The sequence below is a fragment of the Alloalcanivorax dieselolei B5 genome, from assembly GCF_000300005.1.
Classification (GTDB): domain Bacteria; phylum Pseudomonadota; class Gammaproteobacteria; order Pseudomonadales; family Alcanivoracaceae; genus Alloalcanivorax; species Alloalcanivorax dieselolei.
The window spans coordinates 3,040,517-3,153,572 of sequence record NC_018691.1 but is presented as its reverse complement, the minus strand read 5'-3'; the positions used below and the strand labels follow the sequence as shown (position 1 = coordinate 3,153,572).

109 protein-coding genes and 2 pseudogenes (2 of these 111 cut by a window edge) are annotated in these 113,056 nt (G+C 61.8%); 44 read left to right on the top strand and 67 right to left on the bottom strand.

Annotated elements, in window-relative coordinates:
• The 3 genes in view from B5T_RS14060 to B5T_RS14050 are tightly spaced (each overlapping or abutting the next) and all read right to left on the bottom strand, a layout consistent with a single transcriptional unit that may run on beyond the window.
• Window positions 1–120 carry the 5' end (the start) of a (2Fe-2S)-binding protein gene (locus B5T_RS14060; RefSeq protein WP_014995181.1) on the bottom strand. The gene continues 411 nt to the left of window position 1, outside the view, so only the first 120 of its 531 coding nucleotides appear in the window; it begins with the start codon at window positions 118–120; its stop codon lies beyond the left edge, outside the window.
• Window positions 104–931, bottom strand: a complete 828-nt coding sequence (locus B5T_RS14055) for an FAD binding domain-containing protein (RefSeq protein WP_014995180.1) — start codon at window positions 929–931, stop codon at window positions 104–106. The genes B5T_RS14060 and B5T_RS14055 overlap by 17 nt, the downstream gene beginning before the upstream one ends.
• Window positions 928–3,912 (bottom strand): xanthine dehydrogenase family protein molybdopterin-binding subunit, encoded by a 2,985-nt coding sequence (locus B5T_RS14050; protein WP_014995179.1) that lies wholly within the window; start codon window positions 3,910–3,912, stop codon window positions 928–930. The genes B5T_RS14055 and B5T_RS14050 overlap by 4 nt, the downstream gene beginning before the upstream one ends.
• A gap of 352 nt (window positions 3,913–4,264) precedes the next feature.
• Between B5T_RS14050 and moaA the strand changes: the two genes are divergently transcribed.
• Genes moaA through B5T_RS14035 form a run of 3 tightly spaced genes read left to right on the top strand, consistent with a single transcriptional unit; the run spans window position 4,265 to window position 6,008 of the window.
• Window positions 4,265–5,266, top strand: a complete 1,002-nt coding sequence (gene moaA, locus B5T_RS14045) for a GTP 3',8-cyclase MoaA (protein ID WP_014995178.1) — start codon at window positions 4,265–4,267, stop codon at window positions 5,264–5,266.
• Entirely contained in the window at window positions 5,266–5,514 is a 249-nt protein-coding gene (locus B5T_RS14040; RefSeq protein WP_041716772.1) for a MoaD/ThiS family protein, read from the top strand. Before moaA ends, B5T_RS14040 begins: the two co-directional genes overlap by 1 nt.
• A 2-nt stretch (window positions 5,515–5,516) precedes the next feature.
• Complete coding sequence (locus B5T_RS14035; RefSeq protein ID WP_051015486.1) at window positions 5,517–6,008, top strand: molybdenum cofactor biosynthesis protein MoaE; 492 nt, start codon at window positions 5,517–5,519, stop codon at window positions 6,006–6,008.
• Here the strand turns inward: B5T_RS14035 and B5T_RS14030 are convergent.
• From B5T_RS14030 to B5T_RS14005, 6 genes are all read right to left on the bottom strand, one after another.
• Complete coding sequence (locus B5T_RS14030; protein ID WP_014995176.1) at window positions 5,984–6,955, bottom strand: alpha/beta hydrolase; 972 nt, start codon at window positions 6,953–6,955, stop codon at window positions 5,984–5,986. The genes B5T_RS14035 and B5T_RS14030 overlap by 25 nt on opposite strands.
• Window positions 6,955–8,970 carry a TonB-dependent receptor domain-containing protein gene (locus tag B5T_RS14025; protein ID WP_014995175.1) on the bottom strand — a complete coding sequence of 672 codons (2,016 nt, stop codon included), beginning with the start codon at window positions 8,968–8,970 and terminating at the stop codon, window positions 6,955–6,957. The genes B5T_RS14030 and B5T_RS14025 overlap by 1 nt, the downstream gene beginning before the upstream one ends.
• A gap of 271 nt (window positions 8,971–9,241) precedes the next feature.
• Window positions 9,242–9,685, bottom strand: a complete 444-nt coding sequence (gene cynS, locus B5T_RS14020) for a cyanase (protein WP_014995174.1) — start codon at window positions 9,683–9,685, stop codon at window positions 9,242–9,244.
• A gap of 49 nt (window positions 9,686–9,734) precedes the next feature.
• Window positions 9,735–11,060 (bottom strand): FAD-dependent oxidoreductase, encoded by a 1,326-nt coding sequence (locus B5T_RS14015; protein ID WP_014995173.1) that lies wholly within the window; start codon window positions 11,058–11,060, stop codon window positions 9,735–9,737.
• Entirely contained in the window at window positions 11,057–12,190 is a 1,134-nt protein-coding gene (locus B5T_RS14010; RefSeq protein ID WP_014995172.1) for an acyl-CoA dehydrogenase family protein, read from the bottom strand. Before B5T_RS14010 ends, B5T_RS14015 begins: the two co-directional genes overlap by 4 nt.
• Window positions 12,191–12,229: 39 nt before the next feature.
• Entirely contained in the window at window positions 12,230–12,781 is a 552-nt protein-coding gene (locus B5T_RS14005; RefSeq protein ID WP_014995171.1) for an OsmC family protein, read from the bottom strand.
• Window positions 12,782–13,262: 481 nt separating this feature from the next.
• On the opposite strand from B5T_RS14005, the gene B5T_RS14000 reads away from it, so the two are divergent.
• The 14 genes from B5T_RS14000 to B5T_RS13935 all read left to right on the top strand — a co-directional run bounded on the left by B5T_RS14000 (window position 13,263) and on the right by B5T_RS13935 (window position 28,355).
• Window positions 13,263–14,069 carry an ABC transporter ATP-binding protein gene (locus B5T_RS14000; protein WP_014995170.1) on the top strand — a complete coding sequence of 269 codons (807 nt, stop codon included), beginning with the start codon at window positions 13,263–13,265 and terminating at the stop codon, window positions 14,067–14,069.
• Between the two features lie 26 nt (window positions 14,070–14,095).
• Window positions 14,096–15,358 carry an ABC transporter substrate-binding protein gene (locus B5T_RS13995; RefSeq protein WP_014995169.1) on the top strand — a complete coding sequence of 421 codons (1,263 nt, stop codon included), beginning with the start codon at window positions 14,096–14,098 and terminating at the stop codon, window positions 15,356–15,358.
• Window positions 15,355–16,182, top strand: a complete 828-nt coding sequence (locus B5T_RS13990; RefSeq protein ID WP_014995168.1) for an ABC transporter permease — start codon at window positions 15,355–15,357, stop codon at window positions 16,180–16,182. The genes B5T_RS13995 and B5T_RS13990 overlap by 4 nt, the downstream gene beginning before the upstream one ends.
• Entirely contained in the window at window positions 16,182–17,777 is a 1,596-nt protein-coding gene (locus B5T_RS13985; protein ID WP_014995167.1) for a sigma-54-dependent Fis family transcriptional regulator, read from the top strand. Before B5T_RS13990 ends, B5T_RS13985 begins: the two co-directional genes overlap by 1 nt.
• Before the next feature lie 110 nt (window positions 17,778–17,887).
• Window positions 17,888–18,304, top strand: a complete 417-nt coding sequence (locus B5T_RS13980; protein ID WP_014995166.1) for a PaaI family thioesterase — start codon at window positions 17,888–17,890, stop codon at window positions 18,302–18,304.
• A 330-nt stretch (window positions 18,305–18,634) separates the two neighbouring features.
• Window positions 18,635–19,663: an AraC family transcriptional regulator gene (locus B5T_RS13975; RefSeq protein ID WP_014995165.1), complete on the top strand. Its 1,029-nt coding sequence runs from the start codon at window positions 18,635–18,637 to the stop codon at window positions 19,661–19,663.
• Complete coding sequence (gene purU, locus B5T_RS13970) at window positions 19,650–20,522, top strand: formyltetrahydrofolate deformylase (RefSeq protein WP_014995164.1); 873 nt, start codon at window positions 19,650–19,652, stop codon at window positions 20,520–20,522. The genes B5T_RS13975 and purU overlap by 14 nt, the downstream gene beginning before the upstream one ends.
• 217 nt (window positions 20,523–20,739) lie before the next feature.
• On the top strand, window positions 20,740–21,780 hold the full coding sequence (gene rlmM / locus B5T_RS13965) for a 23S rRNA (cytidine(2498)-2'-O)-methyltransferase RlmM (protein WP_014995163.1): 1,041 nt from the start codon (window positions 20,740–20,742) through the stop codon (window positions 21,778–21,780).
• Window positions 21,770–23,041 carry an MFS transporter gene (locus B5T_RS13960; RefSeq protein WP_229682975.1) on the top strand — a complete coding sequence of 424 codons (1,272 nt, stop codon included), beginning with the start codon at window positions 21,770–21,772 and terminating at the stop codon, window positions 23,039–23,041. Before rlmM ends, B5T_RS13960 begins: the two co-directional genes overlap by 11 nt.
• Before the next feature lie 17 nt (window positions 23,042–23,058).
• Window positions 23,059–23,301, top strand: coding sequence for a sulfurtransferase TusA (tusA, locus tag B5T_RS13955; RefSeq protein ID WP_014995161.1), 243 nt, complete (start codon window positions 23,059–23,061; stop codon window positions 23,299–23,301).
• Between the two features lie 610 nt (window positions 23,302–23,911).
• Window positions 23,912–24,685 (top strand): hypothetical protein, encoded by a 774-nt coding sequence (locus B5T_RS13950; protein WP_014995159.1) that lies wholly within the window; start codon window positions 23,912–23,914, stop codon window positions 24,683–24,685.
• Window positions 24,686–24,695: 10 nt separating this feature from the next.
• Window positions 24,696–26,306 carry a GH3 family domain-containing protein gene (locus B5T_RS13945; protein WP_014995158.1) on the top strand — a complete coding sequence of 537 codons (1,611 nt, stop codon included), beginning with the start codon at window positions 24,696–24,698 and terminating at the stop codon, window positions 26,304–26,306.
• A gap of 10 nt (window positions 26,307–26,316) precedes the next feature.
• Entirely contained in the window at window positions 26,317–27,405 is a 1,089-nt protein-coding gene (locus B5T_RS13940; RefSeq protein ID WP_014995157.1) for a GNAT family N-acetyltransferase, read from the top strand.
• Window positions 27,402–28,355, top strand: coding sequence for a hypothetical protein (locus B5T_RS13935; RefSeq protein WP_014995156.1), 954 nt, complete (start codon window positions 27,402–27,404; stop codon window positions 28,353–28,355). The genes B5T_RS13940 and B5T_RS13935 overlap by 4 nt, the downstream gene beginning before the upstream one ends.
• Window positions 28,356–28,364: 9 nt before the next feature.
• Here the strand turns inward: B5T_RS13935 and B5T_RS13930 are convergent, their stop codons facing one another.
• From B5T_RS13930 to B5T_RS13915, 4 genes are all read right to left on the bottom strand, one after another.
• The gene (locus B5T_RS13930) at window positions 28,365–31,553 is read right to left on the bottom strand and encodes an efflux RND transporter permease subunit (RefSeq protein ID WP_014995155.1); all 3,189 of its coding nucleotides are present in this window, start codon (window positions 31,551–31,553) and stop codon (window positions 28,365–28,367) included.
• Entirely contained in the window at window positions 31,537–32,802 is a 1,266-nt protein-coding gene (locus tag B5T_RS13925) for an efflux RND transporter periplasmic adaptor subunit (RefSeq protein ID WP_014995154.1), read from the bottom strand. Before B5T_RS13925 ends, B5T_RS13930 begins: the two co-directional genes overlap by 17 nt.
• Window positions 32,803–33,161: 359 nt before the next feature.
• The gene (locus B5T_RS13920) at window positions 33,162–33,845 is read right to left on the bottom strand and encodes a hypothetical protein (RefSeq protein WP_014995153.1); all 684 of its coding nucleotides are present in this window, start codon (window positions 33,843–33,845) and stop codon (window positions 33,162–33,164) included.
• A 129-nt stretch (window positions 33,846–33,974) separates the two neighbouring features.
• Window positions 33,975–35,363, bottom strand: coding sequence for an MATE family efflux transporter (locus tag B5T_RS13915; protein ID WP_041717587.1), 1,389 nt, complete (start codon window positions 35,361–35,363; stop codon window positions 33,975–33,977).
• A gap of 57 nt (window positions 35,364–35,420) precedes the next feature.
• Between B5T_RS13915 and B5T_RS13910 the strand changes: the two genes are divergently transcribed.
• Window positions 35,421–35,987, top strand: coding sequence for an elongation factor P hydroxylase (locus B5T_RS13910; RefSeq protein ID WP_014995151.1), 567 nt, complete (start codon window positions 35,421–35,423; stop codon window positions 35,985–35,987).
• Window positions 35,988–36,231: 244 nt separating this feature from the next.
• Here B5T_RS13910 and B5T_RS13905 read toward each other — a convergent pair whose 3' ends face one another.
• Window positions 36,232–36,750, bottom strand: coding sequence for a DUF2062 domain-containing protein (locus B5T_RS13905; RefSeq protein WP_014995150.1), 519 nt, complete (start codon window positions 36,748–36,750; stop codon window positions 36,232–36,234).
• A 153-nt stretch (window positions 36,751–36,903) separates the two neighbouring features.
• Between B5T_RS13905 and B5T_RS13900 the strand changes: the two genes are divergently transcribed.
• From B5T_RS13900 to murB, 8 genes are all read left to right on the top strand, one after another.
• Window positions 36,904–39,132 (top strand): DNA internalization-related competence protein ComEC/Rec2, encoded by a 2,229-nt coding sequence (locus B5T_RS13900; protein WP_041717039.1) that lies wholly within the window; start codon window positions 36,904–36,906, stop codon window positions 39,130–39,132.
• Window positions 39,133–39,195: 63 nt separating this feature from the next.
• Window positions 39,196–39,831: a MotA/TolQ/ExbB proton channel family protein gene (locus B5T_RS13895; protein ID WP_014995148.1), complete on the top strand. Its 636-nt coding sequence runs from the start codon at window positions 39,196–39,198 to the stop codon at window positions 39,829–39,831.
• Complete coding sequence (locus B5T_RS13890; protein ID WP_014995147.1) at window positions 39,828–40,253, top strand: ExbD/TolR family protein; 426 nt, start codon at window positions 39,828–39,830, stop codon at window positions 40,251–40,253. Before B5T_RS13895 ends, B5T_RS13890 begins: the two co-directional genes overlap by 4 nt.
• Complete coding sequence (gene msbA, locus B5T_RS13885; RefSeq protein WP_014995146.1) at window positions 40,250–41,998, top strand: lipid A export permease/ATP-binding protein MsbA; 1,749 nt, start codon at window positions 40,250–40,252, stop codon at window positions 41,996–41,998. The genes B5T_RS13890 and msbA overlap by 4 nt, the downstream gene beginning before the upstream one ends.
• Complete coding sequence (lpxK, locus tag B5T_RS13880) at window positions 41,991–43,022, top strand: tetraacyldisaccharide 4'-kinase (protein ID WP_014995145.1); 1,032 nt, start codon at window positions 41,991–41,993, stop codon at window positions 43,020–43,022. Before msbA ends, lpxK begins: the two co-directional genes overlap by 8 nt.
• Window positions 43,019–43,783: a 3-deoxy-manno-octulosonate cytidylyltransferase gene (kdsB, locus tag B5T_RS13875; RefSeq protein ID WP_014995144.1), complete on the top strand. Its 765-nt coding sequence runs from the start codon at window positions 43,019–43,021 to the stop codon at window positions 43,781–43,783. Before lpxK ends, kdsB begins: the two co-directional genes overlap by 4 nt.
• Window positions 43,776–44,261, top strand: a complete 486-nt coding sequence (locus tag B5T_RS13870) for a low molecular weight protein-tyrosine-phosphatase (protein ID WP_014995143.1) — start codon at window positions 43,776–43,778, stop codon at window positions 44,259–44,261. Before kdsB ends, B5T_RS13870 begins: the two co-directional genes overlap by 8 nt.
• Window positions 44,258–45,280: a UDP-N-acetylmuramate dehydrogenase gene (murB, locus tag B5T_RS13865; protein WP_014995142.1), complete on the top strand. Its 1,023-nt coding sequence runs from the start codon at window positions 44,258–44,260 to the stop codon at window positions 45,278–45,280. The genes B5T_RS13870 and murB overlap by 4 nt, the downstream gene beginning before the upstream one ends.
• Before the next feature lie 267 nt (window positions 45,281–45,547).
• Here murB and B5T_RS13860 read toward each other — a convergent pair whose 3' ends face one another.
• The 15 genes from B5T_RS13860 to B5T_RS13790 form a co-directional block, all read right to left on the bottom strand.
• Window positions 45,548–45,793, bottom strand: a complete 246-nt coding sequence (locus B5T_RS13860; protein WP_014995141.1) for a DUF2274 domain-containing protein — start codon at window positions 45,791–45,793, stop codon at window positions 45,548–45,550.
• The gene (locus B5T_RS13855; protein ID WP_014995140.1) at window positions 45,790–47,073 is read right to left on the bottom strand and encodes a TrbI/VirB10 family protein; all 1,284 of its coding nucleotides are present in this window, start codon (window positions 47,071–47,073) and stop codon (window positions 45,790–45,792) included. Before B5T_RS13855 ends, B5T_RS13860 begins: the two co-directional genes overlap by 4 nt.
• 2 nt (window positions 47,074–47,075) lie before the next feature.
• Window positions 47,076–48,065, bottom strand: coding sequence for a P-type conjugative transfer protein TrbG (gene trbG, locus B5T_RS13850; RefSeq protein WP_014995139.1), 990 nt, complete (start codon window positions 48,063–48,065; stop codon window positions 47,076–47,078).
• On the bottom strand, window positions 48,062–48,766 hold the full coding sequence (trbF, locus tag B5T_RS13845; protein ID WP_014995138.1) for a conjugal transfer protein TrbF: 705 nt from the start codon (window positions 48,764–48,766) through the stop codon (window positions 48,062–48,064). Before trbF ends, trbG begins: the two co-directional genes overlap by 4 nt.
• Window positions 48,767–48,778: 12 nt before the next feature.
• A complete protein-coding gene (gene trbL / locus B5T_RS13840) occupies window positions 48,779–50,125 on the bottom strand; it encodes a P-type conjugative transfer protein TrbL (protein WP_014995137.1) in 1,347 nt (448 codons plus the stop codon).
• Window positions 50,122–50,403, bottom strand: coding sequence for a hypothetical protein (locus B5T_RS13835; RefSeq protein WP_014995136.1), 282 nt, complete (start codon window positions 50,401–50,403; stop codon window positions 50,122–50,124). Before B5T_RS13835 ends, trbL begins: the two co-directional genes overlap by 4 nt.
• Window positions 50,404–50,414: 11 nt before the next feature.
• Complete coding sequence (gene trbJ, locus B5T_RS13830) at window positions 50,415–51,152, bottom strand: P-type conjugative transfer protein TrbJ (protein ID WP_014995135.1); 738 nt, start codon at window positions 51,150–51,152, stop codon at window positions 50,415–50,417.
• A complete protein-coding gene (trbE, locus tag B5T_RS13825; protein ID WP_014995134.1) occupies window positions 51,149–53,599 on the bottom strand; it encodes a conjugal transfer protein TrbE in 2,451 nt (816 codons plus the stop codon). The genes trbJ and trbE overlap by 4 nt, the downstream gene beginning before the upstream one ends.
• 10 nt (window positions 53,600–53,609) lie before the next feature.
• Complete coding sequence (locus B5T_RS13820; protein ID WP_014995133.1) at window positions 53,610–53,879, bottom strand: VirB3 family type IV secretion system protein; 270 nt, start codon at window positions 53,877–53,879, stop codon at window positions 53,610–53,612.
• On the bottom strand, window positions 53,876–54,259 hold the full coding sequence (locus B5T_RS13815) for a TrbC/VirB2 family protein (RefSeq protein ID WP_014995132.1): 384 nt from the start codon (window positions 54,257–54,259) through the stop codon (window positions 53,876–53,878). The genes B5T_RS13820 and B5T_RS13815 overlap by 4 nt, the downstream gene beginning before the upstream one ends.
• The gene (gene trbB, locus B5T_RS13810; RefSeq protein ID WP_014995131.1) at window positions 54,256–55,293 is read right to left on the bottom strand and encodes a P-type conjugative transfer ATPase TrbB; all 1,038 of its coding nucleotides are present in this window, start codon (window positions 55,291–55,293) and stop codon (window positions 54,256–54,258) included. The genes B5T_RS13815 and trbB overlap by 4 nt, the downstream gene beginning before the upstream one ends.
• Window positions 55,290–55,754: a ribbon-helix-helix protein, CopG family gene (locus B5T_RS13805; protein ID WP_014995130.1), complete on the bottom strand. Its 465-nt coding sequence runs from the start codon at window positions 55,752–55,754 to the stop codon at window positions 55,290–55,292. The genes trbB and B5T_RS13805 overlap by 4 nt, the downstream gene beginning before the upstream one ends.
• Window positions 55,751–57,754, bottom strand: a complete 2,004-nt coding sequence (locus tag B5T_RS13800) for a conjugal transfer protein TraG (RefSeq protein WP_014995129.1) — start codon at window positions 57,752–57,754, stop codon at window positions 55,751–55,753. The genes B5T_RS13805 and B5T_RS13800 overlap by 4 nt, the downstream gene beginning before the upstream one ends.
• Window positions 57,755–57,972: 218 nt before the next feature.
• On the bottom strand, window positions 57,973–58,221 hold the full coding sequence (locus tag B5T_RS13795; RefSeq protein WP_014995128.1) for an EexN family lipoprotein: 249 nt from the start codon (window positions 58,219–58,221) through the stop codon (window positions 57,973–57,975).
• Entirely contained in the window at window positions 58,218–59,162 is a 945-nt protein-coding gene (locus tag B5T_RS13790) for a LysR family transcriptional regulator (RefSeq protein WP_014995127.1), read from the bottom strand. Before B5T_RS13790 ends, B5T_RS13795 begins: the two co-directional genes overlap by 4 nt.
• A 180-nt stretch (window positions 59,163–59,342) precedes the next feature.
• Between B5T_RS13790 and B5T_RS23850 the strand changes: the two genes are divergently transcribed.
• On the top strand, window positions 59,343–59,642 hold the full coding sequence (locus B5T_RS23850; protein WP_014995126.1) for a winged helix-turn-helix transcriptional regulator: 300 nt from the start codon (window positions 59,343–59,345) through the stop codon (window positions 59,640–59,642).
• 234 nt (window positions 59,643–59,876) lie between these two features.
• Here B5T_RS23850 and B5T_RS13780 read toward each other — a convergent pair whose 3' ends face one another.
• Complete coding sequence (locus tag B5T_RS13780) at window positions 59,877–60,734, bottom strand: SDR family NAD(P)-dependent oxidoreductase (RefSeq protein ID WP_014995125.1); 858 nt, start codon at window positions 60,732–60,734, stop codon at window positions 59,877–59,879.
• Between the two features lie 30 nt (window positions 60,735–60,764).
• On the opposite strand from B5T_RS13780, the gene B5T_RS22345 reads away from it, so the two are divergent.
• Entirely contained in the window at window positions 60,765–61,376 is a 612-nt protein-coding gene (locus tag B5T_RS22345) for a TetR/AcrR family transcriptional regulator (RefSeq protein ID WP_167321218.1), read from the top strand.
• A 277-nt stretch (window positions 61,377–61,653) separates the two neighbouring features.
• Here the strand turns inward: B5T_RS22345 and B5T_RS13765 are convergent, their stop codons facing one another.
• The 3 genes from B5T_RS13765 to B5T_RS13755 all read right to left on the bottom strand — a co-directional run bounded on the left by B5T_RS13765 (window position 61,654) and on the right by B5T_RS13755 (window position 64,702).
• On the bottom strand, window positions 61,654–62,013 hold the full coding sequence (locus tag B5T_RS13765; protein WP_014995123.1) for a hypothetical protein: 360 nt from the start codon (window positions 62,011–62,013) through the stop codon (window positions 61,654–61,656).
• 402 nt (window positions 62,014–62,415) lie between these two features.
• A complete protein-coding gene (locus tag B5T_RS13760; RefSeq protein WP_014995122.1) occupies window positions 62,416–63,384 on the bottom strand; it encodes an SDR family NAD(P)-dependent oxidoreductase in 969 nt (322 codons plus the stop codon).
• A 58-nt stretch (window positions 63,385–63,442) separates the two neighbouring features.
• On the bottom strand, window positions 63,443–64,702 hold the full coding sequence (locus tag B5T_RS13755) for an MBL fold metallo-hydrolase (RefSeq protein ID WP_014995121.1): 1,260 nt from the start codon (window positions 64,700–64,702) through the stop codon (window positions 63,443–63,445).
• Window positions 64,703–64,770: 68 nt separating this feature from the next.
• Here B5T_RS13755 and B5T_RS13750 point away from each other — a divergent pair, with 68 nt between their 5' ends.
• Window positions 64,771–65,421, top strand: a complete 651-nt coding sequence (locus tag B5T_RS13750; protein WP_014995120.1) for a TetR/AcrR family transcriptional regulator — start codon at window positions 64,771–64,773, stop codon at window positions 65,419–65,421.
• A gap of 383 nt (window positions 65,422–65,804) precedes the next feature.
• Here the strand turns inward: B5T_RS13750 and B5T_RS13745 are convergent, their stop codons facing one another.
• The 7 genes from B5T_RS13745 to B5T_RS13715 all read right to left on the bottom strand — a co-directional run bounded on the left by B5T_RS13745 (window position 65,805) and on the right by B5T_RS13715 (window position 70,425).
• Window positions 65,805–67,052 (bottom strand): MFS transporter, encoded by a 1,248-nt coding sequence (locus B5T_RS13745; RefSeq protein WP_014995119.1) that lies wholly within the window; start codon window positions 67,050–67,052, stop codon window positions 65,805–65,807.
• Window positions 67,053–67,075: 23 nt separating this feature from the next.
• Entirely contained in the window at window positions 67,076–67,570 is a 495-nt protein-coding gene (locus tag B5T_RS13740) for a DoxX family protein (protein WP_229682976.1), read from the bottom strand.
• Window positions 67,567–67,902: a DUF3861 domain-containing protein gene (locus tag B5T_RS13735; RefSeq protein ID WP_014995117.1), complete on the bottom strand. Its 336-nt coding sequence runs from the start codon at window positions 67,900–67,902 to the stop codon at window positions 67,567–67,569. The genes B5T_RS13740 and B5T_RS13735 overlap by 4 nt, the downstream gene beginning before the upstream one ends.
• A gap of 76 nt (window positions 67,903–67,978) precedes the next feature.
• Entirely contained in the window at window positions 67,979–68,197 is a 219-nt protein-coding gene (locus tag B5T_RS13730) for a tautomerase family protein (RefSeq protein ID WP_014995116.1), read from the bottom strand.
• Between the two features lie 47 nt (window positions 68,198–68,244).
• Complete coding sequence (locus B5T_RS13725) at window positions 68,245–68,751, bottom strand: DUF1097 domain-containing protein (protein WP_041717038.1); 507 nt, start codon at window positions 68,749–68,751, stop codon at window positions 68,245–68,247.
• Entirely contained in the window at window positions 68,741–69,658 is a 918-nt protein-coding gene (locus tag B5T_RS13720; RefSeq protein ID WP_014995114.1) for an SDR family oxidoreductase, read from the bottom strand. Before B5T_RS13720 ends, B5T_RS13725 begins: the two co-directional genes overlap by 11 nt.
• Before the next feature lie 23 nt (window positions 69,659–69,681).
• The gene (locus B5T_RS13715) at window positions 69,682–70,425 is read right to left on the bottom strand and encodes an SDR family oxidoreductase (protein WP_041717037.1); all 744 of its coding nucleotides are present in this window, start codon (window positions 70,423–70,425) and stop codon (window positions 69,682–69,684) included.
• Between the two features lie 120 nt (window positions 70,426–70,545).
• Between B5T_RS13715 and B5T_RS13710 the strand changes: the two genes are divergently transcribed.
• On the top strand, window positions 70,546–71,469 hold the full coding sequence (locus B5T_RS13710) for a LysR family transcriptional regulator (RefSeq protein WP_014995112.1): 924 nt from the start codon (window positions 70,546–70,548) through the stop codon (window positions 71,467–71,469).
• A gap of 363 nt (window positions 71,470–71,832) precedes the next feature.
• Here the strand turns inward: B5T_RS13710 and B5T_RS13705 are convergent, their stop codons facing one another.
• Complete coding sequence (locus B5T_RS13705; RefSeq protein WP_014995111.1) at window positions 71,833–72,258, bottom strand: VOC family protein; 426 nt, start codon at window positions 72,256–72,258, stop codon at window positions 71,833–71,835.
• Between B5T_RS13705 and B5T_RS13700 the strand changes: the two genes are divergently transcribed.
• On the top strand, window positions 72,235–73,035 hold the full coding sequence (locus B5T_RS13700; protein WP_202803010.1) for a helix-turn-helix transcriptional regulator: 801 nt from the start codon (window positions 72,235–72,237) through the stop codon (window positions 73,033–73,035). The two genes, B5T_RS13705 and B5T_RS13700, sit on opposite strands and share 24 nt — an antisense overlap.
• A gap of 177 nt (window positions 73,036–73,212) precedes the next feature.
• Here the strand turns inward: B5T_RS13700 and B5T_RS23890 are convergent, their stop codons facing one another.
• The 3 genes from B5T_RS23890 to istA all read right to left on the bottom strand — a co-directional run bounded on the left by B5T_RS23890 (window position 73,213) and on the right by istA (window position 76,092).
• Window positions 73,213–73,443: a hypothetical protein gene (locus tag B5T_RS23890; RefSeq protein ID WP_237740372.1), complete on the bottom strand. Its 231-nt coding sequence runs from the start codon at window positions 73,441–73,443 to the stop codon at window positions 73,213–73,215.
• 341 nt (window positions 73,444–73,784) lie between these two features.
• Window positions 73,785–74,522, bottom strand: coding sequence for an IS21-like element helper ATPase IstB (gene istB, locus B5T_RS13695; protein WP_014995109.1), 738 nt, complete (start codon window positions 74,520–74,522; stop codon window positions 73,785–73,787).
• Window positions 74,523–74,541: 19 nt separating this feature from the next.
• Window positions 74,542–76,092 (bottom strand): IS21 family transposase, encoded by a 1,551-nt coding sequence (istA, locus tag B5T_RS13690; RefSeq protein WP_041717036.1) that lies wholly within the window; start codon window positions 76,090–76,092, stop codon window positions 74,542–74,544.
• A gap of 602 nt (window positions 76,093–76,694) precedes the next feature.
• Here istA and B5T_RS22765 point away from each other — a divergent pair.
• Together B5T_RS22765 and B5T_RS23840 are read left to right on the top strand one after the other, a co-directional pair.
• Window positions 76,695–77,837 carry an MFS transporter gene (locus tag B5T_RS22765; protein ID WP_014995107.1) on the top strand — a complete coding sequence of 381 codons (1,143 nt, stop codon included), beginning with the start codon at window positions 76,695–76,697 and terminating at the stop codon, window positions 77,835–77,837.
• A 307-nt stretch (window positions 77,838–78,144) separates the two neighbouring features.
• On the top strand, window positions 78,145–78,507 hold the full coding sequence (locus tag B5T_RS23840) for an integrase core domain-containing protein (protein WP_014995106.1): 363 nt from the start codon (window positions 78,145–78,147) through the stop codon (window positions 78,505–78,507).
• Window positions 78,508–78,547: 40 nt separating this feature from the next.
• On the opposite strand, the pseudogene B5T_RS23640 reads toward B5T_RS23840, so the two are convergent.
• Both B5T_RS23640 and B5T_RS13680 read right to left on the bottom strand, forming a co-directional pair.
• Window positions 78,548–78,688, bottom strand: a pseudogene (locus B5T_RS23640) (transposase); the annotation flags it as partial.
• Between the two features lie 216 nt (window positions 78,689–78,904).
• Window positions 78,905–79,858 carry an aldo/keto reductase gene (locus B5T_RS13680; RefSeq protein WP_014995105.1) on the bottom strand — a complete coding sequence of 318 codons (954 nt, stop codon included), beginning with the start codon at window positions 79,856–79,858 and terminating at the stop codon, window positions 78,905–78,907.
• Window positions 79,859–80,044: 186 nt separating this feature from the next.
• On the opposite strand from B5T_RS13680, the gene B5T_RS13675 reads away from it, so the two are divergent.
• The gene (locus tag B5T_RS13675) at window positions 80,045–80,929 is read left to right on the top strand and encodes an AraC family transcriptional regulator (protein WP_202803009.1); all 885 of its coding nucleotides are present in this window, start codon (window positions 80,045–80,047) and stop codon (window positions 80,927–80,929) included.
• A 144-nt stretch (window positions 80,930–81,073) separates the two neighbouring features.
• Window positions 81,074–82,294: an ISL3 family transposase gene (locus B5T_RS13670; RefSeq protein WP_041717035.1), complete on the top strand. Its 1,221-nt coding sequence runs from the start codon at window positions 81,074–81,076 to the stop codon at window positions 82,292–82,294.
• 96 nt (window positions 82,295–82,390) lie between these two features.
• Here B5T_RS13670 and B5T_RS23635 read toward each other — a convergent pair whose 3' ends face one another.
• A complete protein-coding gene (locus B5T_RS23635; RefSeq protein WP_456236316.1) occupies window positions 82,391–82,753 on the bottom strand; it encodes a DUF3363 domain-containing protein in 363 nt (120 codons plus the stop codon).
• On the opposite strand from B5T_RS23635, the pseudogene B5T_RS23630 reads away from it, so the two are divergent.
• Window positions 82,655–82,969 (top strand): annotated as a pseudogene (locus B5T_RS23630) (IS1595 family transposase); the annotation flags it as partial. The gene B5T_RS23635 and the pseudogene B5T_RS23630 overlap by 99 nt on opposite strands.
• Before the next feature lie 80 nt (window positions 82,970–83,049).
• Here B5T_RS23630 and B5T_RS13660 read toward each other — a convergent pair.
• Both B5T_RS13660 and B5T_RS13655 read right to left on the bottom strand, forming a co-directional pair.
• Window positions 83,050–83,664 carry an FMN-dependent NADH-azoreductase gene (locus B5T_RS13660; protein ID WP_041717034.1) on the bottom strand — a complete coding sequence of 205 codons (615 nt, stop codon included), beginning with the start codon at window positions 83,662–83,664 and terminating at the stop codon, window positions 83,050–83,052.
• Between the two features lie 29 nt (window positions 83,665–83,693).
• Window positions 83,694–84,485, bottom strand: coding sequence for a DODA-type extradiol aromatic ring-opening family dioxygenase (locus B5T_RS13655; RefSeq protein WP_041717580.1), 792 nt, complete (start codon window positions 84,483–84,485; stop codon window positions 83,694–83,696).
• Window positions 84,486–84,560: 75 nt separating this feature from the next.
• On the opposite strand from B5T_RS13655, the gene B5T_RS13650 reads away from it, so the two are divergent.
• The gene (locus tag B5T_RS13650) at window positions 84,561–85,460 is read left to right on the top strand and encodes a LysR family transcriptional regulator (protein WP_014995099.1); all 900 of its coding nucleotides are present in this window, start codon (window positions 84,561–84,563) and stop codon (window positions 85,458–85,460) included.
• Window positions 85,461–85,483: 23 nt separating this feature from the next.
• On the opposite strand, the gene B5T_RS13645 is transcribed toward B5T_RS13650, so the two are convergent.
• The 9 genes from B5T_RS13645 to B5T_RS13605 all read right to left on the bottom strand — a co-directional run bounded on the left by B5T_RS13645 (window position 85,484) and on the right by B5T_RS13605 (window position 92,948).
• Window positions 85,484–87,442, bottom strand: coding sequence for a relaxase/mobilization nuclease domain-containing protein (locus B5T_RS13645; RefSeq protein ID WP_014995098.1), 1,959 nt, complete (start codon window positions 87,440–87,442; stop codon window positions 85,484–85,486).
• Window positions 87,443–87,890: 448 nt separating this feature from the next.
• Complete coding sequence (locus tag B5T_RS13640) at window positions 87,891–88,490, bottom strand: S26 family signal peptidase (protein ID WP_014995096.1); 600 nt, start codon at window positions 88,488–88,490, stop codon at window positions 87,891–87,893.
• Window positions 88,487–89,032 (bottom strand): DUF2840 domain-containing protein, encoded by a 546-nt coding sequence (locus tag B5T_RS13635; RefSeq protein ID WP_041717033.1) that lies wholly within the window; start codon window positions 89,030–89,032, stop codon window positions 88,487–88,489. The genes B5T_RS13640 and B5T_RS13635 overlap by 4 nt, the downstream gene beginning before the upstream one ends.
• Window positions 89,029–89,316 (bottom strand): hypothetical protein, encoded by a 288-nt coding sequence (locus B5T_RS13630; protein WP_014995094.1) that lies wholly within the window; start codon window positions 89,314–89,316, stop codon window positions 89,029–89,031. The genes B5T_RS13635 and B5T_RS13630 overlap by 4 nt, the downstream gene beginning before the upstream one ends.
• Entirely contained in the window at window positions 89,313–89,951 is a 639-nt protein-coding gene (parA, locus tag B5T_RS13625) for a ParA family partition ATPase (RefSeq protein WP_014995093.1), read from the bottom strand. Before parA ends, B5T_RS13630 begins: the two co-directional genes overlap by 4 nt.
• 289 nt (window positions 89,952–90,240) lie before the next feature.
• Window positions 90,241–91,101 carry a replication initiator protein A gene (locus B5T_RS13620; RefSeq protein ID WP_014995091.1) on the bottom strand — a complete coding sequence of 287 codons (861 nt, stop codon included), beginning with the start codon at window positions 91,099–91,101 and terminating at the stop codon, window positions 90,241–90,243.
• A 14-nt stretch (window positions 91,102–91,115) separates the two neighbouring features.
• Entirely contained in the window at window positions 91,116–91,397 is a 282-nt protein-coding gene (locus tag B5T_RS13615) for a helix-turn-helix domain-containing protein (RefSeq protein WP_014995090.1), read from the bottom strand.
• A gap of 75 nt (window positions 91,398–91,472) precedes the next feature.
• The gene (locus tag B5T_RS13610; RefSeq protein ID WP_014995089.1) at window positions 91,473–92,279 is read right to left on the bottom strand and encodes a DUF2285 domain-containing protein; all 807 of its coding nucleotides are present in this window, start codon (window positions 92,277–92,279) and stop codon (window positions 91,473–91,475) included.
• Between the two features lie 321 nt (window positions 92,280–92,600).
• A complete protein-coding gene (locus tag B5T_RS13605) occupies window positions 92,601–92,948 on the bottom strand; it encodes a DUF2958 domain-containing protein (RefSeq protein WP_014995087.1) in 348 nt (115 codons plus the stop codon).
• Between the two features lie 265 nt (window positions 92,949–93,213).
• Between B5T_RS13605 and B5T_RS13600 the strand changes: the two genes are divergently transcribed.
• Window positions 93,214–93,504, top strand: coding sequence for a helix-turn-helix domain-containing protein (locus B5T_RS13600; protein ID WP_014995086.1), 291 nt, complete (start codon window positions 93,214–93,216; stop codon window positions 93,502–93,504).
• Between the two features lie 33 nt (window positions 93,505–93,537).
• Here B5T_RS13600 and B5T_RS13595 read toward each other — a convergent pair whose 3' ends face one another.
• The 4 genes from B5T_RS13595 to B5T_RS13580 form a co-directional block, all read right to left on the bottom strand.
• A complete protein-coding gene (locus tag B5T_RS13595) occupies window positions 93,538–93,852 on the bottom strand; it encodes a DUF736 domain-containing protein (protein WP_014995085.1) in 315 nt (104 codons plus the stop codon).
• Between the two features lie 775 nt (window positions 93,853–94,627).
• On the bottom strand, window positions 94,628–94,837 hold the full coding sequence (locus tag B5T_RS13590) for a hypothetical protein (RefSeq protein WP_014995084.1): 210 nt from the start codon (window positions 94,835–94,837) through the stop codon (window positions 94,628–94,630).
• Window positions 94,838–94,898: 61 nt separating this feature from the next.
• On the bottom strand, window positions 94,899–96,977 hold the full coding sequence (locus B5T_RS13585; RefSeq protein WP_014995083.1) for a ParB/RepB/Spo0J family partition protein: 2,079 nt from the start codon (window positions 96,975–96,977) through the stop codon (window positions 94,899–94,901).
• Between the two features lie 81 nt (window positions 96,978–97,058).
• Window positions 97,059–97,886 (bottom strand): DUF932 domain-containing protein, encoded by an 828-nt coding sequence (locus B5T_RS13580; RefSeq protein ID WP_041717032.1) that lies wholly within the window; start codon window positions 97,884–97,886, stop codon window positions 97,059–97,061.
• A 620-nt stretch (window positions 97,887–98,506) separates the two neighbouring features.
• On the opposite strand from B5T_RS13580, the gene B5T_RS13575 reads away from it, so the two are divergent.
• From B5T_RS13575 to B5T_RS22735, 3 genes are read left to right on the top strand one after another with little or no spacing between them, the layout of a single operon-like run.
• Window positions 98,507–98,704 carry a hypothetical protein gene (locus B5T_RS13575; RefSeq protein ID WP_014995081.1) on the top strand — a complete coding sequence of 66 codons (198 nt, stop codon included), beginning with the start codon at window positions 98,507–98,509 and terminating at the stop codon, window positions 98,702–98,704.
• A 35-nt stretch (window positions 98,705–98,739) separates the two neighbouring features.
• Window positions 98,740–101,622, top strand: coding sequence for an HsdM family class I SAM-dependent methyltransferase (locus tag B5T_RS22740; RefSeq protein WP_202803006.1), 2,883 nt, complete (start codon window positions 98,740–98,742; stop codon window positions 101,620–101,622).
• 2 nt (window positions 101,623–101,624) lie between these two features.
• Window positions 101,625–102,341 (top strand): hypothetical protein, encoded by a 717-nt coding sequence (locus B5T_RS22735; RefSeq protein ID WP_014995079.1) that lies wholly within the window; start codon window positions 101,625–101,627, stop codon window positions 102,339–102,341.
• 70 nt (window positions 102,342–102,411) lie between these two features.
• On the opposite strand, the gene radC is transcribed toward B5T_RS22735, so the two are convergent.
• The 4 genes from radC to rne all read right to left on the bottom strand — a co-directional run bounded on the left by radC (window position 102,412) and on the right by rne (window position 109,144).
• Window positions 102,412–102,921, bottom strand: coding sequence for a RadC family protein (gene radC / locus B5T_RS13555; RefSeq protein WP_014995078.1), 510 nt, complete (start codon window positions 102,919–102,921; stop codon window positions 102,412–102,414).
• 115 nt (window positions 102,922–103,036) lie between these two features.
• Window positions 103,037–104,320 carry a PDDEXK nuclease domain-containing protein gene (locus B5T_RS13550; RefSeq protein WP_051015483.1) on the bottom strand — a complete coding sequence of 428 codons (1,284 nt, stop codon included), beginning with the start codon at window positions 104,318–104,320 and terminating at the stop codon, window positions 103,037–103,039.
• Entirely contained in the window at window positions 104,317–105,519 is a 1,203-nt protein-coding gene (locus B5T_RS13545; RefSeq protein ID WP_014995076.1) for a tyrosine-type recombinase/integrase, read from the bottom strand. The genes B5T_RS13550 and B5T_RS13545 overlap by 4 nt, the downstream gene beginning before the upstream one ends.
• A 235-nt stretch (window positions 105,520–105,754) precedes the next feature.
• Window positions 105,755–109,144 carry a ribonuclease E gene (rne, locus tag B5T_RS13540; protein ID WP_188832204.1) on the bottom strand — a complete coding sequence of 1,130 codons (3,390 nt, stop codon included), beginning with the start codon at window positions 109,142–109,144 and terminating at the stop codon, window positions 105,755–105,757.
• Window positions 109,145–110,018: 874 nt separating this feature from the next.
• Between rne and B5T_RS13535 the strand changes: the two genes are divergently transcribed.
• The 3 genes from B5T_RS13535 to sppA are packed head-to-tail and all read left to right on the top strand — an operon-like array spanning window position 110,019 to window position 112,659.
• Window positions 110,019–110,975 (top strand): RluA family pseudouridine synthase, encoded by a 957-nt coding sequence (locus B5T_RS13535; RefSeq protein WP_014995074.1) that lies wholly within the window; start codon window positions 110,019–110,021, stop codon window positions 110,973–110,975.
• 33 nt (window positions 110,976–111,008) lie between these two features.
• Entirely contained in the window at window positions 111,009–111,722 is a 714-nt protein-coding gene (locus B5T_RS13530) for an HAD-IA family hydrolase (RefSeq protein WP_014995073.1), read from the top strand.
• Entirely contained in the window at window positions 111,682–112,659 is a 978-nt protein-coding gene (gene sppA, locus B5T_RS13525) for a signal peptide peptidase SppA (protein ID WP_014995072.1), read from the top strand. Before B5T_RS13530 ends, sppA begins: the two co-directional genes overlap by 41 nt.
• 16 nt (window positions 112,660–112,675) lie before the next feature.
• Here sppA and B5T_RS13520 read toward each other — a convergent pair whose 3' ends face one another.
• A protein-coding gene (locus B5T_RS13520; RefSeq protein WP_014995071.1) for a Maf family protein crosses the window boundary here: on the bottom strand, window positions 112,676–113,056 show its 3' portion. Its footprint extends 213 nt past the window's final position; 381 of the gene's 594 nt are visible here — the last part of the coding sequence; the start codon falls outside the window, past its right edge; it ends in the stop codon at window positions 112,676–112,678.

Here is a 113,056-nt window from a genome sequence, read left to right as displayed (position 1 = left end):
GGCGCCCAGTTCATGGCGCAGGAAATCGCACAGCTGCATGCGTGGCTCGGCGCTGCCGCGGCGGGACTCGCCGTTGAGGCGCAGTTCGATGGGGAAGCGCTGGTCAGCGGGTGCGTGCATGGGAAGGCTCCTCGATCAGTCGGCGGCCCAGTTCGCGAACCAGTTGGCGCCGGTAGGCGGCGGAGGCGTGAATGTCGTCCTGAGCGCCCAGCGACCAGGCCAGAGTATTGAGGGTGTCGGGCAGGGCATCGCCCAGGGGCAGGGGCTGTGCCACCGGCCGGTCGGCGACACCGCCCACGCCCAGGCGGGCACCGTGGTCGCTCAGACACAGAGCCAGTGCCACCAGGGCGAAATCGCCGTGGCGCATGGCGATCTCCCGGAAGCGGTATTCGGTGCCGTCCTGCGCCAGCGGGAAACGTACCTCGGAGATCAATTCCCGGGGTTGGCGGGCGGTGGTGAGAAGGCCTTGGAAAAAGTCCGCCGCCGGTACTTCACGGCGTTTGCCCTTCAGCGATTCCAGCACCACGGTGCCACCCAGGGTCACCAGGCATAGCGGGATTTCGGCACTGGGGTCGGCGTGGGCCACTGAGCCGCATACCGTGCCCCGGTTGCGGGTCTGGAAGTGGCCGATCCAGGGCAACGCCTGGGCCAGCAGGGGTACTTCCGTCGCCAATTCCGTGCGGTCGGTGAGTTCCACCTGGCGCACCGCCGCGCCTACCGCCAGATGGCCGCGTTCGTTGCGGATCGAGCGCAATTCCTCCACCCGATTGATATCAATCACCAGCTTAGGTTGAGTGAGGCGCATATTGAGTGTGGCCATCAGCGACTGGCCGCCGGCCAGTACGCGAGCGTCCTCGCCGTGTTCGTGCAGCAGTTGCAGGACCTCTCGCTTGCTGGAGACGCGCACATAGTCAAAGGACGCGGGTTTCATGATGCGTCTCCTTTTCCGAGCAGCCGTGCCAGCAAGGTGCGTAATCGTTGCCAAAGTCCACCGCTGGGTTGGCCGGTAAGGCGCTGAGCGAGTCGGTTGAAGACCTGGCCGATGATGATTTTCGAGGCACTTTGCAGCATGCGTCCGCCGACGGCGGCGATCTTGCCACCGACGTCCACTTCGTAGACGTAGTCCAGCCGGGTATGGCCGTTATCCAGTGCCACCAGGGTCACGTGGGCGCTGCCGGAGGCGGAGCCCATGGAGCTGTCGCCGGACCCGGACAGACGCAGGGAGTGCGGCGGATCCAGATCGCTGAGGGTCACCTTGGCGGCGAAACGCGCCTTGATCATGCCCACGCCCACGGTGACATCGGCGCGGTACTGGTTATCGCCTTCCAGTTCCAGGGCGTGACAGCCGGGGATGATGGCGCGCAGGGTGTCCGGATCGAGGACAGTGTCGTAAACGGTTTGCGGTGAGGCCGGTATCTCCACGGAGTCCCGTGCCTGCAGTGCCGGGCCGCCGGCGCGCGGTGCCGCCAGAGGTTCCAGCCCTTCCGGCGCGGGCGGTTCATCGATGCCGATCAGCGCACGGACCCGGGATGGCGTCAGCGGCAGTTGGATGTCAGCGCGGCCGAGGGCATCGGCCACCGCGTTGGCGATGCACACCGGCGTGCTCATGTTATTGCCTTCCCCCACGCCCTTGGCGCCCAGGGGCGTGAACGGCGACGGCGTTTCAGTGTGCAGGATCAGCGGCTCCACCGCTTCCGGAGCGGTGGGCAGCAGATAGTCGGCCAGGGTACCGGACAGGAAACTGCCATCTTCGCCATAGGCGAACTCTTCCATCAACGCGATGCCCAGGGCCTGGGTGAAACCGCCGCGGATCTGGCCGTCCACCAGCATCGGGTTGAGCAACCGACCGGCGTCGTGGCTGGTGACGTAGCGGTCGATATGGATCTCGCCGGTGACACGGTCGATCTCCAGCCCGCAGAAATCGAAAATGAAGCCGTGGCACAGGGAACTGTTGATGTGGTCATCGTCGTCCGGGGCCTCCAGTTGCGGCGGCGTCCAGAAGGCGGTTTCGCGCAGGCCGCCGGGCTCGTTCTCCGGCAGCAGGGCGGGGGACCAGTGGGCGGTACCGGCGACCCGATGGAAGCCCAGGCTGGGGCCGCCCTCGATGAATACCTTGCCGCCGGCGAAACGGACCTGGTCCGCGTCCAGGTCCCACATTGTGGCGGCGATATTGGCCAAACGTTCGCGCACCTTTAGCGCGGCTTTGTAGACGGCCCCGGCTACCGCGCCCGAGAAGCGGCTGGAATAATTGCCGGAGGCGATCGACCAGGCGTCCTTACCGGTGTCCAGCTCCACATTGACCATAATGTCCTTGGGGGCCACGCCCAGCACTTCGGCGACCACCTGAGCGGCCACGGTCTGATGTCCCTGGCCCTGGGGCGTGGAAGACACGTGCACGGTGATACCGCCGAGCGGATCGATGCCAATGGTGGCGGTGCTCACCGCGCCGTTCTTGGGGCCGGCCTTGCGACGTTGTTCCGGAGTCAGAGCGGTGGTGATATAGCCCATGTTGGAAATCGAAGGCTCCACCACCGCACACAGACCAATGCCATAGAGGCGGCCTTCGGCCCGCGCCTGGTCACGGCGCTGGAGCAATTCGCTGAAGCCGCCGTCGCGCAGCGCCAGATCCACGGTGGCGCCATAGTCTCCGGAATCCAGAAGCGCCCCGGAGGCGGTGCGATAAGGGAAGGCGTCGGCGGGCAGCAGGTTACGACGCATCACCTCCAGCGGATCCAATCCCAGCTGGCGTGACACCTGATGCATCAACCGCTCCAGTGCGAAATACATCTGGCCGCCGCCGAAACCCCGGTTCAAACCGCTAGGAAGCTTGTTGGTGAGCACCACTCGGTTACGCACCGCCAGATTACGGATGTCATAGGCGCCGGTGAGGTTGCCGTGCATGCGATAGAAGGTGGCGGGCTCCGGCGCGCGCAGGTAACCGCCGCAATCATCGATCTGGTCGTAGCGCAGGGCGGTGACGCGCCCATCGGCATCCACCGCCGCTTCCATATCCGCCACTCGATTGGTGGCGCTGGATGAGGCTTGCAAATGCTCCAGGCGATCCTCCACCCATTTCACCGGAGCGCCGGCCTTACGCGCTGCCAGGCCCATCAGCACCACATAGGTGAGCACGCCTTGTTTGATACCGAAGCTGCCGCCGGAGTCCGGTGGCGTACGCAAACGCAGACGGTTACTGGAGACGTCCAGGGCCCGTGCCATCACCGAGTGCAAGGCATAAGGGCCCTGGAAGTTGGAAAGAATATCGTAGCTGCCCGAGGCGGGCAGGTACTGGCCCAGTACCACGTAGCACTCGATCGGGGTGCAGGAGTTGCGGGGGTAACGCACCTTGATGGATACCCGGTGGGCCGCCTCGTTGAAGGCCTTGTCCGGGGCGCCGTAATTGAAGTGGCGTTCGTTGACCACGTTGCTGCCCACCGCCTCATGCAGCACCGGGGCCTCCTTGGCGGCTGCCTTTTCCGGATCGATCACCGGTTTGAGCGGCTCGTACTCAACCCGTACCGCGTCCAGCGCGTCCTCGGCCAGATAACGGTCCTCGGCGATCACCACGCACACCGGTTCTCCCACATAGCGCACTTTATCCACCGCCAGGCACCAGTGCTCCATCGGCGCCCGTACCCCGACCGGGAAGGGATTGGCCCAACGTTTCACGTCCTCTCCGGTCAGGACCGCGCGTACGCCTTTCTGCGCCAACGCCCTGGAAGCATCCACGGCCAGCAACCGGGCATGGGCATGGGGGGAACGGACAATGGCTGCATGCAAGGTGCCGGGAGGCGTCGCCAGATCGTCGGCGTAGCGGCCCAGCCCTCGCAACAGAGCGGTGTCTTCAAGGCGGAGTTGTCGCTGACCCAGGTGGCCACCTTCGACTCTCGCACCGGCTTGATGCGTGCTCATCCGAGGACCTTTGTTCTGTTATTCGATTTTTATAGTCTCGGGTGATTTTCAGAACGATGCCTTGCCGGTGGTTATGAAGAACTGCCCCTGGGTCCGGAAATTTACCAAATAGTCTGATTGTTTGATGGGGGCGATGCCGTGCATCCTGATCTCTGACTTCTGGAGGTGCGTCCCGTCATGCGCTTATCAGGGAGGCTGATCAGGTCCATCAGGATTCGCTAATGGAGGCGGATGGCGGGCCTGTGATAGCGTCTGGAAACAGTGCGTGATTTCAGGCGGAGTGAAAGGTTCTGTTTCTGAAAATAGTAAGTCGGCATATTCGCGATGATGTCAGGAAAAGAAGGACACTGTTATGGGGGCCGCATTTTTACCAGTAAAGGAACAAGCCCTCAGTGACCGTTTTGGCCGGGTCAAACGCAAGCTGCGCTTGTCGCTGACCGACCGCTGCAACTTCCGTTGCCGGTATTGCATGCCGGAACACCCGCAATGGCTGCCCGGGCGAGAGCTGATGGACCGGGAGGAGCTGTTGCGGCTGGCGACCCTGTTCGTGGACAACGGTATTGAAGAGTTGCGTCTGACTGGCGGCGAGCCGCTGCTGCGCAAGGACGTGGTGGCGTGCGTGGCGGCGCTGTCCCGGTTGCGTGAGCACGGGCTGAAGCGGCTGTCGATGACCACCAATGGCACCCGCTTGCCGGCATTGCTCGACGACCTGATCGAGGCCGGCCTGGACGATCTGAACATTAGCCTGGACGCGGTGGACGAGGGCCGCTTTCAGGCGCTCACTCGCCGCCCGCTGGCGCCGGTGCTGGCGGGGATCGAAAAAGCCCGCGACAGCGGCCTTCCGGTCAAGCTGAACGCGGTGTTGATACAGGGGTACAACGACGACCAGATCCTGCCGCTGACCCACTGGGCGAAGGCCCGTGATCTGCCGTTGCGCTTCATCGAATACATGCCGCTGGACGAACCGGGCCGTTGGCGTGAGGAGCAGGTGGTGTCCGAGGCACGCATTCTCGACACTCTGGCGGCGCGCTATCGCATCGAGGCGCGGCCACGCGGCGCCGCGCCGGCCACCGAATACCGGCTCGACGAGAGCTATACGCTGGGCGTGATCTCCACCGTGACACGGCCCTTTTGCGCCGACTGCGACCGGCTGCGGCTGACCGCCAACGGGCATCTTTACACCTGTCTGTTCGCCCGCCAGGGGCACGACCTGCTGACGCCGCTGCGCACCGGGGAAAGCGAAGCCCAGCTGCGGTGTCGCATCGAACAAAGAGTCTGGCACAAGGACGCCGGTTACGCGGCCACGCCTGGCCCGGTGGACCGACCAATCACCATGCACGGGATGGGAGGCTGATGAATCTGTCCTTTGAACTTTACGGTGAACTGATTGCGCTGGCGGGTGGCGAGCGCATCACCCTCGCCACCGCAACGGCGCCGGCCACGGTGGCCGAGGCGCTGGTGTTGCTGGCGGATCAGTGTCCGGCCCTGCAACCGCGCCTGGACCAGTGTGCCGCGGTGCGCGATACCGACATTCTGTTGCGTTCGGATCCACTGCCGGAAACCGGCCATCTGGTGCTGTTGCCGCCGGTGGCGGGAGGTTGACTATGACGGATTCGAGTAACAGGACGCATTTGACCGAACAGCCGATTGCCATCGATGAACTGCTGGCGCTGGATCACTATCCCGAATGCGGCGGTCTGGCCCTGTTCGCCGGCACCGTGCGTGACCACCACCAGGGCTTGCCGGTGGAGAGCCTGCGCTATACCGCCTACGCGCCGTTGGCGGAGAAGCGCATCGCCGAAATTGAACGACAGACCCGTGAGCGCTTCGGCCTGAGCTATTGCCGGGTGGCGCACCGTCTGGGCGCGCTGCGCATCGGTGACGTGGCGATCGTGTGCGTGGCGCGGGCCGCGCACCGGGCGGAGGCGTTCGAGGCCTGCCGTTACCTGGTGGATGAAGTGAAGCATCAGGCACCGATCTGGAAGGAAGAATTTTATACCGACGGCAGCAGCGCCTATGTGCAGGGCTGCTGCATTCGCCCGGACTCGCAGCCGGGCGATCACTCTGATTCTCATCCGGTTGAGGACCAATCCTGATCCGGCGCCAGCCCGGCGGCCAGACGCAGCGCCTCCGGCAGGGCGGTGCTGAACATGGGGCCGTGACCCTGGCCCGGATAGACACGATGGCGCACCTGTGTTCGTGGAATCCGGTTCAGGTCGGCGGCGAAGCGGATGAAGTGCCTGGTGGCTCGGGTCTTCCGCCGCGTCACCTGTTCCGGAGTCATGTCCGGCGTCGCGCGCACCTCCTCGCTGCCACGGCACAACCATACTTGCCGGGTGTGTTGTGGCGGTCGCGAGGCCAGCCCCTTCAGATAATGTCGCAACACGTTATCCGCCCATCCCAATGAAGGACTCACCGGCAGATAAGTGCGGAAGGCATCAGGCCGGGTGCACAGCGCGAACAGTGTGAACAGGCCGCCAAAGGAGTGGCCCCACAACGCTTTGCGGTCGGGGTTTACCGGCGCGGTGTCCATTACCCAGGGGGTGATCCCGGATTCGATCCGCTGTAGGAAAGCGGCGCCACCACCGCCCTGCCGTTGCGGGTGGCGCGGGTCCGGTGCGGGCGTTTTCCCTGCGGACGCCGGCGTGTAGTCGTAGTGACGGGCATCGCCATCGAACAGCAGAGCGGTGTCGTAACCGATCATCACCAGTACCGGTGGCGTGTCTGTGCCAAGCGTTGTCAGCCACTCGGGTCGCAGCCGGCTCAGCACCGCATTACCATCAAGCAGATACAGCGCCGGGAAGCCGGCTGGCGGCGGCGTGCCTTCGGGGATCGCCAGCCACACCCGGTGCCGACGCCGGCCTTCGGCTCCGGCGAAGGTGCGGCTTTCGAAGCGATAGCCGGCAAGGCCGGTATCCGCCAGCGTGGTGCCCATGGTGCGCGTCATATCCGGGCGCGCCAGCACGGCGCCGGGCAGGGTAGCGACGCAGGCTCCGGCCAGAGCCGCTTGCAGAAAACGCCGTCGTTGCTGGTCGGCAACCATCAGAAATCCACCACCAGGCCGGCGGTGTAGCGGCGGCCGTCCAATACCATTTCATAATCGGCGTCGGTGACGCGGCGATCCCCCACGTTGTAAACGCCGGCTTTCAGTGTGAGGTGTTCGCTGGCCCGGTAGTTCAGGCCCAGATCGACCATGGAATACCCGGGAGTGCCGTCAGCCATGCTGGTGCGGGACTGATAGTCCGAAGTGCGGCTGCGGTGATTGACCCGTACCCAGCTTTGCAGGCGATCGGTGGTTTGCCAGTCGACACCGGCGTTGATCATATGGCGCGGAATTTTATTCAGCGGCTCACCTTTGAATTCGCCGGTTTTCTGCTCGGAATCGGTGAAGGTGTAGCTGGCGTTCAGCAGCACGGTGGCCGTCAGGTGCCAGGCCAGCGTTGCTTCCACGCCCTGCATTTGTGCTTCGTCCACGTTGATGCGGTCGCTGACGAACATATAGGTCTGGCCTTCGTAATCGCAACTCCAGGTGCTGGGATCGTTACGGTCGCCGCCGTTATCGCACTCGCGGTATTCGGTGATCTTGTCCTTGAAGTCGGTCTGGAACAGCATCACGCTGGTGGCGAAACCGGACGGCAGATCCAGCGCCAGACCCATCTCATAGTTGATGCTGGTTTCCGGATCCAGGTCCGGGTTGCCCTTGATGATGGCGCGCGGATGGCCGGCCGGGTAGCCGCCGCCGCCGGTGATGCTGCCCCAGTCATCCGCCGCTTCGCGCAGGGAAGGCTGCCGGTAACCGGTGGAGACACCGCCTTTCAAGGTCAATGCCGGATTCAGGTGGTACACCGCGTACAGCCGTGGTGACACGTGATCGCCGAAATTTTCGTCCTGGTTGAAGCGCAGTCCGCCGGTCAGCGACAGATCATTGGTCAGACGCCATTCGTCCTCGAGAAACACCGCGTACTGCCAGCGGCTGATCTCGGTGGTACTGCTGGTGGGCAGACGGTTGGTGGCGTAGTCGGTGAGGTCCTCATCCTTGTATTGCGCCCCGGCGGTAATAATGTGCCGATCGGCAAAATAAGTGGCCTGGGTGTTGGCGGTCAGGGTTTCCAGAGTGATGCCGTTACGCAATTCACCGACCCGATCCGGGTTCTCGGTTTTTTCATTCTGGATGTAGGCGTCGGTGCTCCAGTTACCGAAGTTGCCGTTGTGAGTGAGCGCCGCCACCTCTTTGTCGAAACGACGATTGGAGGGCTCCGAACCTTCTTCGTAGTACTTACCCGGTGAGCCGTTACGCTCCTGGCGGGTTTCCTGATAGGACAGTCCGATCTCGTTGCTTTGATCCGGAGTGAATACCAGCTTGGCGCCACCGCCGCGCACTTTCTGTTCCTCGAAACCTTCCAGGATTTCATCTTCGTCACGGTGACGAACCTGGCCGTTCACCTGCAGGCCAAGTTTGTCCTTCAGTAACGGGCCGGCGAGATACAGATCGGACTGACGGGCATTACCGGACTTGGCATTGTCCTGCAGGGTGGCCTCCGCGCCGAAGGAACCGAGCCAGTGTTCCGGTACTTTTCGGGTAATGATATTGATCACCCCGCCCATGGCCTCGGAACCATAGAGGGAGGACATCGGCCCGCGAATCACCTCGATGCGTTCGATGGCGCGCAACGGCGGCAGATAGTTCTGCTCCAGACCACTGTCATTGCCGTTGGCGGTAGCCTCGCGGCCGGACAGCCGGCGGCCGTCCACAAGAATCATGGTGTACTTCGGCGACATACCGCGCAGGCTGATGTCCTGCCGAGAACCGCCGCCGGTGACGGTGACACCGGGGATGTCCTTCAAGGCATCGGTGACATCGGTGTAACTCTTGGTTTCCAATTGCTCCCGGTCGATCACCGAGATCGAGGCCGGGGCGTCGGCGATGTGCTGCTCGAAGCCGGCGGCGGACACCACCGTCACGGCTTCCAGCACATGGGGGCTTTGTTCCTCGGCGAGGGCGTGATGGGCGACAAGGGTGGCGGTGCCGGCCAGAACGGCGCGGGGAAGCGCCCCCATAGGGAATCGAAGTGATGACAACACGGGCAAACCTCTCGAAAACATGACAAGCCTGCGAACCGGGCGTGTTTTTTAACGTCACCTCGGTGACGGCCCGTGGGGCGGCTGCCATAAAAAAATGGCTCTCCCCTCCCTGTGAGAGGAGAGCCGGCGAAAGGGCCGGATGACGGCCTGATTGAGGTCACTTTATATAGTAATAGTTCTCATTTGTAAATGAGATTTTATGTCATATAGGGGGGTGGCCGGAGGACCCGGCCACGGGGAGGAGTGATCAGTAACGTTTGTAGGGCAGGAATTTACCGGTCATGACGATGCGGACGCGGTCGCCCTTGGGATCGTCCTGACGCTGGATGTCCATGTCGAAATCGATGGCGCTCATGATGCCGTCGCCGAATTCCTCATGGATCAGTTCCTTCATGGCGCCGCCGTAGACATGAATGACCTCATAGAGGCGGTAAACCAGAGGGTCGCTGGCCAGGTTATCGGCGGCTTTGTGCGGAACGGTCCGCAGCCAGGCGGCGGCGTCCTCGGGCAGTTCGAACAGTTCCGCCACGGTTCTGGCCTGGTTCGCGTCCAGTGCCATCTGGCCGAGGCAGGCGGCGGTGGCCCATTCCTTACTTTGGCCGAGGGCGTCGGCGATGGTGCTCCAGCTCAGCCCTTTACGCACTTTGGCGGCGAGGATCAGGTGGGGGATTTCGTTGCGTTGTTCAATCATGGGTCACTCCTGAATCAATGGAAAATAATTAATGTGAAACGAAAGGCGATTAGCGGTGCCCGACACTGAGACTGGCGATCACCTGGTCGCCGCGCCGTTGTTCCAGATGCAGGTAATCCGGTTCATCCACCAGGGTCCGCCAGGGTAGAGCGACGTCGCCACAACCGCGCAGCACGATCGGCAGACGTCGGGTTTTCAGACGGATCACCGGGTCCCGATGTTGATAGTCACCTCCGCTACTGCCGGTGATGGCATGAGCGATCCCCCGGGCCTGGTGGGCGATGGGTTCGATAAAGCGGCAGGGTGTGCCGCTCAGACTGATGCAGTCACCGAGGGCGTAGACATGATCGGCACTGGTGGCCAGGGTGCGGGGATTCACCACGATGCCGTTTTCGAATGCCAGCCCGGCCTGCCGTGCCAGCCGGCCATTGGTGACCAGGCCGGTGGCCACCACCACCTGATCCACTTCAATAAGGCCATGGCGGTTGGTGGTGATGTGCTTGCTTTGACCCATGGCGTTGATAGCGGTGATCTCAGTGGTACCCAGGAAGGTGACGCCCAGTGCTTCCAGGTGCCGGCGCAGGCGTTGACGGGCCGGTTCCGGCAGCAGCGCCTCCAGTGGCGTGGACTGGCGATCGATCAAGGTGACCCGGTGGCCGCTGGCGCTCAAATCCTCGGCCAGCTCGCAGCCGATCATGCCGGCCCCGACCACCGCCACCCGTCGCGGGCCGTCGGCCAAAGCGCGGCGCAGGCCTCTGAAGCCGTCCAGGTGATTGACCCGCCAGCACAGCTCCGGCGGCAACGCCGGCGGCAACAGCGGGTGGGCGCCGTGGGCCAGAATCAGGGCACGATAACGCAGCGTGCCGCGTGTGGTACGCAGTTGACGGCTGTCGGTGGATAATCCCACCGCGTAGGTTTGTGATAACAGCCGCACACCGAGTCGCCGCGCGGCATCCGTTCCGGTTTGTTGCACCAGATCCTCGGGGCCGGCGTCGCGGCTCAGCGCCACCGATAATTCAGGCTTGTGATAACGGTGGCCATCGCAGGCGGTGACCAGGGCAATCGGCAACGCCGGGTCCAGGCCACGCAGCGCTTGCGCCACACTCCAGCCAGCGATGCCGGCGCCGACGATCACCACGGGTTCTTCATCGTTCTGGTGATGGGCCGTGGCCGGGGTTTCCACCACCGAATGTGGTGGTGGCTCATACGGTTCGAAATCCGCCTTGCCGACGCCGCATAACGGGCACTCCCAATCCTCCGGGATGTCCTCGAAGCGGGTACCCGGCGGCAGGCCACCATCCGGATCGCCTTTCTCCTCATCGTAAATCAGACCGCAGGCCAGACAGATGTATTGCTTCCAGGGACGGGTTGTCATTGCGGCCACTCCTCCCGGGAAAGCCGATCCATTTCCCAGCGCAAATGCTTGATCGCCGGGGTGACGATGGCGACGAACTGCGCTTCGCGCAGCCGCCGTTGGGCGGCGGCGCTCATCACATAACCCCGGGCACCCTGGTGCAACATGGCGGACTGCGCCGCGCGCAGAGCGAATTCCGCGCCTTGCGCGCGCAGGTCCAGCAGGTCCAGCAGATAGTCGCGATCGGTGGCGTAAGGCGTGCCGGTGAGGCCCGCCAGTCGCCGGCCCATGTCGTCGAACTCGCGCCGCAGCGCTTCGGGACGGTCATGCAGAAACTGATTGACGTGGCCCAGTTGGCTTTCCACTTCCTGCATGCTGTCCAATGCGCCTTCCGCCACACCCAGGGCCATGCCGATCTGCAACAGAATGAAAGCGCCCCGAATACGTGAAACGAAAGGCGCGGCCGGTTCGGCGATGATCTGTTCCGCGGTCACCGGATACTGGTCCAGACGCAGTCCCCAGGTGGAGCTGCCTTCCATCCCCGAGAACGTGGGGCACGGCCGCAGGGTGACGTGGTCGTTGCAATGCAGCAGGAACATCAGTTCGCCGGCGGGCTGGTCCTTATCGTCGCGGATTGATGCCAGGGCACCGCAATACTGGCCCGGCCCGATGTGACTGACCCACGGCAGGGAACCGGATACCCGATAGCCGCCGTGGCCGTCGGCTTTGGCGATGAGCGCCATGCGTTCGATGCCGGATAACGCTTTCATCGGATTGGACAGGGCGGTGCCACCGAAAGTCTGGCCACTGCGGTGGGCCTGCAGCGGCGTGCCTTGCAGGTGAGGATTGCCGGACTGCTCCATATACAGTCCACACACCTGGTGGGCCCAGATCAGAAAGCCGGTGGTGCCGCAATGGCGACTGACCTCGCGCATGGCATCGACAGCCAGATCAAAGCGTTGACCGTGGCTTTCCAGATGGGCGGCGAGGGCGCCGGCCTCACCGAGATCGGCGAGTACCTCCAGGGGATAGTAGCCGTCGTGATCGATGCGGTTGGCCAACGCCGCCAATGGCCCCTCGGCGATGGCGCGCACGCGTTCCATGTCCACCGGCGCGATGTCATCGGTGGCTCGTTGCAAGGCGCTGTTCATAGCGGTCTCCGTGGACGGCGCCGGAGGGCGCCGCCGTTGTCAGTCGGCAAGGCTGATGGAAAAGTTGATCGGGTTGCGGATGGTGTTGGCCACCGGCGAAAAGTAGTTGGCGTGCTGCACGATCTGATCCAGTTCCTCGCGGCTGGCGTCGCCTTCCACCCGCACTTTCACCCGTACTTCCTGGAATCCCATTTGCGAAGGAATACGCTGGGCGCCGCCGGCGCCCCAGGCGGCGCTGTTGCCAATATCACCTTCCAGGAACAATTCCAGACGGGACAGCTTCACCTGCTTCCAGGTGGCAACGGCGGTGATGCCCACGGCCAGACAGCCGCCGAGCGCCGACAACACGATTTCGCCGGGGGCGGGCGCGGTGTCCTGGCCGAACAAGTGCGGGGGTTCGTCCACCACTACCGGTTCATGATCGCCGACATAACTGAGGGTACGGTATTGGCCTTCACAGACGGTGTGGACCTTGTTGGTGCCGCGTGCCTGCGGGTTGGCGCGGCCTTTTTCCGCAAAGCCAAGCAGGCCGTCGCGGTCGATCGGGCGCAGATAAGCGGAAACGGTTTCGACGCTGGTTTGAGTGCTCAAGACAAGACTCCTTGCTGGTTTTGACAGGTTGGACGCAGCGGTTCAGGCCCTGGGCCCGTCCGCGCTTCCCGATGGGGTATGGCAAAGGCTGTGCCAGGATTGCTAAAAGCCGGCAAGGTTGAGAAAAAAGACTTTAAAAACAGACAAGTAAATAAAACGGATGGGCATGTCAGGCGGTCGACACGGGAGCGGATGGCGCCGTCGGCAAAAGATCGGGCCGGACAATGTCGGACAAAGTGGAACAATGTTCGTTTTTGTTGCGTTTCCATGTCGTCGTCGATCACGTTTCGCCTTCTTTCATAGGGGCCGGGTGCCTGAAACAATGCCGTCGCCGCGAAGCTAATACCTTGATAAATCGTTGTTTTCCGTCCTTCCTCCGATCGTTTTCCCAAACCGTCAGCGAACTTTGGTCCGCTTGGCATGCTTTCTGCTCTTGTCAGGGAGACAGCCGATGGCTTTGTGCAAACGGGAGAAGTAACGGATGGGCGCGACGATCAGCATCAATGGTATTACCCACCACTACAAAGCCGGCGCGGATCCGGTTTTGCAGAACATCGAAAACCGCATCGACAGCGGCGAATGCGTGGTTCTGATCGGCCGCAGCGGCTGTGGCAAATCCACCTTGCTGCATCTGATCGCCGGTTTGCTGCAGCCTTCCGAGGGGTGCGTCAAGATCAACGGCCACCAGGTGGTCCGGCCAATGGCCAAGTGGAACATGATGTTCCAGAAGCCTTCGTTGTATCCGTGGATGAATGTGCGTCAGAACGCCGGCCTGGGATTGGAGTTCGCCGGGCGGCCGAAGGCGGAGATCCGCGGTCGGGTCGATGAACTGCTCACATTGGTCGGCTTGTCGGAGTACAGCGACGCCAACGTGCGGAGCCTTTCCGGTGGCCAGCAACAGCGGGTGGCGCTGGCCCGTTCCCTGGCCACTAATCCGGAAGTGTTGTTGCTGGACGAACCGTTCTCGGCCCTTGATGCCTTTACCCGAGCCAGTCTGCAGAAGGAAGTCGCCGCCATTTGCCGTGACTTCGGCATCACCCTGGTTACCGTTACTCACGATATCGATGAAGCAATCCTGATGGCCGACCGGGTGATGATCATGAATCGTAATCCGGGCCGTATCGAACATGAGTTTGAGGTGGCGCTGGATTGGCCACGGGATACCGCCGGTGTCGACTTTCAGGCGCGGCGACGGGTTTTGATGGAGCAGTTCGAACGTTCCGAAAACGTAACGCCGATGGGCAAGCCTTCCCGGGACCGGGTGGCGCTGCGCCGCGTTGGCGGATGATGTCTTCGAATTGGGGAGAGTGTTTCATGGGTCAGTCAAATCACGATTATTGCGAGCACGACGATCACACTTTGTTGACGTGCCAATGTCACGACGGCGCACTGAACCGCCGTGATTTCATGCGCGACATTCTGGCCGCCACTGGTGCCGGCATGTTGGGGGCTTCCGCCATGGGACTGGCCAGTCCGGCGATGGCGGCAGCGGAGGACGAAGTACTGCGCATCGGTTACCTGCCGATCGTTGACGCTGCCTTGTTGCTGGTGGCTCATGCACAGGGTTATTTCGAGGAAGAAGGTATCGTCACTGAAAGGCCGACGCTGATTCGCGGCTGGTCGCCATTGGTGGAAGGGTTTGCCAGCGGCAAATTCAATCTGGTGCACCTGTTGAAGCCGATTCCGGTGTGGATGCGATACAGCAGCGGTTTCCCGGTGAAAATCATGTCCTGGGCCCACGTCAATGGCTCCGCCGTGGTTGTGGGCCGGCATACCGAGGCCAAGGAATTCAGTGACCTTGGCGGTATGCAGGTGGCGGTACCGTACTGGTATTCCATGCACAACGTAGTGATTCAGATGGGGCTGCGTCAGGCTGGATTGACGCCGGTGATCAAAGGGCAGAGCGAAGCGTTGGCCGCCAACGAAGTGAATTTGCAGATCATGCCGCCGCCGGACATGCCGGCGGCTCTCGCGGCGCGAAAAATTGATGCCTTCATTGTGGCCGAGCCGTTCAACGCCGCCGGTGAAATGCTCGCCGGCGGGCGGGTGCTGCGCTTCACCGGCGACATGTGGAAGAATCATCCCTGTTGTGTGGTGTGCATGAACGAGCAGCAGGTGGCGGCGCGGCCGCAGTGGACGCAGAAGGTAATAAACGCGCTGGTGCGCGCGCAGAATTACACCCAGGCCAATAAACAGAAAGTGGCGCACATGCTGTCCAAGGACGGCAAGGGCTATTTGCCGATGCGGGCCCCGGTGGTGGAAAGGGCAATGACCTATTACGCCGATCAGGACTATCCGTCGCCGGACGCCATTCGCCATCCGGAATGGGAAAACGGACGGGTGGACTTTCACGGCTGGCCTTATCCCTCCGCCACCCGTTTTATCGTCGATCAAATGAAGCAGACGCTGGTCAGCGGCGATACCACTTTCCTGCAGAAATTGGACCCGGATTTTGTCGCCGGCGATCTGGTGGACGACCGTTTTATCCGTAAGGCGCTGGAGGCGGACGCGCAATGGCGGGTCGGACTGGAAGCCGGTTCCGTCTCCTATGAACGGGAGGAGGTAATCAAGGTATGAAGGCCCCGAGCGTATCGATACCCAACCAGAATGCCGTCGGTCTGAGCGCCGTGGCCCGGCGGCGGCTGCAGGCGGTGACCTATCCGCTGGCCGGGATAGCGATCATGTTTCTGTGCTGGTGGCTGGGCGGGTGGGTCCTGACGGGCAATCCGGACACCGTTATTTTTGCCGGTTTCGCACCGGGGCCGACACTGGCCTCACTGCAACAGATGTTGGGAGAAGGCGCGTTATGGGATGCCATCGGCGCCAGCCTGTACAGGATTGGCGCGGGTTTGTTCTGGGGCTGCCTGTTGGGGATTCCGCTCGGCATCATGGTGGGCTATTTCACCACCGCCATGCAGATGGCCAATCTGCCGTTTCAGTTTCTGCGCATGGTCAGTCCGCTGGCGTGGATGCCGTTGGCGGTGATGATCTTTGATAGTTGGGATGGCGCCATTGTGTTCCTGATCGCCATGGCGGCGCTGTGGCCGATTCTGTTTTCCACCGCCCACGGCGTGCGCCGTATCGATCCGGGTTGGCTGAAGGTGGCTCGTAATCTTGGCGCCGGTGGGGCGCAGATGTTGCGCAAGGTGATTTTGCCGGCGGTGATGATGGATATGATGGCGGGGATCCGATTGGCGGTGGGCGTCGCCTGGGTGGTGCTGGTGCCGGCGGAATATCTCGGCGTGACCAGTGGCCTGGGCTATGCCATCAATGATGCCCGCGACACTCTCGACTACTCCGCGCTGGCCGCGGTGGTGCTGGTGATCGGCGTGATCGGCTATGGCCTGGACAGTCTCTGCGGATTGCTGATGCGTCGTTTCAATTGGCGCATGGAAAGCTGATGCTGAGCTCCGGGTTGAATGTTGGCGACGCCGGCCGCGGCGAGGATGTGGATCTGATCGTGCTGCGTGAAGCGGCGCAGCTGATCAGCCGTGCCGACACGCCGGAGCTGGCCATCGGCAGCATTCTGCGACTGCTGTCGCAGATGCTCGGTTTGAACCGTGCCAGGGTTCTGCTGCCGGGAATCCAGGATCACGGATTGAGCATTCGCTATGCTTATGGCCTGACCAATGAAGAACGGGCCCGGGGCCGCTATCGGCCTGGTGAGGGGATCGTTGGCCGGGTGATGGATAGCGGACAGATTGCGGTGGTTCAAGACATCGACGAGGAGCCGCTGTTCCTGTTCCGCGCCGTGGGCCGGCGCACGCTGCCGGACGAAATCGTTTCCTATGTGGCCGTGCCGCTGATGGACGGTGGTGTGCCCATGGGGGTGCTGGCGGCCCATCGTCTGCGGCAGCGGCCCCGCAAGTTCGATCGTGATCTGGCTACCTTGCGCACGGTGGCGGTATTCATCGTTCAGATTCTGAAATGCCACACCCTGCTGGAGGAACGCACCGCCAGCCTGCGCGATGAGAACCGGCAACTGAAGGACGCGCTCAGCCATTGTCGGCCCGGCCATGGCATTCTTGGCGAAAGTGCGCCTCTGCGTGAAGCGCTGTCCAATGCGCTCAAGGTGGCCGCCACCGATGTGACGGTGTTGCTGACCGGTGAGTCGGGTACCGGCAAGGAGCGATTCGCCGAGTTATTGCACAACCAGAGCCCCCGCCAGGACGGCCCGTTCCTGGCGATCAACTGCGCCGCCATTCCCGAACAGCTGTTGGAATCGGAATTGTTCGGTCACGAAAAAGGCGCCTTCACCGGCGCCAATACACAGAAAAAAGGCAAGATCGAGCTGGCCGATAGCGGCACCTTGTTTCTCGATGAAATCGGTGACATGAACCCGGACTTGCAAAGCAAATTGCTGCGGGTATTGGAGAAACGCGCGGTGCAGAGAGTGGGTGGCAGCCGCGATATTCCGGTATCGGTACGTATCATCGCCGCCACTCACAAGAACCTGCAACGGGCGGTGGAAGCGGGGCACTTCCGATTGGATCTTTATTACCGGCTCAATGTGCTGCCGATTCATTTGCCGCCACTGCGTGAGCGGCACGGCGACGTACGTCTGTTGACCCGGCACTTCCTCTATCGCACCAACCGTGAATACCAGCGCGATGTGGTGTTGTCCGCGGAGGCCATGGAGCAGCTTGAGCGCTATGGCTGGCCCGGCAATATTCGCCAGTTGGAGAACATTCTTCGCCGCGCGGTACTGATGGCTCAGGACCACATCCTGGCGGGCACCGATGTGGAGCGGATCCTGGCTCAGGAATCCAGTCCCGTCAGCGACGCTCCGCCAACAATCGCGACACCGGCACCGTTGGCGGCGGTATCGGAACGCCCCTATCGCCGGGTACGGGAGCAGGACCGGGCAATGCTGGAAGACGCCTTGAGACGGGCCGCGGGCAACAAGAGCCGTGCCGCGCGCACTCTGGGGATGACGCCGAGACAGTTTCGCTATCATTTGCAGAAACTGGACGATCAGGACGCTCCATCGAACTGAAAGGCAGGCCGATCAGATCATCCATGCCACCCACACAGGTCGTTTTTGGCAATGGCCATGATCGCGGGAATCGGCAATGCTGCTGCTTTCCTTTGGCGGGAGGCACAACAGTGAGCCTGACTGACGACTTCAAATGGGTGATGAATGCGCCGTTTCTCAAGCTGCTCGGTCTGGAAGCGGTCGGCGTGGAAAGCGGTAAGGTGGTTTCCAGATTGACCGTTCGCGAGGATCACCACCAGCAAAATGGCTATGTCCACGCCGGCGTGGTGGGCACCATGGCGGATCACACCGCCGGTGCCGCGTCGGCCACGGTGATGGCGGAAGGCTTCATGCCGCTGACCATCGAGTTCAAGGTCAACCTGTTGCGCCCGGCAGTGGGACGGGCCCTGGTATGTGAAGCCAAAGTACTGAAAGCCGGCAAGGCGGTGACGGTGGCGGAATCGGAAGTGTTCGCCGAGGACGACAACGGCGAACACAAATTGGTGGCCAAGGCCACCGTTACCCTGGCGGTGGTGCCGCGGCGGTAACGCGGGAGCGGGGCGACATTCAGCTGTTCCGGGGGGGCTGGCGAGCAATTCGTCCAGCCGTGGCTGGACGGCGGCCGTGGGGAGGCCTTTGGGCGATTCTCTCTGGTAACGGTATTCGATAACCTAATTCGTGATTAACTCAATTTCCGCTCCCTTTGGGAATTTTCCCGTCAGGCATGGGCTTCAGCGGTGACGACACCCAGGATCGGCGGGATCACCATGCCAATCGGCGGCGCTTTTATTTATCATTGGGTCTTTCCCGGGGATAGTCGGGGCCGGCGGCTTGACCCGTCGTGGCGCAAACCGCCGTCCCCATGTTCAGGATCGCGGATGAATCAACGAAGAACCATCAATGTGCGGCGAGTGGTCAAGGTGCTGCAGGGGGCGGCGCGCAGCGGCGTGAGCATCCCCGAGTTGCTGGACCAGTGCGGTATCGAGCGGCATGTTCTGGAACAGCCAGACACCCGCATCGAGCGGGATACCTTTATCCGGCTGATGCTGCTGGTGATGGAACAGACCCAGGATGAGTTCCTCGGCTTCGGCCAGGGCCGCAAGTCCAAGCCCGGCACTTTCTCGATGATGGCCCATGCGGTGATCAATTGCCCGACCCTGGATGCGGCGGTGCGCCGGGGGATCCGCTTCTATGAGTTGTTCGACCTCAACATGCGCACCTGGCTGCGGCGCGAAGGCGACCAGGCCCGGCTGGTCACCGAAGTCGATCCGCGCCTGGATTTTCGTGATGTGATCATCGATGCCATGCTGTTTCTCAGCCTGCGCTTCATGAGCTGGCTGGTGGGCAAGGTGGTGGAGCCCCAGGCGGTTTACCTGGATTACCAGCCGCTCAAGGAGGACGATGAACACCGCTTCATGTTCAACTGTCCGACCTATTACAATAGTGGCGTCAATCAGGTGGTGTTTCCCGCCCACTACCTGGACCTGCCTCTGGTGAGAAATGAGCTGTCGTTGTCCCATTTTCTGCGCGAGTCGCTGGCGCAGCTGTTCGAAGGCAACGTGCATAACGTGGGGCTGCCGGCGCGTATCCGTGGCTTGCTGTCCGAGGATTACGGCGGTCATTTCCCGGACTTCGGCGAAGTCTGCCGGCGTTTGCAAATGACACCGCAGACCCTGCGCCGCCGTCTCAAGGATGACAACACCAGCTATCAGGAAATCAAGGACTCGATCCGCAAGGACGCCTCGGTGTATTACCTGTCCAAAGCGGAACTCAGTATTGACGAAATTGCCCTGTTGATGGGCTTCAGTGAAGCCAGCTCGTTTCACCGGGCGTTCAAGAAATGGACCAACATGACCCCGTCGGCGTACCGGCGGACCCACTTTGGAGAAACGAATGAGCACCCCTGACGCCGCCACCGCGCGGCTGCTGGTGACCTGCCCGGACCAGCCCGGCATCATCAGCGCGGTTTCCACCTTCTTCTACAACCACGGCGCCAATATCACCGACCTGGACCAGCACTCCAGCGATACCCAGGACGGAACCTTCTTTCTGCGCCTGGAATTCCAGACTCCGGATCTGGATTGTTCCCGGGACGCCCTGGAGAACAATTTCCGCAAGCGGGTGGCGGAGCGGTACGGTATGCAGTGGCACATCAGCTATGCCGCCGAGAAGAAGCGCGTGGCAATTTTGGTGTCCCGTCACGACCACGTGCTCATGGATCTGCTCTGGCGGGTCTCGCGCGATGATCTGTCCGCGACCATTGCCATGGTGATCAGCAACCATGACGATCTGCGCGCCGAGGTGGAGCGCTTCGACATTCCCTACCATCACATTCCGGTGACCCGGGAAAACAAGGCGGAAGCCGAGGCCCAGGCGCTGGAATTGCTGGAAGGCCAGGTGGACGTGATCGTGCTGGCCCGTTACATGCAGATTCTCAGCCCGGAGTTCGTCGCCCGGCATCCCCATCGCATCATTAATATTCACCATTCTTTCCTGCCGGCCTTCGTCGGCGCCAATCCCTACCAGCAGGCCTGGGACCGTGGCGTCAAACTGATCGGCGCCACCAGCCACTATGTCACCGAGGATCTGGACCAGGGGCCGATCATCGAGCAGAACGTACAGCGCGTCTCCCACCGCCACTCGGCCAGCGAACTGCGCGCCCTGGGGCAGGACGTGGAACGCCAGGTGATGCAGCGCGCGGTACGCTGGCATCTGGAAGACCGGATCATCGTCGACGGCAACAAGACGGTGGTGTTCGTTAAGTAAGAACAAAGTGACAGTTGATAGTGGACAGTTGACAGCGGAAAAACAGGAACAGGCGATCTTTAGCCGCTGTGGGAGCTTGCCTGCAAGCGAATGAGGTTCGCTCGGCACTTGGCAATATTCGCTTGCAAGCAAGCTCCCACAGAAAACACAGGGAGTGACTTTTTCCTTCCGCTGTCAACTGTCCACTATCAACTGTCAACTGCTTTCCCGAGGTTTTATGGCTCATCAACCACACCGCTACCTGGCCTTGTGCCGGCCCGGGTTTGAGTCGGATCTGGCGGCGGAGCTGTCGGATCGGGCTGCTGATCTGGGCGCCGCCGGTTATCCTCAGGCGCAGCCGGACAGTGGCTGCGTGTTCTGGGAGAACCTGCAAGGGGATCCGGCGCCGATTCTGGAGAGCGGACTGATTTTCGCGCGGACCTTCTATCCGCTGGTGGCGGCGTTCGATGATCTGCCGGAGCGGGACCGCATCGGCGCCTTGTGGCCGAGGCTGAAACGCAACGGCCCTTACACGGAGTTGTATCTGGAACACGCGGACACCAATGATCGCCGTGAGCTGGCCGGCTTCCTGCGCGGCTTCCGCAAGGCTCTGGAGCCGCGTCTGCGCAAGGAAGGGTTGCTGCGCTCAAATGCCGGTCAGCGTTTACACCTTTACTTCGACGATTCCCGCCACGGCCATATCGGCGTCAGCCCGGCACGGCTGCCGCTGCCCGAAGGCGGTATTCAGCGGCTGCGATTGGCGCCGGAGGCGCCGAGCCGGTCGGCGCTGAAACTGGAAGAGGCGATGTTGCGTTTCCTCGGGCGCGGCCGGCCGGAGGGGCTGCACACGGCGGTGGACCTGGGCGCCGCTCCCGGCGGCTGGAGTTGGCAGCTGGCGCGTCTGGGCATCAAGGTCACCGGCATCGACCATGGCCGTCTTGATACCCGCCTGTTGGAGGAATACCCGGTACGGCACGTTTCCGCCGACGCGTTCACCTGGCGCCCGGAGCGGCCGGTGGACCTGGTGGTCTGCGATGTGGTGGACAAACCGGCGCGCACGCAATCGCTGATGCTGAAATGGCTCACCCAGGGTTGGGCCCGGACGGCGTTGTTCAACCTGAAATTGCCGATGGCGCGCCGTTATCGCGAGTCGCGGGTGCTGTTGGAACGATTGGCGGAAGGCCTGGAAAAACAGGGGTTGGCCGCGCGCATCAACGCCGCTCATTTGTACTACGATCGCGAGGAAATCACCGTCTGGGTGGATACTCGTGCCCCCTGAGCGCGGGCCGGCCCCGGCATACGTGCTGCTGACCCTGGCCGGGCTCTACTTTCTGCAAGGTCTGCCTTCCGGTCTGCTGGCCAAGGCGGTGCCGGCGCTGGCTCGGGAAGCGGGACTGTCCACGGAATGGATCGGTCTGCTGGCCCTGGCGGCGTTGCCATGGGCGCTGAAGTTCCTTTGGGCGCCCTGGGTGGACCCGATGGCCGGTGCCCGCGCCGGCCATCGCCTGCGCTGGGTGGTGTGGGCGCAACTGCTGGTGACGGCGCTGTTGCTGGTGCTGTCGTTATTGGAGCGCCCGCTCTGGTTTGGCGAGGCGTTTCCGTTTCTGCTTTTGATCCTGTTCCTGATCAATCTGGCCAGTGCCACCCAGGACGTGGCCGCCGATGGCCTGGCGGTACGCTGGCTCAGGGGCGACCTGCGTGGCATCGGTAATGGCATCCAGGTGTCCGGCTACAAGATCGGGCTGATGCTCAGTGGTGGTTTGTTTCTGATCGCCAACGACCTGATCGGCTGGCGCGGCTCGCTGTGGTTGCTGACCGTCATGATTAGCGTGCTGTTGATTGGAATACGGCGTTTCCCCGAGCCGGCGGAGGCCGCGGCGCCGTTTCCACAGCGGCGTGGGGTGCTGTGGTGGTGGCAGCGGTCACGCGACTTCTGGTGGCGGCCGGGGCTGTTGCTCTGGGCGGTGATCCTGCTCGGTTACAAGGTCGGTGACGGTTTTGGTACCCGCATGATCAAGCCCTATCTGGTGGATCAGGGCTGGACGCTTGCCGCCATCGGACGGCTCGATCTGGTGGCCTCGCTGGTGGGGCTGCTCAGTGCCTTGCTGGCCGGCGTGCTGATGCGCCGCTGGCATTATCGGCGGGCCCTGGTGGGGCTTGGCCTGTGGCAGGGGCTGGCGTTCGTGGGTTGGTGGTGGGTGGCTCGAGGCGATAGCGGGGTGCTGGCGATATGGGCCGTTTCCCTGTTCGAGCAGGCGGCGGACGGTGCCTCCACGGTGGCCTTGTTCGTGGTGATGATGGCCTATTGCCGGCCCGGCTCGGAAGGGGGGGATTACACGCTGCAGGCGTCATTACAACTGATGGCGGTGGGGGTGTTCACGCTGGCCAGCGGGTTCAGCGCCGGCTATTTCGGCTACGCCGGCCACTTCCTGCTGGCGGCGCTGCTGGCCTGCGCGGTGGCGTTGCTGGCGTTGGCCTGGCGGCCGCCGCTTGGGCCCGGCGTGACGGGGCGTTATACTGGCGCGCCCAATCACTCCTGAATCTCCGCGGAAATACCATGTCCGACGCCATTGATGCCCAGCACCACCTCGACGCCACCGGTCTGTTATGCCCGGAGCCGGTGATGTTGCTGCACAGCAAGGTGCGCGACATGGCGCCGGGCGAAGTACTGGAAGTCCGCGCCACCGATCCCTCCACCGAACGGGATATCCCCAAGTTCTGCCAGTTCCTGGGCCACACGCTGTTGGCCCGGCAGCAGGACGGCGAGCTGTTTCTGTACTGGATCGAGAAGAAGCGCTGAGAGCGCTCATACGCAACACGCTAATCGCGGCTAAGTGAAGTGCCGCTGGTTTCCCTCGGAAGGAACTACGAAGTCGCTGTAGGAGCTTGCCTTGCAAGCGAATATCCTGCCGCAATCCCTTCGCTTGCAAGGCAAGCTCCTACAGCGGCCTTGTAGCAGGCTCTGATTATCCAGACTGGCAAGAGAAGATCCATTCTGAGTATGTGGATATCCGCTTTTTCAAACGCCATTCCTCTCCGAATCTTTCCTTCATTTCAATGAATTTTTTGTTGTTCTTTGTTGAAACTGAGACCTTTGTTGCGCCGAATAACCTCATAAAAAATAGTGCTTTGCGCGATTCGTCGGTTCCAGTTCCGATTTCATGACATTGCACTTGTTTTCTCTTTCTTGCCCTGGCTAGATGCTGTCATCGATTGTTCAGACGAATCGGTTAGAACGATAACCGTGACACCGGGAAGACGGTGACGCTCGGGATACAAGCAGCTTATTGCGCCAAACATAACGTCAAATAAGTAACGCCAGATAAGGGACCATGGTTCCGGTTTGATACCGGACGGGAATCGTCGTGCCGCGGCGCGGCCAAGTGCACTATCAAGGATGGAGAAGGAACATGGCGGGTGATACCGGCAATACGTTGAAAACACGCTACGTACCCATCGAGCGGATCTCCTTTATCGACATGAAGGAGATGTACGGGCTTTACGAAAAGTACTACCAGAACGTGTCCCTGGAGGTCTTCGTCAAGGATATGTCGGAGAAGAGCGGCGTCTTCATGGTGCGCCGGACCCTGGATCAGCAAGTGGTGGGCTTTTCGACACTGAAAACCGTGCCGATGAACGTCAGGGGACGGGCGGCCACCGGCGTCTTCAGTGGTGACACTATCCTCGAGAAACAATATTGGGGGGATCGCTCCCTGCAAACCGCTTTCCTGCGGTGGATGGTGCGGGAAAAAATGAAGCGCCCGACGAGAATGCTGGTGTGGCTGCTGATCTCCAAGGGCTACAAGACCTACTTACTGCTGGCCAATAACTTCAATCGGTACTATCCCCATCCCGATGGCCACCATCAGGATCTGGCGGATTACGTCGACCACTACTGCGAGCGGCTCTATTTCGGCAGCTATTGCTCCGAGCGCAAGCTGCTGGATTTCGGCGAAAACTATTCCGCGCTCAAGGGCGCGGTGGCGCCGATTTCCCAGGAAATGCGCGACGGCAACGTCAAGATCCGCTTCTTCGAAGAGCGTAACCCGACCTGGGAGCGGGGTACCGAGCTGCCCTGTGTCGGTGTCTTTGATCGTGGCACGGCGCAGGCCTATCTCGCCAAGCTGTGGCGCAAACGGCCGCGCCGCCTGCGTCTGGCCCTCCGTCCGGCGGCTTACGAATAAGGAGAGGGTTATGCTCAGCCAACGGCTATTGCATCTGGGGGTGCTGCCCGCCGGACGGCGTTTCCGCGCCGGCCTTTCCCATCTGGAGCACACCCAGCGGTTTCTTCATCGCCAGTTGATGCGGCAGGTGGCGGCGTCACCGGCGGGGCGGGAGCAGGGGATCGGTGAGGACTGGTCCTGGGAGCGCTTCGCCGAACGGTTACCGGTTACCGGCTACGAAGACTGGCGCGCCCGGGTGGAGCAGGGCCGGCGGGAGGGCGTCAATCCGCTGATCGCCTCGCCCACCGCCCGTTACCAGCCCACCAGTGGTTCCACCTCGGCGATCAAATGGATTCCGTACAGCCGTGCCTTTCTCGGCGAACTGGACGGCGCCATCGGCCCCTGGCTGGCGGACCTTTATCAGTGTTATCCGAAGCTGCGGCGCGGCCGGCATTATTGGTCGCTGTCCTGGATGCCCACCGCGCTGCGGGAGTCCCTCGGCGAGGAATTGAATGACGATCTGGCGTTGATGTCCTGGGGCAAGCGGTTGATCGCCGGTGCCACCCAGAGCGTGCCGTCCACGGTGGCTCTGGCCCGCAGCTCCGACGATTCCCTGTTCGCTACCCTGGCGTACCTGGTCGCTGACCGCCGCCTGAGTCTGCTGTCGGTGTGGAGCCCCACCTTCGGCATTGGCCTGCTGGAAGGCCTGGCCAAATGGCGCGAGGAACTGGCGGAAGTGTTGAACCAGGGCGACTGGGGAACACGGCGAGCGGCGATGGCGGAGTCCGGGTGTCCGCGTTGCCCCCGTGCGGCAGCCCTGCTGCGGGCTTGGGATGGTGAACTGACGGCAGATTTTTTCCGTGTCCTGTGGCCGGCGCTGGCGCTGGTCAGCGCCTGGGATACCGCCGCGTCCGAACCTTGGGCGCGGCGCCTGCAATCGCTGTTGCCGCACGCGGAGTTCCAGGGCAAGGGGTTGTGGGCCACCGAAGGGGTGGTGACCTTTCCCTGTCAGGGCCGTTACCCGCTGGCGTATCGCAGCCACGTGTATGAGTTCCAGGATCCGGACGACGGTGCCATCTACGCCCCCTGGGAGCTGGAAGCCGGGCAGCGGGTGATGCCGTTGCTGAGCACCGGCAGCGGCTTGCTGCGCTACCGGCTGAATGATCTGGTGGAAGTGACCGAACATTGGCGCACCGTGCCTTGCCTGCGTTTCCTGGGGCGGCGCGGCACCGTCGATCTGGTCGGCGAGAAGATGACCGGCGAGGCGGTCAACGACGCCTTCGCGCAGGCGCCATTGCCGCCCGGCGTGACGCCGGTGGGCGTGGTGGCCTGTGAGGATGCCGGTGAAGGAAAACCCGGTTATCTGGCGTTGCTGGAAGGCGCTCCGCAAGCGCCGGTGGCAGCGCTGGCCGAGCATCTGGAGCAGGCCTTCGGTGGCCACTTCCATTATCGTCTCGCGCGCAACCTGCACCAGTTGGCGCCGCTGCGTTGTGTGGTGCTGGCGGACATGCGCGAACGGTATCTGGGCCATTGCCGGGACCAGGGCATGATCGAGGGCAACATCAAGATCGAGGCCCTGCGTGCCTGGCCGGGAACCGCGCCGGCGTTTCTGGCACCGGCGCCGTCGCCGGTTTCAGCCTGAGGAGGGGGCCATGCGTATCCGAAGAGCCACTAGTCAGGACAACCCGGCGATTCTGGCGCTGTTGGAAAACACGGCGCAGCCGGGGGCGATGACATTGACGTTTGAACGGCGCCCGGATTATTTCCGTGGGGCCGCCATTACCTGCGAAGAACCGGAAGTCTGGGTGGCGGAGAGTGACGGGCCCTCGCCGGAGCTGGGCGCGGTGTACAACGTGGGCCGTCGCCGGGTATGGGTGAATGGCGATTGCGTGCCGATCCGTTATGCGCATGATCTGCGTATCGCGCCCGGGCATCAGGGCAGCCGTCTGTTGTTCCGTCTGTTCCGCACTTTGAAAGCCACTCTGCAGGAAGCAGAGTGGATGCAGACGGTGATCCTGCGCGATAACGGAGTATCACGGAATACCGTGGCCAGCGGCCGCGCCGGGCTGCCGGGCTATTATCCCTTCGGCACCATCGAGACCAGTGTGATTTACACCCGCCCGGGCCGCTTTCAGGCACCGGCGGGGCTTACCGTGCGTACCATGACCCGGGCGGATCGTGGCGCGCTGCTGGCGTTGCTGGAACGGGAAGGGCCGCGCAAGCAGTTTTTCCCCTGGCTGGATCTGAGTGAGCTGCATTCCTCTCCCTATTTTCATGGTCTGAGCCTGGGCGACTGGGTCGGTGTTTGGCAGGGCGAAACGCTCAAGGGCGTATTGGGCAGCTGGAATCAAAGCGATATCAAACAGACGCGGGTGAGCGGTTATCGCGGTGCTCTGGAGTGGCTGCGGCCGCTGCATAATGCCACCCGCCCGCTGCACGGCGGTTTGCGGCTGCCGGCGCCGGGCGAGTGTCTGTCGTTCGTCACCCTGCATACCCTGGTGACCGAGAACAATGACCCGCAATGGTTGGCGCCACTGCTGGAGCACGCCGTGCATGCCCATCATCGTGATCACGGCGCGGTGGTGTGCGGCTTTTTCACGCAGGACCCGTTGCGCGAGGCGGTGCGCGGTTTTCGCCGCCGCACCCTGCTCAGCGACCATTATCTGGTCAGTTATGGTGAAGACCCGCGTCCGCGATTGCACCCTGATCGGATCCCTTACGTGGAAGTGGCCCGGCTATGACTGCGGCGGATAAAGATTATATCGGCATGTGGTATCAGGCGCGGCGCCGCTGCGGCATCGACGATGCCATCCACTTCGCGGTGATCGACCCGGAGGGCGTCGGTGAGCGGTACTACTCGATTCCCCATCGACATCACGATGGCATCGGCGGCTTGCTGGTGTTGCTGCGGCAATGGGGAGTACCGTTGCCGCCGGTGCCACACAGCCGTCAGAGTTCCCCTCCACCCTGGTGGCAATGGCTGCGGGCACCGGGGGCGCCGCCCGGACAGCCGCTTCCCTGGCGCCGTTCGCGTGGCCCCGAACCCCATGGCCAGGTGGAAACCACCTGTTTCGATCCCGAAGCCACGGCGGCGATCATGGCGCGGGCGAAGCGGGAGCACGGTTCGTTGAACAGTTTATTGCTGCATCGTCTGCACCGGGCGGTAGGCGAGACGCTGTTGGAGACGCCGTCCACCGGCAGCTGGTTATATCCGGTGAACATGCGCGGCGCGGTGAGCCGCGCCCGCGATGACATGAACCTGTCCAGTGGCTTTTATGTGCCGGTGGCGCCGGAGCAATCGGTGGCGGCGTTGTACGCCACTTTGCGCGAGGGGCTGCGCCAGCAGCAGCACTGGCGTTTCTGGCATTTGGCGCATGTCGGTCGCTGGGTCGGTGAGCGCGGCGTGAATTGGTTATGCCGGCGCATGCTCGAGGGTCCCGGTCATCTCGGTTCCTTCAGCAACCTGGGGGTTTGGCGGCTCGATCTCAGCGCCGCCGGCTTTTCCGATGCCGCTTGTCTGGCGGTATGCGGGCCAGGCAGTCCCAACCACCCGGTCGCCAACGGCGCCATTATCGTCAATGGCCGGTTGACCCTGTCGCTGCGGGTGGACGCCTCATTGACGGCGGGGCGCCTGGCCACGCGAAAATGCCTGAATCTGTGGCGTCACTTTCTGTTGGAAGAGGACGCTTGAGACCGGCTCTTATCCTGCATTCTCATCACCGGCCGGCGCTGCATTCTTGCGCCGCCCGCCGAACCATCCCGTCACATCGTCCATCACCATATAGAGCGTCGGGATCAGTACCAGCGTAATCAAAGTGGCGAAGACGATACCAAAAGCCAGTGATACCGCCATCGGTTTCACCACCTGTGCCTGCAGGCTGTATTCCAGGAACACGATCGGCACCAGCCCCAGAAAGGTGGTCAGCGAAGTCAGAATGATCGGCCGGAAGCGGGCGCGCGCCGCCTTGATCGCGGCTTCCACCAGAGGCTCGCCATCGCGGCGGTAGCGATTGACGAAATCCACCAGGATCAGACTGTCGTTCACCACCACCCCGGCCAGGGCGACGATGCCGAACATGGATAACAGACTGAACGGCATGCCCAGTACCAGATGGCCGACCGCCGCGCCGATGGTGCCGAACGGAATCACCGACATGATCATCAGCGGCTGCACATAGGATTTCAGCGGGATCGCCATCAGCGCATAGATCAGAAACAGAGCCAGGCCGGTGCCATAGAGCAGATCGACCATCATCTTTTCCTGATCCCGGGTGGCGCCGGTGACACGATAACTGACGCCGGGATGATGGCTGAGAATGTCCGGCAACTGATGCTCGATCAGATCCTTGGTGATGCGGCCGGGCTCGGCCACCGCTTTGTCCACCCGGGCGGTGAGGCTGATCGAGCGCTGGCGGTCGAAGCGACGGATGGTGGCTGGGCTGCTACCCATGTCCAGGTCGGCCACGGCGGAGAAGGGCACGGCCTGACCATCGCCGGTGCGAATGCGCATGTCTTCCAGATAACCCTCGGACTGTCGCTCCGTCCTGGGATAGCGAACCATGACTTTCACTTCGTCCTGGCCTCGCTGGATGCGTTGCACTTCCTCGCCGTAGAACGCCTGGCGCACCTGTCGCGCCAGATCCCTCTGGCTCAGTCCCAGCAGTTCCGCTTCCGGTTTGATCCTGAGCTGGATTTCCCGTACGCCGCTGTCATGGGAATTACGCAGGTCGTAAACGCCGTTGTAGTCCCGCAATCGTTGTTCCAGCTCGGTGCTGGCCGCCTCCAGATGGGCCTGATTCTGGCCCACCAACTCCAGTGAGATATCGTTGTCGTCCGGGCCGCCCTCGCCACCGATGTGGAAAGTGCGGGCACCGGGAATGCGGCCGACTTTTTCCCGCCAGCGCCGTGACAGTTCCGGCACCGACACCAGACTGTTCTCGCTCTTTATCAGTTCCACGATGATGCCGCCGGTGGTGTCACTCTCGGTCCATGCCAGTTGGGTGCGCACCAGTGGCTCATTCAACCCCAATTCCTGCTGGAGTTCCTGGTCCACTTCGGTGAGCGCCTTGCCGATGGTGTCCAGATTGGTCTGGGTCACGTAGGCCGGCGTGCCCTTGTTCATTTCCAGTTCCACCTGAACGAAGTCGCCGCTCAGGTCGGGAATGAACACCACTCGCAACAGTCCGCCGACAATCAGGCCCACGGCCAGAATCAGCACGGAAAGCGCGCCGGCCAGCGCCAGATAACGATGGCGCAGGATGCGCCGGAGCAGGGGCAGGTAGGTGTTGTCGACGAAACGGAACAGGCCGTCGGAGAAGCGCCGCTGGAAGCGGATCATTCGATTCGGCTTCGAGGTTTCCGGGGGGGCGTCGCGCATATGGGCCAGATGGGCGGGCAGAATCAGTTTTGATTCGATCAGCGAATAGAACAGGCAGATCACCACCACGCCGCCAATGGAGGCGAAAAACTGCCCCCAGATACCGGAGACCAGCAGGATTGGCAGGAACGCGGCCATGGTGGTCAGCACGCCGAAGGTGGCGGGGCCGGCCACATCGAGCACACCGAGCACCACGTTGTTGGTGGAATGGCCATCCCGTTGAATCCGGGTGTAGGCGGATTCGCCGATAATGATGGCGTCGTCGACGACGATGCCGAGCACCACCAGGAAAGCGAACAAACTGATCAGATTGATGGTGATGCCGAACAGCGGCAGCGTGAACAGGGTGCCGAGGAAGGCGGTGAGCAGCCCGGCCATGACCCAGAACGCCAGTTTCAGACGCAGGAACAACGACAGGATCAGGAACACCAGCACCGCGCCCATCAACAGGTTTTCCGACATCATGTTGAGCCGGCCTTCCAGGTAGTAGGACACGTCGATCATCCAGTTCACCTGGACACCACCGGGCAGACTCTCCTGCATCCGGTCCACGTAGTCGCGGACTTCCCGGGACAGTGCCAGCGCGTCCTGTTCGCCCAGGGCCAGCACACGAATACCCACGGCGGGACGGCCGTTATGGGTCAGGTAGTAGTTGTCCTCGACGAAACCGTCGCGGATATCGGCGATGTCGCGGAGCAGCAGGCGACTGCCGTCCGGGTTGGTGCGCACCACGATTTCCTCGAAATCCCGGCCCACGTAGGCCTGGCCCACGGTGCGCACCAGAATATCGCCGCCGGCGGCCTGGATGCGGCCACCGGGCAGGTCCAGGGAGGAGCGGCCCACCGCGTCCGCCACTTCGGTCAGCGTCAGGCCGTAGTTGCGCAGGGTTTCCTCGCTGACCTCGATGCCGATCTCGTAGGGACGATCGCCAATCAGTTCGGTTTTGGTCACCGAGGGCAGGGCGGTGATGTCATCGCGCACCCGTCGCGCCACTTCCTTGAGGGTGCGGTCGTCCACGTCGATGCTGGACACCGCCACCCAGATCACCTCGGTGCTCCAGACGTTGCGCTGGTATATCGGCCGCTCGGTCTCCGCCGGGAAGGTGGTGATCGAATCCACCCGCATCTTGATGTTGTCCATCACTTCGCGGATGTCGTAATCCGGGGCCACTTCCACTTGCACCGAACCGTTGCCTTCACTGGCGATGGAGACGATTTCCCTGATCCCTTCGAGATCCTGGATCGCTTCCTCGATCTTGATCAGCACACCCTGTTCCACATCCGTGGGCGTGGCCCCCAGATAGGGCACCGTGATGGTGACGTAGTTGGTCTCCACCTGCGGCTGGATTTCCTTGGTGATGGTGAACGCGGTGATGGCGCCACCGATGATCAGAATCGCCATCAGCAGGTTGGCCGCCACCGGGTTGTGCGTGAACCAGGCGATCAGGCCGGTGTAAGCGTTCAGCCGTGGCGCTTCGGATTGTTTGTTATCCGCATCAGGGGGCGACGACATGCGCGGCTCCCTGATCGTCAGCGGGCTCGGCGTTGCCGGGTTCCCCCGGTGAGGTCACCGGTGCCGGGGCGGACGGCTCGCTGTCGTCCTGGTCCGCGTCCAGATCCCGGATTTTCAAGGCCATGCCCGGTATCGGTGTCTGAATCGCGGTGATCACCGCGCGGTCGCCGGGTTGGAACACATCGTTGGTGTAGACCTGCTGGGGCGTACTGCGCACCACCTGGACCTGGCGTATGGCGAGCTTGTCGTCGCCGTCCGCCACATAGACCTGGTCGCCGTTACGCAAGGCGACTCGCGGCAGCACCACCAGTCCCTCGGCCGAGCGGCCCTGGATGCGGGCACTGACGAAGGTGCCGATGGGCAGTGGCGGCTGTTTGCCGCCGCCTTCGAGATCGTACGGATCCTGTACCCGGGCCACCGCATATATCAACCGGGTGCGTTCATCGACCACGCCTTCAGTGCGAACGATCTCGCCGTGCCAGGTCACTGGTTCGCCGCCGACCCGCGCGTGCAGTGCCACTTCGGGCAGCAAGGGCGGCCGGTAGCCCGGGCGTGGCAGATCAATGAAGGCACTGTCCTGCTGGGATAACGGCAGCCGTATTTCCGCCTCCTTGACGCTGAAGGCGGTACCGAGCGGATTGCCGGCGGCCACGAACTGACCCAGATCCACACTGCGTTCCTTGACCAGGCCGTCGTAGGGGAGATGGATGCGGGTTCGCTCCAGGTCCCGCTGCGCCTGTTGAACCAGGGCTTGCTGTGACTGGATAGCGGCCTGGGTCTGTTCCGCTTCCGATTGCCGCTGTTCCAGATCCGATTTCGATATGTTCTTGCGCTGATAAAGATTCTCGAACCGGTCCAGCTGTTGGCGGGCCAGGCGATGCGCCGCCCGCAGCCGCTTTAATTCCGCCTGCGCCTGGGCAAGGGTATTGCGATAATTGCTGGGGTCGATTTCGATCAGCACCTGATCGGCCTGAAACAGACCGCCGGCAACGAACTCATCGGCGATGCGGATGACCTTGCCGGATACTTCCGCCACCAGTTGGGTTTCGATGCGCGGTTGCACGGTCCCCTGGGAGCGCAGCTGAAACTGGCTGTGGGCGGTTTTGATCGGCAGCACATCGACGATTTCCGCCATCGCCGGCCGTTCCTCGACCTCCGGTTGCGGGCGCATGGCCGCCAGTATGGCCACCACGGCCAAGGCGCCGAGCACCATGGCGGCGGCAATCAATGCGAGAGTGGTTTTTTTCATAAAAGTCCGATTAGACGCGTATCAATCCGTTGATGATTCCCTTAGATCGTAAACAGGCTCTACGGCGCGCCGGCGCCCTGGCATCGTGTTCAAGCACGGGTCCGTTCAATAAAAGAGACAGACTAGCATTCCTGTTTTGCGCGGATATGACCGCCTGGCCCGGGCGTGCCGCCGGTCAGCAACATTCGGGGTGTCGCCGGTCTGACAGCCGGGAGAGGAGGCGGGTGTAGGAAAACTACAGGGTGGTGCCGGAGCCGTAAAGCACGTTCAACCGGCGAGAGCCACCGGTGGTCGGCCGGGCCGGCCACCGGGGCAGCGGCGGTCCGCCGGTTGCGGCGGACCGGGGAGTGATGTCGACGTCAGTAACGGGCCGCCAGCATGGCGATGGCGGCCAGGGCTTCGGGGTCGTGTTCCTTGAGCCGGTTGGCGATGCCATGCTGGAAAAAATAGCGGAACCCTTCCTGTTGCTCGGCGGCGACCAGACTGGCGTCGCCGGGTAATACCGGTGTTTGTGTCACCGCCGCCTCGTCCGCCACCATGGCTTGGGGCGTACCGTCACCGTGTACGCGCCAGCTCACCACCTCCATCAACGACAGCGTCTCGAATTCGTCCTGGGAAAACACCGCGTGGGTGCCAATGGTGTCGGGAATCTCCTGGCAACCGTGGTCGCCCGGTTTGCCGAAAAAGCGCAGCGCCGCGTCCAGTTCCTGCACCTTGTGCTCCGGCGCATCACGGAACAGGTAGTCGCTGTCGGGGAGGCGATAACCTTCCCAGCGGCCATTGAGTGGATCGGACAACGCACTGGCGGTGACCAGGTCGCGCAACCAGGGCACCAGCGCCTGGGTGGTGCCGTCCTCGAGACGGGCCCAGGCGAGAATTTTCAGGGAAAACAGAGTGTCGGGATGTTGATCATTGGCATAGAGCAACTCCATGCCGTCGTACTCTGGAGAGAGTCTCAATATGGACGGCTTGCCGGAGCGCCGTCTGGGGGTGAAGGGGATGACGTTACTGCCGCGTGGATCCTGCCGGTTAGCCCGAACCATAAGCGCCTCCGCCCAAGAGAACCGTGGAATACCCCTGCGTCGGCACCGATCCCGTGGCGGATCGTCCTCGCACGGGCTATTCCAGACTCTACGATTTTCACACTAGACGGTTGCGGGCGGAGGCGCAAGTCAGGCGGCGCGGTCCAGAGACTGACCACCATCGCCGGCACGGGCGGCCAGCGGTTGCCGCAGACGCCAGCGCAGGCGGATACCGAGCAGAATGGCGGCGCAGGTGAGCCCGGCCACCAGGCCGATCCAGAAGCCGCTGGGGCCCATGGCCGGCACCAGCAGGTCGGTGAGGGCGAGCGCATAGCCCAGCGGCAGGCCGATACCCCAGTAGGCGAACAGGGTCATGACCATCGGCCAGGCGGTGTCCTCGAAGCCGCGTAGGCAGCCGTTGGCCACCACCTGAATGGCGTCGGAGATCTGGTAGAGCGCGGCGAACAGCAACAGATGCGAGGCCAGGGCGATGACGGCCGGGTTGTCGGTATAGATCCAGGGAACCCAGTGCCGTACCAACACCAGCAGGGCGGCGGCGCCAATCCCCACAAGGCTGACCATGCGTAACGCGCTGCCCACCGCCAGACTCAGGTCATCACGGTTGTGACGGCCGCGAGCGTGGCCCACCCGCACCGAGGCGGCCAGGGAAAAACTCAGCGGCACCATGAAAATCAGCGAGGTGAAGTTGAGCGCGATCTGATGGCCGGCGACGATTTCCGGCCCCAGGCTGCTGATCAGCAGGGCGATCACGGCGAAAATACTGACCTCGAAAAAGATCGACAACCCCACCGGCAGCCCCAGCCGCAGCATGTAAGCGAGACTGGCGAATTCCAGATGGCGCCGCCGCAGATTCAGACGCGCCGGCTGATAGACCGGATGGCGGCGGATGTAGAGCCCCATCATCAGCGCCATGGACCACATCACCACGCTGGTGGCCCAACCGCAGCCGACACCGCCCATGGCCGGGAAGCCGAGTTTGCCGTAGATCAGGACATAGTTGGTGGGAATATTGATCAGCAGACCGATGATGCTGATCCACAACACCGGACGGGTGTGGCGCATGGCTTCCGTGTAGCTGCGCATGGCCAGCATCAGGGCGGCGCCGGGCATGCCCCAACTGAGACCTTCCAGGTAGCCCTGCACCAGAGGCAGCATGGCCGGATCCACGTCCATGGCATGCAGCACCGGTGACATGCTGCGCAACGCCACGGCGGCGAACAAACCCAGCCCCAGTCCCAGCCACAGCGCCTGCTGGGCCAGCGGGTTGACCCGATGGTAAGCTTCGCCCCCCAGATGGCGCGATAAAATCGGCGTGGCGCTGGTCAGTACCCCGGTCATGAACAGGAACAGCGGAACCCAGATGCTGGCGCCCACCGCCACCGCGGCCAGGTGCTCGGCGCCCACGCGACCGGCCATCATGGTATCGACGAAGCCGTTGGCGGTTTGCGCCAACTGACCACCCAGAATCGGCAGGGCGAGAGCGAGTTGAGCAGCGTATTCCTTACGGCGAATGGACATGATGCGGATCGGGAGCAGAGGCACGGGGCGGCTACCATACCGCAAAGCGTCCCCGGGATGTACCGCTCCCGAATCCTGGAAAAACTGTTTCGCGATACCTTTTACCCGCGCTATCACACGGTGCTGGAGGGTGGCGCCGAGGAGCCTGTTTATTTACCGGGTGAGGATAGACCGGGCAGTCCCCACCGCATTGTCTATACCCGCGACTATTTCCGCAGCGCTCTGCACGAGGTGGCGCACTGGTGCGTGGCCGGCCGCCGTCGCCGTACCCTGGAGGATTACGGCTACTGGTACGCGCCGGATGGCCGCGATGCCGCGCAGCAACGCCTGTTTGCCCGGGTGGAGGAAATGCCACAGGCGCTTGAAGCCTTGTTCTGTGCCGCCTGTGGCCATGATTTCCGCGTCTCCATGGACAACCTCGACGGTGACGAGGCCGCCCGGCGGCTGGAGACCGCTTTCGCGGAGCTGGTGTACCGGCGGGCCCGGCGTTATCTCGAGGAGGGATTGCCTGCGCGTCCGCTGGCCTGGTGCCAGGCGTTGGCGGCTTGTTTCAATACCGGTTGGAATGGTGGAGCGGAAAGTCTGGATCGGGTCTTTATCTTTCCCGACGGCGTGACGGAATAAGTGGAGTGCCGCCCGGGCGGCTGCCGCGGACGGGGCCACGAAGCCGCTGTAGGAGCTTGCCCTGCAAGCGAACTCTTGGAACGCAGCGCCATTCGCTTGCAGGGCAAGCTCCTACAGCGGCCTTGTAGAGAGCCTTGATTTTAGGTCTCCGACGTTGGAGCGGCCGTTGGGCGCACCGTCAGATCAAGCCTCCGGCTTACAGCCGATCACCACGAAAGCTTACAGCCACCGCCGTGATGCCGGGTTAGGGTTCGTTCACCGGCTTCCGGCGTTTTCTGGATCGTAGCTTCCAGCTGCGCACCACCGCCAGACGCCAGAATACTTTCACCGCCCCGTAGGAAAGCAGCCCCGCCACCAGGGCCACGATCAGTGAGCCGATCCACAGGGGAACCAGTTGTTGCAGAAACCAGGCGGTGGTGATGCCTTCGCCGTGATGGGGAGGAAGACCCATCAGCCAGGCGCCGATACGGTAGTTGAAATAGAACACCGGAACATAGGTGAGCGGATTGGACAGCCAGACCAGCACCATCGACAGCGGCAGGTTGCAGTGGAAACGTACCGCCAGGAAGGCCGCGAGTCCCATCTGCATGGGAATGGGCAACAGTCCGGTAAACACACCGATGAAAGCGGCGCCGGCCAGGGAATGCCGATTAATGTGCCACAGGTTCGGATCCGACAGGATCTCGCCAAGGAACTTCAGGGAGCGATGGCCGCGAAGTTTCTCGGGGGAGGGCAGATATTTTCGGAATAACCGTTTCGGCATGGAAAGTCGAGAATCCGGTTCCAGGTGCGCGCATTATGCCGATGTGGGACGGTCGCGCCTAGTGTGCGTGATCCGTCCCGCCGCTCAGGCAGTGTAGAACAGACAAGCTGAATGGAAGCTGTCAACAGCGGGGGTTGGCGGCGGGAGGCAAGGATGCCTTGGTGGCGTATGGCCGCAGCGATGACGGCGGCGGTGTGGTACGGCCTGTTATGGCCGGTGGCGGTGGGATTGGCGCTGGCGCTGCTGGCCCGGCGCCGGGGCGGATCCATCGGGGGCTGGTTGTGGCCGGTGCTGACCTATCTTTACGCCGTAGCGGTGCTGCAACTGGCACTGGAGGCCCGTTTGCCGGAACACCTCAACGGCGAGGATCTGCTGTTCGTCGGGCGGGTGGTGTCGTTACCGGAGACCCGCGGTGGGGTGCATTACGGTCAGGCTGGTATCAACCAGATCGCGCGGCTGGAAGGCCGGGTCAGCGCGCCGCGGGGTCGCTGGCCGGGACGGCATCGGCTGCGGGTGAGTTACTGGAATCCGGACCCGCCGCTGCGCGCCGGCGAATGGGTACGGGCACGGCTGCGTCCGCATGTGCCTCGCGGCACCTATAACGAAGCGGGCTTTGATTCAGAACGCTATTTCCTGGCCGAGGGCATCGACGCCCGCGCCACGGTGCGGGCCGTGGAGGCGCGCTGGGGCGGCGGCGGCCTGCCGGGTTGGCGGCAGGCGGTCAGCGACCGGATCGCCGGCCATCTGGCGGCCAGTCCCCATGGCGCGGCGGTGGTGCCGGCCCTGGTGGTGGCCGATCGCCGTGGCTTGCCGGCGCCGTTGTGGGATTTGTTTCGGGATACCGGCACGGCGCACTTGCTGGCTATCTCCGGACTTCATCTGACCTTGGTGAGCGGCATGGTCTGGTGGCTGGCCAGAGTTCTGCTCGGCCCTCTCTGTCAGTGGCTGTGCGGGCCGCTGCGGCGGCTTCCGCTGGCGCTGCTGGCCTGGCCTCCGGCGGTGGCGGCGGCCTGGGGGTACGCGGCGCTGGCTGGTTTCAGCCTGCCCACCCAGCGCGCGGCCTTGATGATCTCGGTGTTGGCCCTGGCGATATGTCGCCGCCGCCCACGGCCGCCGCTGGAGATCCTTGCCCTGGCTCTGTGTGTAGTGCTTTTACGGGATCCGCTGGCGGCGTTGTCGGCCAGTCTGTGGCTGTCCTTCGGCGCGGTATTGGCGATCCTGCTGATAGCGCGGACGGGTGGGCCCTGGTTGTGGATCGGCCTGCCGTTGATGATGGGCGTGATCAGCGCGGTGCTGTTTGACAGCTGGCACTGGACGTCGCCGGTGGCCAACGCCGTGCTGGTGCCCTTGTTCAGTCTTTTGATCGTGCCGCTGGCCTTGAGTGGTGCTTTATTGGATTGGCCGGCGCTGTCCTTGGGGGCGGCCACCGGGGTGGAAGGCGCGGTGGCATTGATGACGGTGCTGGCGCGGTTCTCACCGGGGTCGCCGCCGCTGCTGACGGGGGTGGCCGCAGCGGCGCTGTTGCTGGCGGTGGCATTGGCGACGCTGAGAGCCTGGCCCTGGCCGCGCCGCATGCTGCCATTGCTGATGGTGCCCTGGCTGTGGCCGCAGAATAGCGCGCCCCCGCCCGGACAATTGCGCATGACGGTATTTGATGTGGGGCAGGGCCAGGCGGTGGCGCTGCGCACCCATGAGCATCTGGTCCTGTACGATACCGGCCCGGCCTGGCCCGGTGGTTCCGCCGGCGCCGGTGTGCTGGAGCCGTGGCTGCGCCACCAGCGGTTGCGGCCATCCATTACCGTCATCAGCCATGGCGACCTGGATCACGCCGGCGGCTTGAGGGACCTGCGCGAGCCAGGTTTGTTGCTGTCCGGCGAACCGGACCGTACCGCCGGCGCGGCACCTTGCCAGGCCGGGCAGAGCTGGACTCTGGACGGTGTGACGTTTCGTTTTCTGTGGCCTCGCGACCGGGCCTGGCAAGGGAATGACGCCAGTTGTGTCCTGTGGGTGGAGGCCGGCCCGCACCGCGTGCTGCTGACCGGCGATATCACCCACCAGGTGGAATACCGGCTATTGAATCAGGTGACGCCGGTAACCGTTCTGGTGCTGTCGCATCATGGCAGCGGCACCGGCACGTCGCGGGCCTGGGTGTCGCGATTACAGCCCCGTTGGGCGGTGGCCTCTGCCGGCTATGGCAATCGTTTCGGGCATCCGGCGCCGGCGGTGCTGGAGCGTCTGGAAGCGGCAGGCGTCACGGTTCTGCGCACCGACCGGGCCGGTATGATTGAGTTTCAATTGGGGGCCACCGATAATGCCGCGCCTATAACAAGGTGGCGTGACGATCATGGCCGGCCCTGGCATGGGCCCGGCGGTTTCTGGTAAGGGGGTTACCGGATTGGCCTGATGTCGCGGCGCGCCACCGCAACTGAGCAAGGGGATAATAACGTGCAGGAATTGGTGCAGTCCGGGGGCTGGATGATGCTCCCGATCCTGATCTGTTCGGTGGTGGCGCTGGCCATCGTGGCGGAACGGTTCTGGACTTTACGTCCGTCCCGGCTGGCGCCGGCGGGCACCCTGGCGGAAGTGCAGGGGTGGTTGAAGAAAGGGCAACTGTCCGATGAGCGGCTGGAAACCTTGAAATCGCAGTCCGCCCTCGGTGTGATTCTGGCGGCGGGGCTGGCCAATGCCCGCCATGGCCGTGAGATCATGAAGGAGAGCATTCAGGAGGCGGCCACCGGGGTGGTCCACGACCTGGAGAAATATCTGGCGACGCTGGGCTCGGTCGCCGCCATCACCCCCTTGCTGGGCCTGCTCGGCACGGTGGTGGGCATGATCGATGTGTTCGCCGCGATCATGATTCATGGCACCGGCGATGCGGCCCAGCTTGCCGGCGGCATTTCCCAGGCCCTGCTGACCACCGCCGGCGGGCTGGTGGTGGCGATTCCGGCGATTTTCTTCCACCGCTTCTTTGTGCGCCGGGTGGAGGAGATCACCGTCGGGCTGGAACAAAACGCGGTGCATCTGGTCGATCTGGTGCACGGTGACCGCGAGCCGGAGCAGGGGCAAGGAGCGAAGTCGTGAAATTCCCACGGCCCCGGCAGGAAGAAATCAGCGTCAACCTGACGCCGTTGATCGATGTGGTGTTCCTGCTGTTGATTTTCTTCATGGTATCCACCACTTTCACCCGCGAAACGCAGTTGTCGCTGACTCTGCCGGAAGCGCAGGGCATACCACCGGAACAGGCGCCCCAGGCGGTGGAGATTCTGGTGTCGTCGGCGGGTGAGTATGTGATCAACGGCGAAAAACTGATCGATAACAGCGACGCCGGCCTGCGCTCCGCACTGTTGCGGCTGGGCCAGGACAAAACCGGGTGGCCCATGTTGATCACCGCCGATGCCTACGCCAGCTACCAGGCGGTGGTGACGGTGATGGACGTGGCGGGCCAGCTGGGCTTTGATAAGCTGTCGCTCACTACACGTGAAGCCGCTGAAGAGGGCCAATGAGCCAACAATCGGAAAGTGCATGGCAAACGTATAAACGGCTGCTGCGCTATGTAAAACCCCACTGGCTTCTGTTACTCGCCAGTTTTTTCGGCTATGCCATCTATGCCGGCACTCAGGCCGCCGCCGCTCAACTGGCCGGCTATCTGGGTGAAACCGTGCTGGATCCACAGCCTTACCGGGTGCTGGTGGTGTCCATCGCGCCGCTGATCATCGCCCTGGCTCAGGGCGTCGGGCAGTTCCTCGGCAGTTACACCCTGGCCTGGGTGGCTCAGGAAATCGTCTATTTCATGCGTAATGAAGTGTTTGGCCATGTGCTGCGGCTGCCCCAGTCGGAGTACAACAACAACGCTTCCGGGCGCATCATGTCGAAGATCATCTTCGATGCCCAGCAGGTGACCAGCGCCGGCACCGACGCGGTGATGGTGATTTTCCGGGAAGGACTGACGGTGATCGGGCTGATGGCGTTCCTGTTCTATCAGAATTGGAAACTGACGCTGATTCTGCTGGTGGTGGCGCCGGTGATCGGTCTGGTGGTGAACGTCACCAGCAAACGGTTCCGCCATATCAGCCGCCGCATTCAGTCGTCCATGGGTAACATCACCCAGTTTCTCGGTGAAGCCATCGAGGGTAATCAGGCGGTGAAGATTTTCGGTGGTCAGAAACTGGAAGGGGACCGCTTTCACAGTGTCAGCCGCCGGTTCGCGCGCCAGAATACCAAGCTCAATGCCAGCAAGATCGCTTCCACGGTGATCGTGCAGTTGTTCGTGGCGGTGGGTATCGGCGCCATCACTTATTTGTATATCACGATGATGGGCGAGCAGCTTACCGTGGGCGGTTTCCTGTCCTACATCGCCGCCGCCGGCATGGTACAGAAACCGCTCAAGCAGCTCACCGACGTCAACGTCAAGATCCAGCGTGGTGTTACCGGCGCTTCTTCTTTGTTTGAATTGATGGACCGCCCGGTGGAGCAGGACCTGGGGCAACTGACGCTGCCGCGCACCGAGGGCAACGTGGAGTTCCGCGATGTCACCTTCGGCTATGACCCGAATCAGCCGGTGCTGCGTAATCTCAGTTTCTCCATTCGCAGCGGTGAGACAGTGGCGCTGATTGGCCGCTCCGGCGCCGGCAAGAGCACCATCTCCGCCATGCTGCCCCGGTTCTTCGATCCGGACCAGGGCTCGGTGCTGCTCGATGGCGTGCCGCTGCCGGACTACAAGCTGGTGGAATTGCGCCATCAGATCGCCATGGTGAGCCAGAAAGTGGTGCTGTTTAACGATACCGTGCGCAACAACATCGCCTATGGCGAGATGCGCGATGCCGACGAGGCGGCGGTGGAGCAGGCCGCCCGTAACGCCTATGCCTGGGATTTCATTCAGGGCCTGGACAAGGGCCTGGACACCATGGTCGGCCAGGACGGCGCTCAGCTTTCCGGTGGCCAGCGCCAGCGCGTGGCCATCGCCCGGGCGCTGCTCAAGGACGCGCCGATCCTGATTCTGGATGAGGCCACCAGTGCGCTGGACACGGAATCGGAACACCATATCCAGAAGGCGCTGGAACGTCTGATGGAAGGCCGCACCACGCTGGTGATCGCCCATCGCCTGTCCACTATTGAGAAAGCGGACCGTATTCTGGTGCTGGATCAGGGCCAGTTGATTGAACAGGGCACTCACGCCGAGCTGTTGGAAAAGAATGGACTCTACACTCAACTCTACAAGATGGATTTCGCCGACGACGTTAATGACTGATTTCGCCCGCCGTGTGGAGCGGGGCTGGTATCAAGGCAGCCCCTGGCTGACGCCGCTACGCCCTCTGGGATGGCTGGTGGGGCGGGTGGCCGGACGCCGTCTGGACGCCTTCCGGCGGCAGCGGACAGCGCCGCCGGTGCCGGTGCTGGTGGTCGGCAATATCACCGTCGGTGGCACCGGCAAGACCCCGCTGGTGGTAGCTCTGGCGCAGCGCGCCAGCGAGTGTGGCCTCAGCGTGGTGGTGATCTCCCGGGGCTATGGTGGCAAGGCCGGCCGCTACCCGATGACCGTGACGCCGTCCAGCGACCCCGCGGTGGTCGGTGATGAACCCCTGTTGATCGTGCGCCGGGCCGGAGTGCCGGTGGTGCTGGATCCACGCCGCGACCGTGCCTTGAACTATGTGGTGCGTGAGCTGGCACCGGACCTGGTGATCAGTGACGATGGCCTGCAGCATTATGCCTTGCCCCGTTCCGCCGAGATCGTGGTGATCGATGCCCGCCGGGGGCTCGGCAATGGCCGCTGCCTGCCCGCCGGCCCGCTGCGGGAACCGGCCAGCCGTCTTGATCAGGTGGATTTTCTGGTGGCCAATGGCGGCGTCTGGCCGCGGGCCGTCACCATGCATCTCAAACCCGGTAAACTGACCCGTTTGAGCGATGGCCTGACCCTGGACGGCGAGGCGTTCAGAGAGCGCTTTGGCGCCGTGCACGGGGTTGCCGGTATTGGCCACCCGGAGCGCTTTTTTCGTTCCCTGGCGGTACTGGGGCTGGCGGTGACGCCGCATGCGTTTGCCGACCACCATGCTTTTAAACCCGAGGATCTGGCGTTCGCCGATGGTCGCCCGGTGGTGATGACCGAGAAAGACGCGGTCAAATGCCAGGGCTTCGACAATACCCGACTATGGATGCTGCCGGTGCGGGCCGCCTTGCCGGGCACGGTGCTGGACGCCATGATCGACCGCGCATTGAATCCGGATTCGGCGCCGTCCGCAACGGCGCCGGAATCCGTCGAGAAGGAGAGAGAATGAGTTTTTCCGTGGTGGTGCCGGCCCGCTATGCGTCGGCGCGTCTGCCGGGCAAGGCGTTGGCGGATCTGGCCGGTAAGCCGATGGTGTTGCGGGTGGCGGAGCGCTGCCTGCTCAGCGCCGCCGGGCAGGTGTGGGTGGCCACCGATGATCAGCGTATCGCCGATGCCGTGGGCGAACGCTGTCCGGTGGTGATGACGCGGCCGGATCATCCTTCCGGTACCGATCGTTTACAGGAAGTGGTGACGCAACTGGGGCTCGCCGACGACGACATCATCGTCAATGTGCAGGGGGACGAGCCCCTGATTCCGCCGGAGGTGATCAATCAGGTGGCGGAAAATCTGGCCGCCAATCCGGATTGTCAGATGGCCACGTTATGCGAGCCGATCACCGCCGCCGGGGACCTGTTCAGCGCGGACATTTGCAAGGTGGTGTTCGACAACCGTGGCCGTGCCCTGTATTTCTCGCGGGCGCCGATTCCCTGGGATCGCACCGCGTTCGCCAAGGATCGAGAGCAGCTTGGTGACGGGGAATGGTGGCGGCACATTGGTATCTATGCCTACCGTGCCGGTTTTCTGCACCAGTTCGTCAACTGGCCGCCGGCGCCGCTGGAGAAACTGGAATCCCTGGAACAATTGCGGGCACTGGCTAATGGCGCGGCGATTCATGTGGCGCCGGCCTGCAAGGACGTGCCCGGTGGCGTGGATACGCCGGAGGATCTGGAACGTATGCGGACTTTGCTGCGGGGAGGGGCGCATGACTGATGCTGACAAGCCGGCGGTGTTGTTCGTTTGTCTGGGCAATATCTGCCGTTCGCCCACCGCCGAGGCGGTATTCCGCCAGCGGGTGGCCGCGGCGGGGCTGAACGGCCGGCTGGAGATCGACAGCGCCGGCACCGGTGACTGGCACATCGGCCGGGCCCCGGACCGCCGTGCCGCCGCCGCCGCGGCCCGGCGCGGTTACGTCATGGATGAACTGCGTGCCCGTCAGATCAGGGTGGATGACTTTCACCGTTTCGACCTCATTCTGTGCATGGACCACAGCAACTTCCATGACGTCTCCGCGCTGGCGCCGGCCCAGGGGCGGGCTCGGGTGGCCCGCTTTCTCGAAGTGCTCGGAGTAGGGGAACCGGAGGAAGTGCCGGACCCTTATTACGGTGGTGAAGACGGCTTCGATCAGGTGCTGGATCTGGTGGAACGGGCCAGCGAGCTGTGGCTGGAACAGTTGCGGGCATCGCTGTGATCGACACCGATGTGGATCTGAGCACCGCCAATACCCTGGCCCTGCCGGCCCGCGCCGAGCGGCTGGCCCGTCCCGCCGATGTGGATGAACTGGCCCGGGTGTTGACCGGGCGCGGGGCGGATCCGCTGTTCGTACTCGGTGGTGGCAGCAACCTGGTGCTGACCGGGGACTTGCCCGGCCTGACGGTGATGCCGGTGTTCGATGAGGTAAGCTATCGGCAGGTGGATGAGGGCCTGGCCCAGGTCCGGGTTGGCGCGGGCGTGGTCTGGGACCGGCTGGTGGCGGACACCGTCGCTGCCGGCTGGCAGGGGCTGGAGAATCTTTCCTGGATTCCCGGCAACGCCGGCGCGGCGCCATTCCAGAACATCGGTGCCTACGGTGTGGAGCTGGCGGAAGTGGTATCGACGGTGGAAGCGGTGTCGGTGGAAGACGGCAGCAATATCAGCTTCGATGCCGACCAGTGCGAATTCGCCTATCGGGACAGCCTGTTCAAGAGTCGCTGCCGGGGTGAATTCATTATTACCCACCTGACGTTGAATCTGCGCCGTGGCAACGCCTGCCGATTGGACTCTTTCCGATTGGACTATGGCGGGCTGGCGGAGCGGCTCGCAGGCGACGGGCCGGTGACGCCGGCGCGGGTGCGCGAAGCCGTCATCGCGTTGCGCCAAAGCAAGCTGCCGGATCCGGCGACGCTGCCCAATGCCGGCAGTTTTTTCAAGAATCCGGTGGTCTCGCTGACTCACTACCAGCGGTTGCTGGAGCGCTATCCGGATCTGGTTTCTTTCCCGGTGGCCGAAGGCCGGAAACTGGCGGCGGGCTGGCTGATCGAGCGCAGCGGCTGGAAGGGCCGCCGTCTTGGCCCGGTGGGCATGCACGACCAGCAGGCGCTGGTACTGGTCAATCATGGTGGCGCCACCGCCGTTGATGTATTGAGTCTCGCGGCGGCGGTTAGGGAAGACGTGCGGCAACGCTTCGGCGTGGAGCTGGAGCAGGAACCGGTGTTGATGCCGGGAGCCTGAAGCGGCGGTCATAAAAAAGGGCTCATGTCAAGCGCTTTGACTGAATGCAGGTCGCATCAGAAGGCTATACAGGACAACGAGTTAGACCGGATTGAGGTTGCTTTCAGGGCTTCCGGCTTGAAGGGCTAGGAACCACATAGGAGCATCGCGGCAGAAAGCCTCATCGCGTCATGGTGGGCAGTAGAGCAACCATCGGAGCATTGTCTCATCCTTCTCACCGCTGAAAGTGAAAGCGCAGCCCTTGGGCTGCCGATGGTCGAAACGTCGTCAGCCAGGTTTCGGGGGCGGGGCCTTGGCCCCGCCTCCTTTCCTGAACCCCCGATCGCCCGCCATGAACGCCTCAAGCATGTGAGGGATCAGTGTGGTCGCATCGACTACTTCGCCGTAGGCCTGCGCGTGCAGCGCGGCGTAGCGTTCAAGATCGGTCTTAAGGCTGGCCGGGCAAGCGAAGGTCAGCTTGACGCTTTCGGTCTTGGGCAACGGGCCCAGTCGTAGCTTGCGCGTCGTGCTCATCGTGAAGTGCTCCGGTTGAAGAACAACGGTTGGTAGGGCCGCAGCACAAGGTCGCGGTTGACGATGATGCGCACCGGCAGGCCTGGCCGCTCTGTCAGAGTTGGCTGGATGTTGAGATTGCGCCGGGTCATCTCCTGCCCGGCCTGGTTCACGCTGTCCTGCAGGCTGTCGCGGCCGGCGATGATGACGCGATCGTCGCCCTGGCGGTTCTCCGGCGCGGCCAGTTCGGCGCCGACGCCCAGCAGCGTCGTCAACGCCGCACCAGCGAAGATGCGACCCCAATGCCAATCGACGCCATCCTCCAGTCCGGCATAGCCGGCTGGGTCTGTGCCGGCTAGGTTGTCCAGCGTGAGCGAGGACGTGTCCGGCAGAATGACCCTGTTCCACACCACCTGCACACGGCTTTGCCCATAAGCGACTTGGCTGTTGTACTTCCCGAAGATGCGCGACCCCTGCGGTATTAGCAGATAGCGGCCGGTCGCGGTGTCGTACACCGGCTCCGTCACTGTGCCGATCACGTCACCCGGCAGGTCGGACTTGATGCCCGTTACGAGCGCGGCCGCGATCACCGTGCCAGCCATTACCTGGTACGGCGAAGTCGGCATTTGCAGGTTGCCGGAATTCCGTGGGTCCGTGGTTCCGGCTTGCTGGAACGCCTCCTTCTGGTCTTGCCTGTTCTGTAAGGCCGTCGGGTCGGCGGGCTGGGCCGCCGTCGAGGCTGGCCCAGCGGCCTGCGGATCGAAGCCCGCCAAGCCAGGAGTTGGGCTGGCAGCGGCCACCTGCGCCGGCGCGTTAGCGGCGCGTTGGTTGCTGGAGTGGAAGAACACTGACGATCCCGCTGCCGCTTCGGCTTCCTTGCGCCGCGCGTCACGCTCGGCAGCGGCGGGGTCATGGCCAGGCGGCCTGTAGCTGGCCACGGCCGGCTGCTCTGCCTTCACGATGGCCGGCCCCAGATCGCCGGGCAACGGCGGCCCCAGTTCCGGCACCTTGGGCGGCAGCTTGGAGTAATCGGCTGGAAGCTGGTCCAGTCCTTCGGAACGCGAGACTCGATCGACGTTGTAAAGCTCGGCCGGCTCGTTGCCGCCGCGCCGATGCGTCGGCTGTAATGACAATATCGTTGCGCCCAGAACGACGACGCCGAGGCCGCCTGTCAGCAGCGCCAGTGTCCGCCGATTCAAGCGTGTCACGGGGCGCGGCTGAGCCCGCAGCGCCACATTCTCGGGCGCGACCTTCGGCGCAGCATCGGGAATTGGCACGTCTGGGGTTTCTTCCTCGCTCATGGTCAGTTCCCCCGCCTGCCATCCGTGCGCTCGATGCGCACCACGTCGCCCTTGTCACCGCCCAGGCGAAGTTCGGCCGCGCCGAACAGCCGATCGACGATGTAGTACGGTAAGCGAAAGCGGTAATTCACCAGTTGACCGTCGCCCTGCGCACCGATCACGAACAAGGGCGGCAACTCGCCCTGAGCGATGCCTTCCGGGAACTGGATATAGACCTTCTCGCCATCGTCGAAGGCACGCAGCGGCTTCCACGGTGGATTGCTGCCGCTGACCGCATAGCGGAAGCGGATCTTCTCCAGCGATAAACCGGTATCGACCGGCGCAGTCGCCTGCGCGGCCTGCGACTGGCGCTGCAAGGCCAACATCCGGTCTTTCGGATAGTCCCAGGACACCGATGCCATCCATGTTTTTTCTGTCGAGGTCAGCTCCAGCAGGTATGTCCTGCGGTTCGTCGTGACGACCAGATTGGTCTTGAGGCCCGACCGGGTGGGCTTTACCAGCACGTTGACGCGCAATTTGTCGCCGGCTCCGCTTGACGTATCGCCGACAATCCAGCGCACGGTGTCGCCGGCGGCCACCGTCACCAGCTCCTCGCCCGGCTGGAGCGATACGACGGTGACGCGTCCCGGCGCGGCATAGACTTGGTACAGCGCGCCATCGGTGAACGGCCACACCTGAATCGCGTTGACGTAGCCTTCGCGAGTCGGCGCAATGCGCGCCTCGGCGTTCGCACGCGAGACGCGCATGGTTTCGTCGGCCGGCTCCTGCGCGGGCTTGGCTTCATCCACGTCAGGTAGCGGCTTCATCTGCGCCGGCATCGGCAGCACCTTCGGCATCTCCACCACTTCCACCGGCTTTGGTGGTTCGGGCAACGGCTGCGCCAGCACCGGCTCATCGAGTGAGATGTGCGGCGGTGGCTTGCCCTGCGAGGCGCAGCCCGACAGGGCCGCCAAGGTCAGGACAAAAGCGTAAAAGCGGAAAGACAGGTTCATGGCTTGGCTCCTTCAGACGCATCCAGCTCGCGGCTCCACGACAGGCCGTTAACGTAGATGCCCAGCGGGTTCTTGCGCAGGCGTTGCTCGGTACGCGGGGTTTGCAGGACGACGGAAATCACTGCGTTCCAGCGTTGGGTGCCGGCCGGTGCGCCGTTGACGAAACGTTGCTCCGTCCAGCGCACGTTGAATGACGAATCGCTGGCGCGCACGACACTGGTGATTTGCACCGTCACCGACTCCTTGCCGACGCGCGCAAACGGATCGTTCGTACGCGCGTAGTCGTTGAGCACTGCCGCACCGCGGTCGGTGGTGTAGTCATAGGCATCGAGCCAGTTTTGCCGCACGACGATGGGATCGATCGACAGCGAGCGAACCAGCGTGATGAAGTGCGCTAGGTGGAAAGCGACCTGCGCATCCTCCGGCCGGTATGGTGTGGCGGCTTCGCCGACCGCGCGTACCTGACCGGACTTGTCCACCTCAACCACATAGGGCGTCACGATGGATTGCGCCGAAAGCCACACCAGACTGCCCGCCATCAGCAGCGCGAGCACGAAGGAGCCAAAGGCCATCAGCCGCCAGTTCTTCGCCTGCACGCGGGCCGAGCCGATGCGCTCGTCCCATGCCTGCGCAGCGGCTTGATACGGAGTGGCAGGTTGCGGCGTATCGGCATAGCGCACCTGCGGTCGTCTGAATCGCATGGTTCGTTCTCCTTATGAATTGGAATCACTCAGGCTGGGGCCTTGTGCCGAGCCGCCGCCGTCACCACCGCGCAGCGTGTGCGCGGCGGTAGTTGCGGCGTGGGCGATCTGCTGGCGGCGATGCAGGTGCTTGGCCCAAGCGGGTTGTTGTTGGTTGGCTGCATTGGTCGGGGCTTCGCCTGTGGCAGCAGGACCAGATGCCCCGGCACCGTCGCCGCTGAAGGCGGCTGCGGCTCGTTGCCCGAAAGAGCGCGCGCCGGCGGCGGCCTTCTGGCCGACCGCCTGCGCACCGGTCTTGGCGACGTTGCCCAGGCCAGCCATCGCACCCTTCGCGCCACCGCCGACAGAGGTAGAACCGGCCTGAAACGCCGACCGCGCGCTACCAGCGGTCGAGGCGGCGGCACGCGCACCGCTGCCGGCCATCTTCGCGGCCGCTGGCGCCATACGCGCTCCCGCCGCAACAGCACCACCGACGCCAGTGGCAGCGGCACCGACCGCGACAGCGGTTCCGGCCGCGGCCAAGGCCGCGCCAGCCATCGCACCCGCACCGAGTTGCGGACCGCCGGAAATCAGCCCCGTGGCGATGCCGGGTCCAAAAATGCCAAGAGCCAGCAAGGCAAGCGAGGCCAGCATCACGACAAGCGCATGCTCGATGGATGGCTCGTCGGGTGTAACCTGGAACTCGGCGAATAGGCCGGTGCCGATGCCCACGATGACGGCCAGCACCAATACCTTGACGCCCGACGACACTACGTTGCCGAGTACCTTTTCGGCGAGAAACGCGGTCTTATTCCAGAGCGCGAACGGCACCAGGACGAAACCGGCAAGCGTGGTCAGCTTGAACTCGATCAGCGTGATGAAAAGCTGCACCGCCAGCACGAAGAAGCAGACGATGACGGTCAGCCAGGCGAGGAACATCACGACGATGGGCGTGATGTTGATGAACACTTCCGGAAAGCCGGCCATGTCACTGATCTGGTCGAGGATTGGCGCAGCCGCATCGATGCCGGCCTTGGCGAGACGCCCCGGCTGCAGAAACGTCGCCATGTCGATCGATCCGGTCGCGGTCAGACCCAGTCCCGCGAACGAGCGGAACACGATGCTCGCCAGCCAGTTGAAGTTGCCGATGATGTAGGCGAAGGCACCGACATAGAGCACCTTGCGGATGAGCTTCGCCATCACGTCTTCGCCCTGGCCGGTGGCATGGCCGAGCGCCCAATAGAGGCCGGCAAGGGTCATATCGATGACGACCAGCGTGGCGGTCAGGAACGCGACTTCGCCACGCAACAGGCCAAAGCCGGAATCGATGTAGGTGGAGAAGACGTTGAGGAAGCGGTCGATAATGGCAACGTCGTTCATGGCCGCCCCTCCATGGGGTCATCGAAGCTGGCCGGAATCGGCGGCAGATCGGTCAGCGTCTGGTATTCATCCGGCCCGGCCTGCCCGGAAAGGAAGCGCCGCAGATCGGCTTGGGCGACTTGCTCGCAGAACGCGCCGTTGTGCTCGCCACGGCTGCACTGCGCGCGCAGCGTGTGCAGTCGCGTCGGATCGGCGGCCAACGTATCGACCGAGAGGGCCTGGGGCCGGTCGCAGCCGGCCAGCAGGCACAAGGCAACAAGGACAGGCGCGCGCGTCATGGCAGTGCCCGTCAGTTGTTGTAGAAGTTCACGGGCTGCGGCGTGTACGGCGTGCCGGTGCCGAGGAAGCGCCGTGTTACCTCGCGGCCACGTTCGACGGCAGCAGCCTGCCGCGCCAGTTCCAGCGCCGTCGCGCGGCCCTGCGTGAGCTGGAGCTGCTGCGCCTGGATGGATTGCTTCGCCTGCAAGGCCAGAAGTTGATTGGTCGCCTGCTGGGCCTGCAAAGCGCCGGTGGCCGACTGGCTCTGACCGACCAAATCCGTCAGCACGCTTTCGTCTTCAGTCAGGTTCTGCGATACCTGCGCCTGCATCTGCATCGCAGTCTGCAAGCCGCCCATCGTGTTGCGCCAACGCTGTTGTGCGTCCTGGTACATCTGATTGCCACTCACGGTGGCGGCGTATTGCTCCGGGTACAGGCGCGCGAAGTCCTGATTCATGTTCTGTACCTCGAACGCTAGCCCCTGCGCCTGCGCGATCAGCCGGTCGGTGGCAGCGAGCGTCGAGCGCAGCCGGTTGACCACGTTGAATGGCAGGCTGGCCAGGTTGCGCCCCTGATTGACGAGCATTTGCGCTTCGTTCTGGAGCTGGTTGATCTGGTTCTCGATCATTTCCATCGTGCGGATCGCCGTCAGCGTGTTCTGCACGAGATTGGTCGGGTCGATGACCGTGATAGCGGATGCCGGCTGGGCGAGCATGAGCGAGCCAGACAGCGCGACGGCGAGGGAAGCGGAAAGCAAGCGGGTCTTCATGGTGAAACCTCCAGTGGTTGAGAAGCGAGGAAGGAAGCGGCAGATGGCGCGGACGGCAACAGGTCGGCCGCCCAATCCAGGCCGCTGTGGCGCAGCCAGGCGCCAGCAAAGCCCGGCGCTCCTGCGTCGCGCAGCACGCCGTCGATGGCGCGCTGGTCCTGGGGCATCGAGGCGCCTGCGAATGCAAGCGTGACCGATCCCAAGTCGAGGTCGAACAGGCGATTGCCTGCACGGGATTGGTAGTAGTAGTCGCGCTTGGGCTGCGCGGTGGCGACGATCTCGATCTGGCGGCTGTTGAGGCCAAAGCCTTCGTAGATCGTGCGAATCTGCGGCTCGGTTGCCTGCGGGTTCGGCAGGAAGATGCGACTCGCGCAGCTTTCGATGATCGCGGGCGCGATGCTCGAATCCTTGATGTCTGCAAGCGACTGCGTGGCGAAGATGACGCTGACGTTCTTCTTGCGCAGCGTCTTCAGCCACTGGCGGATGCGCGCGGCGAATACCGGATCGTCGAGGAACAGCCAGGATTCATCGAGGATCAGCAAAGTCGGCGCACCGTCGAACCGCTCATCGAAGCGCGCGAACAGGTAGCCCAGCACAGCTAACACCGCAGCCTTGCTGTGCATCAGCTCCTCCATCTCGAAGCACTGCACGTCGGCCGCGCCCAGGCGGTCGTGATCGGCATCGAGCAGCCTGCCGTGCGCGCCGCCGAGCACGTAGGGCGCGAGTGCCTGGCGCAGCGCGTTCGACTGCAACAACACCGACAGGCCCGTGAGCGTTCGCTGTTCGACCGGCGCGCCGGCGAGACTCCCGAGCGCCGACCAGATGGCCGCCTTCTCGTCGGGGCCGACGGGGACACCTTCGTGGGTCAGGCGACCTTCGACCCATTCGGCGGCCCAGGTTCGATAGCTCTCCCGGTCGATGTGCGCGAGCGGCTGGAAGGCGATCGCGCCATCAGCGCCGAGATCGTAGTATTCGCCGCCCAGGCCCAGCGCCGTCGCCCGCATGGAGCGGCCCATGTCGAACGCGAAAATGCGCGAGCCGGGATAGCGGCGGAACTGCATGGCCAGCGTAGCAAGCAAGACCGACTTGCCCATGCCGGTGGGGCCGGCGATCAGCGTGTGACCCACGTCGCCGATGTGCGTCACCAGCCGAAACGGCGTCGCGCCTTCGGTGCGGGTGACGATCAACGGCGGGCCGTCGAGATGGGCGTTCTTCTCCGGCCCGGCCCACACCGCCGATACCGGCATCAGGTGCGCGAGGTTCAGCGTCGAGACGATGGGCTGTCGCACGTTGGCGTAGGCGTTGCCTGGCACCGACGATAGCCACGCCTCCACCGAATTGAGGGTTTCGGGAATCGTCACGAACCCTCGACCCTGAATCGCGCGCTCCACCATGCGCAGCTTCTCGTCAGCCGTGTTGGCATCGGCATCGAGCACCGTCACGGTCGCGGTGACGTAGCCGAAGGCAACTTGATCGCTGCCCAGTTCCTGCAAGGCAGCGTCGGCATCCGCCGATTTGTTGCTGGCGTCGGTATCCACCAACGGGCTTTCCTGCTGGAAGATGGTTTCGCGCAGAAGCGCCACCACGTTCTTGCGCTTGGCGAACCACTGCCGGCGCAGGCGGCCGAGTTCCTTTTCGGCCTCCGATTTGTCCATGCACAAAAAGCGCGTGCTCCAGCGGTAGGCGAAGCCCAGCCGGTTGAGGTCGTCCAGAATCCCCGGCCAGGTCGAGGTTGGGAAGCCGCGTACCGTGGCGATGCGCAGGTGCTGGTCGCCAAGCATTGGTGCGAGGCCGCCGATCAAGGGCGCGTCAGCAAGCAGCGCGTCAAGGTGGAACGGCACGTCCGGCACGGCGACGCGGTAGCGCCGTGTCGAGACGGTCGCATGCAGGTAGGTCAGCGTTTCGGCGTCATCGAGCCAGTCGATCTCCGGCATCACACCATCGAGCAGGTCGAAGACGCGGCCCGTTTCCGCGACGAACGCGGTCATGCGTTCGCGCCAGTCCACGCCTGCGGTCGGCGTGTTCTCGTACAGCAGCTTCGCTGCGCGGGCGCGGGATTCCTCCGCCGGGAGGTATTGCAGCGTGAGGTGATAGCCGCTCTCGAAGTGGTGGCCTGATTCCTCGAAGGTCGCGCGCCGTTCCTCGTCCACCAGCCACGACAACGGTTCGGGGAAATCCGAGCGCGGATAATCCGCCGCCGGCCGGCGTTCGGCTTCGACGAACAGCGCCCAGCCGGCGCCGAGTCGGCGCAGCGCGTTGTTCAAGCGCGCCGTCGTGGCGATCAGCTCGCCTTGCGTCGCGCTGTCCAGATCAGGGCCACGAAAGCGCGCCGTGCGCTGGAAACTGCCGTCCTTGTTCAAGACGACACCCGGCGCGACCAGTCCGGCCCACGGCAGCCAGTCGGCAAGTAATGCGGGGCGCTGGCGGTATTCGGCGAGATTCAACATGGCTCGGTCCTCACACGTCCAACAGCGGCTTGTGCTTGATGTGCTTAGCGAACACCTGCATGAACTGCGGATCGACGCGCGCCCCCCACACCGCCAGCGAATGGCCGACGATCCAGAGCACGACGCCGGGAATCCACAGTTGCAGGCCCAGGCCGACGGCAGCGGCCAGCGTCCCGTTGGCAATTGCCACGGTGCGCGGCGCGCCGCCCATCAGGATCGGCTCGGTCAGCGAGCGGTGAAGTGGCACCTCGAAGCCCGGCAAGTCGTTAGCCGTGCTCATACGACGGCCCCGCCGGAGAAGCTGAAGAACGACAGGAAGAAGCTCGACGCCGCGAACGCGATGGTCAGACCGAACACGATCTGGATCAGCTTGCGGAAGCCGCCGCTCGTGTCGCCGAAGGCCAGCGCCAGGCCGGTGGCGATGATGATGATGACCGCAACGATGCGCGCGACCGGCCCTTGGATGGATTCGAGAATGGATTCGAGCGGGCCTTCCCAGGGCATCGACGAACCGGCAGCCCGTGCCGTGCCGGCCGTCGTCAGCATCACGGCGGCGGTCAGCAGGCCGTGATGCGCGGGGCCAGCCAGGCGCCGCAGGCGAGCCAGGATTGAGGCCGGATTTACGGAAATGCGGAAAGTATGGGCGTGCATCTGTGTCATGGCAGTTCTCCAAGGTGGTCAGGGGATGGGGGAAAAAGCGGCAGTTCTGGAAGCGGTGGCTCCAGTGCATCCGCGAGGCGATAGCCCACGCCGTCGAAACCAAGGACGCGGGCAATGCTCTCGATGCGGCGACGCCGGCCACGGCCGGCGATATGGATGACGACGTTGACGGCCTCGGCGACGAGCGCCCGCGGCGGATTCACAGCGACTTCGAGAATCAGTTGCTCCAGGCGCAAAAGCGCGCCGACGGCAGAACCGGCATGGATCGTGGCGATGCCGCCGGGATGGCCGGTGCCCCACACCTTGATGAGATCCAGCGCTTCGCCGCCGCGTACTTCGCCGACGATCACGCGGTCGGGGCGCAGCCGCATCGTGGCGCGAACCAGTTCGGTCATCGACACGACACCGGCACGCGTGCGCAGCGGCACGTGGTCGCGCGCCGTGCATTGCAGTTCGATGGTGTCTTCGAGCACCAACACGCGGTCGCCGGTGGCGGCGATTTCCGCGAGTAAGGCATTGGCGAGCGTGGTCTTGCCGGTGCTGGTGCCGCCAGCGATCAAGATGTTCTGTCGCTCGCGCACTGCCCCCCGCAAGAACTCGGCTTGTTCGACCGTCATCATCCCGTCGGAGACATAGCGCTCCAGCGGGATCACGCCCACCGCGCGCTTGCGTAGCGCGAAGGCTGGCCCCGGCGCGGCTGGTGGCAGGATGCCCTCGAAGCGTTCGCCGGTTTCTGGCAACTCAGCGCTCAAGAGCGGCTGGCCGCGATGGACTTCCGCGCCAACATGCGCGGCGACCAAGCGAATGATGCGTTCGCCGTCTTCCTCTGACAGTTCTGCGCCCAGCGGCGCGCGGCCGGACGACAGGCGATCGACCCAAAGTGTGCGATCGGGGTTGAGCATGATTTCCACCACGTCCGGGTCTTCGAGCGCGGCGGCGATCAACGGTCCCATCGCCGTGCGCAGCATGCGGATGCGCCGGTCGAGCGACGTGGTGGCGAAGGACTGCCCGACAGTCGAGGGGATGGCGCTCATGAAGCACGCTCCTGAGCCTCAGCCATAGCCGCCGCATCGTCCAAGTGAGAAGTGTCGGGATGCAGTTCCTCCACCACGTCGCGCACCAGGCTGCGCCCGCGCATCAGGTGGCGGCCGAGTTGTTCAACGAACTGCTCGAAGCGCGCTTTGCCTTGCGCGCGTGCTGCGTCTTGATGGGCTTCAGGAACCGGCGTGCTGACCGTCAGGAAGTAGCGGACAAACAGCCCCAGCGTTTCGATCTCGATGTTCTGGTCGCGCTCCAGCCTCTCGAACTGGCGCGACAGTCGATCCAACCGCTTGGCGATGGCGGCCTCGCGCTGGTCGCCCGCGTCCGGCGACAGCCAGGACGCTAGCGCCGCCGCGACGATGGACGACTTGGACACGCCTTTCTTGGCGGCCAGTTCGTCGAGCCGCTTGGCGTGCTCGTGCGGAATGAACAGGTTGAGGCGGTATTGGCTCATAGCTCGATTCCGTCGTGTTGGTCGAGGGATGCCAGCCGGGCCGTGCGCTGCATGGCCGGGTCGAGCTGGCGAGGAAGGGGCAACGGCAAGTCGTCGTCATCGAGCAGCGCCAGGTCGCTGGTCGCTGGCTCTTGGTCGGGGAGGTATTCGGTGACCTCGGATAGCTCCGGTTGTCGACGCGGTCCGCCGTCGTCGGCAGCGGCTTCGCTGTCGGTCAAGTTCAGCGCTGCGGTCGAAGCGGCAGGTACGACAGGGATAGCCAAGCCGCTCCAGTCGTCTGGACGGAGCGGCGGCGCATCGGCGTAGCGCCCGGCGGTGAGCGTGGGCGGCGGTAGCACGCGCTGCTGGAAATTCGCGTCGGCGTAGTAGCGCAACTTCTTGGCCTTGATCGGCGCGAGGCTCGACACCATCACCACGCCGTCGTCCGGCGGGAGTTGCATCATTTCGCCGGGCGTCAACAGCGGACGCGCGGTTTCTTGCCGCGACACCATCAGGTGCCCCAGCCAAGGCGCGAGCCGGTGGCCGGCGTAGTTGCGCTGTGCGCGCAACTCGGTAGCGGTGCCCAGCGCTTCGGAAATGCGCTTGGCGGTGCGTTCGTCGTTGGTGGCGAATGTCACGCGCACATGGCAGTTGTCGAGAATGGAATGGTTCTGGCCGTAGGCCTTATCGATCTGATTGAGCGACTGCGCGATGAGGAAACTGCGGATGCCATAGCCGGCCATAAACGCCAGCGCTGTCTCGAAGAAATCGAGCCGGCCCAGTGCCGGGAACTCATCGAGCATCAGCAACAGCTTGTGACGGCGTGCAATGTCGTCGCTGCCGTCGAGCGATTCCGTTAAACGCCGGCCGATCTGGTTGAGAATCAACCGCACCAGTGGCTTCGTGCGGCTGATGTCGGACGGCGGCACGACGAGGTACAGCGAGACGGGATGCTCGGATGCGATCAGGTCGGCGATGCGCCAGTCGCAACGCGATGTGACTTCGGCCACCGTGGGATCGCGGTACAGGCCGAGGAAGGACATGGCCGTGGACAGCACGCCAGACCGCTCGTTGTCCGACTTGTTAAGCACTTCGCGCGCGGCGGATGCGACAACGGGATGCGGCGTATCTCCGAGATGCCGCGTCGTCATCATCCGATGCAGCGTCAGCTCGAACGGGCACGCCGGATCGGACAGGAAGTTGGCGACGCCGCGCAGTGTCTTATCGGTTCCCGCATAGAGCACATGCAGGATGGCGCCGACCAGGAGCGCGTGCGAAGTCTTTTCCCAATGGTTGCGGCGCTCCAGCGCACCTTCGGGATCAACCAGGATGTCGGCGATGTTCTGTACGTCGCGCACCTCATGCGCGCCGCGCCGGACTTCCAGCAGCGGGTTGTAGGCCGCCGACTTCGAATCAGTGGGGTTGAATAGGAGGCAGTGCGAGAAGCGCGAACGCCATCCGGCGGTGATCTGCCAGTTCTCGCCTTTGATGTCGTGAATGACGGCGGACGCTGGCCAGCTCAACAGCGTGGGAACTACCAGGCCGACGCCCTTGCCGGATCGCGTCGGTGCGAAGGTCAGGACGTGCTCCGGGCCTTCGTGCCGCAGGTATTGGTCGTCATGCCGACCAAGGAAGACGCCTGCGGGCTGCGTTAGTCCCGCCTTTCGAATATCAGCTGCGTCGGCCCAGCGCGCCGACCCGTAGGTCGTCACCAGTTTCGATTGCCGCGAGCGCCACACGGACATGGCGATGGCGACCACGACAGCCACCAAGCCGCTGCCGCCCGCAATCGCGCCGCCCGTGTCGAAGACTCGGGGCGCATAAGCATCGAAGAAGAACCACCACTCGAACAACCGCCACGGGTGATAGACCGGCGTGCCGAAGAAATCGAACCAGGGCGAGCCTAGGCGTAGCTGGTAGCCCAGTGCGGCGGCTGTCCACTGTGTGGCGATCCACACACCGGCGATAGCGATGCCGAAGACGACACCGACCTGCCCGAAAAACACGCCTTGACCTTGCATCCTGGCCTCCGCTCTCCTGCGCAACCGGCGGCACAAAGGCGTGCCGCACACTCGAGGGTCGGGGTCAGTTCAAGGACGGTCAAAGACCGTTATCGGGACAAAGGTCGACGAAAAAGCAAGATTTCACGTCACGGCGAATCGAGGGAAAATGCCTCGGGCAATGCCGTATTGCAGCGTGCCTGCTTAGGAAGCCGATATCGCGTGCGAATTGGCTACGCTCAGAACTTAGGAGATTCCTTTGGCGGGTTGTAGGGTACCTTGCTGTCTCCAAAGAAGCGTCGATTCGACGCCTCGGCCACACGATTGCAAAGTTCGCCGCCTAGCTTGGCGCGATCTGTTTTGCACTGCTGGCGCAGTTCCTTCAGTCGTTCGGGATTGGCCGCAAGCGACGCTACCGTTTCGGTTGACTCGGATTTTCCGCAGGCGGCTAGTGCCACGGCGAGTATCATCACCATGCTCTTGTTCATGTCTTTGGTTCCTTCAATCCATCAAACGGGGGTGTTGTGGAAGGCTTTTGTCCACTGGGCGATTCGGTAGAACTTACCCTTTCGATGAAACGCGCCAGTGGCTGAGACGTCTCTCCGTCCAGACGCAACAGATAAGTGGTGAGCATCGGCGTGCGGCCGGCCAGTGGGCGCGCCACTACGCCCGGCTCGCGGCTGGCTGCGATATGCGAGGCGCCAGCTAGCCCCAAAGCAAAACCTGCCGACACCAAAGCCATCAATAGATCGATAGTACTGACTCGCTCGACAATCAGGGGCTCCTGCTCTACTCGTCGGAGCGCGCGATCTATCTGGCGTACATGGCCTTCGCAGGTCTGAGGATCGCCGAGTACCAGCGGATAGTGCAGAACTTCCTCTAAGGGAATGCGTTTGTACTTCAAGAGAGGATGGCGAGCAGGCACTGCTACCATCAGCGGATCACCCCAAACGGGTTCCGCGATAACGCCATCGCCAACTTCGTCCGATTGGGCAAAGCCTACGTCATACAGATCCTCGTGCAGGCCCTTGATTTGCTGCGCTAGCGGGACCTCCGACAAGCGAATCTCGGTCTCAGGTTCCTCTTGGCGGCACAAGGCCAGAAACGTTGAGAATCGCAGTGGCGTGATGCCGTCGGAGAGTGCAACCCGCAACTGGCCGTGAAAGCCATTGGCGGCGGCTTTCACACTGTCGTGTGCCTGCTGCAAGGCGGTGAACACACGGGGCACACGCTCAAGAAACAGCTTCCCGGCATGAGTAAGCCGAGTGCTGCGCGTGGTACGGACGAACAATTTCACTCCGAGGTCTTCTTCCAACTCCTTTATTGCACGCGACAACGGCGACTGCTCGATATGCAATCGCTCGGCAGCACGGGCGAAATGAAGTTCTTCGGCAACAGCCAGAAAACATCTGAGATGACGCAATTCCATAGAGCAAGCCTCCCGCGTGAAGGAAGCCGCCGGTTGGCAATCGCGCCAAACCGAGACGGTTGACGACGATCATGGCTTGCTCCGAAGGGACGTTCAGGCTTGCCATGTACGCTCCGCTAGCAACCTATTTCATGTTCCCTGGTGAAGCTGGCGCAGCCAAGTTGCGTAGCACGGTAGTCGTTGGCAAGGGCCATCCTGGTCACTTTGGCGGACGGTCCTCTTCGCTTCGGCGCTGTTCAGCGCGCGATTCCAGACGTCTCCAAGCGAATGCTGACGCAGACTTTCCGCGATCTGGAACGCGACGGACTGATCGCGCGGAAGTTGTTCACGACCAAGCCGCCGAGCGTCGAGTACTGCCTGACGCCTCTAGGCGAAACGATTCTCGAACCTCTGACCGTGTTTGTCCGGTGGGCCGATCGCAGCCATGCAGCGATCAAGAACGCTCGCTTGACATATGATGGAGCGTCTCAAGGGGTTTGAACCAACGTCGGTTTTCCCGCTCCTCGATCATTCTCAGAAAATTCTGTCCGCGGAACGTCGTTAGCTATTGTCTCCTGCCTCCCCCGAGAGCCCTCCGTCCGTTACCCACAAGCTTTGCGCGTTCGAAAGTCATGCCGCTCCCAGTACGCGGCGCTCGTTGTATATGGGTGAATAGCGGCTGCGCTCGTACGGGCGTTGACGCCGGGTGGAAATACGGCGTCAAGGAGATGCGGCTTAAGAACTGGATAAAAGACCGAACTGCCTTGCCAAAGCTCGATCCACCCATCTGGCCGGCAGGAAGCGGGGAAGCAAATTTGTGAGATATTCCCGGCGCGGTAGTACGGCATATCGAACACGCGGCTTCCGAGCAGTCAATGCAACCTCTACAGCCTGCCCAATGGCTTCTGGCGGTAAGCCTTTTCGCCCACCATCTGCCATAGCGGCTTTAAATTTTAGAAATGGGTGTTCCCATATCGTTCCTGTTAGATGGTCCGTCGACGCTGCATCCGCCTTATCCCAGATCGCAGTTCTCACGGAACCAGGACCTATCACTATCACATCAATCCCTACGAGCATCAGCTCACGACGCAAGCTCTCAGAAAGTCCCTCCACGCCGTGTTTCGCAGCAGAATAGGCTCCGAGAAACGGCGGCCCAAAAGTGCCACCTACGGAGCTTAGGTTCACGATTCGACCTTTCGCATCGCTATGGGAAGAGCTAGCTCCTAGCAAAGGCGCAAAGGCCCGAATGACAGCGAACATGCCGACCAGGTTGATATCAATCTGTTTCCTGAAGTCCGCGACACTTTGAAGCAGTAACGGATCGGAAAATGAGCCGCCGGCATTGTTCACCAAACCGTCTAAATTCCGATCACCCAGTGCTTCGCGCACCAGTTCAGCAGCAGACAGCACAGCACTCTCGTCCTGAATATCCATCAGCAGTGGGGTAAACGAGTCCCCATACTGATCTTTCAGAGATCTGATGTCCTCGATTTTTCGTACGCTTCCAAACACATGCCAACCGCGTTCAATCAGGACATTCAAAGTTCCTCGGCCGATTCCCGAAGAAACGCCCGTAACCACGACACTTTTCATTTCGATCTCTCCTGCGTTGACAGTGTCAACATGGTAGACGACGAAGGTGGACAGTGTCAACATCCGACTATGATGACATCAACTAAAGTACGTATCGGTCTTGCAGCAACGAAGCTCCTTGACGAGGGTGGTGATGCTGCGGTGACCCTCAGATCCGTCGCCGAGCGCGTCTGCGTCTCACACAATGCCCCCTACCGGCATTTCAAGGATCGCAATGCGCTGTTGGCATGGATTGTGTATCGGGCTTTTGAAAATTTGACTCAATGCTTCACAAGGGCACTGAGTTCGGGAAGTACCTCGCGACAGGCTCTAGACCAAGCCATCGACGATTTCATTCGTTTCGGGCTGGACTACCCCAATCGCTACAGATTGCTCTTTAGCGCGCAGGCGGTGGTGGCGGACGAGGACCTGAAGGCTGCAGCTTTCGGATGTTTCCAGATATTTATCAAGATCGTCTCTTGGTGTCAGGACACCCGGGAGTTGCCGCAAGGCGACCCGGTGCGCTTGTCCGGACTCATATATGCAAGCATGCATGGGGCCATCGATCTACAGATCGGGGGACGTTCTGGAGAGAGAAAAGGCTTGGGGAGCGTGCGTGAGGTGTTAGATCTACTTCTCGCAATGCTCAAACCCAAGCCTTGATGACGGATTTTCGGCGTAGCCCGTCATGTTGGAGCGCGCTCTGACGGAAAGCGTAGTCCTTGAGGGCACTTTACTTCTCTTGACATTGCCGATGGGAGCGCTACGGACAAGCATTTCAGCTGCGAATGGATGACACTCCTTCCGGGTAGTGCCCCGTAGCATGGCTTATCCACGCGGCGCGATCTTCGCAGGAAAGCCGCTCACAGGCGTGGACCAAGCGATCCTAAATGCCTCTGGACAGAGTCCGCTTCATCATGACAACGCTGCGATACAGCAATCAGTGCGTTACGTATGCACCAAGGATGAGGATGCAGAAAATTCCGACCATTAACTTTGGCTCCCAGTACTCCATGAAAAGGAAAGTGATCACGAGCCAACCAAGCCCAGCCAGGATTGAAAGCACAAAGACAGGCGCCTCAACCTGCGGACCCATGGCACGCCAAACAAACATCAACCCAAGCACTCCGAAGGCGAGCTGACCCAAGGAGAACGCGGAATTGAGCCCGTAGTACAGGCTCGTCTCCAGACTCGGCTCACGCTTTCCATGCAGGTACTGGGACATCACATCGACAATGAAGTGAAGAACGCCAGTAGTGGCCAGCCAGCCATATGCTGCGTAAGCGAGATACTTATACATGTCAGTCAACCTGTAAGTCGGAGACAGCGTGGCGCTCCATGGAGCGATGCCGGCTGCCATGAAATCGCGAGAGTCCTTCTGAACGAATTTCCTGATGATCGGTCCTTCCTGCCATCCCTTCGGCGGAATGAATAAGTCCGCGACATGAGATGTACCACGATCCTCGGCACACGTCAGATCACTGATTGCGTATGCGGCGTAGCGCTGGCGTCAAATAGATCGACAGCAGTCACTTCGAACATTAGCGATGGTCTCGATCGGCTTGATGAGACTCGCCCTCCAGTCATGGCGCAACCAGAGCGAACCTCAAAAGCCTGTGACCAAAGTCCTACAGATCGCATTCGACACCCTTCGCGCTGAACTTTAGCGTTGCGTTAGTTAGTTAGTTAGTTAGTTAGTTAGTTAGTTGCGCAGACTTGCAGGCACCTCGGACGGATGCAGGCCAACGAGGTTGCTAGAGTCTTCCCACAACTTTCTGGCACTACCCTCCTCGTAGGACGCTTTGGAGGATCTTGTATCTTGCAGCACTCCTTCATTAGATTGAAGATACTTCCCTGACATCCCAGCGAACTCCACACTAGCAACCACTTTCGCAAGAGCTTCGCTGGAAAAGTCCAATCTTCCCTGGGTGACACCAATCATTCGCGTGATCCATCTCGCAAATGATGTCTTGGCGAAGCTCTGCAGTTGCCGCGGAAGGCTTCGTATTAAACCCGTCTCTGGAATCGACCCCGGATCGAACGCAATTGAGGAAATTGACTTCCCAGAACGTTTCAGTCTGCGGTCCAACTCATATGTCAATAGAATCATGCAGAGTTTTGAAGTGCTGTATCTCTGACCCCAAGATATAGTCTTTAAATTGTACTTGCCCAAATGGGCAAGAGCTACCGCATCGGCCTTACCTGCCTTTCCGACCATCTTCCCATCCCGTGTCTCAGGGTCGTGCGTGCCGCTCGTGACAAATACGATCCGGCCATTCTTAGCCACGTAATCAAGCAGAAGTTGCACCAAAAGGAAATGCCCCAAATAGTTGGTTGCGAACGTAAGCTCGTAACCATCCGCGCTGTACTTTATACCTCCCATGAAACTTGCGCCGGCATTGCAAACAATTGCCTGAAGATCATCAATTTCTCGTTTCGCAATAAGATCTTGAATTTCAGCCACTGAATTCCTGACGGAAGTGAGCGATGAGATGTCCATTTTGAGGGCAACGGCTTTTATTCCATATATCTCAATTAACCTCTTCGCGACGACTTCGATTCGAGCCGGATCACGACCGGCAAGAATCAGATCGATACCTCTGCTCGCGAGTTGCTTTGATGTCTCAAGCCCAAGCCCGGAGTGCCCGCCAGTAATTAGTATCGTTGACATTTATTAATCCTATTCAATTTAGATTCAAAAATTATCAAAAATAGATCGCTGCCTGCTCTTAACGGTTCCGCTCCGCGCTCCTGTCTTTGTCCCCGACGGTGCGGCGCGGCAGTTTTTTTGTTTCACCTACGGCGAGGGCGACAAAGGCATCGTCATTGATTCCAAACTTTCTGCGCGCGTCCGCTAGGTCACGCGGTGGCTGATCCAGGGCTTCGTCAGTAGTCTCGAATGTGCCCCAATGTATAGCGATGGATTGCCGCGCCTGTATGTCCTGATGAATTTTAACTGCCTCGTCTGGATTTATATGTTCTTCGCGCATGAGTTCGCGAGGCTCGTAGGCTCCTATGGGAATTAATGAAATATCGAAGCCTTTGCCGTTCTGTCTGCCAAAGAACCGCTCATTGATATCGGAAAAATCTTTCGAATAGCCGGTATCGCCCGCAAAGAACAGATGCAAATCCCTCGCGAATACAGCGAAACCTCCCCAGAGCGTTTGCATGTGATCGGTTAGGCTGCGACTTGACCAATGCTGCGCAGGCGTCAGCACGAAGTCCACACCCTCTTGGGAATAGCTTTCCCACCAGTCCAACTCGGTAACGTTGGTTATGCCAATTTTATTGAACCAAGTTTTGAGGCCAAGCGGAACAATGAAGCGCGGCGGACCACCAATCTGAGCGTTGAGAGCTCGAAGGCTATGCTCGTCGCAATGATCGTAATGGTTGTGCGACACAAGCACGACATCGATGCGCGGCAGCTGCGTGATCTCGAGACCCGGCGGCTGCGCACGCTTAGGCCCCAGCCAACTGAGTGGCGAAGCCCGATCTGAGAACATGGGATCAGTCAGAGCATTCAGTCCCCCCATTTGCACCAAAACAGTGGAGTGCCCAATCCATGTTATTGCGGGCTGCATTGCCTCGCCTGCCTCGGCATTTGCTCGGATGAAGTTCACGTCGGCGGCAACCATTGGGGTCGCTTGCAGAGGAGTTTTCGGAAGCCCGGTGGATGCGGCCGACAACTTCCATCTCAAAATCTCACCCAGGCTCTTGCTTTGGTACTCGACATAATTGTTCTGATAGCCGTTCTTTCGTTGATGCGACGGCCGCAAATCTGTCGTCTCCGTAGTTCCAACTGAGGTACTGCATGCAAACAGTAGGACGAAGAACGAGCTGGTAAGCAACCGAGCAATGGATTTACCTCTCTTGCCGCTCGCCAGCGATTGCAAAATCCGTCGACTCTTGGCCGACCCGCGCAGGATTTCTGGCCCACTGGCGGAGTCGGCACTCAGGTTGCTCCTGCCATTCCGCTGTGTCGCGACCATCCTGAAGCCCTAGTAAAATGCATGCAGTCATAATAATATGACGCATCCTTCACGTTTACTATTCGCATATGGTCAAGAGTACAAGTGCCAATCTCTCCCCTAGAAAAATGCCTAGGCAAGCACGCTCTCAGGCAACCTTAGAGGCGATCTTTCAGGCCACCATTCAGGTTTTGCTATCCGAAGGACGACAGCGGCTCACGACCATCCGAGTTGCTGAGCGGGCAGGAACTTCCGTTGGTACCCTCTACCAGTACTATCCGAACAAGCAGGCGCTACTGTTTGCGGTTGTGCGACGTCACGTGACCGAAGTCGGTGAGCAGGTTCGAAGAGCAGCAGAGTCCGTTCACGGCAAGCCGCTGGCCGACATCGTGTCCGCTGTAGTGAGCGCGTTCGTGCGCGCAAAGATTGATCGCATCGACGAGGCCCGCGCTCTGTTTTCGGTAGCGGGCGAGTTGGACTCTCGTGTACTAGTGGTAGAAAGTGAGGAGCGTGGTCTTGCGATGCTGACCGCTGTGCTAAGGACAGCCACGGATGCCAAGTTCGATGATTTGCCAACGGCGGTATACATTTTTATGGCGGCAATGATCGGTTCAACCACATACATGATTGAAGGTGGGGCACCCCCTTCAATCTTGCGGGCTTGGGGCGGCCAACTTGAGTCCTTATGCCTAGGATACCTGGAGCGCGCAGCGCGTTCGATTCATAATGACAGCCGCTGACTTCAAGGTGACATAGGCTTAGCTATGCGCCGGGCTTATTGGGTGGAAGTGCCATGTCGTGGCTCGTGGCCACACAGAACCCTGAAAAGAACAGCCGGGTTGAGCTCTTGCGGGGGCGATTGCCAAGGGACAACAGGGTTGATTCCTCATGGCTGCCCAGTCGGCTAAGGTACCCATTTCGAAAAACGCGCAGCCTTGCCTGCGCGCGCTCTAACGACATGGGAGATTACCAAACAAGGGTGGCCCAAGCTGCATCGTCCTTAATGAGCCGGTACATATCAGATCACTGATCGCGTATGCGGTGCGCCCCAGATAGTTAGTAGCGGTTGCGTTCGTACAGGCCTCGGCGCCCGGGTGCAAATACGGCATCACGCGGGATATGGTCATGGCAGGGCCTTTCTTTTTGCTTGTTCGGGCACGGGATAGCGACCGAGCAGAAGAATCAGCACGTTGGCGATAACGATCAGGGCGATGGAAGCCCAGAGGATCGGGTCGTAGTTTTCAGTCCAGTCGACAAGGAAGCCCCAGGCGGAAGCCGCAACCCCCACACCGACGGCGAAGGAGACATAAACACCTCCGAAGATCTCGGCGTAGTGCTTGGAGCCGAAGTACCTCCGCGTGATGTAGGCAATGATGTCCAGTTCCGCACCGAGTGCGAGGCCGGTCATGATTGCGGCGAATCCAACCGTTCCGATCGACAGCGGCCCCTGCATCAACAGGCAACCAATGCCGAATACCGTTCCGGAGAAGTAGATGGCGGAGACCAGCGGTGCCCAGATGCGATCCATGAGGTAGCCCGCCGACAATCGGCCGGCAATGATGGCGACACCGAGCAGGCTGATGATCGTCCCGATATCGGCAGCAGCGACGCCCTTTTCAGCAAGAAGTAGCGCGAAGTTCGGAACCAGTCCTCCAACGGCAAGCGAAATCAGAAAGACCGCTGCGCTGACGAACCAGAATCGGTAGCCGAGGTAGGCCTGACTCGGGGAAAGGCCCCCCTGGTTCTCCGGTGCCTGCTGCCTCGACATCTGTGTTGGTACGGACCTGCGGATGAAGGCCAGCACCACGAGGGTCGCCATCACCCATGCTATCAGTCCAAGGCTGGCATAGGTCCATCGCCACCCGAAGGTGTCCAGTCCGAAGCGCACGTAGAGCGGCGCCAATGCCGCCGCGACACCCGTTCCGCTCATCGTGATACCGATGGCAAGCCCAAGGCGCACCTTGAAATACTGGCTCACTAGTGCGGTCCAGGTAATTGGCAGAGAGCCCGCGGCCAGAATCGACAAGGCGCCATAACTTAGATACCAGAGCACAAGCGACCCGGGATTCACCGCCAGGAGCAAATACCCCAGGAAATGTCCGAGCAGACCCAACAGACCAACACGACGGACCCCGAACCTTGCGACGAGTTTTCCCACTAGCGGGCCGGTGACGACGCCAAGCAGCATGAGAATCATGTAGCTGGTGAAGAATTCTGCGCGCGTCCAGCCAAACTCCTGCGTCACCGGCTGGAAAAACAGGCCTTGCGTGTAGAAAGTGATCGAGAGCAGGCCGCAGCCCGTGCCGATCATGGCGGTCAGAAGGATGTGCCAGTAGCTTCTGACCTCAGAGGGAATGTGTTGTGCGGACATGCTGGTCTTTGCTCCCTTGAGATTCATGTGTAGCGCTGAACGCGCGAGTCCAATGCATAGGCCCCGCCGCCCCGCGCCACCATGTAGAGCGCCAGAAATCCCATGAGCACTGGATACTCAATGCCGCGATCGATCCATGGCCAGGCCGGTCCAAGCGCGTAGCTGATGCCCACCATTTGCAGGACAACGAGGAATGCGACGAACCGCGTGCATAAGCCGAGCGCCAGCAGGATGGCACCGCCGGTCTCCAGCAGCATGACCAGGAACGCCAACTGCGGAGCAAAGGGAATGCCCATTACGTTCTGGATCAGGTTGATCGAACCTGCCATCGGATCGGCCATGGAACCGTGCGATGTGCCGAGCGCCTTGGGAAGGCCATGGGTGAACAGCACGATGCCGAAGACGATGCGCAGCAAGGCGTAGAAAGCCGGCTCGCAGCGTTCGATGTATCGTCTCAAGACTGAGAGTGCACTTTGCCTCGTCTGTCCAGTCACTTTGGCGGTCAGCCCCATCGTCATGATGATTCCTTCCATTGACCTTGGGAGGCGGTCGAAGCAACGCGCGACTTCAGATTGCCGATGAAGCCTCTCAATGCCGGCTGGATGTCAGCGAACAACGGGTCGCGGCGGTGCGTCAGTACGACGCCGCCAAGCAGCTTGACTCCTAGTGCCAATGCGCTGGCCTCGTCTGCCGTGAACGCCATCCCCGCGCGGACGCGATCGACGATCGCGAGAATGTCGTCATGGCTCTCAACCTCGAACGCCAAGGGTGCGCTTGTGCCTGCATAGTCGGCCGGACCGTCGATCTTCTCGACGCTGATCCGGAATAGGTGTGCGCTCTTCGTGCTCATTGGATTTCTCCTTGATGCGATGGGTATTCGAGCATGCGTCCCGCCGGGGCGGACAATGCATGCACCGGGGCAAGGACTATCTCGACTTGGGTGGCAGCCCCATCTTCTCTAGCGTCAGCGTCTCGTCGGCACGACCCCAGCCGCCATCGGCAACCTCTTCGACCAGAACCATCGAGTACGGGCGGACGCCCTCGCCGAAATACTCGACGAACATTGCCGTGGTGCGATGGATGATTTCTTCCTTCTTGGCGTGGTCCAGAATTCCTTCCGGGAACTTGTAATTAGCGAACGGCATTGTGTTGTCCTCTTGAGGCAAGTGATCTACGAAAGGTTGTAATTGGATCAAGATGCTGAACTGGCGGGACGGGTCGCGTTGACGCGATGCGCCCAGGTATGAGCGAGGAAACCCGCAGTCGCACCGATCGCTGCGGCCACGCCGAGGCTGGCGAAGCTACCCAGCGTCGGCGGCAGATGCGAGGCGAAGTACGACACCAAACCAAGGAAGAAGCCGAGCAGGTTGTTGAAGACCGGCACCCGGGCCAGCGACAACGCAACCGCAGTGATCGCCAATACGACGGCGCTGATCGCGTACGCCCCCAGATGCGGGCCGAGCGCTCCTTGAAGGTGGGCGGCACCAATGCCCAGCACCAGACCCATCAACACACAGCCCAGATTGATCAAGCCCGCCTTGAGGTTGAGGCCCCGGGTGAAGAAGGCGATCCAGCCGATGAACATCGCCCATATCGGCAACTCCAGCGCCAGCGCGCTGAAGGTCGCGGCCAACGAGGCCACGACCGATTTACCCGCCACAACCTGAAGATGCTTGCCCCAGGAGTTGTTAGCCGACATGAGATGCCTCTGGATGGATACGCGGCGACAGCAGGTCACCCAGTTGGATGCGGTGCAGAAACTTGGCGCGGATGCGGTCGGCGACCGCTGCCACCACCGTGCAACCGTCGTCGGACGGGTCGATGTGCACACGGAACGGTCGGCGACCGAACGGCGTATCGACCACTTCGACGATGGCGTGGGCGACGCTAGTCGGATCTGCATCCGGCGGCTCACACGCGGCTAGGTTCTTCAGCGCTTCCTCGGCCAGTCCGCGGTTGGGGCCGTTGTCGTACTCCGCCTGGCGCGTCTCGTCCGCTGGCTTGCCGGCATGCAGGAAGTGATTGGTGCCCTGGGTGAATGCACCGGGCACAATGATGCTGGTCTCGACGCCCCAGCGCGCCAACTCGCCGGCGTAGCTGACCGCCAGTGCGTCCATCGCCGCTTTGGCCGCGAAGTACGGGGCGAGATACGGCGGCGTGCCGCCACGGTGGCTGCTGCTGCCGACCCACACCAGCAGGCCCTTGGCCTGCTTGCGCAACTGCGGCAGCGCGGCGCGGTTGACCCGCTGCGTGCCGAGCACGTTGACGTCGTACAATTGCGCGTATTGCTCCGGCGTGAACGCTTCGGCCGGGCCGAACACCATGTGTCCGGCGTTGTGGATCACCACGTCGAGGCGGCCCTGCTCGGCGACGATGCGTTCGATCGCCGCATCGGCGGAGGGCTGCGACTGCACGTCGAGTTCGATAGCTCGCAGTTGGACGTTGCGTTCCTTCGCATGGTCATCGACAGCCTCGACCTGCGGTGCATTGCGCCCGGCCGTATCGCGCATGCTGGCGTAGACGATATGTCCGGCATCTGCGAGCGCGCGCGCGCTCATGGCGCCAAAGCCGCTGGATGCCCCGGTGATCAGAATGACTTGGCTCATGGAATTGTCCTTGGAAGCCTGACTCAGGCGAAGCCGCCGTTGGCGCGCAGCACTTGCGAGTTGACCCACGCCCCGTCGGGGCCGGCCAGGAACGACACCACGCTGGCGATGTCCTCCGGGGTTCCCAGGCGTTGCAGCGGGGCAAGTTTGGTGATCTGGTCGATCTGTTCCGGGGTCTTGCCGTTGAAAAACAGATCGGTGCCGACCGGGCCGGGAGCGACGGCATTGACCGTGATGCCCCGGCCGCGCAGTTCGTTGGCGAGCACGTGGACCAATCCCTCGACGCCGGCCTTCGAGGCGATGTAGGGGCCGTAGGACGGGAACGACTTGGCGATCACGCTGGTGGACAGCGCGATGATCCGGCCGCCTTCGCCGAGGTGCTCGGCGGCCTGGCCCAGCACCAGGAAGGCGCCACGCAGGTTGGTCGCGATGACCTTGTCGAAGTCGGGCAGGCTGGCTTCGTTGATCGGCGCCATCGGCATGACGCCGGCGCTGTTGACCACTACGTCGATACGGCCGAAGGCCTGCTTGGCGTCCTCGAACAGTGCGGCCACGTCGGCGGGATTACCGACGTCACCCTGGATCGCGATGGCTTTGCCGTTGGCCGCTTCGATGGCGGCGACGGTTTCGTGCGCCTTGGCGGCGTTGCCGACGTAGTTGACGGCGACAGCGAACCCATCGGCCGCAAGGCGCTGGGCGATGGCCCGACCAATGCCACGGGAGCCGCCGGTGACGATGGCGACCTTAGGTGTTGTGTTTGCATTCATGGAGTGCTCCGGATCGAAAGAGGGCGACATACCCGCGGAGCTCATTATTTGCGTTTATTCCAATGAGATAAATGGTGCTAAATTGGCATGTAAATTCAACCACAAACAACAATAGGCACTATGGATCGCTTCGATTCCCTGCAATTGTTCACTCGCATCGTGGAGTTAGGCAGCTTCAGCCGGGCCGCTGGTGCATTGGATATTCCCCGCGCTACAGCCACCCATGCGATCAAGCAACTGGAGGCCCGGTTGAGCACGCGGCTGCTCGACCGCACCACACGCCACGTACGTCCGACGCTCGACGGCCAGGCGTTCTACGAGCGGTGCGTGCACGTGCTCAGTGAATTGGACGACGCCGAAAGCTCATTGCGGCACGTCGCCACTAATCCGCGGGGCACGCTGCGCGTGGACATGTCCAGCGTTCATGCGGTCCACATCGTGCTGCCGAGGATCGACGACTTCCGCAACCGCTATCCCGGCATCGACCTGGTGGTAAGCAGCGGCGACCGCCTCATCGACTTGGTGCGCGAAGGCGTCGATTGCGTGATCCGCGCCGGTGTGCCACGGGATTCCACCCTGGTGGTGCGACGGCTCGCGCTGATGCCGCAGGTGATCTGCGCCAGCCCCGAATACTTGGCTTATTTCGGCACGCCACGGCATCCGGACGAGCTGTCGGCCCATCAGGCAGTGGGCTTCTTTTCCAGCGGGAACACGGTGGACTACGGGCTTGAGCTGATCGTTGACGGCGAACTCCGCACATTCACGCCGGGCGGCTGGATGTCAACCAACGATGCCGAGAGCTACGGCGTTTGCGCATTGCGCGGATGCGGCCTGGTGCAATTGCCGCGCTACCACGTTGATGATCAACTGCGCGATGGCCGCTTGATTGAGGTACTGGGCGAGTGGGCCAGCCCCGACATGCCGTTGTCCGCGCTGTATCCCTACCACCGGCAGTTATCGCCGCGCGTGCGCGTGTTCATCGACTGGCTTGGCAAGCTCTATGAAGAAAGATTCGGCTCGCTCGTTGCGGCGCCTTCGATGTGAGCTTCGTACCGCAAATGGCTCAATTCGATGATCACGGCTAGGCTGCTAGAAACCAAGGCGCCCGTGAACCCTCCAACCGTCCGATATCTCTATGGTGTGAGTTGGCAAATGGATGGCTCACGTCGTCGCCCAACTTCCCTAAATACGTCACCGCATCGTATCGCGGCGATCCACTGTCTCAACTGTTGTTCGATCACCGGTCACCAAGGCACTGGGCTGAATCCCATGTCGTCATCCAGCATCGCGTATCACTCACTAGCGAGCATGATCGAGCGCCGGTAGATGCCGGCAAGGAAAAGCAAGATTTCGCGTCAGCGACGTATAAAAACAAAACGCCGCGAGTGGAGGTGCATTGCATAAATGTCAAGCGCCGGCATAGTGAGTGGCGACGTCGAGCACCCACGTCACCCCGAAGCGATCCTTCAACATGCCGTAGAGCGGCGACCAAGCGGCCGGCGCGAGCGGCTGAACGATGGCGGAGCCTCGGGAAAGCTTGTCCCAGAATCCCCGTATCTCGTCTTCGGCATCGCCGCGCACGGAGACGAAGAACGGATTCTCGCCCGCGCTCCACGCCAATCGCGAGGGGACGTCGTACGCCATGATGGCGAAGCCGTTTTCGGCCGTGACCTGGCCCCACATCACTTGATCGGCCTCGGCAGGGTCCTGTACGGCGCCGGCCTGGCTGTAGGTCACAGCAACGAGTTGCCCTTCGAAGACAGACTGGTAGAAGGCGAGCGCCTGTGCGGCGGTACCACGAAAGTTGAGATGAGCAACAGTTTCAATCGCCATGATTTTTCCGTGAGTTTTGTTGTCGAGGTGGAGTACGGTACCATCCCTCTACTGACAGTTTGCGGCAGTAGCAAAGTGGCTCGAACCGATCGTCTATTTCGACTTCTCCAAACGATGCGCAACCTGCCATCACCCTTCACCGGTGCGCGTTTAGCAGAGGAGACAGGTGTATCGCTACGCTCAATTTACAGAGATATTGACAGCCTGCGGGCAGCGGGGGCTCGTATTGAGGGCGAGCGTGGCTATGGATATTGTTTAGTAGAAGACAATTCGCTGAAGCCGCAAGCATTTGATCGCACGGAATTAGAAGCGCTGGCACTGGGCTTGGCTGAGGTTAAGCATCTCGGCGATTTCGGCTTGGCCAGCGCTGCCCACGTTGCACTGACAAAGATCGCCGCAATGCTGCCTCGCGGCCGCGACCAAGAACTGTTTCACGCCATCTCGCAGGTCTACCGGCCCAATCCTCGCTATACGATCAAACTGGATATCGAGACAGTCAGGCACGCTTGTTGGCATGAACGTGCGCTCCACATCCGTTATACGGATAGCAACGGTTCAATCAGCGAACGCACCATTCTTCCGTTGACGGTTATGTACACGAGCGAAGCGATGACAGTGCTGGCTTGGTGCCTATTGCGCGAGGATTTCCGAATGTTTCGCATTGACCGCATCCTTGAATTGACTAGTACGGCGAAGAGCTTTCGCCCAAGGCGCGTTGCGCTGTTGCGCGAATACTTGTCCGTCCTTGCGCCCGCGAGGGCGGAATCGGGAAGTTAGGTTGATTGCTAAAGCTTGTCTGATGCGAACCCGCACGGAATACGCATCTTAGGTCCACCCCCCGATGTGCATCCGTACGTCAAGATACTGTTTCTCCGGCGGACCAAGCCCAGTGCGCTGCTAGAGCAATCCCTACATCGCCCCGAAAGGCTTCTGCCCGAGCCGCTGGTGTCGGATCTACCGCATTGGTTGACCTGGAACACTCAATTCCTTCGAGACACCGGTGCTGAGATTGCCGACCTGGAAGGGTCGCCGAGTACGAAGACTCTCATGCGAGGCTGGGACTGGGCTCTCGACCGATTTCCCAAAACACATGACCAGCTCGAACCGTGGCGGCGAGCTGACAAGCCTTTGTTCAATTACCGGCCTCCACGGCGCGAGGCTGAACCCCATTCCGTCATCCAGCATTGCGTAGCGCCCACTGGCAAGCACGACGGAACGCTGGTACGACTGCCTTAAAGACCTTGGGTGCGCATTTCAGCGATCGTGGACGCCTGTTTCAGGCTGATCGCGGACGCTGTTTCAGCGCCATCGTGGACGCGCAGGGGATGCACGCAAGCGAGGGGTTCAATGTATCTCAATCGTCCACGATCAGTTTGAAGCGCACTGACGCGAAGCGAGTTTCCAGGTGTTTGGTGAGGGTCGCGGCGCAGACTTATCCACGGCGGCGGACGGCGCTTGCGACGTACCGGCCGACGCGGTGGATAAGTCGTTTTCAAGCCCTCGGGCTTGTGAGGCAGGCGCCGCGTTCATTGCATCAGTTCCTCATCGCGCAGCGATTTGCCTTTGAGCTCGATCTTGTGACTGCTGTGCACGACACGGTCCAGGATCGCATCAGCGAGGGTTGGGTCGTCCAGGTAGGTGTGCCAGGCTCGTACCGGCAACTGGCTGGTGATCAGCGTCGATCGCGTGCCCACGCGATCGTCCAGCACCTCCAGCAGATCGTTTCGCTCGGGCGCGCCGACCGGGGAGATCGCGAAGTCGTCGATCACGATCAGATCGAGCTTGGCCAGCTGCGCCAGGCGCCGGGTGAAGCTGCCGTCGCCGTGGGCGACCTGCAGCTCATCGAACAGGCGCGCAGCGCGGGTGTACAGGACCGAGAAGCCCGACCTTGCCGCCTGGTGCGCCAGCGCGCATGCCAACCAGGTCTTGCCGCACCCCGTCGCGCCGGTGATCAACAAGTTCTGCGCGTTTCGCAGCCAGTCGCCGCCGGCCAGCGCGGCCACCTGGGCGCGGTCCAGCGAACGACTCGCGCGCCAATTGATGTCCTCCACGCAGGCCGTGCTGACCTTCAACCGGGCGGCCTTCATCAGACGCGCCACCCGCTTGTTGTCGCGCCATGCGATCTCGCGCTGCACGAGCATGGTCAGGCGCTCGTCGAAGCCCAGTGCGGCCGCCGCGGTGCTCGTAGTTTGCTCCTCGATTGCGCGCACCATGCCGTCCAGGCGCAGGCTGCGCAGTTGGTCCAGGGTGTGTTCATTCAGCATCGTCATCTCCTTCAGTGGTTCAGTGGTAGTAGTCCGGGCCGCGCACGTTCTCGTGCGTGGGCAGCGGCGTGGATGTCGTCGCGAACAGGGCGGGCTGACGGTCCAGGCCGTTCTTCAGAATCGAGGCGACGCTGCGGTAGGTCGGCGCGCGGATCGCCAGCGCTCGGGCACAGGCAGCCTCCAGCCGTGCCGGCGTGTACTCGCGTGCCAGGCGCTGCAACCCCAGGCAGGCGCGGTAGCCCTGCTCCGGATGTGGGCGGTGTTCGAGTTGCCATGTCACCACCGCCGCCGCACTGACACCGATGCGCCGGCCCCAGTCGATCAGCTTCTGGGGCGTCCACTCCAGGTGGGCGCGGTGCGACGCCGGCATGTGCTCGGCGATGGTCGTGTGTGCGCCCTTGCGGTGACTCAGCGCATGGCAGGCCACGCGCTGGTTGGCAGCGAAGCACTCCACCAGGCTGGCGCTGACGCGCAGCTCGACGGTGGTGCGCACGAGGGCGTGCGGCACGCTGTAGTAGTGACCGTCGAACTCGACGTGGTAGTCGATGTTCACCTTGGCGCTCTTCCACAGGCACGCCTCGAAGCGCTGGGCCGGCAGTGGCCGCAGCGCGGGCGCGTCCAGCGTCTCGAAGGCGCTGCGCCGGCAGCCGGGCAGCTTCTTGAAGGGGCGCTGGTTCAGATCGACCAGCAGCGCGGCGATCGCCCGGTTGAGTTCGTCCAGGCTGAAGAAGCGCCGGTTGCGCAGGCGCGCCAGAATCCATCTCTCGACCACGAGCACCGCGTTCTCGACCTTCGGCTTGTCGCGAGGATGGGCCGGGCGTGCTGCGAGCAACGCACAGCCGTAATGGGTGGCGAACTCGTCGTATAGGCGATTGGGTTCGGGGTCGTAGCGATCTGGACTCTTGATCAACGCGCGGGCCTGATCGGGCACGATCAAGCGCGGCACGCCGCCGAAGAATTCCAGCGCACGCACCTGGGCGCCGATCCAGTCTGCGGTGGTCTGACGCGCGGTGGCGCAGGCGTAGGTGTAGTTGGACGCGCCGAGCGTGGCCACAAAGATCTGCGCGGCGGCGATCTCGCCGGTGGCCGCGTCGATGAGCGCAACGGTCTGGCCGGCGTAGTCGACGAACAGCTTCTCGCCGGCGATGTGGGTCTGGCGCATGGACCGCTTCAGCCCGAGCGCCCACGCCCGGTACTTCACGCAGAAGCTCGTGTACTTGTAGGCCTGCTGGCCCGCCCCGACGAGGCTGCGGGCGTACTCCTCCCACAACAGCTGCAGGGTGACACCGGCGCGCTTGAGTTCCTGATGGACGAGCGCGAAGTCGGGACTGAGTTGGTGGCTGGAGCGGGGCAACGCCGGTCGATACAGCCGGGATTCAAGCTCCTCGTCGGTGAGCGTCTGAGCCACCACCCAGTCGATGCCCGCGGCGCGGGCGAGCGAGACGTACTTGCCCGCCACGCTCTTGGAGATCTTGAGCGCTCGGCCGATCTCGTTGTAGCTCAGGTCTGCCTGCAGGTGCAGGCGCAATGTCTCTCGGATTCGGCGCATCGTGATTCTGTTCGTGGGCATCAGGCTTCACCGCAAAAGGCGATGAGCTTGACGCCCGGTCAAAAGATCACTTGCGCGCTCCCCAAATCGTCCACGATCGCGCTGAAACAGCGTCCACGATCAGTTTGACATGCCGTCCACGATCACGTTGAAACGGCGTCCACGATCAGCCTGAAACGCCGTCCACGATGGGCTGAAATACGCACCTTGGGCCACCTGCAAGAGTTAACTACGCGTTGAAGCGTTTGTAGATTTTGCTCCAGCTTCCGAAGACCTGAAAACTTCTGACAGGCCTCGCCAGGGGGAATCTGCGCGCATGCGATACAGCTGCCGTCGACAGTCATTCGTAGATCGAGCTTTGTAGATGGGCTTGTGCAGCAGATTTACCACAACTCCGCCCAGCGCCCACGGCATCGCTGCGGATGACGTTTCGGCGACAGTTTTCGTGCGCCTTTCTACTCGCCGGGCCACGTGGTATCCTGAATGAGTTCATAGTAGCGGCTCTCAATTTGAAGCTGCTTAAGATGAAATCGTAGGCGTTAACGTTAACCAACGCGCACTGCTTAACTTTAGCAGGGCGCGCTTATGTCTATTCGCGTCCCTGTGTTGCATTAGGGTCCCGAATGTTATCCCACGCATCCCCCCGTTTCGACGTAGCGCGTATCCAATGCGCCGTAATCATTTGTTTTTTTCTTGTTGGCCTCTCACTAGGTGCTTTGCCGCTATTCATTACCAAGGATTTAGCGGCAGATGACACCATTGTGGGGCTGGTGATAGGCAGTCAGTTCCTGGCATCACTACTAAGCCGCATTTTTGTCGGCAGGTTGCTGCAAGCAGGATTGCGTCGATGCGTGCTCGCCAGTTTAGTAGGTTTGATGTCCTATGGGCTCTTGCTGGGCATATCCCCCTACAACTCCGAACTTGCGGTGCCGACCCTTATTTTCGCACGTGTAGTACAGGGTGTGGCTGTCGGCACTTTAGCCACAGCGGCCATCATGTGGGCAATCGATAAACTCGGTGAATCTAGTACGGCGAGAGTGCTCTCTATGACCGGGATATCTATCTATGGGGCGGTAGCTTGCGGTGCTCCTGCAGGAATCCTTATTTTCCAATATTTGGGACTTCCAGCCGTAGCGGGCCTTATCATAGCCCTGCCCATTATTCCAGTCGTGACGCTGTTGCGCGTGTCTGATATAGCACCTAAGACTGAGCAAAAAACTATTGGAACAAGAGTATTTGGCAAAGTGCTGCTTCCGGGCTCCGTGCTTTTCCTTCATGGTGTGGGATTTGTTTCCATTGAAGCATTCGTGTCACTTTATTTTTCACAATCGGGCTGGCCCTTGGTGACATGGGCTTTATCGCTTTTTGGCGTATCGTTTGTGCTTATTCGAGTAAGCTTGGGGCATCTATTGCAAGGCTCAGGGCTGGTTCGTCTAGCAGCTGCATCATTATCTTTTCAAGCCCTTGGATTAACGCTACTCGCGGTCGCTCCTAATCAGTATTGGGCTCTACTGTCTACCGCAATAATCGGCGGTAGTTGCTCACTTACTTTTCCCGCGCTCGGAGCAATAGCAACAGGATGTTGTAGTACGCATGAACGCGGTACGGCAATGGGCTATTACTCAGGCTTTCAGGACGCTTCGTATGCCTTGACCGGGCCTGCCATAGGATTGGCAATCAATGCACGAGGTTACGGCACCGGTTTTTTCGCGGCCGGCATCTGCGCTCTGCTCGGACTAGTGTTACTTAGTCGAGTAAAAAGATAATGCACATCCGACGCCGCCAGGCCAACAGGGAGCTAGGAGTCAATGTCAAACGGGTTTACCGTGTCATGCGCGAGCATGGCCTGCTTCTGCAGCGCCATACCGGCAGGCCCGCAGACACGCGGGGACTCAACGGCAGGGTGTCGGTCGACAACAGCTACCTGCGCTGGTGCTCCGGCGACTTCGAGATCACGTGCGACAACAGGCAGAAGGTGCGCGTGGCCTTCAGCCTGGACTGCTGCGACCGCGAAGCCATTGGCTGCGTGGCCACCATAGGTGGCATCGATGCGGCAATGGTGTGCGACCTCATGTGGAGTCGGTGGAGGCCAGGTTCGGCGACCGGTTGCTGCCCAAGCCCATCGAATGGCTGACAGACAACGGCTCGCCCTACGTGGCTCGCCAGACGCAGCGCTTTGCCAGGGAAATCGGCAGGGTGCCACTGTCCACACCGATCAGCAGCCCGCAATCCAACGGCATGGCCGAGAGCTTTGTCAAAACCTTCAAACGGGATTACGTCAGGAGGATGGACCGCAGCAATGCCGCATCGGCTATCGCGCAGCTTCCCTCGGCCTTCAAGCACTACAACGAGGTGCATGCCCACGCGGCGCTCAAGATCAAATCGCCGAGAATGTTCAGGCGGTCGGCTCAAGGGCTGCACGTCAATTCTAACTAAGTGGGAGACCGTGTCCGGTCATGCAGGGGCAACTCCACTTGGGCAGGCTCCGCCACCTGCGGCCATGTTCAGTCACGTACAGGATGGAGTTGGCCACCTGTAGGTTGCTCAAGCTGACGTTGCCGCGTTGGATAGGCAGACAGTGCTCGATCTTGGCGAATTGCTCTGGTGTGATTCCCATGCCAGGATTTTGCTGGAAACAAGTTTCCTGGAAACAGTTTCAATTGACAATAGTGTTAACGCACCCTAGACCATTTCAGTACTCCCACTTTTCAAGGCCATGCGAAGGCCGGCGACCACTCTGTGCCCGGGAAGAAGTCAGCCCTGATACAAGACAACTGTCCCGCAGGTTGCTCCATTTCGGCGAGCCGAGGACTTGGACTGGCGCTTCCTTGGCTTACATCCTTTGTTCCCACCAGCCACGGGTGTCCACTTCAGCCGCGTCGGCGAGACCTTCTAGTTCTGCAATTTCATCTGGGCTGAGCGTGATCCGGCCAGCTCGGACCAGACCATCAACATGATGTGGCTTAGTAACGCCGACGATAGGCGTCGCCCCCTTGGCGATAGCCCAAGCCGTTGCGACATCGGGAGCTGCTGCACCCTGCATCTGACCGATCAAGGCGAGTTTGTCCGTCAGTGCCTTCAACTGAGGCAGCATGCCGTTGTACGTTTCCGCGCGGTTGCTACCTGCTGGCAGCGGGTTCTCCGGACCGTATCCACCGCTCAGGGCACCTTGTTCAAGCACCATGTAAGCGAAGAATGGGATGTCCTGTTTGCGGCAGTAGTTCAGGATCCCAGCGCGCTCTGCGCTGCGGTAGAGGAGGCTATAGTGGTTCTGAACGGCTTCAACCCGAAACCCGGCCTCTCCGAGAATTCGGTTGGCAAGCTCAATTTCACTTAGGTTGTGATTTGAGACTCCGACATGTTTGACCTTTCCGCTCTTCAACAGCGGGATCAAGTGCGGCGTCCACCGCGGCACGTCCGCCGGATTGTGAATCCAGTAAAGGTCGATGTAGTCGGTGCCGAGGCGGGCAAGGCTCTGCTCTAGCATTTCTGCTACCGGATAGGCGCCGATTCCCGCGGCCTGCGGGGTGAACTTCGTTGAGAGTTGGTAGTCGCTGCGTGCGAGGCGCTTTAGGATCTCCCCAAGTACGTTCTCTGAACGGCCAGCGCCATACACAACGGCGGTATCCCAGAGACTGAACCCGGCTGTATGCGCCCTGTCGGCGATTTCTTCCAGGCCGACTTGAGTGAGGCTGCTGCCGAAATAGCCAGTGCCCACCTCGCCGCTGTCGCCCCAGGCCCACGTGCCCAATGCGACCGTGGGGATCTTCAGATTTCCGTTGGTCATGTTTGCTCCGGTTAATGAGTTCTGCGGCTAGCTTTGCTGTGCCCCAGATGCAGCCGAAACTGTGACGTGCGCCGCCGCCCAGGCGTTAGCCTAATGCGCCGAAATTGCTGCCTAATACTCTAAGTGCCTCGGTTCGAATTGCCTCGGCTGCACACTCATGCAATAGTCTCAACTATGGAAAAAATAGTGGAAATTGCAAAAATAATTGCAAGAAACGTCTCGAAGGATGGCTTCAATGCCACTCTGATAGAACGCGTGACACTTGTTCGATCCTCCACAGTGACGATGCCGATGCCGAATGTTTACCGGCCGCAACTATGCCTCGTCGCGCAGGGACACAAGGAGGTGACGCTGGGTGACCACACCTTCAAATACGCGCCCGGCCGCTATGGGGTAGTGACCTACGACCTACCGGTGGTTGGTCATGTGGTCAAGGCGACACCTAACGAGCCCTACCTCTGCCTGTATCTCGATTTCGATCCGGTGATGCTGGGCGACCTGGCGGCGCGCGTGCAGCCAATGCCGGGAGCGCCATCCCAGCCGATAGGCAAAACGGTGTCCGACGCCAGCGCTGCTCTACTCGACGCAGCGTTACGCCTGCTGCGACTGCTCGATGCACCGGCTGCGCTGCCAGTGCTCGGACCGCTTGCCGAGCAGGAAATTTTGTATCACCTGCTCGCCGGTACTGAGGGTGCCAGGATGCGACACATTGTCTCCAGCCAGGGTCCGGTGGCGCAGGTCGGACGCGCCATCGCTTGGATCGGGAAGCACTTCCGGGAACCGTTTAGCATCAAGCGGCTTGCCATGGAAGTAGGCATGAGTCCGTCGAGCTTACATGAACATTTTCGCGCCGTGACGGCGATGACGCCGCTGCAGTTCCAGAAGCAGCTCAGACTGCAAGACGCACGCAGCCTGATGCTGGTTCATGACCTCGACGTCACCACTGCCGCCTTCCGCGTGGGTTACGAAAGCCCAACGCAGTTTAATCGCGAATATCGCCGTCACTTCGGAGAACCGCCGGCACGAGACATAGCCCGCTTACGCGCGTTGCCAGACTTGAAGTCGTACTAATAAGTTAGAGCGCCAAGCGAGCGCTGTAGACGTGCAGCAAAAAGGTGTCGGGGCCAATTTTTGGTTCTCCGCAGATAACCGTGGAGCCTTTTCGTAGTCCAACATACCTTTGAGACTCGATCTCTCGGGCTTGAGGGTAAGGTGATGCTGGATCGGAAGACGATCGAGAAGCTAGGCGGATGGGAAGGCTATCGGCTTGAACGAGTGGCATGGCCTGAAGGCGATAGCCGGACGGTGACCATTTTCCTCCAGCCTTCGACGCGGACCATGTATTGCGAGCACTGCGGCAGTCGATGCAGGCAAGTGCATGAGACTACGATTCGTCGGGTTCGAGATCTGCCGCTGATGGCTCTTCGTGTCGCCCTGGTCGTGCCACGACGACGGGTCTGGTGCGACCACTGCGGTGGCCCGCGGCTTGAGAAGCTCAGCTGGTTGGGGCGCTATCAGCGCGTGACGAACCGGCTTGCCGAAGCGGTGAGCCAGTTGCTTCTTTCGAGCAATATCCTCGCCGTGGCGCGCTTCTTCCAGTTGGGATGGCACACAGTTAAGTCACTGGATAAGGCCCTCCTGCGCGAGGCCGTCCAGGAACCGGACTGGAGCCAGATCCACTATCTGGCGATGGATGAATTCGCCCTGCACAAGGGTCATCGCTATGCCACGGTGGTCGTCGATCCGATCAGCCGTCAGGTGCTGTGGCTGGGCAACGGCCGGTCGCGCGACACCGCGCGAGCCTTCTTTGAGCAGCTTCCTGAAGGAGTCGCCGCCCAGATCCGCGCCGAAGCGATCGACATGACGACCGCTTACGAGCTGGAGATCAAGGCCAACTGTCCCAACGCCGAAATCGTCTACGACCTGTTCCACGTCGTGGCCAAGTACGGTCGGGAAGTCATTGATCGAGTCCGGGTCGATCAGGCGAACAAACTGCGACAGGACAAGCCCGCACGCCGGGTCATCAAGTCGAGCCGATGGCTCCTTTTGCGCAACCGGGAAAACCTGGACCGCCGACAGACAGTGCAACTGAACGAGCTTCTGGATGCCAACCAGCCACTGCTCATGGCCTATCTCATGCGCGACGAGCTAAAGCGGTTGTGGTTTTACCGACGTCCGGGCTGGACTCGGCAAGCCTGGGATCACTGGCTTGAGCAGGCTCAACGCAGCGGGATCGCCGCGCTGGCCCTGTTTGCCCAACGGCTTTCGGTCTACCTGCACGGCATCCTGTCCCGCTGCCGGCATCCGCTCAACACCAGCATCGTCGAGGGCATCAACAACACCATCAAGGTCATCAAACGCCGGGCTTACGGCTACGGGGATCAGGAGTATTTCTTCCTGAAAATCCGCGCCGCGTTCTCCGGCATTCCGCGATGAACCTAAAATTAGGTTCTTAAATTATAGTGTATTCACGCTGTTTATTATACAACGACCGGATCGCGATGCCGTCCAATGTCCCATGACACGCCATTGCTACGCACCGTGACAGTATGCAGTTGTCGCGCTTCGATCACCGGCTTCCACGGCACCAGGCATGAACTCCATACCGTCATCAAGCATCGCATAGCACCCGCTGGCAAGCATGGCACTGCGTCGGTAAAGGCCAGTCACGCGCTGCCCATCGACCACGGAACGATGCTCCAAGTCTGTTTCATCTGCGATGTCCTGCGCGGCCTGCGCCATCTCTCGCTCGTGCAGGGTTACCAGCAGATTGCGCGCGATAACAATGCGCGGCCCACACTGGTGCCAGCAATCCAGCTGAAAATGGCACCGGATAGCATCGTCTATACCGACAGCTTCGGCAGCTATGAGGCGTTGGACGTCAGTCAGTTCCACCACGTTCGCATCAACCACTCCAAGGAGTTCGCCCGTGGCCGCAACCACATCAACAACGTCGAGAACTTCTGGAACCAGGCTAGGCGGGTACTTCGCAAATATAATGGAATCCCAAAGGACAACTTCCCTCTGTTCCTCTAAGAATGCGAGCTCCGCTTCGACTACGGAGCCCACAAACAACAACTCAAGACGCTGAAGGAGTGGGCTGGAATTTAGCCTTATCTACGACAGCCCCTGGATATATTTGATCTGCACGCCAGACCGCCCGGATTTTCCATGTCGGGCAGCGGGTGGTTTCAGGCGGCCGCTTGCTTGAGACTGGAGTCAAGTTTCCCGATGAAACTATTCATCGACTCTTCGCCAAGATCGACCACCTTGGCGCCGCCACCCGCGATGATCGTCACATCCGTGATCCCGATCACGCTGAGGATCAAATTCAAGTAATGCCGTGCGATGTCGCGATCGCGGATGGGTGAACCTTCGGTGTACACGCCGCCGGATGCCAGCAACACAGTGGCCTTTTTGCCGCTGACCATACCCTTACCGTCAAAGCCCAGTGTCATGCCCTTGCGCACGATGTAATCGACCCAAGCCTTGAGCGAGGCTGGGATGTTGTAGTTGTGCACCGGAGTGGAAATGACGATTTCGTCAGCGGCCAGCAGTTCGGCGACCAGTTCATCGGAGAGGTGCAACGCTTCCTTCATTTCGGCCGATTGCTCCCCGGGCGGCGTGAAGTATGCCTGCAACCAAGGCGCCGTGATGAAGGCAAGATCTGTTTTCGCAAGATCGCGCTCAACGATCTCACTGTCCGGGTGTGCGGCCTGCCAATGCGCCACGAAGTGGCGCGTCATGTTGCGCGATATGGAAGAATCGCCGCGAGGACTGGTTTCAACAACTAGTAGTTTGGTCATGGAAATCTCTTCGATTGCCGAGGTGGATGTCAGCCGAAGCGAAAGCCGGATATAGGCTTTCCAATCGCTTGGCCATGAAAGTCGATATGTCCCGGTTTGCCGGACGCCGCCCCGGCGGCGACCATCAGCGGAAGCAAGTGGTCTTCGTGGGGCTGAGCATCGCGCGCACCGGGAGCTTGTTCCCAGTGCATCAACGCGCGATCGCGAGTGGCGCCATCCAGCATCGCAGTACGCAACCAGGCGTCAAATGCTTCTGCGCCAGGGTCCGAGCGACCATATCCCGAAAAGCCACGCATGTTGTGGTAGGCCTGCCCGCTGCCGACGATGAGCACGCCCTCGTCGCGCAGCGGCTTCAAAGCGCGACCAATAGCGAGGTGGGCAGACGGGTCAAGTCCGCGCTGCATCGAAAGCTGCAGGACGGGAATGTCAGCGGTCGGAAACATGACCTTCAGAGGGACGAACACGCCGTGATCCCAGCCGCGTCGGTCATTTACGGCGCTTGCCACGCCAGCGGCACCGAGCAATTCGCGGACACGGGTCGCAAGCTCTGGTGCGCCGCGGGCAGGCCATGTCAGTTGGTAAGTGTAGTCGGGAAACCCGTCGTAATCGAAAAGCAAAGATGGGGCAGCGCCTACATTTACGGTCGGACGCACCTCCTCCCAGTGTCCAGAGACGACAAGGATAGAGGACGGACGTTCCGACAGTGTGCTGGCGAAATTCATCAGATACGCCTCTAGCTCGTTCCAGTCGGCGCGCACCGGGCCGGGCTCAAGAAAGAAGCAAGGGCCGCCGCCGTGGTTGAGGAAAAATGTTGGTTGCATGCACAGATATTGGGGGCGGCCGAACATCTTGAAAAGTGATATAATTTAGATACTTTCCATCTCATTATATGATGCATGGCGCTTGGCACTCTTAGCCTGGATCACCTGCGTGTGTTGGTGACAATTGCGGACATGGGTAGCTTTTCGGCTGCGGCCCGGAAGCTTCGTCGTGTTCAATCGGCCGTCAGCCAAGCGGTCGCCACCCTTGAGGAGATGCAAGGCGTCCGACTGTTCGACCGAAGCGGTCATCGACCGCAACTCACGGATATTGGACAAGTACTTGTCCAGCAGGCGCGCCTAGTGCTGGCCAGCGCAGCGCGCTTCGAGGCAGTTGCGGCAAGCAACCGGGCAGGACTGGAAGCCGAACTCGCTCTTGCGATTGATCCACTGGTGCCGACCGCACCGCTTATCGATAGCCTGCACGCGCTGCGCAGCAGCTATCCCGACCTTCCCGTCAGCTTCAGGACAGAGGGTCTTGGTGGTGCCCTGCGTCGTCTGCGCAATGATTCTGCCGCGCTGGCCATTTGCCTGCTACTTCCCGCCGTACCCGAGGACGTCGTCGCATATCCCCTGCTGCGCATTGAGATGATCCCGGTCGTCGCGCCCGAACATCCACTGGCCTCACTTGGAAGGCCGGCAACGCGAAGCGATCTTGAATCGCATACCCAACTCGTGCTCTCTGACCCGGTTGACCCCGGCGGTGCATCTTATGGGCTATCAAGCGCCAAGTTGTGGCGCTTCGTCGATCTCGGGAGGCGCTCGGATTTTCTTCTTGCAGGCCTTGGATGGTGCCGTATGCCCGGCCATCTCGTCAGCGATCCCATTGCTGCCGGACATCTAGCTCGTATCGAGATTGAAAACGATCCAACCCCTCGTGATGGAGTGACGATCTATGCAGCCCATCGACGCGACCATGCTCCTGGGGTCGCCGGGCGGTGGTTACTAGACGAACTGAAGCGGCGTTTGTGCCCCTGAGGTAGAGTGTGGCGTGTAGGAGTCTATCCAACTGCAGGCCCGCGTTGGCGTCCGATCTCCCAAGACACACTACCGCCGCGTACCGTGGCGGCTAGCTGTTGACCCAGTCGCTGTTCGATCACTGGCTTCCAAGGCACCAGCGAGAAACCTATGCCGTCATCGAGCATCGCGTAACGCCCACTGGCGAGCATGACGTTACGCCGATAGATTCCGGCCACGCGCTGCCCGTCTGCCACCGGCCGATGTTCTAGACCAGCTTCAATAGCGATGTCCTTCGCAGCCTGCGCCAGGTCGCGCCCGCGCAGCGTCGCCAACAGATTGCGGGCAAGCACGATGCGCTGCTCGCGATGCTCGGCCAGTCCTTGTTCGGTCAGGAAGTCAGCGCGCTGCCGCAGCGCGTCCTTGACCTCGGCACCAAAGCCCAAAACGCCAATCCCCTTGCCGCCACCGACCAACTGCTGGTCGAGCCAGGTAGCGCCGATGATGCGGGTTTGCCGCTCAATGGGTAGGTGCGATTTCAGCTCCACAGCCACAGGACCTAGGCGCTGTGCGTCGTACTGGTGACCCCGCTCGGCCAAGTCGCCGGGCACATGCCAGACGCCTTCGGCTTCGCGCTCTACGATGCCGGCGCGGCGCAGAGCTTCGAGCCGGCGAACATGGGCGGCCACCACCTCGCGCGGATCGCGGTCAGACGTGGCCTGACCTTGGGCGAGCGCCAGGTGATGATCGGTACGGTACACGCCATCGACGGCCAGTGCCGCGATGTTGCGGTCGGTGGCGCGCACGTCGGCAGCGCCTTTCACTTCCACCACGGCGCCGGTCGGGTACTGCTCCAGCTCCGACCGCGGCGGCAGCGCAACGTAGTGCGCCTTGCCGTCGGTGCCATCGACAATCAGATAGCCCTTGTCGTACAGCTCGTCGGCCAGCCCCTTGCCCGCCACCCGGCCGATGAGGGTGCGGCCGTCGTTGCCCTGCTCGAACACGGCCAGCTCGCGGGACTTGCCGCTCATCGCCCGCTGCATAGTTCGGATGATGTCGCCACGCTCGCCCATCGCCCGTAGGGTCGGCTCGGCCTCGGCATGGATGGCCCATGCGCCGGGCTGCTGCTCGGTCGCCAGCCCCATGCGCTGCAAGCGTTGCAGGCGGCCGATCAGCGCCTGCCGTTGGCGTTGCAATCGGGGTTCGGTGAAGCGTTCGACGCGCACCAGGTCGTCGTTGCCGGCCTCTCGCTGCAAGCTGCGATCCAAGCCCGTCCACCGCTCTTGTTCCACCTCACGCTGCATGGCGTGCTGCATCTCCAGTTCGGTGCGCGGCCCCAGCCATTCGGTCGCCAGCTCCGACGCACGCCGGCGCATCCCCTCGCCAATGTAGTCGCGGGAAATGATGAGGTCTTTGCCGGTGTCATCCTTACCGCGCAAGACGACATGCGTGTGCGGGTTGTCCGTATTCCAATGATCGACTGCAACCCATTCCAGGCGCGTGCCTAGGTCCGCCTCCATGCGCGCCATCAAGTGCCGGGTGTAGGTACGCAGATCGTCGAGCTGTTCGGCATCCTCCGGCGAGACGATGAACCGGAACTGGTGGCGGTCGTCCGCGCCGCGCTCCTTAAACGCTTCGAGGTCGGCATCGTCGGTCGTCGACCCGTAGGCGTGACCCGACCCGCCCTGGCGATCGACGCCTTCGCGTTCGACGTAGCGCAGATGTGAGGCGGTCGAACGCGGGCCGGCCTTCGCCAGATTCACCAACCGGACCTTGATCGTCACTCGCCGGGCATTCGCCCCAAGTCCCTGACCGGCAAAGCGCGCCGCCACATGGCCGCGGCCCAACCGTGAACCGGGTCGCTGGCCGACCTTGCCGGTTGTCTTATCGAGCTTCGCGCCGGCCTTGTCGGCCTGGCGTAGCACCTTGTTGATGAAGGCGTCGCCACGCTGCTTCGGCGCACCAGGCCGAACGCGGAATCGGTCATCGTCACGGCTGCTCATGGTGCGGCTCCATCCAAGGCCGTCGCAGTCCAGCGGACGAAGCACGCGGTTTCGCCAACGCCGATGCGACGTTGCGCACCTTCGCGGCACGATGCCGCTCCCTGGCGCGTGCCGCGCCACCCCCATGTGCAGACAAGGTTCCCAAGCGGCCACGTGCCGCGACCTTTTATCTTGCCTTCCGCCTTTGCCCTTCGCTGTCGCTCCGGGCATCGTCGGCCCGGCGGCGTTGCTGCACCCGCAGCCAGCCCGCTGGCAAACGCGCCAATGGCCGCAGGTCGAGCGCGTTCGAGGCAAGACGCCTGCACGTTGGACGGCTGCGCCGAAGACTGCGCGAAGTGCGGTGCGAATGCATCCGCACTGCACGCGCGACGACACGGCGAAGACCTGCAGAACGACGCGCCTGATAGCACGACAAGAGGCACGGCAACGTGCAGTGAATTGGCGGCCATCATGGGCGTGTCTCCAACCAGACCGGATGCGCAACGCCGATCGTGGCGGATGCACTGACTGGCCCGAAATAGCGGCTGTCGAACGATGCCGGATTGGTCACGCTTAACAGGAACAGCTCGCCCGGTTCGAGGCGGCGGCAAAGCTGCAAGGTTGGCAGCGGTCGGCCCAGCCGGTCGGCAGGCAGCGCAACGGCCACTGGCACGCCGTCGATGCGTACCTGTCCGCCGAGGATGCAGACGTGTTGCGGCGCGACCGCGCCCACACGCTTGAGCAGCGGAACGCGGGTCGGCAGGTAGCCGCGCTGCGCAGCGAGCACGGCAACATCTGGCGGCAGCGTGGTCAGGACGACGCTGCCCACGGACAAGGGACGTGGCAGCGAGTCGGTGCCGTGGCGCTGCGGATCGACGCGATACCAACCGACCGGAACACTGTCGGACGGGTTGTAGATCAGGCGCGGCAACGGCTGCACGAATGCTGTCCAGGCCAGCGCAGTGAGGCCGGCTGCGGCGAAGCCCGCCAGCACGAGGCGAGCGCGCAGGCGCGAGCGAGGAAGCGGTGCGGCTTCGGGCGTGCGTGCGGCGGTGGGATGGGCTGTCATGGCAGCGCCCTCCCGGCCAGCCAGGCAGCGTGCCGCTCGGCGGTGTAGTCGGGCAGCGGCGAATGCGCGGCGAGCCGGTTTGCGAGCGTGCGCCAGTACGCGGGCGACACGTCGATGGCAGCGATCCCCAGCGCCTCGATGTCGTCGATGCGTTCCAGCACGGCGCGCACATTGGCATCACCTTCGGCATGCAGCAGCAGGCACGCGCCTGGCTGCACGCCGGGGATGCGCTGCAAGGCATCAAGCGGTGTAGCAGCCTGCATCACCATGAGCTGCCAGCGGATCGTGCCGTAGTCGTTGGCTTGCCAACGAATGCGGCAGAGGATTGCACCCGGCAGGAACATGGCGCAGCGCCGCCAGCGGTCGAGCTGGAGCGTGCGGGCTGGTTCGCCGAAGCGCAGATAGAGCTTGAAGCGCGGTTCAATGTAGGCGAGCGATACGCGCGTCAACGGCGCGCTGCTAGGCTGGCTGGACGGCGCAGCGTGCGCAGCCGTGATCGCGATGGCGGCAGGTGCGGCAGCAGACAATGCGGATGTGGTCATAGCGTGTTCTCCCTGCGGTGTTCTGGAAACTCGCGCTCCAGCAAACCGCGCAGCAGGTCGGCCACGGTCACGCCTTGCGTGAAGGCCGACACCTTGATGCGCGCCCGCATGGCGGGCGTGATGTCGAGGGTCAGGCGAGCGGTGTAGAGGTCGCCCTTGTTGAGCGCATCGGCGTCGCCCTGGCGAATCCAAGCCTCGGCGTGCGGATTGGCTGGCGGACGCGCACCGATGCCGACCCGCTTGGCCGGGCGTTTGCCGTTGGGTGGGTTGCTGTTGTCGCTCATAACGGCCACCGCAGCAGTTCATCGGTGAGCGCGGTGATTTCCTGCGCCGCCGCACTATCGGGGGCTGTCTCCCGCGCCAATCGACCGGCAGCCACGCTGTCGGCAAAGACGATGCGCTGGCGCACCTCGCTGCGCAGCGCTGGCAGTGGTTGTTCGGCCAATGCCTGCCGTGCTTCGCGCCCGATCACCGTGGTGCTGACACGGCGGTTGATGACGAAGGCCGCGCATAGCGCAGGCCGGAACACCTGGGCCTCACGGATCAGCGCCACCATCTCGGCGCTGGCCCACAGGTCGTAGGGGCTGGGTTGTACCGGGATCAGCACCCGTTCGGCCGCCAGCAGCGCAGAGCGCGCCAAGGCGGCGATCCTGGGCGGCCCGTCGATGATGACGTGATCGGCCCGCCTGGCGAGTTCTGGGGCTTCCTGGTGCAGTGTTTCGCGTGCAAGGCCCACGGCGCTGAACAGCCGGGGCAAGCCCTGCTGACTTCTGCGCTGTGTCCAGTCCAGTGAGGAACCCTGCGGGTCGGCATCCAGCAGGACGACGTGCAGGCCGCGCATCGCCAGCTCGCCCGCGATGTGCGTGGCGAGCGTGGTCTTGCCGACACCGCCTTTCTGGTTGAGCAAGGCAACGATCATGGCGCGGCCCTCCTGCTTGGAAGACCGGCCTGTTTTTGCCGTGCCGAACGGGGTGGTTTTTGGAGTTTCTGCTGGCTGATTTTTCGGCCTGCGGCAGTTGTCCACCGCAATGCTGTTTCTCTATCAATAGTTAGAGAATTTAAGTTAGTAATGTTAGAGGGATCGCAAACCCGCGCCGTTACTGGCTTTGCGGCGTTTTCGTACTCCTGATAGCACGATAGGCGTACTCCTGATAGCACGATACCTCTTACTCCTGATAGCACGACCCCATCCACAGCTTGTCCCGCTGTTATCCCCGTGCCGTCTGCGGCACGGGCCGGAAGGTCAGCAATTCCATGTCGTCCTCGGGAATCCGCACGATGCCCAGCTCGTATCCCGGCAGTGATTGCCGGGCGACCAGCGCCCGCAGGTCGTAGGCGAAATCCGAAAACCGCGTGCTGCTGCCCGACTTGCGGTGCAGATGCCGGAAGTCGAACTGCCAGCCGTATTCCTGCCGGCCGCCATGCTTGCGCACCAAGCGGTACAGCCAGCGCTCGATGCCACCTGTGAGTCGGAAGTACGTCGGGTCGATGGTCAGCACCAGGGCGGCGTCCAGCACGCCGGCATAGAACCAGTCCGGCAGGATCAACTCGATGCCCAGCGGCGTGCCTCTGGCATCGGCCAGTTCCTTCCACTCGTTGATCCACGAAAAGCGGTGCAAGCGCCTTCCCGTCGTTTCGCGGATGGATGTGGCCACCGTGGTCGATTGCAGCCGATCCAGCGCGGCCTTGAGGCGCTGGTAGTCGCGCAGCGACTTGCCGCGCCCGATGAAGCGCAGGATCTCGTAGGGCGTGGCCTGCATCCGCCGGGACGGCTGGATGCCCGCGTCCTTGGCTTCGACGATCTGGCTGGCCGCCCAGATCAGGATGTCGGCATCCCAGATGGTGGCGATGCCATGCTCCTGCGTGCCTTCCACGCGAATGGTGATGTTGCCGCTGCGGAAGTCGATCGGCGCGGTGCGCCGCGACTTCGCCAGCGAGAAAAACGGATACGCCATCAAGTCCTGGGCATCGCGCGGTGCCATGTCCTCGCCCGGCAGAGCGTGGAACAGGTCGAGCTGTTCGCGCTGCTGCAAGGCGTGCCCTGGTGGGCGGGACATGCCGATGGCCACCGACGATGCTCCGATCAGCGCGCACGGCTGTCAGCCGAGTGGTGCTCGGCATATTCGGGGTCGGAGGTGGTCTCGAAACTGCGCGTTTCCGCCCAGGCATCGAGGTCGGCCACGGCGTACATCACACGGCGGCCGAACTTGCGGAACTTCGGGCCACCACCGATAACGCGCTGTTTCTCCAGCGTGCGCGGTGACAGGCGCAGGTAGTCGGCAGCCTCATCGTTGGTGAGATAGCGCTGGGGTTGTGCGGGTGTGGCAACGGGAGCGGCGGCGGGCCGCAAGGGAGCAGGTCGCATGGGATGTACCTCCATCAAGCCCGGCCACACAGCGCAGCCGGATGGAGGCAGTCTCAAGAAACTTGAGGCTCTTGTTCAGGGACGTTCTGCTGCGGATGCGAAACGTCCCCCCTCATGCGAAGTGACAGCCGGAAGCTGTGTCAGACGGCGATAACCGCCGCGCATCAGCCCATCGCCCCGACGCACCAGCCGCCGCACGCGGGCGCGCAAAGCGCTGTCGGCGTGCCAGTCGGCGGCAACGGTATCCACACCAAACAGCCCTTCGGCCACCTCCCGCAAGGACGCACCCGCCAGGGTCGCGTCCAGCGCCTGAAGCGTGTGCAATTCCAGCAATGCGGACAGCGGCGGACGTGGCCGGACGGTCGCCGCAGGTGTGGCACCGGCAGCTACGGCGATCTTGCTCAATTCGCTCGCCAGGGCCACATAGCGTTCGCAAGGCGCGGTGCAGGCCCGGATGGCATAGGCGTAAGCCATGCCATCAGCCAAGCCTGGCGCGAGCACGAAGCGCAGGCAACAGCCGGGCCAGCGCGCCACCAGCACCAAGCGCTTGCCGTCATGGATCAGGTGTTTGTGGCCCGGCAGCTTCCAGAACTCAAAGCACAAGGCATCGGGCGGTGGATCGGCATCCGGGTAGAGCTGCACCACGGCATCGTGATCGGGGAACCAGGCCGGGTGCGCGTCCCGCGCATCCAGGGCGGGATCTTCCAGCAGGCGCAGCCCCCAATGCCCGGCGGCATCCGGTTGGCGACGACGGCGCAGCCAGTCGTGCCGATAGTCTGGATGACGGCGCAGGTACTCCCATGCCAGCGCCGGGCCATCCAGGTGCAGAACGTAGAGATAGGCCGCCGTGGCATACCACGGCTCGGCACTGCGATCAGCCATACGGCAACCTCCCTGTGCTGGGGGTGCGTCGCCACGGCGAAACGGCGTGCTACGAGGCCATCGTCAAAACGTCATGGGTGAAGCGTAAACTGGCAGTGTCAAGACCGATGAACTCCGATGCGTTGCTGAAATCGTCCGAGTGCGACGGCGGCAACGCTCTCCAATGGCATGCCGCGTCGGTCAGCTTGCCGTAGCCCGCGCCAGGCATCATGACCGTTTCGATCAGGCACGCACCACTGCGGTGCAACACTGCCGATTCAGACCGAACGGGTCACAGACCAGACCGAAATAGACACAGTGCGCCTCGCTTCGCGGTGGTGCTCAATCGGTGATCGAGCCGCTGTCTTCGGCCAGTCGCAGGTATTCCGACAGCCGCCGCAGCGGCTGGAAGTAGCGATCCCGCATCACGGGCTGCTCGCGCGGCCCGACGATGGCGGCCAGGTCGGACAGCTTCACCGTTCCCAGTGCAGGCATGCCAATCCCCAAGTCGATCAGGCCGTGGGCAGTATCGCCATCGGCGGGGTCGAGCGAAGCCAGCAGCCAAGTGGCATGCGCATCTGGCGTGAACAGGCGCACCACAGGCAGCGGGTCGGTGTCCTGCCCGGCGGCGCGGGCGTGGCCGTTGGCCAGCAGGCACATGCGCTCGTCGGTGGTGATGAGCGTGGTCATGGCTGTACGTCCACGGACTTGCGGAGCAGCAGAGGCGCTTTCACGCCGTCCAACGAAAGCACCAATGCGCAACCCCACGTATCCGCAGAGACGTAGAAGCACGAAGGCACATGCACGGAAGTCAGGAAAGGCACGGATCAGGCTCTCCGCTTTTGAAGAAAGCCGCCAATGCGGATTTCAGTAAAGGCACAAAAACAGGTGAGATTGGATGAATGAGTTAAATATAACGTGGTTTTAATTGTGCTGCGAATCGACGCTTCTGTCTATGCAGAAGCGAACCGTCCAGCGCGGCCGACCGGCCGGCTCTACCACCTTCGACGCCGAGCTGGCCCAGGCCTTCGGTGTGGCGGTGCGTGCGCTGCGCACGGAGCGCGGCATCGCACAGGAAACGCTGGCCAACCTGGCCGGCATTGAACGCTCGCACATGGGCAAGATCGAGCGCGGCGAGCATTCACCGACCCTGGCGATCATCTTCAAAATCGCCGGTGCGCTGGAGTGCAGTACAGCAGCGCTGATGGCCGAAGCGGAAAACCGACTTTCGGCTTCCGAGACGTAGCGCCCCGCCGCGATGGACGGGGCGCTGCGGCGGTTACGCCGCTTTGGGCTTGCTGCGCGACCAGATCAGGTCGTGTGCGCCGTCCTCGCCTTCGATCAGACGGGCATAGACCGTTGCAGGGAACGATGGATCGTCAAGGGTCACGGACACATAAGGGCGTCCGGCCTCACTGGTTTTTTTCCACGCTGCGCCGATGTCGTGGCCAGCCGCTTGCAGGCGGTAGTCGGGTGCGCTCTCGTTGTCACCCTTGTCGTTGGGAACCAGCTTGACCTTGACGTTGAGCGTCAGGGTGCGAAGTGTGCCGGTGAAGCCGTCTTTCTCTGCGGTGAAGGTGCCGATGTTAGCCATGATGATTTCTCCTTTCGGGTTGAACAAGGTCGCGCCAGTGCGTCCTTGTTGTGATCCGCCCGGCGGGGGATGGGCTGGCCGCACCGCGCAGCGGTCGCAACAACGTGGAGAACCAGGAGGAGAAAAGAATTTGTCCCGCGAGGAATGCGCGCAGCGCAGGGGAAATTGTTTTCGCCTCCAGGTTGCGGTCATAAAGCCCGGGCGCAGCCGCGCCACCGCCAGGATTCACGACAAGACAAGGACGCACGGGCCGCCCGCTCCCGAATGGAGACATGGCCGACTCGGCATCCTCGCATGACAACTTCACCGGCTTGTTCCCTGACGCGGCCAGGTCAATGCCCCAGCAACAAGGTACGAGCGCTCCTGCCACAACTTGCGGCCACATGCTTGATGCGTGGCGTGGAAGCTCCACATCGAGGCCAGGTGGTGTGTCGGTGAACCGTCCTTCGTGACGTACAGGCAACGAACCGCCAGCGTCGAGCACAGCACGCTTTCGTGCAACCTGCCGCAGCAAGCCGTGGCGTAGTCCCACAAGCGCCGCCCATAGCGGCGAGGTGCTGTCGGAATGTCGGCGACGCGTGCGCCGCTGCACTTGCATGGCTTCAATGGCTTTTGCGCACAAGGCGACTTGTGCGCGGCCCCTTTGCCGCCTTCGGTCAGGCGGCAAAGGGGCGTTTTGGCTTTGAGCCTTGAAACCGGGTGCGGCCACTGCCGCGCGCGGAGTTTTGGCATTTCCCGCGCCCAAGACGGAACGGCTTGGGCGCGGGGGGGCTTCCTATTCTTTGGTTTCGATGATCCACCACACGGCACGCGGCAAGGCGCAGCCCGTGATGGGGTGTAGGTCGGTCAGGTCGGCACGGGCTGTCCAGCCGCGAGGCGGACGATAGCCGCGCACGTCGCTATCGCCATGCCAGCGGCGGGCGCGTATCGTGCCGGGGGCGTAAGTCGCGGCCATGCGCGGGCGGTTCGTGGTGTCGTGGCTCATGGGGGAATCCTCGGCATGAAAGCGCCCCGGCCGGAACCGGGACGCTATCTGTGGTGCGGGGTCAAGCGGCCAGTGCCTCGGCTTGCGTCTGCTCATCCGCCACGGCGGCGACTTCCTCCGGTGCTTCGGCTGCCTCATCCGTCACCACCTCCTGCGCGGCCTGCTGCGTGGCTTCGGCGGCGAAGATGGCTGGCATCCAACCAGTTCCATCAGCCAGCCGTTCGGCCTCGCTGGCAATGTCGCCTTTTTTCAACTTCGCCAGCCGGGTGACGTGCTCCGGTGCGAATTCGCCCACGGCTTCCAGAATCGCGGCCTTCGGCACATGCTGGAAATAGCCTTCGGCGGTCGGCTGCCACCACGCTGCCATGTCCAGCCCCACGGCCTGCGTCAGTTCGGCACCCGGCTGGTGCTGTGTGGCGCGGGGCGTCACCACATCGACCGTGGATGCCACGCATACGGCCAGCAGACGCACCAGTTCATCCTGCGGCTTCGCCAATAGTGCGGCGAACAGTTCGGCGCTGTCCTCCGGCAAGGCTTCACCCGCTACCTGTTGCAGTTCGCGCAGTGCCACGGCGGCGGACGATTCCGGCCAGTCCGGGGCCATGCCTTCCAGCCGATCTTGCTGGGTCAGCTTCACGCCCAGCGGCAGGTCGTGGCCGTAGTAGCTGCCGTGCAAGACGGTCTGCACCATGCCATGCACCAGTGCGGCCAGCGCCACCTGCGGATGCCGGGCGACTTCGATTTGCAGCGCGGCGGTACGGTGGGCGCTCAAGCGTTGCGCCAGCCGGTCGGACATGGCGGCGGTCTTGGGGGCGTTGTCCGCTTCCTCTCCTTCGTCGTCGTTGTCGGCTTCGCTGCCGAAACCTTGCCGCAGCCGTTCCAGCGTGCGCAGTGCCTTGGCCTCGGCTTCGCGCAGCAGCCCGCGATGAATCACGGCCTCGCCGTTGCGGTCGATGGTGACGATGGCCCCGGCGGCAGCTTTGACGGCTTCCCCGTAGTCCTGCAAGCCATCTTCCAGCGCCTGCAACTGTTCGCCCAGGTGTTCGCCTTCCTCCTGCAAGGCGTCGGCCTTTTCTTGATCGTCGGCGTCCAGGGCGGCATCCACGGCCTCGGCCAGCGCCTGCATCTTGGTTTGCAGCTTCTCGATGCGTTGGGCTTCGCGCTTGTTCGGGCTGCGGCGCTGCCTAGGGGCGCGCTGGAAGGCTTGCAGATCGGCATGGGTAGTGCCGGGGGTGGCATCCACCCATGCCCAGCCTTCGGCCTTCACCTCGGCGGCAAGGCCGGCCAGCTTGTTCTGCGCCAGCCGTTCCAGCAGCGTGGCATCGGTCAGATACACGCCGCTATCGGCTTCCGCGAACAGATCGCGGCGGGTGCCACCGCCTGCAGCCTCGTAAGCATCCAGCCCAACGAAGCGCACCAGCGGATGCCGATGGGCATCAATCTCGCGCTCGGTCAGGCGGTCGCGCAGGTTATGCGGACTGCGCAGCCATGTCGGCGCATCGTAGAACGCGGCTTCCTGCGCGGTGTGATCGTCGGTGATGGCAAGGGCCATCAACTGGTCAAGGCTCACGACCTCGGCCCGGTAGTCGGCCAGCAGGCGCGGCGATACGTTGGCGAGTTTCAGGCGGCGCTGCACCACCAGCGGCGTGACGCTGAAATCTGCGGCAATGTCCTCGATGGGTCGGCCTTCGGCCACCAGCGCGGCGAATGCCTCGAACTGGTCAGCGGGGTGCATGGCTTCGCGCTGCACGTTCTCGGTCAGGCTGGCGGTGCGGGCGGTGCCATCGGCCACCAGCAGGCAAGGTACATCCCATTCTTTGCTGATGCGGCGCTTCTTCGCCAACAGCTTGAGGGCGGCAAGGCGACGGCCTCCGGCCACGACTTCGTAACGCTCGCCGTCAGCGGTCGCGGTCACGATCAGGTTTTGCAGCAGGCCGACACGCTGGATGCTGGCGGCGAGTTCAGGAATCGACATGCGCGGGGTATTGCGCACGTTGCGGCCCGTGGGGCGCGACACCAGCCGCGACAGCGGCACAAGAATCAGATTCTTGCTCGGGTCGGCGGCTTCCAGCAGCACGGCAGGCGCGGCGCTGGCTGCGGCGTGGATGGCTTGGGCTTCGGTGTGGTTGATAGCGTTCATGGTGAAAACTCCTTGCGATGATGGAATGCAGCAGCGAATGACGCGGCAAGGGTTGCTGCCTGCCCCTGCCGCGCAGGGAAATCAGGCTTTCAACTGGCGCAGGCCGTCGGCCAGCAGCCACAGGGCGCGATTGAGGCGAATATCGGAATCAATGCCCTGCACCGGGCGGGTCTGCTGGCGTCGCCCGTTGGCGCTGCGCCCATGCAAACCGCCTTTGGTCAGGTTCTCTTGGGTGCGGTTGAACACGCTCCACAAGTCCGGGCGGCGGTCGTCGAAACGGCGCGGCATCAGGATTTGCGATTCGGTGATGGGTGCGGGCTTGTCCGGGTCGTCGTACTTGAGCGACAGCGCGGCGCGGGCGAACACTTCGGCCTCGCCTTCGTCCAGCGTGATGGCCTGCATGGATTCGCGGGATTCCAACGCACGGTCAAAACCGTGCAGCACCTGATAGGCACCTTCGATCACTTGTCCGGCCACGTCGCCCTTATGCGGCACGCGCACATCGGCCACGGTATCGCCGCAAACAAGGCCATTGCTGCACACGAAACGGAACATGCCGGCCAGCATCTGGTAGCTGCTGGTGCCATCGTGCGAGTTCAGCAGGATGATTTCGTTGGCTTCGCCTCGGGCATTGATCTGGCTGGCGTGGCGCAGCCGGATCATGTGCTTGGTGTAGTCGCGCCGGTCTTCGTGGCGGGTGCGGGTCTGCGTCACCATGAAAGGCTGAAACCCTTCCTTGCGCAGTTCGGTCAGCACCGTGGCGGTGGGGATATAGGCGTACCGCTGGGAGCGGCTTTCGTGGGGTGCCTCGGCAAAGATGGACGGGGCCACGCGGTGAATCTGCTCATCGGACAGCGGGGAGTCGCTGCGCAGTACCGGGGAACGGGAAGCGAAACGGGATGCAAGCATGGTCTTTCTCCTGACGAAAAGGGTTTGCTGTTCAAACCGCACACCGGATTCCTAGATTCGGAGCCCAGCCTTTCGGCTGTTCGGTGCGGTTGGCACGAGGAACCCGGTTGGCCCTGTTGCCACCGTCTTTCCTGAGTTCATCGCCCGCGACGGTCAGGAGCCCACGGACGTGGGCAGTCAAGGAGAAAAGCGGCAGGTAGGTGCGGCCCGCAGGCGCAGCCGAGGACACGGCCTGGCGCGCCTTGATGGCACGCGGCCACGGGCTACAGTCGCGAGCAAGGTGATGGAGTCAGGAGAGACGGCTGGACATGGCAACAGCCGCCGCGATGTGCAAACCGCACGCAAGCGAAGCGCGCAGGCCCGAAGCTGGAAGCCGGGCCGTAGGCGTCAGCTGAGCGGAGCGAGGGAACGATGGAAGCCCGTCAGGGGCGAGACTCGCGTAGCGAGGCTCGATGCGCAGCACGACAGCGCGACCGGTCATGCTTCTTGGCCGGGGACGCCCTTTCAGCATATCTTTAAGTAATGATTTCTGGCTTTCTGGCTTTCAACAAAGCCAGAAATGCCGCATAATCCAAACATAGTCCTGTTCGTAAGGACGATCGCTAAATGGAGAGCGTCCAATGACTGGCAGCAAGGTGGCTACAGGCGAAAAAGAAGTCACAGCGAACTCCGACAAAGGAGCGTCGCTCAATTTCAAAGTCAGCCCGGAATTCAAAAAACAATTCAAAGGGTATGCCGTTGCTCAAGGCGTCAGCATGACCGACCTTTTAAAAGAAGGCTTCTCTCTCTTGAAGAAAAATGGTCAAACCAGTGAATAAGACCTTATCCATTCATATCAATCGGGTTCAGCGCAATGGCGGTCAAAATGACACTTGATGCGCGCGATATTTCACACATGTCGGTTGACTGGTTGCGCTTGATTCGTGAAGGCCACGAGGTCTCCAGCATTGCGGGACTGGTTGCCGTCAGCAATTATGATCATAAGGGAAGACCTCCAGAAGAAGTCTCCATTATGGAGAAGGCCCGATCCTATGGGGCACGCGCTGTCTTTTTTGAGGAGGCACGTCATGGTCGTGCCCCTGTTGCACAGGCTTTTATATTTAATTCCACAGATGAGCCTGATGACACACGTTTTGCAGAATTGCATAAACGCCTCTGGAGTTGGGGGGGAGTTCCACTTGCGTATCGGGCCTTGCCGGGCTGCATTCAACTATTCCGGTGCGCTCATGCGCCAGATTTTCTGGGCAAAGATGGCGCCCCAGTTTGTAACCCTGTAAGAACTCTTATCCTTGGGGCAAAAATCGCTGCGGCAGATGTATGGTGGGATGCCGATAGGATTCACAACGGAGCGATCTGGGATGATCCCGACGCCTGCAAATTAATGCTTTCTGCGCAGAAAGCTGCGCATCGAACTCTGGTTGAAGCTGTACGGACGCTAGCGGGTAAACTTTCAGAGCGGCGACTACTCGCACCTCGCCTAAGCCGAAAACTTCTTATTCTGTCGCTACTCATCGCCTACCTTGAAGAGCGATCTGTTCTGTTGCCTGCTGATTTCGGCAATGCGTGCCAAGGAGCCAGGCGCTTCTTTGAAGTTCTCAAAGATGGCAAGGCGTTATCAACGCTTCTAATAACGCTAGAGGAACGATTTAACGGTCACGTTTTTCGTTTGTCAAAAGATGAGCATTCAACATTAGCAGGCAATACCGAACTTGAAAACTACGCGAGACTTATTGAAGGCTTTGAGGATGGTGGTGGGCAGCTTAGTCTGTGGAAGCTGTATTCATTCAAAGACTTGCCGGTTGAGCTGATCAGCAACATTTATCAGCTTTTTGTCAAAGATGCATCGAGCTCTATCTATACACCTCCTGCGTTAGTTAGATTAATGCTGGAAGAGTCACTAAGCTGGAGTCGGCTTGATGAACTAATGGCAGGAGATGGGGTGATTCTTGATCCAGCATGTGGATCAGGCGTCTTTTTAGTCGAGGCGTACAAACGACTGGTTTTACACTGGCGCTGGCGTAATGACTGGGCGCGGCCAGGCATAGATGATCTGCGCCTCCTACTTCAGCGTGTACACGGAATTGACGTCGAAGACGGAGCAGTTGAACTCGCAGCATTTAGCTTATGTTTGAGCTTGTGTGATGCACTACAGCCGGAAGAAATCCGCTCGAGCGTTAAGCTATTTCCGCCTTTAGCCGATGTAACGCTGCATCACAGTTGTTTTTTTGAGGCAAAGCAAAAAGGACTAGTAACATCGCCGATTTCCGTAGTGGTGGGCAATCCTCCATTTGAATCATCTTTGACTACAGATGGCGCACGCCGCAGCTATGCTTCTTATAAGAAATTGCATGGCCCTCTGGCGGACAAGCAGTTGGCATACCTTTTTCTCCACGAAGCAATGGAGATGCTCGTCGAAAATGGCATATTGGCAATGGTTGAGCCAGCTGGTTTTCTTTACAACCAGCATTCGCTTTCCTTTCGGCGCACCTTTCTTGAACGCTGGAAAACGCGTGAAATTTTAGATTTCGTTTCTGTGCGAGGGCTTTTCAAAAAAGGAGGCGCTGATCCTAAAATTGTCGTGGTAATTGCTGAAGCAAAGAAGCCGGCAGCCGAGGATCGCTTGCTTCATGCAATTTTCCGTCGCAATGGCCGCGCGACCGCGGAGCAGGGATTTGATATCGACTATTACGATATTCACTGGATTCGGAATCGCGATGCGGCGAAATCTCAGGACATTTGGCGTGCAAACTTGCTGGGGGGAAGTCGCGTTCATAGCATGATCACGCGTTTACGGAAATATTCAACGCTAAAGGACTTGGCCACAAAGCAAGGATGGGATTTTGGCGAAGGGTATTTTGGCGGACAAAAGAATAGCTCTGAAAATGTCCAGCACTTGATTGGGAAGGCGCTACTACCAACTCAGGCACTGGGGGCTGACGGCATTGACCGATCCTTGCTCAGCGTTGTACCTAATGATCCGATCAAAGATCCGAAGTCAGAAAATCGGTTTATGCCCCCACTTCTGCTTATTAAAGAGCATGAGGATCTTTATTTTGATTTATGGAAAGACGGGTATCTAGCTTATAAAAACGAAATAGTTGGATTTTCCGCTCCCGGCAACGCGGAGAAACTGGATGAGGTTGCAGATTGGCTTCGCACTCATTCAACTGTTTTGCGAGCGTTCGCCGCTGGAATAAGTTCACGCTTATTTACACAGCGTGCCACCTCTATTTTCAATGCGGATATTCTCTCCCTTCCGTATCCAGAGGACGGAAATCTTGACGTAAGTAGCAATGAACTAATTATCGCTGAGGACATTGTCTCATTCCAACGTGACCTCATTCGATTGGGCACTGCGTCCCCCGCAATGCAGCAAGTAGAGCTAGATGCTCTTAGCGCATTTGATGATGTTTTCACTGCTCAAGTTAACGGAGTTTATGGGCGAAATTCTTTGCGAGCACTTCCAATGGAGAGATGGTCGGGTGCTATTTGCAAAACATACGCTTTCGGTGATGGATCAGTGGACTGGTCAGATGCTGGCGATTTGCGTAATCGCCTGGATGCTCTTCTTTGTGAGAAGAGAGGGAATAATCTGAATATTACGCGCATCACTAGGCTCTATGACAAGAATTTTTTATTCCTTCTAAAGCCTGATCGCCATAGGTTCTGGATGCGTTCAATTGCACTTCGTGATGCTGATGACGTTCTGTCCGATCTACGCATGCAGGGGTTTTAACAATGCTTGCGGATGAAATTGGAGGAGAAGCGTATTCAGGAGCACTAGATAGCAACGTCTGCTTGTCTGGTGAATGGTTTGATTCTTTGATTAACTTTATCGAAAATGTTTTGCCAACCTGGCGCGACGACCCCATAAGGCCATGTCAAACTAGTGAAAATAGCTTGACTGCACAACTATGCTCGCGCCTCACGAGTGCAAGTCGGCATACCCCGGGATGGGATTTCCTTCAATTCAAAAGAGAGGAGCCCGATGATACTGATGGGCGTCGTTCAATAGATATTGCTATAGCCCCGGCCGGAACGATGATTTGGATTGAGGGACGCGAATATACGGAATATCAAACTCTGTTGCCAATAGAGTGTAAGCGGCTACCTACTCCGGTGGGCAGTAAGCGCGATGAGCGAGAATACATCTACAGTTGCTTCAGCAGCACTGGAGGAATTCAGCGATTTAAGGCAGGGCATCATGGCGCAGCACATAGCCGAGCAGCAATGATCGGTTATATTCAGGCGGATGATATAGCCACATGGACCAAAAAAATTGATCAATGGATTGATGAATTAGAATCCTCTAAAACTGAGGACTGGTCTCTTGCAGATAAGCTCTCCCTGAGTAGGCACGACATAATGTCCAGAATGGCCTCGTTGCGGTCAATTCATACGCGTCACCAAAACCCGAATAGGATAATAATTGATCATCTCTGGATAGAAATGTGATTGCCATAGCGGCGCAGATTTTCCTACTACTGTAATTGGTTACGACAAAAGGGGCTGAACCCCCTGGAAGTCACAACAGGCCATGTTCGGCGAAGGACGTGGAACTGCTGCCGCCGACAATGACATGATCGAGCACGCGTATATCGACCAACCCCAGCGCTTCCTTAAGCCGCTGCGTCAGCATCTTGTCGGCCTGAGACGGCTCAGGACTCCCGCTCGGATGGTTGTGCGAGAGGATCACCGCCGCCGCATTGAGCCGTAGCGCCTCCTTGACCACTTCACGCGGATACACCGAGGCACTGTCGATGGTGCCGTGGAACATCTCCCGGTACTCGATCAACCGGTGGCGCGTATCCAGAAACAGTATCGCAAAGACTTCATGCTCGAAACCTGCCAGCTTGTTGCGCAGGTACTCTTTGACCAGCACCGGGGAAATGAACTCAGCACCACGTTGCATCTTCAGTTCAATGGCCTGGCGTGCCGCTTCAAGAATTTGATCCACCGATGCCGGCAGGTAGCGCCCCTTGGCGTCACGCACCAGCAAAGCGTCATCGAGCGAGGAAAAAGACAGTTGGGACATGATCGTGCTCCGGTTGCTCGGGCGGAATTGCCCGGAACCGTGGCCAGCACGGCGCAGCGCAAGCAGTCAGGGATCGAAGACGGCCGACAGGCCGCAAGCGTGCGAACACGCGCAGTCATTGACGGCGAGAACGCCGTGATACGGTGAAGGGAACAGCAAGACCGCCTACACCCGCCCACTTCACACAGTCGACTTTCGGGCAAGCGGAGCGCGCAGGCCCGTCAGGGCCGAAGGCGTCAGGGGTCAAAGCCGAATGGCCGCGATTCGACACGAAGCGCGGGGCGCAGCCCGCGAACCCGACGCCGGGACGCCGGGACGCACGGATGGTGCTGTCAGGACTTTCGCCAGGTTCCCGCTGCTCGATCTGCAACCGCGCCCGCTCGGTCGCCTGCTGCAGCTTCTCGCCCAGCACCGCTCGCGGCGGCAAGCTGGTCAGGTACTCGGCGACATGGATGCCTGACTTGTCCAGTTCCAGCAATTCGATCTGTTCGCGCTTCTTGCCGGTGCAAAGGATGATCCCCAGCGGCGAGGCTTCTTCCGGCTCCCGCTCATGCTTGTCCAGCCAGCGCAGGTAAAGCTCCATCTGCCCTTTGTAGGCCGCCTTGAACTCGCCGATCTTCAACTCCACCGCCACCAGCCGCCGCAGCTTGCGGTTGTAGAACAGCAGGTCAAGGTGAAAGTCGTCGTCGTCAATCTGGATGCGTTTCTGCCGCGCGACGAAGCAGAAGCCCGCCCCCAGCTCCAGCAGGAAGGCTTCCATTTCGCGGATGATGGCCGCCTCCAGATCGCTTTCCTGCCAGCTATCCCGCAGCCCCAGGAAGTCGAGGATGTAGGGATCGCGCATGACCAGTGCTGGGGTCATGCGCTTTGCATCGCGCAGGGTCGCCAGTTCCTGCGCGATGGTTTCCTCTGGCTTCTGAGACAGCGCTGTGCGTTCGTACAGCATTGAGTCGATGCGCTCGCGTAGCGTCCGCACGCTCCAGCCCTCGGCACCTGCCATCTGCGCGTAATAGTCCCGCTGGAGCGAATCTTTCAGCGGCAGCAAGGCCACGAAATGCGACCAGCTCAATTGTCGTGACAGCGTCACGACAATTGGCTCTTCGGGGTAAGTGGCCGCGAACTGCACCATCCGGCGCAGGTTCTTGTCCGCGAAACTGCGCCCGTAGTCGCGGACAAGCTGCTCGGCCAGGGATGGCATGATTTCCTCGCCGTACTCGGCCCGCTGCCCGGCCAGCACCTCCGTATGGATACGCTGGCCGATCCTCCAGAACAGCAAGGTCAGTTCGGCATTGACCGCCGAGGCGGCGCGCTGGTGCGATGCCTCGATCAGTGCCCGAATGTCACCCAACAGCGCCTTCGGCTCTGTTGGTGAAGGGTTGGCAACCCTGCGTCTGCTCATGCTGTCACCTCCGCAGGCGATTGCTTAGCGCCGGTGATCGCCTTGCGTCGGCTCGCCACCAACTCAGCGGCCTCCCGCACTGGTTTGTCTTCGGTGTGGACGTAGCGCATGAACATCGCCACGGTCTTGTGCGCCGTCAGCGCCATACCGACCTTCACCGGGATGCCAGAATTGGCAATGTCCGTCGCCGAGCGGTGACGGATACCGTGCGTGCCCACATGCGTCACGCCTGCAGCTTTGAGAGTGCGACTCCAACCGTTGTAATACTCGCCATCGGTCAGATGCCGAGCGGGGTGACGCGGAGACGGTAGTACATGGGGCGTCGTCGCATTGCGAGCCGCCGTCGAAAGAAGCCGATAGGCTTCTTCGCTCATGGGCTTGGACATGCCGCCTGTCTTGCTGTCAGGCCACACCACCCGCCGGTTTTCCAGATCAATCCAATCCCATTGGAGTGAGACGATCTCAGAAAGGCGAGCGGCAAACTCGAATTGCAGGCGGATGGCCAACGGGATCACAGCATGCTCCAGCCCTTCCGCCTCCAACTGGTCAAGGTAGCGAAACAACTTGCCCATTTCCTCGTCGCTGATGAGGTGAGTCGCCTTGCCGTTCGGGTACATGGGTACATGGCGGCATGGATTGGTGCCGTCAGGGCGATAGCCCCATACCTCTGCCAAGTTGAACATCTTGCGCATCACGCTGAACGTGCGGTTCGCATCGGCGGGTTTGTGCGCCATCTTCTTCATCATCGAAGCCACGTCAGGCCGCTTCAAATCCTGTACCTTCATACGGCCAAGCATTGGGATAATGTTGCGATCAATGACGCTCTGATAGCCTTCTTGCGTGCTCGGCTTGTTGCGCTGGCTGGAGTAGTCCTCCATGAACTTGATGCACAGTTCCTTGACCGTGGGTGCCTGACGCGCTGCAGCCTTCTCTGCAGCAGGGTCGCCACCCCGGCGCACTTGCGCCAGCCACTCCTGCGCCAGCGACCGAGCCTGTTCGACGGTCAGTTCCCCGTACAGACCCAAGGCAGGTTTGCGCCGCTCTCCGGCATTCGTGCGGTACTGGAGCATGAACACCTTGCGGCCTGCCGGGGTGATCTTGCACAGGAAGCCAGGAACCAGGGTATCGCGCAGTTCGACTGGCTGCGCTCGGGCTTGTGCCGCATCGACTGCGGACTTGGTGAGTTTGATTTTCGCCATGATGACTCCTCGGAAGACCCGATTTCCAGGAGCCTGTTGGGAGCCAAGCGGGTGGAAGCCGGGTCAAGTTTCAGAAAGCACCGGCATATGATGAATCCGCCTAAGTTATTGATAAACCTGCTGTATCGGGCTGCGGCGTAGTCCAGCGAAGTTCGGTGCTGGAGTCATGGTGAAATAAAAAAAGCCCTCGCCGGTAACCCGGCGAGGGCTTTTTCATGCCTGAAGGATCAGGACATCAGGCGCCGGTGTCGGCGTCCTTGGTGCTGTCCGCCGCGGCGGCCGCCTGCTGCTGTTGCTGACGACGGCGCAGGCGCGGGTCATTGCTGGCCCGGCCCTGCGGAGCGGCGGCCGGCGCTTGAGGCGCGGCTTCGGAGCCGGTGCCTTGGGCGTCGCTCGCCGGTGCCGGCTGTTCCGCGCTGACCGACGGCTTTGCCGCTTCCGCCGGTTTGCTGTCAACTTCCGGCTTGGCGTCGTCCGTGGGGGACGTTGCGGCCGTCGGTTCCGCTTTCGGCTCGGCTTTCTGTTCCGTTTCCGGTTCAACCGTCGGCGCTGCCGGTTTCGGCGGCTCGGCCGGGACCGGCTTGCTGTCCTCGGCTTTTTCCGGCGCTTTCTCCGCGGCCTTGACTGGAGCAGGGGCTGGCTCAACCGCCGGTTGCGGTTCTTCCGCCGCCGGCGCCGCCGGTTTTTCCACTACCGGTTTGGTAACGGGTTCCGGTTGCGTGGCCGGGCCGTCGTTGGTGTGTTCCGGCTCGGACGCTTGCGGCTTGGTCTCGGCCTGGGCCTGGGCCGCGGCCTGGCGGTTACGCTGGCGCGGATCGTTGCCGGCACGCGGTACTGACTGCTCTTCCGCTTCGGCTGCGGCCGCCGGGTTCTCGTCCCGGGCCGGCGCTTCGGCGGCGGGCTTCGGCGCTTCCTGCTTGGTTTCCTGTTCCGGCTGTTGCGGCTTGCTTACCGGCTTGTCGTGTTGCTGCCGGGAGCTGTCCTTTTGTTGCTCCGCCGGAGCGTCTTTGCTGGCATCGCCATCCTGGACAGGTTTGGCCTGAGCCGGATTGGCCTGGGCCGGTGCCTGCTCGGCTTGCGCATTGCCTTCGCCGCCTTCGTGGGCCCCTTCCTGGGCTGGCACCAGCTTGGCCTTGGGCGGACGGCTGTCGCCGCGTTCCTGATCGCGTCCCGGCGTATTGTCCTCACTGGTCATCAACGGTGGTTGAACCGGAGCGCCGCCGTTACCGGCATCCTGCTTGTCGTCCGCTTGGGACTCGCCACGGCCGGCGTTTTGCTGGCGCTGATCATTGCGGCGCTGGCCGTTGTCCCGTTGCGCGGCGGCCTTGTTGCCGTCGTTGCGAGGCTCTTCCTTGCGCTGCTGCTGAGCGTCCTGCTGCGGGGCCTTGCGGTCGTCCTGGCTCTTGCGCGGTCGTTCGCGTTCGCGCAGCGGACGATCATCCTTGGCTTCCTGGCGGCGGTTGGCTTTGGGGCCTTCGCCACGGCGTTCCTGACGGCCCTGGCTTTCATTCGCCTTGGCATCAGTGGCCTTGGTATCGCTGGACTTGGCGTCGCTGGACTTGTTGTCCGTGCTTTTGTTGTCCGAGGAGCGGTCGCCGCCACGGTTGCGACCGCGGCGGTTATTGCCGCCGCCGGCGTTGTCACCGTCGCGACCCTCCGCCTTGTTGCGGTTGCGATTCTGGTTGCCACGGTTACCACGACGGTTATCGTCCTGCTGCTCCGAGTCATCCCGCCGGTTGCGATTATTGCGGTTGTTGCCCCGCTCCGGCTGACGGCGGCCGCGCTCTTTGTCGCGGTTGTCGCGCTGGTCACGGTTTTGCGGAGCGCGCTCCTGCTGGCGGCGTCCGTCTTTCTGGCCGCCCTTGGATTGCTGTTTCTGTTCCTGCCCGGCACCGCCACCGAACACGGCAGCGAACCAGCCCAGCAGTCGGGCGAACAGGCCGGGAGCGCTTTCGGCCGCCGCCGGTGCGGCCGCGGGTGCAGGGGCCGCGGCGGCCGGCTGCGCCTTGGGCGTTGGCGGAGCGGTGTCCGGAGTGATCAGCTTGACCGCCGGCTCCTGGGGTTTCGCCGGGGCTTCCTGGGTATTGGTGACGGGCTCCTCGGCGCTGTTGTCCACCAGTTCCAGCTCGTGGCTGGTCTGCGATTTGACTTGATCGTCGCGGATCCGTTCGACCAGGAAGTGGGGCGTTTCCAGGTTCGGGTTGGGGATCACCACCACCCGGGCGTTGTGCGCGGTTTCGATATCGCGCAGCACGGGGCGTTTTTCGTTGAGCAGGAAGGTGCCCACGGCCACCGGTACCTGGGCCTGGATTTCGCCGGTGCGCTCCTTCATCACCTCTTCTTCGATCAGGCGCAGGATGCTCAGCGCCAGGGACTTCACGTCACGGATATGGCCCTGGCCATTACAGCGCGGGCAAACGATGCTGGAGGTCTCGCCGAGGCTGGGGCGCAGCCGCTGACGGGACAGTTCCAGCAGACCGAAGCGTGAAATACGGCCCAGCTGGATGCGGGCACGGTCCGCTTCCAGGGCGTCGCGCATGCGGTTTTCCACTTCGCGCTGGTTGCGGGCTGGCCCCATATCGATGAAGTCCACCACGATCAGGCCGCCGATATCCCGCAACCGCAGTTGCCGGGCGATCTCGTCGGCGGCTTCCAGGTTGGTTTGCAGGGCGGTTTCCTCGATGTCCGCGCCCTTGGTGGCACGGGAGGAGTTGATGTCGATGGACACCAGCGCTTCGGTGGGATCGATAACGATGGAGCCGCCGGAAGGCAGTTTCACTTCCCGTTCGAACGCGGTCTCGATCTGGGATTCGATCTGGAAACGGGAGAACAGCGGGATCTCCTCGTTATACAGCTTGATCTTGTGCTTGTAGTCGGCCATCACCTGCTGGACGAAGGCCTGGGCTTCCTCGAACACCTTCTCGGAGTCGATTAGCACCTCGCCGATGTCCTTGCGCAGGTAGTCGCGGATGGCGCGGATGATGACATTGGATTCCTGATAGATCAGGAACGGGGCCTTGCGGGACTGCGATGCTTCGGAAATGGAGTCCCACAATTTGAGCAGGTAATCCAGGTCCCACTGCAGTTCCTCGGCGCCACGGCCGAGACCGGCGGTACGCACGATCACGCCCATTTCATCGGGCAGCTTGAGGCTGGCCAGGGCTTCCTTGAGCTGCTGGCGTTCCTCGCCCTCGATACGGCGGGAAATGCCGCCGGCGCGCGGATTGTTGGGCATCAGCACCAGGTAACGGCCGGCCAGGCTGATGAAGGTGGTCAGGGCGGCGCCTTTGTTGCCGCGCTCTTCCTTGTCCACCTGGATGATCACTTCCTGACCTTCCTTGATCACATCCTTTATATTGATGCGACCCTGGATGTCCTTGGGATCCTTGGTGAAGTACTGACGGGAAATTTCCTTCAGCGGCAGAAAACCATGGCGTTCGGCGCCGAAGTCCACGAAAGCGGCTTCAAGAGAGGGTTCAATGCGAGTGATCTTGCCTTTGTAGATATTGGCTTTTTTCTGCTCGCGGGAGCGGTGCTCGATATCCAGGTCATAAAGACGCTGGCCGTCCACCAGGGCCACCCGAACCTCTTCGGGATGGGCGGCGTTGATCAACATACGTTTCATTATGCTACCACGTTGTTTCGTGGCGGCATGCAGCGGGCCGGCTTGGTGCCGGTATCAGACCCTGACCCTGAACGAGGAAAAGCCGCAAAGGCATTAACGTCACGTGTTTACGGCGCTTTGAGGCGCGGAGACGACGATGATGATTCTGCCTGTTCGCTACTCTTTCTCCTCCGGATTTAGGAAGTCGTTCCGTTGGTGTTGCGTCGGGGATGTCATGCCCCGTGGTTGTGCTTCACGCTGTGCCCGGCGCTCGGATTTGCTTGGCGCCGGACCGGGTAAACTTTGGTTTGTCTGTATACCGGTTCTCTGTCTTCAGCCTGGCTGCAGTCCGCCTGTTTAGGTTGTCGGCAACCTGCCGGGCATTGACGCGGCCCGGGAGGTCATGCTGCAGCGTCGCGCTCCGGTGGGAGTTCTCGCGACGTCATCATGGTCGGGCGGGGCGGGCGGTCTTATCTTGACGGCGAATGGTCGCTGCGCGTCGCCGTTGGCCTGCCGCGGCCGACATGAGTCTGTCATCAGCGTTCCGATCGCGCATCGGAGGCCATTTTTTCACGGTAACCGGGCGCAACGAGCGTTTCTGATTGGGTGGGCGGGCACGGGAAGCGGCAAGGATATATGTTTCCGGGGGCGTCCTGACTTGACCCGATAGGGGAGCAGGGCGCCGGCCCGGGCCGCCCGTCATGCTCACGGGACCACCGGCTTCACTGTTCGCGCCCCGCTATCCGTAAATGTGAGTAATGGGCGGACGCAACGATCGTAAAGCTGTTGCCAGACAAGGCACTATAGCAACAAAACCGCAATAAGATCAATCTGATGGCGCTGTGGCCCTGGTCGGGCAATTGACCTGCGCGAGGGCTGAGGTCAGAATCCCCGCATGTCCGAGACCCCCTCCGCCGACCGCGTATCCTTTGTCACCATTGATGAAGGGCGTGACGGTCAACGCCTGGATAATTTCCTCATCACGCACCTCAAGGGCGTGCCCCGTTCCCGTATCTACCGGATCATCCGTTCCGGCGAGGTACGGGTGAACAAAAAGCGCGCCAAGCAGACCACCCGCCTGGCGAATGGCGACATCGTGCGCGTTCCGCCGATCCGCACCGCCGAGTCCGAGGCGCCGCCGAAAGTCAGCGACGCTCTGGCGGAGCGGCTTTCCCGCACCCTTATTTATGAAGACGAGTACCTGTTCATCTTCAACAAGCCGGCGGGACTGGCGGTGCACGGCGGCAGCGGCGTCAGTCTCGGTCTGATCGAGGCGCTGCGGGTGCTCTATCCGGAGGAGCGGGAACTGGAACTGGTGCACCGGCTTGATCGGGATACCAGTGGCTGCATCATGGTGGCGCGCCGGCGCAGTTTTTTGCGCCGATTGCAGCGGTTGATGCAGCAGGGCGGCGTGGAAAAGCGCTACTGGCTGTTATGCCAGGGCTTCAAGGGCAAGGAGCGCCGTATCGAAGCGCCATTGCTCAAGTTGATGCAGGGAAACGAGCGGGTGGTGCGCGTGTCCCGGGAGGGCAAGCCCTCGATCACCGACTTCCGGCTGCTCGAGCGCCTCGGCGGTGTCAGTCTGGTGGAAGCGACTCTGGGCACCGGGCGCACCCACCAGATCCGCGTACACAGTCAGTTCGGTGGCTTCGCGCTGTTGGGGGATGACAAGTACGGCAACGATCAGGGTGATCGCCTGCTTGGGGAACTTGGCGTGCGTCGTTTGTGTCTGCATGCCCATAGCCTGACTTTCCGGCATCCGCTCAGCGAGCAGCGGGTGCGGGTGGAGGCTCCCCTGGACGAGGATTTCGAGTCGATCCTGGCGGCGCTGCGGCGCCGCTCCCGATCCTGATCCTGAAGTAAAGCTACCCGAGGCGCTGGCAACATGAGCTACGATCTGGTGATTTTCGACTGGGACGGCACGGTGATGGATTCCACCGCCCGTATCGTCGCCTGCATGCACGGAGCCGCCCGTGATCTGGATCTGCCGGCGCTGGAAGATGAGCAGGTGCGCGGCATTATCGGCCTCGGCCTGCCGGAAGCGATCCTCACTTTGTACCCCTTTCTGGACGAAGTCATGGTGACCACCATGCGCGAACGGTATGCTCATCATTTCGTATTGGCGGAGCGTTCCCCCAGTGTGCCTTATCCAGGTGCCCGCGATACCTTGCTGGCGCTGCGCGAGCAGGGGCTGCAGCTGGCGGTCGCCACCGGCAAGTCACGCAAGGGGTTGGACCGGGTCTGGACCAACACCGGCCTGGGTGCCTTGTTTCACGCCTCCCGTTGCGCCGATGAAAGCCGCTCCAAGCCGCATCCGGCCATGGTGCTGGAGCTGCTGGAGGAATTGAGAGTGGCGCCGGAGCGGGCGTTGATGGTGGGGGACACCACCTTTGATCTGGATATGGCCGAGGCCGCCGGGGTCGACCGGGTGGCGGTCAGCTATGGCGCCCACACGCCGGAGCGCCTGCGCCAGCGGAGTCCGCGGGCGCTGATCGATGCTTTGCCACAGTTACTGCCCCTGATCGGGGTAGGGGTAACCACGCGAGGAGCAGATGTAGATGGATTCGAATCAACCGCCGTCCCAGCCGCAAGGCAGTAATAAAGAGTGGAAGCTGATCGAGAAGCTGCTGGGACAGGCCCAGGCGGAGCAGCGTAAAAGTCGCCGCTGGGGCATTTTCTTCAAGACGCTGACCTTTATTTACCTGTTTGTCGTGCTGTTCATGTTGATCCCCGGCCGCGACGGCGCTTTGGCCGTTTCCGAGCCCCACGTGGCGGTGGTGGACGTGGACGGCGTCATTAGCGCCGACAGCGAGGCCGCGGCGGACCTGATCAGTGCCGGTCTGCGGGAAGCGTTCGAGGCGGACAACGCCAAGGCGGTGTTGCTGCGCATCAACAGTCCCGGCGGGTCACCGGTGCAATCCAATCAGGTTTACAACGAGATCCGGCGGTTGCGCGAGAAGCATCCGGAGAAGAAAGTCTATGCGGCGATCACCGACACCGGTGCCTCCGGGGCCTACTATATTGCTTCGGCCGCTGATGATATCTACGCCGATCCGGCTAGCATCGTCGGCTCCATCGGCGTGATCATGGCCGGATTCGGCCTGCAGGAAGCGGCGGAGAAGCTGGGCGTGGAGCGCCGTGTCTACACCGCCGGCGAGAACAAGGACCTGATGGATCCGTTCGCGCCGGTCAATCCGGCCCATCGCCAGCACGTGCAGGCGATGCTGGACGAAATTCACCAGCAGTTTATTGCCGCGGTGAAGCAGGGGCGCGGTGACCGCTTGCGGGTGGATGGCCATCCGGAATTGTTCTCCGGTCTGTTCTGGACCGGTGAGCGGGCTCTGGATTTGGGGCTGATCGACGGTCTCAAGAGCCCCGGCCAGGTGGCCCGCGATGTCATCGGAGTTGATAAGCTGGTGAACTACACCTACAGCCCGTCTCCGGTGGAGCAACTGCTGCAGCGCTTCGGCGTTTCCATCGGCAAGGGGCTGGGCAGCAGTCTGGGGCTGGAGCAGTACCTGCCGGATCTGCGTTGATGAGGGACGTCCGGCGTCAGGGCAGGCTGACGCCTTCCGCGGCCAGGAAGTCGGTCAGTAAAATCAACGGCAGCCCTACCAGGGCGTTGGGGTCCCGGCCTTCCAGTGCCTTGAACAGGACGATGCCAAGCCCCTCGGACTTGAAGCTGCCGGCGCAATTGAACGGTTTTTCATTGTCCACGTAGCGACGGATGCGGTCCTGGTCCAGAGTGCGGAAATGCACGGTGAAGTTTTCGCAGCCGCTTTGATGGCGGCCGGTGGCGCTGTTATACAGGCACAGGCCGGTATGAAACACCACGCTGCGGCCACTGGCGTTGGTTAGCTGGGTGATGGCGTTGTCCCGGTCGCCGGGTTTGCCGAGAATGGCGCCATCCAGCACACACACCTGGTCGGAGCC

Bases quoted from the DNA above. Each gene is read 5' to 3' on its own strand.
- B5T_RS14055 (WP_014995180.1), bottom strand. From the start codon at position 931: ATGAAACCCGCGTCCTTTGACTATGTGCGCGTCTCCAGCAAGCGAGAG.
- B5T_RS14050 (WP_014995179.1), bottom strand. From the start codon at position 3,912: ATGAGCACGCATCAAGCCGGTGCGAGAGTCGAAGGTGGCCACCTGGGT.
- moaA (WP_014995178.1), top strand. From the start codon at position 4,265: ATGGGGGCCGCATTTTTACCAGTAAAGGAACAAGCCCTCAGTGACCGT.
- B5T_RS14040 (WP_041716772.1), top strand. From the start codon at position 5,266: ATGAATCTGTCCTTTGAACTTTACGGTGAACTGATTGCGCTGGCGGGT.
- B5T_RS14035 (WP_051015486.1), top strand. From the start codon at position 5,517: ATGACGGATTCGAGTAACAGGACGCATTTGACCGAACAGCCGATTGCC.
- B5T_RS14030 (WP_014995176.1), bottom strand. From the start codon at position 6,955: ATGGTTGCCGACCAGCAACGACGGCGTTTTCTGCAAGCGGCTCTGGCC.
- B5T_RS14025 (WP_014995175.1), bottom strand. From the start codon at position 8,970: ATGGGGGCGCTTCCCCGCGCCGTTCTGGCCGGCACCGCCACCCTTGTC.
- cynS (WP_014995174.1), bottom strand. From the start codon at position 9,685: ATGATTGAACAACGCAACGAAATCCCCCACCTGATCCTCGCCGCCAAA.
- B5T_RS14015 (WP_014995173.1), bottom strand. From the start codon at position 11,060: ATGACAACCCGTCCCTGGAAGCAATACATCTGTCTGGCCTGCGGTCTG.
- B5T_RS14010 (WP_014995172.1), bottom strand. From the start codon at position 12,190: ATGAACAGCGCCTTGCAACGAGCCACCGATGACATCGCGCCGGTGGAC.
- B5T_RS14000 (WP_014995170.1), top strand. From the start codon at position 13,263: ATGGGCGCGACGATCAGCATCAATGGTATTACCCACCACTACAAAGCC.
- B5T_RS13995 (WP_014995169.1), top strand. From the start codon at position 14,096: ATGGGTCAGTCAAATCACGATTATTGCGAGCACGACGATCACACTTTG.
- B5T_RS13990 (WP_014995168.1), top strand. From the start codon at position 15,355: ATGAAGGCCCCGAGCGTATCGATACCCAACCAGAATGCCGTCGGTCTG.
- B5T_RS13985 (WP_014995167.1), top strand. From the start codon at position 16,182: ATGCTGAGCTCCGGGTTGAATGTTGGCGACGCCGGCCGCGGCGAGGAT.
- B5T_RS13975 (WP_014995165.1), top strand. From the start codon at position 18,635: ATGAATCAACGAAGAACCATCAATGTGCGGCGAGTGGTCAAGGTGCTG.
- purU (WP_014995164.1), top strand. From the start codon at position 19,650: ATGAGCACCCCTGACGCCGCCACCGCGCGGCTGCTGGTGACCTGCCCG.
- rlmM (WP_014995163.1), top strand. From the start codon at position 20,740: ATGGCTCATCAACCACACCGCTACCTGGCCTTGTGCCGGCCCGGGTTT.
- tusA (WP_014995161.1), top strand. From the start codon at position 23,059: ATGTCCGACGCCATTGATGCCCAGCACCACCTCGACGCCACCGGTCTG.
- B5T_RS13950 (WP_014995159.1), top strand. From the start codon at position 23,912: ATGGCGGGTGATACCGGCAATACGTTGAAAACACGCTACGTACCCATC.
- B5T_RS13945 (WP_014995158.1), top strand. From the start codon at position 24,696: ATGCTCAGCCAACGGCTATTGCATCTGGGGGTGCTGCCCGCCGGACGG.
- B5T_RS13940 (WP_014995157.1), top strand. From the start codon at position 26,317: ATGCGTATCCGAAGAGCCACTAGTCAGGACAACCCGGCGATTCTGGCG.
- B5T_RS13935 (WP_014995156.1), top strand. From the start codon at position 27,402: ATGACTGCGGCGGATAAAGATTATATCGGCATGTGGTATCAGGCGCGG.
- B5T_RS13930 (WP_014995155.1), bottom strand. From the start codon at position 31,553: ATGTCGTCGCCCCCTGATGCGGATAACAAACAATCCGAAGCGCCACGG.
- B5T_RS13925 (WP_014995154.1), bottom strand. From the start codon at position 32,802: ATGAAAAAAACCACTCTCGCATTGATTGCCGCCGCCATGGTGCTCGGC.
- B5T_RS13920 (WP_014995153.1), bottom strand. From the start codon at position 33,845: ATGGTTCGGGCTAACCGGCAGGATCCACGCGGCAGTAACGTCATCCCC.
- B5T_RS13915 (WP_041717587.1), bottom strand. From the start codon at position 35,363: ATGTCCATTCGCCGTAAGGAATACGCTGCTCAACTCGCTCTCGCCCTG.
- B5T_RS13910 (WP_014995151.1), top strand. From the start codon at position 35,421: ATGTACCGCTCCCGAATCCTGGAAAAACTGTTTCGCGATACCTTTTAC.
- B5T_RS13905 (WP_014995150.1), bottom strand. From the start codon at position 36,750: ATGCCGAAACGGTTATTCCGAAAATATCTGCCCTCCCCCGAGAAACTT.
- B5T_RS13900 (WP_041717039.1), top strand. From the start codon at position 36,904: ATGCCTTGGTGGCGTATGGCCGCAGCGATGACGGCGGCGGTGTGGTAC.
- msbA (WP_014995146.1), top strand. From the start codon at position 40,250: ATGAGCCAACAATCGGAAAGTGCATGGCAAACGTATAAACGGCTGCTG.
- lpxK (WP_014995145.1), top strand. From the start codon at position 41,991: ATGACTGATTTCGCCCGCCGTGTGGAGCGGGGCTGGTATCAAGGCAGC.
- kdsB (WP_014995144.1), top strand. From the start codon at position 43,019: ATGAGTTTTTCCGTGGTGGTGCCGGCCCGCTATGCGTCGGCGCGTCTG.
- B5T_RS13870 (WP_014995143.1), top strand. From the start codon at position 43,776: ATGACTGATGCTGACAAGCCGGCGGTGTTGTTCGTTTGTCTGGGCAAT.
- B5T_RS13860 (WP_014995141.1), bottom strand. From the start codon at position 45,793: ATGAGCACGACGCGCAAGCTACGACTGGGCCCGTTGCCCAAGACCGAA.
- B5T_RS13855 (WP_014995140.1), bottom strand. From the start codon at position 47,073: ATGAGCGAGGAAGAAACCCCAGACGTGCCAATTCCCGATGCTGCGCCG.
- trbG (WP_014995139.1), bottom strand. From the start codon at position 48,065: ATGAACCTGTCTTTCCGCTTTTACGCTTTTGTCCTGACCTTGGCGGCC.
- trbF (WP_014995138.1), bottom strand. From the start codon at position 48,766: ATGCGATTCAGACGACCGCAGGTGCGCTATGCCGATACGCCGCAACCT.
- trbL (WP_014995137.1), bottom strand. From the start codon at position 50,125: ATGAACGACGTTGCCATTATCGACCGCTTCCTCAACGTCTTCTCCACC.
- B5T_RS13835 (WP_014995136.1), bottom strand. From the start codon at position 50,403: ATGACGCGCGCGCCTGTCCTTGTTGCCTTGTGCCTGCTGGCCGGCTGC.
- trbJ (WP_014995135.1), bottom strand. From the start codon at position 51,152: ATGAAGACCCGCTTGCTTTCCGCTTCCCTCGCCGTCGCGCTGTCTGGC.
- trbE (WP_014995134.1), bottom strand. From the start codon at position 53,599: ATGTTGAATCTCGCCGAATACCGCCAGCGCCCCGCATTACTTGCCGAC.
- B5T_RS13820 (WP_014995133.1), bottom strand. From the start codon at position 53,879: ATGAGCACGGCTAACGACTTGCCGGGCTTCGAGGTGCCACTTCACCGC.
- B5T_RS13815 (WP_014995132.1), bottom strand. From the start codon at position 54,259: ATGACACAGATGCACGCCCATACTTTCCGCATTTCCGTAAATCCGGCC.
- trbB (WP_014995131.1), bottom strand. From the start codon at position 55,293: ATGAGCGCCATCCCCTCGACTGTCGGGCAGTCCTTCGCCACCACGTCG.
- B5T_RS13805 (WP_014995130.1), bottom strand. From the start codon at position 55,754: ATGAGCCAATACCGCCTCAACCTGTTCATTCCGCACGAGCACGCCAAG.
- B5T_RS13800 (WP_014995129.1), bottom strand. From the start codon at position 57,754: ATGCAAGGTCAAGGCGTGTTTTTCGGGCAGGTCGGTGTCGTCTTCGGC.
- B5T_RS13795 (WP_014995128.1), bottom strand. From the start codon at position 58,221: ATGAACAAGAGCATGGTGATGATACTCGCCGTGGCACTAGCCGCCTGC.
- B5T_RS13790 (WP_014995127.1), bottom strand. From the start codon at position 59,162: ATGGAATTGCGTCATCTCAGATGTTTTCTGGCTGTTGCCGAAGAACTT.
- B5T_RS13780 (WP_014995125.1), bottom strand. From the start codon at position 60,734: ATGAAAAGTGTCGTGGTTACGGGCGTTTCTTCGGGAATCGGCCGAGGA.
- B5T_RS22345 (WP_167321218.1), top strand. From the start codon at position 60,765: ATGGTAGACGACGAAGGTGGACAGTGTCAACATCCGACTATGATGACA.
- B5T_RS13765 (WP_014995123.1), bottom strand. From the start codon at position 62,013: ATGTATAAGTATCTCGCTTACGCAGCATATGGCTGGCTGGCCACTACT.
- B5T_RS13760 (WP_014995122.1), bottom strand. From the start codon at position 63,384: ATGTCAACGATACTAATTACTGGCGGGCACTCCGGGCTTGGGCTTGAG.
- B5T_RS13755 (WP_014995121.1), bottom strand. From the start codon at position 64,702: ATGGTCGCGACACAGCGGAATGGCAGGAGCAACCTGAGTGCCGACTCC.
- B5T_RS13750 (WP_014995120.1), top strand. From the start codon at position 64,771: ATGGTCAAGAGTACAAGTGCCAATCTCTCCCCTAGAAAAATGCCTAGG.
- B5T_RS13745 (WP_014995119.1), bottom strand. From the start codon at position 67,052: ATGTCCGCACAACACATTCCCTCTGAGGTCAGAAGCTACTGGCACATC.
- B5T_RS13740 (WP_229682976.1), bottom strand. From the start codon at position 67,570: ATGACGATGGGGCTGACCGCCAAAGTGACTGGACAGACGAGGCAAAGT.
- B5T_RS13735 (WP_014995117.1), bottom strand. From the start codon at position 67,902: ATGAGCACGAAGAGCGCACACCTATTCCGGATCAGCGTCGAGAAGATC.
- B5T_RS13730 (WP_014995116.1), bottom strand. From the start codon at position 68,197: ATGCCGTTCGCTAATTACAAGTTCCCGGAAGGAATTCTGGACCACGCC.
- B5T_RS13725 (WP_041717038.1), bottom strand. From the start codon at position 68,751: ATGTCGGCTAACAACTCCTGGGGCAAGCATCTTCAGGTTGTGGCGGGT.
- B5T_RS13720 (WP_014995114.1), bottom strand. From the start codon at position 69,658: ATGAGCCAAGTCATTCTGATCACCGGGGCATCCAGCGGCTTTGGCGCC.
- B5T_RS13715 (WP_041717037.1), bottom strand. From the start codon at position 70,425: ATGAATGCAAACACAACACCTAAGGTCGCCATCGTCACCGGCGGCTCC.
- B5T_RS13710 (WP_014995112.1), top strand. From the start codon at position 70,546: ATGGATCGCTTCGATTCCCTGCAATTGTTCACTCGCATCGTGGAGTTA.
- B5T_RS13700 (WP_202803010.1), top strand. From the start codon at position 72,235: ATGAGCAACAGTTTCAATCGCCATGATTTTTCCGTGAGTTTTGTTGTC.
- B5T_RS13705 (WP_014995111.1), bottom strand. From the start codon at position 72,258: ATGGCGATTGAAACTGTTGCTCATCTCAACTTTCGTGGTACCGCCGCA.
- B5T_RS23890 (WP_237740372.1), bottom strand. From the start codon at position 73,443: ATGCTGGATGACGGAATGGGGTTCAGCCTCGCGCCGTGGAGGCCGGTA.
- istB (WP_014995109.1), bottom strand. From the start codon at position 74,522: ATGCTGAATGAACACACCCTGGACCAACTGCGCAGCCTGCGCCTGGAC.
- istA (WP_041717036.1), bottom strand. From the start codon at position 76,092: ATGCCCACGAACAGAATCACGATGCGCCGAATCCGAGAGACATTGCGC.
- B5T_RS22765 (WP_014995107.1), top strand. From the start codon at position 76,695: ATGTTATCCCACGCATCCCCCCGTTTCGACGTAGCGCGTATCCAATGC.
- B5T_RS13680 (WP_014995105.1), bottom strand. From the start codon at position 79,858: ATGACCAACGGAAATCTGAAGATCCCCACGGTCGCATTGGGCACGTGG.
- B5T_RS13670 (WP_041717035.1), top strand. From the start codon at position 81,074: ATGCTGGATCGGAAGACGATCGAGAAGCTAGGCGGATGGGAAGGCTAT.
- B5T_RS13660 (WP_041717034.1), bottom strand. From the start codon at position 83,664: ATGACCAAACTACTAGTTGTTGAAACCAGTCCTCGCGGCGATTCTTCC.
- B5T_RS13655 (WP_041717580.1), bottom strand. From the start codon at position 84,485: ATGCAACCAACATTTTTCCTCAACCACGGCGGCGGCCCTTGCTTCTTT.
- B5T_RS13650 (WP_014995099.1), top strand. From the start codon at position 84,561: ATGGCGCTTGGCACTCTTAGCCTGGATCACCTGCGTGTGTTGGTGACA.
- B5T_RS13645 (WP_014995098.1), bottom strand. From the start codon at position 87,442: ATGAGCAGCCGTGACGATGACCGATTCCGCGTTCGGCCTGGTGCGCCG.
- B5T_RS13640 (WP_014995096.1), bottom strand. From the start codon at position 88,490: ATGACAGCCCATCCCACCGCCGCACGCACGCCCGAAGCCGCACCGCTT.
- B5T_RS13635 (WP_041717033.1), bottom strand. From the start codon at position 89,032: ATGACCACATCCGCATTGTCTGCTGCCGCACCTGCCGCCATCGCGATC.
- B5T_RS13630 (WP_014995094.1), bottom strand. From the start codon at position 89,316: ATGAGCGACAACAGCAACCCACCCAACGGCAAACGCCCGGCCAAGCGG.
- parA (WP_014995093.1), bottom strand. From the start codon at position 89,951: ATGATCGTTGCCTTGCTCAACCAGAAAGGCGGTGTCGGCAAGACCACG.
- B5T_RS13615 (WP_014995090.1), bottom strand. From the start codon at position 91,397: ATGCGACCTGCTCCCTTGCGGCCCGCCGCCGCTCCCGTTGCCACACCC.
- B5T_RS13610 (WP_014995089.1), bottom strand. From the start codon at position 92,279: ATGGCTGATCGCAGTGCCGAGCCGTGGTATGCCACGGCGGCCTATCTC.
- B5T_RS13605 (WP_014995087.1), bottom strand. From the start codon at position 92,948: ATGACCACGCTCATCACCACCGACGAGCGCATGTGCCTGCTGGCCAAC.
- B5T_RS13600 (WP_014995086.1), top strand. From the start codon at position 93,214: ATGCAGAAGCGAACCGTCCAGCGCGGCCGACCGGCCGGCTCTACCACC.
- B5T_RS13595 (WP_014995085.1), bottom strand. From the start codon at position 93,852: ATGGCTAACATCGGCACCTTCACCGCAGAGAAAGACGGCTTCACCGGC.
- B5T_RS13590 (WP_014995084.1), bottom strand. From the start codon at position 94,837: ATGAGCCACGACACCACGAACCGCCCGCGCATGGCCGCGACTTACGCC.
- B5T_RS13585 (WP_014995083.1), bottom strand. From the start codon at position 96,977: ATGAACGCTATCAACCACACCGAAGCCCAAGCCATCCACGCCGCAGCC.
- B5T_RS13580 (WP_041717032.1), bottom strand. From the start codon at position 97,886: ATGCTTGCATCCCGTTTCGCTTCCCGTTCCCCGGTACTGCGCAGCGAC.
- B5T_RS13575 (WP_014995081.1), top strand. From the start codon at position 98,507: ATGACTGGCAGCAAGGTGGCTACAGGCGAAAAAGAAGTCACAGCGAAC.
- B5T_RS22740 (WP_202803006.1), top strand. From the start codon at position 98,740: ATGGCGGTCAAAATGACACTTGATGCGCGCGATATTTCACACATGTCG.
- B5T_RS22735 (WP_014995079.1), top strand. From the start codon at position 101,625: ATGCTTGCGGATGAAATTGGAGGAGAAGCGTATTCAGGAGCACTAGAT.
- radC (WP_014995078.1), bottom strand. From the start codon at position 102,921: ATGTCCCAACTGTCTTTTTCCTCGCTCGATGACGCTTTGCTGGTGCGT.
- B5T_RS13550 (WP_051015483.1), bottom strand. From the start codon at position 104,320: ATGAGCAGACGCAGGGTTGCCAACCCTTCACCAACAGAGCCGAAGGCG.
- B5T_RS13545 (WP_014995076.1), bottom strand. From the start codon at position 105,519: ATGGCGAAAATCAAACTCACCAAGTCCGCAGTCGATGCGGCACAAGCC.
- rne (WP_188832204.1), bottom strand. From the start codon at position 109,144: ATGAAACGTATGTTGATCAACGCCGCCCATCCCGAAGAGGTTCGGGTG.
- B5T_RS13535 (WP_014995074.1), top strand. From the start codon at position 110,019: ATGTCCGAGACCCCCTCCGCCGACCGCGTATCCTTTGTCACCATTGAT.
- B5T_RS13530 (WP_014995073.1), top strand. From the start codon at position 111,009: ATGAGCTACGATCTGGTGATTTTCGACTGGGACGGCACGGTGATGGAT.
- sppA (WP_014995072.1), top strand. From the start codon at position 111,682: ATGGATTCGAATCAACCGCCGTCCCAGCCGCAAGGCAGTAATAAAGAG.